Below are 115343 nucleotides of genomic sequence, written 5' to 3'. Positions count from 1 at the left end.
TAACGATGCTGTAATACCAAGAGGTCTTGTCAGTAGCTGCCGACTTGAAGCTGATCTCACCCAATGTAGAACCAATCGATAACCAGGCTAATGGTGAAGCTAGCCCAGCAAGGTAGGTCATGGGCTTGAACAACCAGACAGCAGTTTGATCAATTCTTAGAAAAGCGAATTGCTGAATGGCCCCATCCTCAGTAGCTACGCTCATCTGTGGCAAATAACCCTGAAACAACCAAACAAACAAGCCTAGAAAAGTGGCGATAACGATCGGATTTAAAAACATGGTTTTGAGATTTTTAAGCTCCATTTTTAAGCCGCTCATTTTGATATAGCCATAGGAGTATAAGAAAATACGGTAGCCTATGTTAAAAATGGAACTGTACATAACTCCGGTAGGACCATAGATTGCCGCAACAATTGGAATTCCGAAAAAAGTAGTAGACCCGAAAATAGTTAATACCCGCAGAACATCCTGTTTATCCTTGTTGTAGCTCAGGAAGAAAGGTTTTGAAATAAAAATGAGAATAATATAAATTAAAATTCCCCATATTAAAACATTCATGCCTTGCTTTAATATTGTAGGATTAATATCCTGCATGAAAGAATTAAAGGCTAACGCTGGTAAAGCCACAGTTAAAACAACCTTGGACAGCAGCTTTCCTACTTGTGCTGTAAAAATCCCCTTCTTGCGGCAAAAGAAACCGAGAAGGATAATAAAAACGGTGGAAGCGATGGAACTGAGAATATTATTATCTGTTAAGGTCGATGTAATCATTTGTAGTAAAGACATAGATAAAACCCTCTCTTGTACCTTTTTTCACAAATATGACTATGCAATTCCCTGATCTTTTGGCCAAAGTGGTTGGTTTGCACTTTTATAGTAAAATGACTTTGTGAAAAAAAGAACAATATCTAATTAATTTAACTTATGAAACTAATTTAAAAAATTTATACATTACATCAGATGGGCAAATGAGAGGTACTCATCAACATACATGCTATAATATAAAAAATTAAACCCAACTTGATTAGTGAGTTAAATAGAAAAGACGAGCAGGAGGAACCCTATGAATCCGATACAACATATACTGGACGAATTTCCGCTGATCGTGCTGGATGGCGCAATGGCTACGGAGCTGGAGCGTCACGGGCATGATCTGAACGACAGCTTATGGTCGGCTAAAATACTCCATGAGCACCCGGAGTCTATCAAGCGTGTGCATAGAGACTATTTTGAAGCGGGTGCAGACTGCGCGATCACTGCGAGCTATCAGGCTACCGTTGAAGGCTATGTCAAACGGGGCTTGAGCGAAAATGAAGCGTTGGAGTTGATTCAGTCCTCAGTACGGATTGCCGTACAGGCACGGGATGAATTTTGGGCAGATATTACGGCTGGTGCAAAACAACAGCATCGCCCCAAGCCGCTAGTCGCAGCCTCTGTCGGACCCTACGGCGCGTTTTTGGCGGATGGTTCAGAATATCGCGGTGATTATACGCTGAGCGAGGAACAGCTTGTCGAGTTTCACCGACCGCGAATGAAGGCTCTCATTGAGGCAGGCGCAGATATTTTGGCCTGTGAAACAATACCATGTCTGGTCGAAGCCAAGGCCATCGCGCGATTGCTAAAGGAATTTCCCGGCACGTATGCCTGGATCAGCTTTAGTGCAAAGGATGGGCAGCACATCAGCAATGGGGAGTCGGCCGCCGCGTGCGCCGAATGGCTGGATGAACATGAGCAAGTGGCTGCTGTAGGTATTAATTGTACTTTGCCGCAGTACATTCCATCGCTCATCCACGAAATGCGCAGTTATACGGATAAGCCTGTGGTGGTATATCCCAATCTGGGGGAGGAATATGACCCGGTTACCAAGACATGGCACGGTACGAGTTGTACAGAGACGTTCGGGCAGAGTGCTCGCCAATGGTATGAAGCAGGAGCCCGCCTGATTGGTGGTTGTTGCCGGACTCAGCCGGAGGATATCCAAGGGATTGCGAATTGGTCGAGAGACGCATAGGCGGGGCTGAACGAAGGATGAAGAAGGCAATTCATAAGGGACGTCCTTCCACTGTACTGTAAAAGTAAACAGGCTGAACCAAGTGACTCTCCAGTAATGGAGGGACTTGGTTCAGCCTGTTTTTGTAATGACGACTGGGTCTTCGCATCATGCAGGCGTGACGTACAACAGCAGGATAAGACCCCACTGGGTACGATGTGCTCCATGATCTCCGGTTAGCTGTCTGACAGCCGTTCCAGCAACGCATCCCCGCTCTGACTTACCCGAATGTAGGCATAATGAGCGTTCTGTTCAACATTACGCCCGGTTCCCTCAGGGATGAAATAATTCTCAATACCGTACTGAATACGTGAACCATTCCATTTTCCATTTAGAATAACCTCATGATTGGCAAGCTTGTCACCATCCTGATACAGTCGATCAACGGTGTATACTCCTTGGCTATTCGGCGCAAGCACGACTTTAACCTTGCCCTGATTCCAATTGTCCTGCGAAAAGGGGGTAGAGATATCGTAATTCAGCATGACATAATCGCCTTGTAACAGAGAGCGAGGGTCTACAGGGGCTAGTTTGAGCTTGATGGAAGCGCCTGTGGCAAGCAGGCTTTCACTTCTTACGGTCTGATAGCCGATCACACCGAGCTGTAGCATGATAACTACAGCGATCAGCAGCGGGCTTAAGCGCATGAAGCTAAAGCTGCGGTGGTCGGCATCAAACGCTGTCTTGCCGCTATGGGCCATCCGCCGATCCGCCCACCACGTAATTCCGAGTGCAATGACACCCAGCAGCGCCAGCGTAAAGGACTTATACAGTAGCGTCCACAACAAATCATAGTATTTGAAGCCAATAAAAATAAACCAGAACGCTACGCTTGTGAAGACCTCCGATTTTTGTTTTAGTCGGATGAAGGCAAAGACCATACCTGTAACGATAACGAAATAAAGAATGTTAATCAGCACATAAGAGTGTGGAATGACATCCTCGAAAAAGGTCGCCCACAGCATAAACAGCAGGCTGAAAAATAAGGAGCTATCCCGAAGGTGTTCCCGCGATGCCGTCTTGGGTATAAAGTAACTTGCTGCATACAACACAGCATTGACCAAGAAAAGAGAGAGGATAATGTACTCAAAGGACCAGTTCCAAGAATCCCACTCCTGAAACTGCTGAAATAGAATGGTCGCCAAATTCAAGTTCACAAAGGTGTAAGTGAAAAATAGCTGTCGCCTTCCCTGCGAACGAAACCATCCTACTATAGAAACGATCAAAAACAGTACCGAAAGCAACGTCTGATCTGACCAGAGAATGGCTACCCAGCCTGTAATATAGCTGATCGCCAACAGGGTATAACGTATGACAGAATCCAGCTTGGATTCCGGAATGACAATCATCGAAATCATAAGCAGCAACGACACACCCAACAGTACATATTCGGTGTGGTTTACATTCGTGCTAATGTTAATCAGTCCGATCAGGGATATACTTCCAATCAGCACTCCGACCACTTTGATCACACGGGATACGGTTTTGCTGATCCATTCACTGCTACGTTCCTCGGGAACGGTTGTCTCAGTCTTTGATGTACTGATGCCCGTTGTCTCCGTATCGGATTTTGCGATATCCCCTTTGTTCTCGTTGGATATTTCCCCAGCTTCCGGCGGTGTTTTCCCCAAACGATTCAAATAACGGAAAAACCATACATTACCCGTCAACAGCAGCGCCACAAAAATCAACCCAAAGACAAAGAACAGCGATGAAGAGTACGCTTCTGCCAGCTCGATAAATTTAAAGACAGCAAAAGCGGAGGCCGCCAATGCATTCAAGGTGAGCAGCGTTTTACTCAGTCGGACCTTGGTAAACACATAAAACCCAATAGCGATCACAGCGATACATGGTATGTTCATAATGAGACCATATTCATCCAATGCAAAAGAGTTGGTCATCGTCAGCAAGGCTATGTGGAAAACGATAAAGCTCACATATTTTAGTGGTGCAGAGCTTAGACGATGGAAGAACGTCAACAGAAACAACACCAGATTGACCAGTGCGAACACTCCGGCAATGGACAACGATTCCAGTTCGCTGTAAGGTGCGCTTTGCATCGTAGGGTAAAAATAAAGCCACAAACCGAGATGAATCAATACATAGGACAGTATATAAAAAGGATTGTAGCGGGTAATCCAGCTTAACAGCAGAGCCGGAACCGACCAAATTAAAAACAACCCGTAACTGTCCGCGTGGGAATTGTATATTTGACCAAGCAACGCCACGGAAACGCCAAAGGCTATACAGCCAGCCACCAGAAATATATTCGACAGAAAGGCTTGCTGACCGGGAATAGCGCGTATACGTGCAAATACAAAGGACAAGCCATAGAACAGAACGATAAGCGCAGCAGCCAGCACAATTTTGACCGTCCGATCCAGTCCACCCCAATTGGAGGCGAAAAAATAAATAATCGCGGCCAGTACCAGTGAGATGCCCAGCAGATAGCCCATACGTATCGCATTGAATCGCAGCATTCGTTTCACGTACCTTTCCTGTTGGTTTGATGCCTATTATAGCGTTGAAAGGTCTGAGAACCAAGTAGGAATTAGGATCAGGTCATAAAAAAAGGAGAATAACCGTATATAGTTGTTCTCCTGTATCGCTACTGAACTCCATGCCAGCGTACTTGTGCTATTTTTTTTGTGTTAAATAACAGGGTGGTAAAGAGTGATGGAACCTACGCCATGCGGTACTGTGCATTAAGCGTTGGCGGTACGGAACTCTCGCCGGGCTTGATGCCGGAACCGATGCTCACGCGGCGGAATTCCAGCCGTTTTCTTGAATGCCTTGGAAAAAGTGGACATATCCGTGTAGCCGATGGACTGGGCAATGATCGACAAATTGTAAGTCGTTTGCTCCAGCAATCTTTTGGCCTCATCGATCTTGAGGTTTTGCAAATACTTGGCGGGGGAAATCAGGAAGGTGGAGTGGAATTTGCGTGAAAAATGCGCGCGATCCACGCCAACATGCTCGGCAATCTGTTCAATCGTAATGCGGTCACAATAGTGCATATCAATGTAATCTTTCCCCTGTTGTAGCCAATAGTCAGAGCATACATAGTTGCGCAATGTATCCGATGTGTTGCGGGACAGCTCCTCGAAAATCTGGTGCAGTGTAATGAGACGCGCGAGATCGCTGTCACGTCTGCTGCTGTCATTTACAATGGAAAACAAATTCGAGATGAGTCCAATGACTTCCTCACTTACTGCATTGGCCAAAAAAGGCGTACAGGGTTTAATCCCGATTCGCTCCAGCAAAGCAAGGGATTTGGGTCCCTCAAAAGCAATCCATACCTTTTGTAACGGGTTCTCCTGATCCGTGTAGTATTCATGTGCAAGATGCGGGAAAAAGCAGAATAGGTCGGACTTCTGCACATGATATTTCTTTTGCTTATAAATAAACTCAGCCTGACCGTCAAGCACAAAAATTAAATAGAAATAAGGCACAGCCTTGGGGCCGACATGATAGCTGGTCTTGGAAATATCCATACCGAGCCTGACTGGCCATATCGCGCTGGATTTTTCCAGTTCAGTAGCTGTGAAATAATGGTCTTCCACGATGTCGAAGTGATCTTCGTTCTTCACTCTTTTCACAATATGTCACCTCTCCTTTGGTGGAGATAAGGGGATTTTGATTTTATTGTATATAAAGGAATGGACAATTACAAGTTAATTCATTGGAATTTAGGGCTATAAAATTAAAACCATTTCCGGAGGGTGCTGTTTTTTTGTCAATTTGATCACATGCTAAGGAAAGTAGATCACAAATTGACATAGACGCACCGTTTGAAAGCTTGATACTATTAAATGATAATCTCTATGGAATATCTTATTTAGGCTATATTGGATAAGCTTCTAGGCAAAAGGAGGGGCTTCATTGTCTTTATTAGAATACGGATTCGCTACAACAAAAGAGCAAGTGGACAAGCTAAAGCTGATTGGAACCATTGTGGAGCGCCATCACGAGACGGCACGTAAGGCGGACGAAACGAACGAGCTTAACGTAAGCCTGCTTCACGATCTAAAGGAAATCGGGTATCATACGCTCTCCGTTCCCCGCGAATATGGAGGGCAGGGGGCATCCCTGACTGAATTTCTGTTATACCAGGAAAGAATTGCTCAGGTTGACGCTGCGATGGCGTTGGCTTTGGGCTGGCATCATATTATCCTGTTCGGCTTGTCCGAGGATCGTCCTTGGCAGGAGGAACAATACGCCGCGTTATGCCGTGAAGTAGTCGAACGGGGGGCGCTGGTGAACCGTGCCGATTCGGAGATTGGCACTGGAAGCCCGACTCGTGGGGGCAAGCCCCAGACCTTGGCAGAACGGACAGAACAGGGCTTTGTTCTGAATGGGACCAAGGCGTTCACGTCTCTTTCGACCGCGCTGGACTACTTTATCGTGTCTGCCTCGGATACTGAAACCGGAGGCGTATCGGAGTTCCTGATTCCGAAGGAAGCACCGGGGGTATCCATTAACCCGACCTGGAACACGGTGGGAATGCGGGCGACAGCCAGTCATGATCTTGTGCTGAAGGATGTACAGCTTCCCGAGCACGCAAGGGTACACCAGCGGCAGCCATCCCGCAAAAACGCGAAGCCCGGCTTCTTTTTACTCAATATTCCGGCTGTCTATTTGGGGATCGCACTGGCTGCGCGTCAGGAGGCGATTCAATTTGCTTCCAGCTATCAGCCGAACAGCTTGCCGCACCCGATCATCGAATTGCCGCATATCCGGCAAAAACTCGGACAGATCGAGCTGGAGCTGACAGCCGCCCGGCATCTGTTATATGGCGTAGCTGCGCGTTGGCAGCCGAATGCCATGGTGCCTCCCGGGCAGGCGAACCCGGATCTCGGCGCAGCCAAGGTGTTTGCTGTACAAACAGCTTTGTCTGTAGTGGATCTGGCGATGAAAATCGTCGGGGTACACAGCCTGTCGCTGTCCCATCCGCTACAACTGATGTACCGTAATGTGCGCTTCGGTCTGCATAACCCGCCGATGGAGGACGCTGTCCTGAATCAGTTGACGGATCGGGCTATTCGTGAAACATAAAGCGTGATATCCCGTAGGCATGACAAAGGCTCCATGGCTGGTTTGAGACGAGCCGTGGAGCCTTTTAGGTTGTGAGCTATGAGGTCAGCCTATGTTTATACGTTCAGGATTCCTTCTTTTGGAGTAACGTTAAAGGCTTTAGCCAGATCCGCCAATTCCTGATCCGTAATCCGCTGCTGGATATCATGCTGTGCAATGAGCATATAAATTTGCGCCGCTTTTTCAATCGTTTCAATCAGGCCAAACGCTTCATCAATGGAGCTGCCTGTTCCGAAAATACCGTGATGAGGCCATAATACGGCGTGATGATCTTTCATTTTTTTGGCCGTTTCGCGGCCGATTTCGCTGGAGCCCGGTACCATCCAAGGGATTACGCCGATACCGTCTGGGAAGACGACAATACATTCGGTACACATTTCCCACAGTGTTTTGGTGAACTGGTTTTCGTCCAGATTATGAATGAAGGTCATGGCAATGACATGGGTGGCATGATTATGGATCACAACACGATGGTTAGGATCCACCTTCAATCGTTCGATATGGCTCATAAAATGAGACGGCAATTCGCTCGTAGGTACCGCGTCATGCTTGAGGCCCCACAAGACTTCCAATTGCTCGCCATCCTGCGAGACACGAAGGACACCTAAATTGGCTTCCGGATCGGAGATTACGTTTTTAAAATATTTACCTGATCCAGTGACAATAAAATATTTGCCTGCCAGTTCATTCACAGGAAAAGCAGGTTTGATCGTACGAATAACATGATGGATATCAAGATATTTGGCTACCTCTGCTTCATCCAGAATATAACTGACATTCCCTCCGTTACGCTCATCCCAGCCGAATTTCCACATGTTTTGCGTAATTTCCGCCATCTCGCGAACAAATGGGATATCCAGTCCCGATTTTCGTTCTTTTTGATTCTCCAGCACAGTAGTCATGGATGATCTCTCCCTTTGGATGATATAAATATAAATTATCAATGCAGTAGTTACCGTTTCAGCAGTACCTGTTGTTCATAGTTTTTCGCTTCTGCCAGCCATTCTTCACGAACAGGGACACTATTTTGAGCGCAATAGTAATCCCAGATGGCCCCGAACGGATACGATTTAAATTCTTCGACCAGGGCAAGACGAGTGGTAAAGTCCCGTTCCTCTTCCGCCTGCTTCAATGCTTCAATCGGTTCCAGCATAGCGCGGAGCAGCGCTTTGATTGTGTTGCGTGTTCCGATGACCCATGCAGCCACATGATTAATGCTGCCGTCAAAGAAATCAAGGCCGATATGGGTTCGGGAAAGCAAATCTCCGCGAACCAGCTCACGGGCAATGTCGAGTAATTCGTCGTCCATGGTCACCACATGATCGCTGTCCCAACGGACGGGTCTGCTGACATGAAGCAATAATTGATCGGTGAACATCAGCACGGAAGACAGTTTATTCGAAATGACTTCGGTCGGATGGAAGTGGCCGGAATCGAGACAGATGGATTTGCCCCGCGTCAGCGCGTAGCCCATATAGAACTCATGCGAACCGACGACATAGCTTTCCGAACCGATGCCGAACAGCTTGCTTTCAACCGCGTCTATGTTGTATTCTTCACTAATTTCTTCACTGAAAATCTCGTCCAGAGAATCCCGCAGCCGCTCTCTTGGAGCCAAGCGGTCAATCGGGGTATCCTTGTAACCATCCGGCATCCAGTGGTTTGTAACACATGGCTGACCGAGTTCTTTTCCAAAATGCTCTGCAATCCTGCGCGATTTTTTGCAGTGTGTGATCCAGAAGTTGCGAATTTCCGGGTCCTTGTGGCTTAGCGTGAAGCCGTCTTCCGCTTTGGGATGGGAGAACAATGTGGGGTTAAAATCAAGCCCCAGTCCCTGCTGTTTGGCCCAGTCTACCCAGTTCTGAAAATGGCGCGGCTCCAATTGATCCAGATCCACTTGTTCTGTGGTATCCGCATAGATGGCGTGCAGATTGACCTTGTGTTGACCTGGAATGAGCGACAGGGCTTTCTCTAGATCCTGGCGCAATTCATTCGGCGTACCCGCTCTGCCCGGGTAGCTGCCTGTTACAGCAATGCCCCCGCTAAGCTGTTTGTCTTTGAACAGGAAGCCCTGAACATCATCTCCCTGCCAGCAGTGTAATGATATTTTGATCTCTGAAAGCTTCTGTAAAACGTCATCCACCTGAATACCGTGGCGGGCATACAGCTTTTTCGCTTCGTTATAACTGGCTTCAATGGCTTGATTCATGGTTTTACTCCTTTATCGAGATATCTGAATAGAGGACGCTGTTTGCTTCTTGAGACTCTCCCAGCGATCCAGAAGCCCTTCAATCCCACCCACCGTCCTCGGTTGATATAACTGGGTCGGGAAGGATTGGGCAATGACGCTGCCAGCAGCTTGGAGATCGTCAAGAGCGCCGGTGCTGATGAGCTGCACGACGATATTACCGATAGCCGTAGACTCTGAAGGGCCTGCGTGAACCTCAACCCCCAAAAGATCGGCTGTTAGCTGACATAGTAACTCGTTGTTAGCGCCTCCGCCGACAATGTGCAATTGGGTAACCGTTTCGTCTGTTAAACGCTGTAGCTCATGTAAGGCATCCCGGTAGCTCAAGGCCAGGCTGTCGAAAATACAGCGGGCGAGCGAACCCGGAGTTCGGGGAATGGGCTGCCCCGTTTCCTCGCAAAACCGTTGAATTTCAAGGGTCATGCTATCCGGGTTTAAAAATGCGGGCAGGTTGCAGAGAACGAGACTGGCAAACGGCGTTTCTGCCGAAGCCAGTTGGGCCAATTCGGCAAAGCTAAGAGCGGAACCGCCCTCTCTTCTTACCTCCTGAATCATCCATAGGCCCATAATGTTTTTCAGAAAACGATATGTGCCGTAAGCGCCCCACTCATTGGTGTAGTTCGCCTGCATGGCTGCCTTGGTGTTCAAGGCTTGTTGCCGCTCCATACCCAGTAGCGACCACGTTCCGCTGCTAATATAAGCCCACGATTCTTCCCGTCGTAATGGAACACCCGCAACCGCCGAAGCGGTATCATGCGTAGGCACGAGGATGAATTGGCAGTCTGGAAGATCGTACTTCTTAACAAGCTCCGGCAAAATAGTACCTAGCACCTGACCAGGCTCAGCAAGCTCCGAAAATTGATCACGCCGAAGCTGGAGCAGGGACAGCAGGTCCTCATCAAAATCTCGGGCGTTCACATTTAGAAGCTGCATGGTAGATGCGTTCGTCGTTTCATTGACCATGATGCCCGTAAGGCGGTAGTACAGATAATCAGGTACCATCAATATTTTATCCGCCTGGGCAAGCTGTTTCCGATCATGGACGAACAGTTGATACAGCGTATTAAAGTTCAGTTCCTGAATGCCTGTTTTCTCATATACATCTTCCCGGCTAATGAGCTGGTGCAGCTTGTTGGGTGCATGAAGGGTGCGTGCATCCCGGTAAGCGTATATCTCATGAATGCGATGGCCTTCCTTATTAAGCAGTACATAATCTACAGCCCATGTATCGATGCCGATCGTACAGGTATGAATCCCTTTTTGTTTGGCTTTTTGCAGTCCTTTAATAATCTCATCCAACAGATCGTCGACATTCCAGTAATCATGTCCGTCTCTTTCGGTAAAGGAGTTGTTGAACCGATGAAGCTCTTGCAAGTGAAGCAGACCGTCTTGCAGAGTTGCGTGCACGAGCCTTCCGCTTGAAGCTCCAATATCAACAGCAAGATAGTTATCCATAACCAATCTCCTTTTATTTCTTAACTAATTCAATACTACTTCCGTTTATCTTTGTAGTCAACACAAACGGAAATATAATTTATGGTTTTATTTTTGTTTTTCAAATTATAAATAAAATATAATGTTGTTTTGTATGGATTTACGTGTTTCGGTATCTGTTTTCTACAATATATGTACTTTAATTGGAGGAGGAAATTGTTTTGCGATGTTAGAATTATGGAATGTTCTTCAAGTGCTGCTGTCTGTATGAAAAATAGTCTTGAAACCGCCCGCCAGAGGGTGTAGTATACAAGATATCAATTTCATATGACTCGTATAATATTGGGGATATGGCCCAAAAGTTTCTACCGGACGACCACTGTAATCGTCTGACTATGAGTGATAGCGCATCGGCTTCGGATGAAATGCGGGCATTTATTTGTGTGCTCATCCGTCAGGGATTACAACCCCAGGGACAGGCTTCACTTGAGAAACAACTCAAGGGAGCCTGTCCTTTTTTTGGTTTTGGCAGGTTTATTCTATTTTAAAGTAAAGAAGGAGCGATACCCGCATAATGAAAGTTTTGGAGGAGCGTATTCGTCAAGAGGGACAGATTTTATCCGACACGGTATTAAAGGTAGATTCATTTTTGAATCATCAGGTGGATACAGCATTGGCGCTGGAGATTGGCAAGGAGTTCGCACGTCTTTTTGGCAGTGCTCCCATTACGAAGGTGCTTACGATTGAAGCAAGCGGCATTCAGTTTGCCATGGCTACAGCCATTGCATTGGGTGTTCCGTTCATCTACGCGAAGAAAAAGAAGGCAATCACGCTGAACGAGCAGGTATACTTCGCTGAGGTTCACTCGTTTACACGGCAGGAAACCTATCAGGTCAGTATTTCCCAAAAATATCTCGATGCCAGCGACCATGTGCTGATCGTGGATGACTTTCTGGCGACCGGTGCAGCATTGGTCGGACTTACAGATATTGTGAAGGAAGCGGGAGCGGAACTGGCCGGGGTCGGCTGCGTGATCGAAAAGAGCTTTCAGGAAGGCCGTGGACTGCTGGAACAAAGAGGCATTGCCGTACGCTCTCTTGCACGTATCGCTTCCATGGCACCGGGCGAGGTTCATTTTATAGAAGAAGCGGGTGCGGTGATTTCTTCTGTTAAGGAGAATGTGGGATGCTAAGCAAACAAAAGTTATTCGCACTGGGCTTCCAGCATGTGATGGCGATGTACGCCGGAGCGATTGCCGTACCTCTCATTGTAGGGGGAGCATTGCATCTGACACCAGCCCAGATGGCCTATCTGGTGGCTGCCGATTTGTTCACTTGCGGGATTGCTACGTTATTACAGATTATGGGCACGCGGTTTTTCGGCAGTAGATTGCCTGTCATTCTGGGCTGTACGTTTACGGCGGTGGGGCCGATTATTGCGATTGCGTCGACCTCGAATTTGGCGACCGCGTACGGAGCCATTATTTTATCCGGTATATTCGTGGTGCTCGCGGCACCGTTGTATGGCAAGCTGCTACGCTTTTTCCCGACGGTGGTTACGGGTTCGGTGGTTACGATTATCGGCCTGTCCCTCATTCCGGTGGCGATGAATAACGTAGCAGGGGGTCAGGGCAGCGCGGATTTTGGACAGCCGCGTAATTTGCTGCTGGCGTTAGTTACTTTACTGGTTATTTTACTTGTGAATCGGTTAGCAAAGGGTTTTTTGCGCTCGATTTCCGTGCTCATCGGTCTGTTTGCGGGTACCGTGGTCGCTTATGCGATGGGGATGGTACATTTTGCTCCAGTGGCGCAAGCGTCTTGGGTAAGTGTTGCGCAGCCGTTTTATTTTGGTAAGCCTGAGTTTAGCATTATGGCAGTATGTACGATGATTATTGTTAATATTGTCAGCATGGTCGAGTCTACGGGCGTTTATTTGGCAGTAGGCAAGGCGATTGATCAAAAGGTAGAGCAGAAGCAAATCGTCAATGGTCTGCGCTCAGAAGGACTTGCGATTATGCTCGGGGGTATTTTTAATGCGTTTCCTTACACGGCATTCTCGCAAAATGTGGGTCTGATTTCGCTGACACGCGTCAAGTCACGGAACGTTATTTTTGCTGCGGGTGGCATTATGGTTGTTCTTGGTCTGTTGCCCAAACTGGCTGCCTTAACGACAGTGATTCCTAATGCTGTGCTGGGCGGGGCGATGATCGTTATGTTCGGTTCGGTTGCTGCGTCGGGCATGTCTATTTTGTCAGAAGTGGACTTGCGGAAGGAAAGCAATCTGCTGATCGCGGCATGCAGTATTGCGGTGGGCCTCGGCTCTGCCGTGCTGCCCCAAATGTTCGACCAACTGCCGAGCTTTGCCAAAATGCTGCTGCAAAACGGCATCGTATCCGGCTCGATCACGGCGATTGTCTTGAACATCGTTTTAACGAAAAAACAAGCCGAATCGGTCAAAGGTGTGACAGTGTCGGAGGTTCCGCAGAAGGTTTGATAATTAGGATTAAATAAAGACAGCCGGAGAGAGGTCGTAAGCCTCTTTTTCCGGCTTTTTGGCATAGAGTTATTCAGAATGAATTATTTGTTCAGCAGCATGAAGTTATTGATAAAACCCTCTTCCTGTATGAAGATCGGGGTTTGGATTTTCGATGCGAAGTCATAATAGTACACGCCGCGCCCTTCCTCCTGATTTTTCTGGGAGGCGCTTCCTAGATAGTAGATACCCTTGCCGTCCGGGGACATATAGATAAAGCTGCGGGACGAAATGGGTAGCTCTAATTTGGTGCGCTTTCCAGTTGCGATATCGACAAGGCTATACTCGGGGTTGCCGTGATTAATGAAACGGGCAGTGACTAGGAGCAACTGATCATTACTGCTGGACATTGACAAGATTTGCTCGTTCTTTAGTGTGATGACAGGTCGCTCTTGTTTAGTGATGTTATTGATTTCTGTAACCTTGTAGTCTGTTGGCGTTGTAAACGTATTTTTTTTTGATGCAATATCTGACTGTTTATCTTGCTCCTTCTCTGAAAACTGTGTATTGTAAATTGCTTTTTTCGCAGGATTGTAGGCTATGGACCAGGTGTGTTTATCTTGGTTTTCATCGTTCATAAATTGCATTTTATGAGTTGATTTATTGTAGAAAATAGTTTTAAGTGTACGCTCTCCTTTTTTTACAGCAGCTAGAACAAGTGGACCTTCTGGAGTCGTTGGCACTATACGATTAATGGCAAACAAATTTCCGGAAAGTTGCTCGGTTTTTTTTGAATTCAAATCGTACGAAAATAACTGATCTCCCTTATCGTCAACATCAGCAGAGTAGTAAATCTTGTGATCAGGTAATGACACTACAGAAAGTGGATATTGAGAGGTATAAGGAACATCGGCCAGCTTGGTCATTTTTTTGCTGCTCAAATCATACGTCATAACCCGCATAACCATACCTTTATCTGTATTTTTCCCATTCACATATTCAGTATAGGTCATAGATAGATATTGGCCTTGTCCGACCGGAGCTGTTTTTTCACCTGATTGAACTTGTTTGGATGGGACGGATTCTACTGATGGAGCAGAAGTTGGAGAGCAGGCAGACAATAGAGCTGGAACAAGTAAGAAAAATATAAGTAAGCGAAAGTCGCTTGTTTTCAAAGGGATACATCCTTTCTGAAATGAGGGATTTACTAATTGAATATTGGTAATTTAAATAGGGAAAAGGACAGGGCGTAGGCCCTATCCTTTCTTCAATATAAAGATATTAGAATGCATAAAAATATCTCCCAGAAAATGAGAGAGACGAACTCCATGTCAAGCCTAAATCTTGCACGCCAGTTTTCCAAATATCAATAACAGCATCTGGCAGACTCCCATTGTCGGCCTTAGTGAAGTCATGAACATTATTATTGTCAATATTTCTTACAGAGATCTTTGTTCCAAACTCGGGATTATCAATAGCTCCTTTTGTTGCACAGTCGCCTCTTTTTAGTGAATTGGAGTTTTCGCCAGTAGAGTCCGTAAAGTTTGTCCCTCTTCCTGTGCCTTGGACTTGCCGCTCGATGTTCCGGTAATGACGATTTCATTATTATGTGCCCCGTATGTATAAGATCCTGGTGCTTTGCGTGTTCCGCGTGGTAATGCCTGAAGTGAAACATTATTAGTAGTAATCGCATTTTCCTTTTGATCAGGCAAGATAATATCTTTGATATAACCTTCACCATCATAAATTACTTTTAAACCAGGCTGAGGGTCAGGGTTATCAATATGATATACCGGCAGTGATTTGGCTTCTTCTTTGATTTCCTTAATCATTGCTTCTTCTTTTTCTAGCTCAATTTGTTGTTCAGCAGTGAGTGGGGCAATAGCAGCTAGAGATTTTTGTGGTTCAGGAACAGGAGTTCCTTTTTCTACTACAACCATGTTATTGTTCTCATCATATTGGATGATTGTACCCGCTAACATTTGGTCAGGGATTTTTTCTCCTTTCTCAGCATGGGAGATTGCTGGACTAACGATTCCCCACGAGATGAATAACGTTGTAGCCAGAATTGCTTGAGGAAGAAACTTTACCTTCATAACAAATCGCCTCCTTGAAATATTTGTAAATCCATAGATAGCATAAGTGAGCTTACAAAATATGTCAACCTTTTAATGGTATATATGAATATATTTATCTATATTTTGTGTCTGCAAGAGTCCATTAGTCGGATATGTACGACATTTATTGACAGCCTTATGACGGTGGAATTGATAGTTTAGCAAGGGCCAAGAAGCTGAAGGTTTTCCTCAAATGAATATCAGGGGCTTGATAATCTACTAGAAGGGAATTGTTAGAGCTGTAGGAAGGGGTGTATAAAAAATTTCAGAACAAGCAAAAACCCACCGCGTAATTAGGTTAGACGCCTAACGGTGGGTTTCGTTTGCATTAACGTTTAGTTATGCAACGCGCCGTGGTGGTGATCCACAGCCTTTCAATTCCTAAGAGTCTTTGCCGTTGGTAGTGGCGAAAGCTCTTTAAGTATACAGACACGATGGGTATCTCTATACCTAATTTTAGCACGTGAATGGTGTGTACGCAAAGCAAAGCCACAACCTTGATCCCTGCTGTATCATTAAAATTTAAAATATTATGCGACATTTGTTGACAAGCCTGTAACAACAAAATAAGATAGTCCTAAATCGTAATGAAAAAGAATAAAGGAAGAAAACAGGTGTGAGCCGGACTTTCTATCTACAGGGTTTCGTTGAGATCATGTAGATGGCTGTTGTGCGTCCTCACTTAAAAGGGAAGTTCGGTAGATTCCGACACGGACCCGCCACTGTATACAGGCATCAGCAGGGAATTGCTGTAGCTTTCGGAATAGCCACTGGAACTGTGAAGAACCGGGAAGGCCTGAAAGATACGCCTGAAGTCAGGAGACCTGCCTGTTTTAACATCACTGTCAGACCCACGGGATGCTGGGGAGGTGGTTGGGCGTGCTGCTTACGGAATGTCTGAAACCGATCCGATCCCTTCTATGATTAGAGGTGCTTTGAGGTGAGCTTTGGCATTTTATAATGAAAGCATTTCTGACTGCTGATCAGGCGGTCCGGGATGCTTTTTTTTGCGTTAGGTATTTGTGAATGACAAGATAGAGGGGGATAAATAAGATGATAAGCAATTGTAAAAAGCGTTCATGGTCCATATGTACAGGGGTGATGCTGCTACTGGCAGTTATGGCTCTTGCGGGATGCTCCACAACTAATAAGACGGCGGACAGCTCCGACAAGGGCGAAAACACATCCGCACAACAGTCCACAACGGACAAAAAGCTGGTGATGGCGTATACGTGGAAGCCGTCAGGCGTTGACCCGCACGGAGACAATAGCTGGGATGTCATGCGGTCCGGCGCAGGTGAGACACTTGTCCGTTTGAATGAAAAGCTGGAGCCAGTGGCTTGGCTGGCAAAGGAATGGAAGCAGGACAGTCCCACAGTCTGGACATTCAGCTTGCAGGATAAGGTCACTTTTCATGATGGAAAGAGTATGGACGCGGAAAGTGTAAAAGCTTCCCTGCTGCGCTCCATTGAGAAAAGCCATCTGGCGAAGGATTTACTAGACGTAAAGTCAATTGACGTAACTGGGCCGCTGGCGTTGAAAATCACGACAAACCAGCCCAATTCAGCGCTGGTGTCCAATCTGGCTGATCCGTCGACGATTGTGTTGGATGTAGCGTCCATGAAAGATGAGCAGAGCTACCCTGCGATGACAGGTGCTTTTAAAATTAAAGCGTTCAACAAGGATCAGTCCTTGGTCGTAGAGCGTTATGACGAATATTGGGGCGAGAAGGCACGGCTGGCAGCAGCAACGATGAAGTTCATTACGGACGGCAATTCACGCCTGCTGGCGCTGCAATCCGGCGAAGTAGATGTAGCGACCGATATTCCGGTGGATAACGCAGAGGTATTGAAAAAGAACGATAAGCTGCAAGTGCTGTCGGCTCCCTCTTTGCGCACGCATATGATCGTGTATAACATGGAGTCGCCTGTGTTCAAGGATGCCGCGAACCGCAAAGTAGTGGACAGCCTGATACCACGTGCATCCATTGTGAGTGCGATCATGAGAGGCTATGGTACGGAGGCAAGCAGCCCATTTCCAAGCATTCTCCCCTTCGGCAAGGTGGAACGTAAAGCGCTGGACGGAACGCCCGAGCAGCTATTGACGAAGGATGGCTGGAAGAAGGATGCCCAAGGCACATGGACCAAGCAAGGCAAGCCGTTCGAAGTTACATTGCTGACCTTTCCTCAGCGTCCAGAGCTTTCGGTGATGGCTGAGGTGATTCAGAGCCAGCTGTTAAAAGAGGGCATCCAGGTGAAGATCCGCAAGGTGGAAAATATCGACGAGGCACTGACCAAAAACGATTGGGATTTTGCCATGTACAGCGTGCTGACTGCCCATACGGGGGAGCCGCAATATTTTATGGACATGTTTTATTCCTCTAAAAGCGAAGCCAATGTAAGCCGTTATAGTTCCAAACCGCTGGAGAACCTTCTTGGCAGCTTGAAGCTGGCGAAGGATACAGCGCAACGTAATGCTGTGACACTGCAAGCGCTGGATATCATTAATACGGATTTGCCGCAGTCGTTCATTGTTCATCCGGACAATGTATTTGGGGCGAAAAAAGGGGTAAAGGGCTTCACGCCGCATCCGATTGAGTATTACTACATTACGGTGCAATCCGATATTGCGGAATAACGGGCTACATACCCTATGATTCGTTTTATTCTGGAACGCGTGGCGCAACTGGTCATCATTGTGTTTGTTGTATCCACGCTGACGTTTGTGCTGATGAGGCTGGCTCCCGGCGACCCTGCTACCATTCTGCTCACCGCGCATAATGTGCCTGCCTCTGAGGAGGCGTTGACGGCGCTGCGTAAGGAGCTGGGCTTGAGCGAGCCGCTCCATATTCAGTATGTGAACTGGCTGCGGGATGTGTTCACAGGGCATTGGGGCACCTCCTATGTATCCAAGGAGTCGGTGCTAACCGAGCTGTGGAACAGACTGCCCGCTACCGTGGAGCTGGCCTCGGCGGGCTTTGCCGTCATGACGTTGCTGACTCTTGGAATGGGACTGGCCGCCTCGGTAAAATCCAGCGGTTGGCTCGATCGTCTGGGAAGGCTGTTTGCACTGCTCGGATCGTCCATTCCCTCTTTTTGGCTTGGCTTTCTGCTGATTTACCTGTTTTCCGTTCGTTTGGGCTGGCTCCCGTCCATGGGTCGTGAGGATTGGACTCATTTGGTACTGCCAGCGCTGACCCTTGGGGCAGGTTTGGGGGCTGTGCAAGCCCGTGTGCTGCGTGCCCAAATGCTGGAGCTGGGTGACCGGAATTTTGTGAAGGCGGCGAAGGCCCGAGGCTTTTCCCGCAAGCATATTCTGTTTTTTGAGATATTCAGGCATGCGATTTTGCCGATCATCACGCTGTTAGGCACGAATCTGTCATTTATGCTGGCGGGCAATGTCATCGTAGAGACGATTTTTTCATGGCCGGGTTTGGGCAAGTATTTTATAGATGCGATTACGCAGCGGGATTATCCAGTGATACAGGGGTATGTTATTTTTGCTGCATTTTTAATCGTAGGTGTTCAGTGTTTGGTAGATGTGGTCCAGGCGGCTGTAGATCCAAGGTTGCGTTTGCGTTAGGGGAGGAAGTTGAAAATGAAAAACATGCGGCTGTCCTTCAAAGGGAGCATACTGACAGGAGGAGTGCTGCTGGGCCTGATTGTGCTGCTCGGGGTACTGGCTCCATGGGTTGCTCCTCATGATCCTCTTGATGTGGACCTTCTGAACCGTTTGGCACCACCTAGTCGGAAATATCCATTTGGTACGGATCATCTGGGTCGGGATGTACTGTCACGGCTGATTTACGGCATTCGGACAAGCGTACTGATTGCCTGTGCGATTACAGCAGCCACACTCTGCATCAGTTTGCCGATAGGCTTGCTCATTGGCTATGTGCGCGGGCGTGTGGATCAGCTAGTCATGCGGGTCATTGACGGCGTGCTGGCTTTTCCCGATATCATTTTGACGGTGGCGATTGTGGGTATCTTGGGTCCGGGCTTTGTAAACATGACCTTAGCGATTATTGCGGTACGGTGGGCGGGATATGTTCGGTATATTCGCACCCTTGTTCAAAAAGCCTGTCAGGAGGACTATGTCCGATATGCCCGTTTATCCGGTAATTCACATGTACGCGTGCTGAGACGTTATGTATTGCCGCAGGTGCTGCCACAGCTGCTTGTGTATGCAGTCTGGGACATCGGGCGAGTGGTGCTTATGGTTGCCGGACTTTCCTTTCTTGGGCTGGGTGTACAGCCGCCTAAGCCGGAGTGGGGCGTGATGCTGCATGATGCGACGTCGTATTTTCAGGTGGCGCCGCATGTCATGATTTTTCCGGGCTTGGCGATTATGCTGTTTGTGCTTGCGTGCCAGCTTCTGGGAGACCGATTCTCGGAAAAGGGGGCGGCAGAATGAAGGATGGGACAGGACAGATGAAAGGAAATATGGCAGGACGCAAGCCAATGTTGCACGTGGAACATCTGGAGATATGTCGCATAGGCACAGGAGCGGGTACACATATTGGCGCAGCAACAGGTGTGGGCGCGGGTAGAAAACCAGGCGCGAATGGGGAAACAATGCGGATAAGCGGACATCAACCGTTGCTCCGGGATGTCAGCTTTTCCGTGTATCCGGGGGAAATTGTGGCCTTGACCGGGCCGAGCGGATGCGGCAAGAGTCTGACCGCGCACGCAATCTCAGGCATGCTGGAGCCGGGGATCGGCGTTACGCAGGGGCATATGTACTACAACGGGGAGGATATCGTCCCGTTCGATGAACGGCGCTGGCAAAGGCTGCGCCGCGAGGACATTGCCTTGCTCATTCAACAATCGCTGAGCGGGTTGAATCCAATCCGTACCGTCCGCACACAACTGACGGACACGCTCAGACTGCACGGGCGGCGCTGGATGCCACCCGACCAGAAGGGGCATGCGGATGCCGCTCCCTCCCTTGCTGCACCGCAGCAAGCCCTCCCTCAGGGCTTGTTGCCCCAGGTGCGGCAGATGCTGAGCTGGATTGCACAGATGGCCAGAGGCCGCGTTACTCAAGCGCAGGAGGCTTATCTGTGCTCTTTATTGAGGAAGGTCGGGTTTGCAGATCCCGAGCATATTTTGTCCTCATACCCTTTTGAATTAAGCGGAGGGATGTGTCAAAGGGTACTGCTGGCTGCGATGCTAAGCTCCGGTCCGCGCCTTTTTATTGCCGACGAGCCTACCACGGCGCTGGATGTTATCAACCGGGATAAGGTTCTGGCATTGTTCCAACAGTTGAGAGAGGACTTCGATCTCACCATTTTGCTAATTTCTCATGATCGTCAGGGTGTGAGCCGTGTGGCGGATCGTGTACTGGAGATGAGCCCGGAAGGAAGGATGCGCGAATGATACTGGAATTAAAGCAAGTGACCAAAGCCTATCCTGTCCGCAGACGGAGAAAGGGCTGGTCCAAGACGCAGGATACCGAACAGGCTGTGAAGCAGGTGAGTCTGGAGCTGCAACGTGGAGAGTGTCTGGGATTGGTCGGTGAAAGCGGAAGCGGCAAGAGTACGCTGGCAAAATGTATTCTGAGACTGGAACCGTTGACTTCGGGTGAGATTTGGCTGGATGACCAGCCGATTCACACTGGGAGGATAAAGGATATCCATCTGTACAAACGAATTCAGCTAGTCGCGCAGGACTCGTCTTCCTCGCTGCATCCTCGCATGACGATCCGAGATATTTTGGAGGAGCCGATCCGCAACTATTTTCCCGAACGAAAAGCACAAGCACTGAATGTTTGCCTATCCTTGCTGGAATCGGTGGGGCTGACTGCGGACTGTCTGGAGAAATACCCATCGCAGCTAAGCGGCGGACAAAAGCAGCGGGTGTGTATTGCCAGAGCGCTGGCAGTGGAACCGGATATCATCTTGTTCGACGAATCGGTCGCCAATCTGGATACGACAACGCAATCTTCTGTGCTGGACATGCTCAAGAGAGCGCAGGTGGAGCGCCAGCTATCCTATCTTTTTATCACCCATGATCTTCAATCCACGCGTCAGTTTTGTGATCGGATTGCTGTCATGTATCAAGGGGAGATCGTGGAGGTACTCAAGGAATGGGATGAACACCTGTTGCAGCATGAGTACACGCGCACCCTGTTTCAGACGCTGGCGGATTAAACCATAAATTTAATATTATACAAATTTAAAATAAATTAAGAGCATTGCTTGTCGAATGTTGTTGACAAAATTGGATGTGATACCTATTCTAAATATGATTATGATAATCATTATCACGTACATAGAAAAGGGGAATTACATTGATGTCCGTTCGACACCGCAAGACTGCTACCCTTATGTTGGTGGCACTCCTCTTATTATCCGTTATTTTGGGCTGCGCGAAGCAGGAGAACACACCTGCATCCACCTCAACTGACGGAACTGCCAATGAAAAGTCGATCACGCTATCGTGGCCGCGCGACATTGGTACCATGAACCCTCACGTATACAATCCTTCCCAACTTTTTGCACAATCCATGATTTATGAGCCGTTGGTCAGCTACAAGCAAGGAGGCAAGTTGGAGCCAGCTTTGGCTGAATCCTGGACCATTTCCAAGGACGGCAAAATATATACGTTCAAGCTGCGCCAAGGCGTGAAATTTTCAGATGGAACGCCATTTAATGCGGCTATTGTCAAAAAGAACTTTGACGCTGTTATGAAAAATGAGAAAACGCACAGTTGGCTTGGGGTGGTTGGTATTCTCGACAAAACCGAAGCTGTAGATGACAGCACCTTCCGCATGACCCTCAAGGAGCCCTACTATCCGGTGCTTCAGGACTTGTCCGTCGTTCGCCCGTTCCGTTTTCTGGGGGAAGCCGGGTTCCCGGATGATGGAGATACGTCCAAAGGCATCAAGAAACCTGTAGGTACAGGGCCTTGGATGCTGGATGAATACAAGCAAGATGAATATGCAACCTTTAAGCGTAATCCGAATTATTGGGGTACTGCACCGAAAGTGGATAAAATTATCGTAAAAATCATTCCCGATGGCGAAACACGTGTAATGGCCTTTGAGAAAGGCGATCTGGATCTGATTTACGGTGAGGGCGTCATCAGTCTGGATGCTTTCAAGCAGCTTCGCGATACAGATAAGTATGTCACCAAGCTGTCCGAGCCTGTCGGTACAAGAAGCCTGTTGCTCAACTCGTCCAATCCCAAGCTGGCAGACCTTCGAGTACGTCTGGCGCTCCAGCATGGCTTTAACAAGCAGGCGATGGTGGAAGGTGTGACCTCGGGGCTGGAGGAAAAAGCGGATACTGTTTTATCCAAAAACTATCCGTATACGAATGTGGACTTACAGCCTGTTGACTATGATGTGGAAAAATCCAAAGCGCTGCTGGATGAGGCTGGCTGGAAGCTGCCTGCTGGCGGTACGGTGCGGGAGAAGGATGGACAGCAGCTCGATTTTGAGCTGATTTTTGATAAAACTGATCCGATCCAAAAGGCGATGGCCGAAACCATTCAGGCGGAATGGGGAGAACTGGGTGTCAAGGTGAACCTGACCGGGCTGGAGCTGACAGTTCAAATCAAGCGCCTTAGATCCAATCAGTTTGATCTGTACTTCTGGTACAACTATGGTGCGCCTTATGATCCGCATTCCTTTATTAATGTCATTGCCAAGAAGAGCTTCGGGATTTCCGAGGTACTGAGCGCTCTTCCGATGAAGAAGGATCTGGATCAGCAAGTACACGAAGCGCTCTCATCGACAGACGAAACCAAGCGTCAAGAGCTGTATGCTTCGATTCTGAAAACCCTTCAGGAGCAATCTGCCATTGTGCCTATTTCGTATATTAAGAAAACCGCAGTATATCAGAAAAAGATTACCGATTTTGTATTCCCGGCCAATCGGGATGAAAATCCGTTTGAGGGAATTGAAATCGGGAAGTAGTTGAAACCGAAGGGTAACGGTAGTTTACAAGATAGGAGGACAACTCATGATCAGCTATATCGGGAAGCGAATGGTAGCGGTCATTCCTATTGTTCTCTTTGCCACCCTCGTTACCTTTGCACTCATTCATATTTCACCGGTTGATCCGGCCGAGGCCTATTTGACGGCTGCTCATATTTATCCTACTCCGGAAATCCTAGAGCAGAAAAGACATGAATTCGGGCTGGATCGGCCTTTGCTGACGCAGTATATGCATACACTTCAAAGAATCAGTCGGCTGGACTTTGGTACTTCGTATCTGACCAACAAGCCGGTGTGGGACGAGGTTAAGGTTCGGCTGCCTGCCACTCTTGAATTGGCTCTGAGCAGTATGGTGCTATCTATCGTGGTGAGTGTTCCGCTGGGCGTACTGTCGGCGATGCGTAAAAATGGCTGGATCGACATGCTCAGTCGAGGGATTTCATATTTTGGAGCGTCTATTCCCCAATTCTGGCTGGGATATCTGTTGATCTTCTTTTTCTCCGTTCGGCTGGACTGGCTGCCTGTAGAGGGCAGGGGAACGTGGCAGCATCTGGTGCTGCCTACGTTGACCCTGTCGCTGGTTCTGATTGCTCTATATACGCGCCTGCTGCGTTCCAGTGTATTGGAGCAGCTTCAGGAAACGTATGTCCAGTATGCGAGAACCAGAGGAATTCGTGAGCGGGTGATTATGCTCAAGCATGTGCTCAAAATTGCCATTGCCCCGCTGATTACTGGTATGGGCATGAATCTGGGCAAGCTGCTGACCGGAACGATTATTGTCGAGCAGGTATTTTCATGGCCCGGGTTTGGCCGTTACTTTGTGGAAGCGATATTTAACCGGGATATTCCCGTCATACAATGCTATGTGTTTTTGGCGGCATGCCTGTTCATCGTATGCAATTTGCTCGTTGATCTGGTGCATTTGTATATGGACCCCCGAATTTCATCGAAGGGACGAGCAGAGCAGTGATGATAAGGTTGCGTACAATGTTCAAGGGTCAAAAGGTGATCGTGGTCTGTTCTATAGTGCTAGTGGTTCTTTTTATCATTATGGCGCTGGCCCCGTGGCTGGCTCCCCATGATCCGGTTAAAGTCAATTTACTGCACAAGCTGGAAGGACCTTCAAAAGAATATTGGCTGGGAACCGATCATTTGGGTCGGTGTAATCTGTCCCGGCTGCTGTATGGAGCACGGATTTCGCTTGGCTTTGCGACATTAATTTTCCTGTCCTCTCTTAGCATTGGTGTCGTGATTGGATCGGTTGCAGGTTATTTGGGCGGCTGGGTCGATAGTGTGCTGATGCGGTTTTGCGAAGGGATTATGGCGTTTCCGAATCTGGTGCTGGTGCTGGGTATTGTAGGTATTTTTGGGCCGGGCCTCATGCAGGTGCTGCTTGCCTTAATGATGGTGCAGTGGGTGTATTATGCCAGAATGTGCCGCAATATGGTCGTCAGTCTGAAAGAACGGAATTTTATAGCTGCTGCAAGGATTAGCGGGTCCTCCTCAGGGGCCATTATCCGGCGGCATATCATTCCGAATGTGCTGCGGCCGATTGTGGTCATTGGTACGCTGGAGATGGGCTGGGCGATCATGGATATTTCCGCGTTGTCATTCCTCGGTCTGGGCATCCAACCGCCGACTCCTGAATGGGGAGCGATGATTCATGAGGGAACGGGATACATTCGCAGTCATCCGGAATTAATGATCTATCCGGGCGTCATGATTCTGGTGGTGGTGATGGCCTTCAATCTATTGGGAGAAGCGCTGTCCGACCGATACGGAATTGCCAAACGTCAGTAAAACAGGAGTGAGAACAACGATGGATGACGGGGCGAAGTCGAAGGTGCTGGAGGTCAGCGACTTGCAGGTGAAGCTCAAAACCGATGCAGGGACGGTGTCTCTGCTGGAGCCGATCCATTTTGAGCTGAAAAAGGGACAGGTTCTGGGTCTTGTCGGCGAGAGTGGAAGCGGCAAAACGGTGACCTGTAACGCGCTGCTCCAGTTGCTGGATCGCCAGACGATGGACGTGGAAGGCAGTGTCCGTCTGAACGGGCGCGAGCTGAACGGCATGGCAGCCGAGGAGATGCGGCGTATTCGCGGCAAGGAAATCGCGTTTATTATGCAAAATCCGATGAGCGCTTTTACGCCAGTGTATACGATCGGGGCTCAGTTTATGGAAACGATCCGTACGCACACCGGATTAACCAAACGACAGGCCCGTGATCTTGCCATAACGGCTTTGGAAAAGATGAATCTGCCCGAACCGGCCAAGCTGATGAAGCGTTATTCGTTTCAGTTGAGCGGGGGAATGCTGCAACGGGTCATGATCGCTATTTCCATGTGCCTGCGACCAGCGGTAGTTATTGCAGATGAACCGACGACAGCGCTTGATGTGGTTAATCAGCTACAGGTGCTAAGAGAGCTGGATCGCTTGCGTACAGAGTACGATACTTCCATTTTGCTGATCTCGCATGATCTCGGCATCATTTCGCAAATGGCGGATGAAGTGGCCGTCATGCAGCGGGGACGTATCGTCGAGCAGGCGGAGGTCCATCAGTTGTTCGATCAGCCACAGCATGAATATACGAAAATGCTGCTGCATGCCAGGCCCAAGTTGTCCCTCCGGGGCATAAATCAGGTAGGCGGCTAGTCACCTGGTGGACGGTTACACTTTCAAAAGGGGAGCGAATACGCGTGCTACAAGTGAAGAAAGTAACTCATAGCTATGGAAGGCGCAAATGGTTGGGCTGCTCCGAACCACGCCCCCCTGTGCTGACTGACGTGTCGCTTACTATAGAGAGCGGATTTTGTCTGGGCTTGCTTGGAACCAGCGGAGCGGGGAAAAGCACGCTGGGCAAGGTCATTCTGGGGCTGGAGAAACCGCAGGAGGGTCAGGTGCTGTTCCAGGGGCAGGACATCTATCATGGAAGTCCCCAAGTCCGCAGGGGACTGCGACGGGATATGCAGGTCGTATTTCAGGACTGCTATTCGGCTGTAAATCCCCGGATGACCGCCGGGCAGATTATCGGGGAGCCTCTGGACAATTACGAACGGTTATCGGTGCAGGAGCACAAGAAGACGGTCGAAAATCTGCTGGAACGTGTCGGTCTCAAGCCGGAGGATCGGCATAAATATCCGCATCAATTCAGCGGTGGACAACTGCAGCGGATTAACATTGCACGGGCGATTGCGCTCAAACCCAAGCTCATTGTGCTGGATGAGTCGGTCAGCAGCCTGGATATGGTTCACCAGACACACATTTTATCCCTGCTGGGAGAGCTGAAAACCTCGTTTGGATTGTCGTATCTGTTCATCACGCATGATATTCGGGCGGCTTACGAGGTCTGTGACGGCATTGCTGTGATGGAGCAGGGGAGATTGATCGAGCGTTGTGACGAGAAGGACCGGATTTTTGAATCGGCGCATCCGGTTGTGCAACGGCTGATCTCGTCCATTTTGCCGGAACATCCGGCAGACCGTCTTTCACTTCATGAATGAGATTTGACCCGCAAGGGTCCTTTTTTTTTTGTGCAACATATGGATAAGTAATTGAAATCAAATTTACCTGTTGTATTATTTGAATAACCCGCTATAATATAAAATCATACTAAATCACTTGGATTAAGAAGGGATATCACATATGAAGAAATCTGCTTTTGTTGCAGCGATTGGCCTATCTCTCGTGTTATTGACCGGAGCCTTGAGCGGGTGTTCCTCGAAGGAAGCAGCATCGGGGGATAAGGTTATTTATGTGGGCACACAAAATGACTACCCGCCGTTCGCTTTTACGAATGATAAAAATGAACTGACCGGGTACGATGTGGAAGTGGTCAAGGAGATTGACAAGAAGCTGGACGGCTACAAGTTTGAGTTTGTACCTTCCGGCTGGGACGGAATTTTCCTGGCGCTGGAATCGAACAAGATTCAGGTCGTAGCGGATGAAATCGCCAAAAATCCCGAGCGTGAGCAAAAATATTTGTTCTCGGATGAATCCTACTTTCAGGCGCAATCTGTCATTGTTGTGAAAAAAGGCAGAACGGATATACACTCTCTCAAGGATTTGGAAGGCAAGAAGGTAGCTGCTTCCGTAGGGGATTCCTACACTCAATTACTGGAACAGTACAATGCGAAGAACGGCAACAAAATTATTTTGAAATACAATGACACGGGCACTTCATCCGACAACCTTCAGGACGTGCAAAATGGCCGGGTGGACGCTTATGTGAATGATCCAGTCATGACGGCTGCTACGATCAAGAAGGAAGGCTTGCAGGTCGAAGCGATAGGTGATCCTGTGCAAACGGATGGTATCAATCTGGTGTTCAAAAAGGATAAGCAGGGCGAAGAGCTGAAAGCGAAAATCGACCCGATTATTAAAGAGCTTAAAACGGACGGAACGCTGAAAAAGCTGTCTGAACAATGGACAGGCGGGGAATATATCCCGCAGTAACAACAATGTAATGGGTAAAGTGAGGTTCCTATGGAAAAGCTGTTTGACCTTGATTATATGCTGAAAAGCCTTCCCCGGATCGTGGAGTATCTCCCCGTTACGCTATGGATTGCATTTTTGTCCATGCTGCTGGGTTCGATCATCGGGTTGGGGACGGCCTTAATTCGGATATACAAGGTGCCTGTATTGGCGCAATTGTCTACGTTGTATGTCTCGTACATTCGGGGAACGCCGCTTATCGTGCAGTTATTTCTCGTATATTATGGAATACCCAAGTTTTTATATTATTTTCAGAGCGAATATGGTTTCCTGCAGCAATTAAATATCTACGTGATTCCACCTGAGATTTTCGCACTGTTGTCATTTTCGTTGAACCTCGGGGGGTATCTGTCGGAGACGTTCCGAGCGGCGATTAATTCGGTGGATCGGGGGCAATTTGAGGCTGCCAATTCCATCGGTATGAGCCAAACACAGATTATGCTTAAAATTGTGCTGCCACAGGCGCTAACGATGGCTTTGCCCAATTTGGGGAACACGCTGATCAGTACGGTAAAGGATACGTCTTTTATCTTTATGATTGGTGTCGTCGATATGATGGGACAGGCCAAAATTATGGGCGCGCGGGCGCTGGCCTTTTTTGAAGTATACGTTGCGGTGTCTCTGATCTACTGGCTGGTGTGCATTATTATTGAACGCGGGCTTGTTGTGCTGGAGAAGCGTATTCGAATTTACGAAAGAAGTGAGTAAGAGCATGATTCAACTTCATCAAATTCATAAGCATTTTGGACAGCATCATGTGTTGAAGGGAATAGACCTGACCGTAGGCAAGGGAGAAGTCGTGGTTATTCTGGGGCCAAGCGGATCGGGCAAGTCCACATTGCTGCGTAGCATCAATTTTTTGGAGCAGCCGACCAGCGGTATCATTGAGATCGACGGTGTGAAGGTGGATGCCGCTAAGGCGGGGAAAAAGGACATTCTCGGACTTCGTACGGCAACGGCGATGGTATTCCAACAATATCAATTGTTCAAAAACCTGAATGCCCTCCACAATGTCATGATCGGCCTGACCAGTGTCAAAAAGCTGGACCGCAAGCAGGCGAGGGAGATCAGTGAAGGCATTCTGGAAAAGGTCGGGTTGAAGGATCGCATGACCTACTACCCTGCCCAGCTTTCGGGTGGACAGCAGCAGCGTGTGGCAATTGCCCGCGCCTTGGCGCTGAATCCGCAAGTGCTGCTATTTGACGAACCGACGTCCTCACTCGACCCCGAGCTGGTGGATGAAGTGCTGTCGGTCATTCAAAAGGTAGCGAGTGAAGGCAATACGATGATTATCGTCACGCATGAGCTTGGCTTTGCGAGGGATGTCGCGGATCGGGTCGTGCTGATGGAGCATGGTGTGATCGTGGAGCAAGGCCCGGTGGAGCAGTTTTTCACCAATCCGAAGGAAGAACGGACACGGCAGTTCCTGGGCAAAGCGTTGGTACAGAGAGCGCCACAGGAGCAACCCGTATCTCCGTAAAATACGTGGAACGGGGTACAACAAGGTTCACCTCCATATGCAGTACCAGTGAAGACACCTTAAATGGTGTCTTTTTTCATTTCAGTGGCTGTTTTGGGCTATACACATGGCGGCTAGAAAGCTTGCTGATACGATTTCTGGGGCTTAAGGTTAATGAATACAGTGAGTTTCACTGATGCTATGAGAAGATGGGCAAGTTTGGCCGTCACGTAACCAGTGTTAAATATAGCCGCCTTCCATATCCCTCATCCGTACTTCGATTCGTTAAAACTACTTCTCTAAAACCTCCAAAGCTTCTTAGTTTTCTTTTACTAAACTGCTCACTTATGCCTAATATGTTCCAACACGGCAAGCTGATTCAAGCTGAGCGGTTTTACTCACCTTTCTAAGGCTCAAAACCCTTGGAAAATGATATAATAATAACGAATGGAACTGATAACGATGGATTTACTTGACCCTCGTGTAGATTTTGTATTCAAACGGATATTTGGCAGCGAGAACAATAAGGATGTGCTACTGGCGTTTCTTAACCGTATTTTCACCGAAGCTGGCGAGCCGCCGCTGACTGAGATCATCCTGATGAATCCCTATACGGATAAAGATGATCCGCTCGACAAACAGTCCATCTTTGATGTTTACGCCAAGACCTCTGAAGGTAAACTGATTGATATAGAAATGCAGCTTTTTAATAAGTATGATATTGAGAAACGAACGCTGTTTTATTGGTCCAAACGATATGCGAGTCAACTCAGCGAGGGCGATAAGTACCGAGAACTGAAGAAATGCGTGACGATCAACATTTTAAACTATTCGTTCTTGAAGGGTGAGCAATATCATAACATATTTCATTTGCGGGAAGACCGGACAAGGATATCCTTGATTGATGACATTGAGGTTCATTTCTTGGAATTGCCTAAGCTGGATGAGCATAGCGTTCCGTCTGAAGGCGGATTGATCAATTGGCTGTTGTTTCTAAAAAGTGCCGATACATCATATTGGGAGGTGCTGAAGATGAATGAGCCAGGTTTGGAGAAGGCGATGGACACCCTGCAATATTTGAGTCAGGATTCGGATGCCAGACGATTGTATGAGGCCAGACAGAAGTATCTGCATGATGAGGCTTCTATGCTGGAAAGTGCAGAAATGGAAGGTGTTAAGAAAGTGGCCAAGAATATGCTCGAAATGAATCTGGATATAACGACCATTGTGAAGGCCACTGGATTAACGGAACAGGAAATCAAAGGCTTGAGCAAGAATAGTTAAGGGTATTTCTATATCGAATTAAAAGACATACTGAATGTAATGTCAAGGAATTAAAAAGAAGAGACTCGAAACCGAGGCACTTCTTTTTAAATCTCTTTTGATTGACAGCTATGTTTAAGATGGTTTAGCCTATATTCACAATTGAGGTCTTTAAAAATATCAATTAGGGCTGTTGCATCTTGTTCGTTAAGACTTAGAAGTACTCGCTTCTTTTCTTTAACGGTAAATGAAATATGCCCAGTGAGAATATTTTTCTCAATGTACACCGTATCAGGAGGGTTTAGATTAGCAGCTGACGCCTCCTGATCTTTTTTGTCATTAGATAGCATTTTTATTGCATCTTTTCTAGGGAGTGCGGGGAGTAGGGCAGCAAGCTCTTGAAGTCGTGCTTTAAAAGACTCCTTACTAATAACTTCTTTTGTTCCTACAGCTAGATTCTCTTTTCGTAAATCTAGTGGGTCACGATTAGCAACAAGAACAAATTGACTTGGTTGTTCTGCAATGCCCATAATAACTCTGCTCATCTTTGTGTACTTACCATTGATGTTAGAGACTATAGATCCTCCTGCATTCCAATATGACCATGATTCAGTAGTTGCTTTGTCAACTGTTTCAAAATCAGTAGTGTTGATGAATGCAGGGAGTAATGGAGCAGAGGACTTTTTGCCAGCTTTTATTAATATACAAGTGAGTCCATTGGATAAATGTTCATACTTATTCAACATGGTTTCCACCCCCCTTCTCTAGAAGATATATTATGTAGGGTGACATCAAAGTAGAAGCTTATGTGACGTTATCTTCGGACAGGGGTTCGGCTCCCCTCGCCCCCATCGTACAAATCCACAACTTGTAGCTTAAAGATGACTTCTACATGCTCTTGGTAGACGATCAGCTTTTCTACATAGCTGCCAATGAACTTCTTGATCTCAGGAAGATTTCGGCTGGAGATGTGGTCCTGAAAGCCAGAAAGCAGTTGTCGCAGACTTTCCTCTGTGATGGTTGCTTTTTCTTTTACATGCTGAGCCTCAAAGATGACTGAGCCATCCGTGCTTGTACACATAGAGTCTGTAAAATAAATTGTGTACTCACCCACGCTTATTTCCAATGTCACTTATATCAGTCTTGTGATTTTTTGTGAAGTACGTAATGTATAGAATGAAAAGTGTTGAAATGAATTCCGAGGGGGGGCTATGTATCAAAAGGGGGCAATATCGTGAGGCCATCGGAATCGGCCTGATTTTTTCACTTTCTATTGTGTTGTTCGTTACTATTTATTCCCAAACGATACCGAATCAGGACATACCGCCTGCGAAGCGGGGAGTGCTGGATTTGTCGAATTGGGATTTCCACAAGCAGGGATGGGTCAACCTGGATGGAGAGTGGGAATTTTATGAAGGTGAATTACTGGAGCCTGCCGATTTTCGCGAAGGGACGCGCACAGAGGTCTCGTATTTATTCGTACCTGGCACGTGGAAAGGAAAATCAGCGAATGGTGGTATGAACCGAACAGGGTATGGTACGTACCGGTTGAAAGTGCTGATTAAAGATACGGATGAAGTTTTAGGTTTAAAAATAAGGAGTATTCGCCTTTCCCATCGATTGTTCATTAACGGCAAGCTAGAAGGCGAAAGTGGGCGCCCAGCAGTCGATATCAAGGAGCATCAGCCTGGAAATACGCCCTACAGCGCGTTTTTTCACACGGATGCCAAAGAAATCGACATTGTAATTCAAGTGTCTAACTACGTATTTGTCACCGGTGGTATTGCTGGCTCGATCCCATTCGGATTGGCTGAAGATGTGACGAAGCTAAACAGTATACAGATCGGCACCGATATCGGAATTATATTGATTCTTGGCATGTTTGGCGTGTATCATCTCAGCTTCTGCCTGCTAGGGCGAAGAGAGAAAACATATTGGCTCAGCGGGCTGTATTTGCTGCTGCTTTTATTGGAAAAAGCACTTTTTGGCGAAAAGATTTTACAGAGGGTACTGCCTGGCCTCCCTTTTGATATTGCTTACAAGCTGCTGGATGTAAGTGAATTTGTCGGCGCTGTGGTGCTCATCCTGTTTTTCAGTTCAGTTGAAGCCCGCCTCATGTCGTCTCGGATGATGAAGCTGATACTGACTCCGTTAGGCCTATATATTACGGCGGTTGTCGCGCTGCCTTACCATGTGCATATCCAGGGAAAATACGTTTTCTTTTTTTACTTAATCATCGTTTTCCTATACATTATTGGCAGAATGGCGTATCTGTACATTCAAAGCCAAGGCGGCTCATCCGATCGAAAGGAATTAATACTTTTTATTGGCGGAAGCGTTTCGATGATGATCTTTTTGGTGGACGGAAGCCTCTATTCGGAGAATATGGTTTCGACCGATCTGGTGGGAAAACTCGGAGTAGTTTGTTTCATCATCATCATGAATATCCTGCTCGTGGTTCGATTCTCGAATGCTTATGAGAAGACGGAGCTCCTTTCCTATCAATTGACGGTTTCCAATCAGCTCAAGGACGAGTTTTTGATGAACACATCCCACGAGCTCAAGACTCCACTGCATGGCATCCTGAATATGACGTCTTATTTGCTGGATGATGAGGAAAAAAATCTGTCGCCGAAGCAAAAACGGAATCTTTCGCTGATCAAGGATACATCTATCAAGCTGTCCATGCTCATTCACGATTTAGTCGATGTTACCCGTTTGAGGCACGGGGAACTGGGTCTGCATCCGACCGCTGTGGATGCCAGAATGGTAACACAGATTGTATTCGATGTACTGCAATTTGAGCTTTTGGGCAAAGCTGTGCAACTGGATAATCAAGTCGGTCCCGACGTCTGGGTACAAGCGGACGAGAATCGTCTGCGTCAAGTTATGTACAATTTGGTTAGCAATGCCATTAAGCATACAGGCAAAGGGTCGATCAAGGTGGTATCAAGGGTTGCCCAGGGAACCGTAACGATTTCCGTCGAGGATACCGGAACAGGGATTTCCAAGGATAAGCATGCTGTGATTTTCGAATATTTTGAGCAACTTGATGGGCCGCTGCCGAAGGATGGATATACAGGAATGGGCGTTGGTTTGTACATTAGCCGCAAGTTGGTCGAACGGATGGGTGGAGAAATTCGGGTGGATTGGTCGGAGGTCGGTCAAGGCACGCGCATGACATTTACATTGCCAAGCGCCGTCGAAGTACCGGCTAATCGTGAAACGGCATATGCTTTGGAAGAGCAGCAGCGATATACCGATAAGGATCAGGAGCTGAATATTTGGAATGGACACGAGCATACCGTAATGATTGTTGACGATGAAGCCTCCAATATCCACACCTTGTTGAATATTTTGAAACGGCATCGCTACAATGTCGTTACCGCTTTCTCGGCAAAAGAAGCATTGGAGAAAATAGAAGAGTACCCGCAAATCGATCTTGTCATTCTCGATGTGATGATGCCGGGGATCTCGGGCATTGAGTTGTGTCAAAGACTGCGCAGCAGCTACTCCATTCTTGACCTGCCCATTTTGTTCGCAACGGTTAAGGATACGCCGCAGGATATTGCGCTCGGCTTCAGGGCCGGGGCGAACGATTATTTGACCAAGCCGTTTGAGGGGGAAACGCTCATTGCCAGGATCCAAACCCTGATCGCTGTGAAAACATCGCTCCAAGAAGCAATTCGCAATGAGCAGGCGTTCCATCAAGCGCAGATTAAACCGCATTTTCTCTACAACGCCTTGAGCAGTGTTATTTCATTTTGCTATACGGACGGGGAAAAAGCTGCGTACTTGTTATCGATGCTCAGTCAGTACTTGCGCTACATCCTGGACATGGACTCTTCCACGCAGTTCGTCCCTCTCTACCAGGAAATGGAGTTGATCCAGGCGTATGTTGAGATTGAAAAAGCCCGTTTCGGAGAGAGGTTCGACTACGACTTTCACTACGATAAACGTATAGAGCATTTGGAAATTCCTCCTTTATGCATCCAGCCTTTTGTCGAGAATGCGATTCGGCACGGTTTGTTCGAGAAGGAAGGACACGGCAAGGTGACGCTTGCGATCAACGAGGGAGACGGTTATATCCGGGTGGTAGTCGAAGACGACGGTGTCGGCATATCGGATGATCTACTGTACCGCATGTCCACAGGAGACCTGCAGGATTGCGGCATCGGCATTCATAATATCCGCAAGCGTCTGGACTCTCTGCCAGGGGCAACGCTAAACATTAGCTCCGATAGGGGAAGAGGAACTAAAATAACGATGTATTTGCCTGTAAGGAGTAACGAAAAGATCGGTTCGGGTAAACGGAGGAGGAGCGAGGTTGTTTAATGCGGTCATTGTGGAGGACGAAATACCGATTTTGAATTTAATGAAATATGTCATCGGGCAAAACCCGTACTTTACGATCATAGGTTCTTTTACAAGCTCGCTTGAGGCGCTGGCCAGCCTTCCTGAGCTTCGGCCGGACGTTGTTTTCCTTGATGTGGAAATGCCAAAGATGAACGGGCTGGAACTCGCGGAAAATATCAACGAAGCGTCGGAGCAGACGAAAATCATTTTCGTGACGGCTTACAAGCATTATGCGCTGGATGCATTCAAGGTTTATGCCTTCGACTATATTTTGAAGCCCGTGACACCCTCGGCGATCGAGCGGGTCGCCAACCGGCTGGTCAAGCTGCATCGGCCTGTCGGCGATGCTGAACAGCGGGTGGGGCTTGCCTCGATTCGGTGCTTCGGAGGATTCGAGGTCCGAAGTCGGGAAGGATCGCTAATCCGCTTTCCGACACGCAAGACGGAGGAGTTATTCGCTTATTTCCTCTGCCATCCGGGTCAGGATCTCAACAAGTGGCGATTGGCGGAATTGCTGTGGCCGGATATGAGCGAGGACCGCGCGTCGCATAATTTGCACAACACGATGTATCGTTTAAAGAAACTGTTGAAAGGGCAAGAGATCGGCATGGAGATTCAGAAAACGAACGAAGGGTACATGCTGGAACCATCGGATCGAACGTACGATGTGCTGGAATATGAGCGGTATGACTTTTCTCTTGCGGGTGGATTTCAGGATGCGGCGCAAGCGGAACATGTATGCTCGCTCTACAAAGGTCCGCTGCTGGATAGAAAAGATTACCTCTGGAAAGCTCCGCTGGAGGAAGTATTCTGCAAACAGTACACATCGCTTGTACGCAGCTTGGTCCAGCAGGATCTCGCCAGGGAGGATTGGAAAAAGGCGGAGCAGAAGATTGATTCGTATTTGACCATGCATCCCCTGCATGAGGAGATGAATCAGACCTTGTTGAGCATCTATGCAAGTAGTGGGGACAAGGAGAAGATCGTCAGGCATTACGCGCAGTTCGAGGCTTCTTATCGCAAGGAGCTGGGGCTGGAGCCGCCGCAGGAGCTGAGAAGCCAGAAGGCGTCGTATTTGGAGTAGGTCGGAAAGTCGATGTATGGGGGAAAATAGTGGACAAAATTTTTCTTGTCCGACCGTTTTTACCGAAAACTGAATACTGGATAATAAGAAAGTGACTATTCCCAGTTGAAGAATCTAGTAGGGGATAGTCTCTTTTTTTTCGACATTATTCGCGGTTTTGTGAGAATTTTGTGAGAACAGTTTGATAGAATGTACTGCAATGGGGGAGGCAATATGGGGCGAGTGAATCAAGCGATACTGTTGGGAATTCTGGCAAATTCGGGGGCATCCCCATTCCGCAATGAAGACGGTATTGTCCTGCCGATACATGAATCAGATGTTAGCAAGCAGAGATCCTGCAACGGAAAGACCAGAAGGGAACGTTAGGTATATGGGAAAAAAATTCATTCTGTGAAACGATCAGGGGGGAACAAAATGTTAGGAAAAGAAAAAATGAAGCTTGCGGCAATGGTAGCTATTCTATGTATAATTTCAACTTTGTTAGGTAATTTTAATTCCGCTTCTGCGGCTAATACTGACATATTAAAGAAAGCCTATATTACAAGCTTCAATACTGGCAAGGTTGATGTGGTGGATTTGGAAAGCGGTACGGTGGAATTGGGCAAAATTACGGTCGGGAGCCAGCCCAATAGCGCAGCGTTCAACCCGAACGGTACCCAGGTTTTTGTGACCAACAGAACGAGTGGAACTGTTTCGGTGATTAATCCGGCTACTGATACGGTGGTCGGCACAATAACAGTGGGTTCACAACCTCACGGAGTAGCCTTTAACTCGGATGGCAGCAAAGCTTATGTAGCTAATATGAGCAGCAACACACTGTCAGTAATCAATACAGCAACGCTTACAGTTACGGGTACAATAAGTGTATTATCAAGTCCTGTAGCAATGGTAGTGGCAGACCAGAAGCTTTATCTGACTCAGTCTGGCGCTAACAAAGTAGCAGTCGTGGATTTTACCAACGATACGATTACCAGTCAAATTACAGTGGGAGCCCGCCCGTATGGTCTTTCGGTTAATCCTGCAGGTACCAAGATTTATGTAGCTAACCAAGGGAACAATACAGTTTCTGCCATCAACGTTGTGGACAACACGGTGGAAGCAACTGTAACTGTGGACAGCTCCCCGTCGGCTACTGAGGTGTCTCCCGACGGGAGCAGGGTTTACGTGGCTAATAGTGGCTCTGGAACTGTTTCAGTAATCAATACCGCTAGTAATACAGTGGAAAGCACCGTAGCGGTTGGTTCTAATCCCTATGTGGTCGGTATCTCGGCTGATGGCAGTAAAGCCTTTACGGTCAATTATAGCAGCAGCAACATGAGCGTAATCAGGACATCCGATAATAAGGTAATTCAAACCATAACTTTAAGCAGTGGTCCCTTTATGGTCGGTACCTTCATGATTTCTACGGCTATGGCTGCTGGCCAGAACCCTCCTGTTTCTTCAGATGCCACACTAAGCTCACTGAATTTAAGCGGCATTACGCTTGATCAAACGGTAACTGGAAGTGTGTACGCCTATACTGCAACTGTGCCTAACGATGTTTCTGTCACGACAGCTACGTATACAACTACGGATAGCCACGCGACAGCGGCTTTACAGCTCAATGGGGCTCCAGTTAACAATCCGATTAATCTAAGTGTGGGATCTAATGTCATTAGCCTTGTAGTGACTGCACAGGATGGAACGACGAAAAGCTACACGGTAACTGTTACACGAGCTGGTTCAAATAGTGCTGCCTTAAGCTCGCTGAATTTAAGCGGCATTACGCTCGATCAAACGGTAAGTGAAAATGTGTATGCCTACACTGCAACTGTGCCTAACGATGTTTCTGTCACGACAGCTACGTATACAACTACGGATAGCCACGCGACGGCTACTTTACAGCTCAATGGGACTCCGGTTAACAATCCGATTAGTCTAAGTTTGGGGTCAAATATCATTAGCCTTGTAGTGACTGCACAGGATGGAACGACGAAAAGCTATACGGTCAATGTCACACGGGCTCCCCGGTTGGTTACTGCTATCACAGTGTCCGGCGCTAGTGGAACAATGTCCGTTGGAGACTCTCTTCAATTTAGGGCAAATGTAACTCCTGACAATGCAACGGATAAAACCTTTAGCTGGTCGGTAATTCCTGGTACAGGGGAAGCAACGATCAATGCTGATGGTGTACTCGTTGCAACTCAAGCTGGTACTATTACAATTCAGGCAGTTGCTCATGATGGATCAGGTGTTGTGGGAACGAAAGTCATTACGATCGACAAACGTTCTTCTAGCCGTGGTGGTAGTTCTACTACAACTGACACTAATCTGACTCCTGCACCTGTACCGACTCCTGTACCAGCTCCTGCACCTGTATCGGCTCCGACACCTGATCCTGCAAAGGATGTGTTCAAGTCAGATGTAGTGAAGGGTGACCTTAATGTTATTAAGAACATTGAGACTCGGATTCAGGAAGCTAAAAAAACTCCGGTTACAGCAACTCTTCCGGACACTAAAGGGCACTGGGCTGAAAAGACTATCGATACTTTTGTAAAGCTGCATGTGATTAAAGGGTACAACGATGGTAAGTTCAAGCCGGATGGTAAGATCACACGCGCTGAATTTGCAGTGATTCTGAGTAGCGTGTTCGATATCAAAGGTGGCAACAATACGAGTGTTGCATTGAAGGACGTTGGTAGCCACTGGGCAAAAGACGCAATCAAGAAACTTGTAGAGGCAGGGGTAATCAGCGGGTATGAGGACGGTGCGTTCAAGCCGGATAACACGATCACCCGGGAGGAAATGGTTGTTCTTTTATCCCGCATCTTAAACCTTAACAACGTATCGAAGGACATCACCAAAGGCAATTTCGATGACCTGAAGGGTTCTTATGCAGCAAACGAGATCAAAGCTGAAGCACAAGCAGGTATCATCAACGGCAGAGCAGATGGAAAGTTTGATCCCAAGAGCAACTCCACACGTGCAGAAGCTCTGCAAATCATCCTGAATGCGCTGAAGCTCAATCCGCAATTGAAGACGCTGTTGGATTCACTTAACTAATACCGTTTCTCCAAATAAAAGGGACAAGTGTATTTTGCACTTGGCTCTTTTGTTTTTTATCGAAAAAGATTAGTCAAAATATTGCCCTATAATCTATTTCCCCTTTTCGGATCAAAAGTAGCTTCTCACACTTATTCATGATAAATTCTAAGAACAATAAAGTGAAGATGTAATCGGGAAGGAACATGGGTACATGAAAAAGGTTTTATTCATTAATACTGGGGGGACGATCTCTTCCTCCTATCAGGAAAATGGTCTGACGCCAACCCAATCGGCTGAAAATATTTTGGCGGAAATTCCGGAGCTCAAGGAAATCTGTGAAATTGATGCCCATAATCTGATGAGCATTGATAGCACGAACACACAACCGGAGGATTGGGCCTCCATCGCCCGAATGGTACATCGTTCCCTCGATCAGTACGACGGCATCGTCATTGCCCATGGCACGGATACGATGGCTTATACGGCTTCGGCTTTGAGCTTCATGTTGGGGACCGTAGACAAGCCTGTTGTGGTGACGGGGTCACAGGTGTCCATTCTGGCCGAGCACAGTGATTCCAAAAAAAATGTAATCGACTCGTTCCTGACCGCATGTGGCGAGGTAGCGGGGGTATTTGTCGTATTTAACGGCAAAATCATCAACGGCAGCCGCAGCTCCAAAATCAGAACGCGCAGCTATAACGCTTTTGAGAGTATTAACTATCCGTACATCGGCCTCGTGGAAGACGGGAAGGTGGTCTATACAGAGGGTGTATTTGCGAATCGCGGTACAGTTCGCCATCCGTACAATGACGGGTATGCTTCGGAAGTATTTCTGCTCAGGCTGATTCCGGGGACGAATCCGGCGATTTTTGATGCCATTCAGGGCTTGGGCTATAAAGGGATCGTGATTGAGGGCTTTGGCATGGGTGGCGTGCCCTTCAAGGAAAGAAGCCTGATTAGTAAAATTGAGGAATTAATGAAGGATGGCATGAGTATCGTCGTGACCACCCAATGTCCTTATGAAGGCGGCGATCTGACGATTTACGAGGTGGGGCAGAAGGTGCTGGAAAAGGGTGTTATTCCGGGTTATGACATGACGACGGAGGCACTTGTAACTAAAATGATGTGGGCGTTAGGCCAGACCACTGACCCTGCCGGGGTGGCAAAAATTATGGCCACGAACTATGCGGACGAGGTTTCTTTGCCTACGGATACAGCCTCCCTGTAAGGAAGGCTGATTTCCGCGCAGGAACAGGTAATCAGGACAGGTGACAGGGGCGCTCGGCTAACGCTGAGCCTGCCCCAGTCTATTTTGAATCTGAATAGCTAGGTCAATAAATCCAGTTCATGAATCATGAACTGGGTAGGGATAGCGCTTAGCCCAAGATCCCCCCATAGGGGAGGCGTTTCTCTTTTCAAGGACAAGGAAATGAGTTTCCCGTATTTTTGTTGACAGTGAGCCTCATAAAGAAAGGTATAGGCAGGATCAAACTTGATGAACTGGTTGACCAGAATCTTTTTACCATATTGCTGCTCAGCCTGTTTCATAAGGAAAGCGTCTTCGAGATCAAAGCAAACTGGCGTTTCACAAAATACATGCTTTCCTTGCTTCAGCGCTTCAATCGCATATGACCTATGTACATGAGAGGGCAGGCATATATCGACCACATCCAGGTTTGGATCAAGCAGGATATCCTCTATATTTTGTGTAACTTCTACGTTTATTCATCATCCATTACACCCCTTTACTTCTTATGATACGCTTCTATTATTGCCAACAGGGTGTCAACAATCTTTGTACTATCTGTTCAATTCAGATTAACCATCTATGGTGGAGGTATGATTGTGAGACTGCATCGTTTAATTGCGATTTTATTATGTATCGAATCCAGAGGAAGAATGAAGGCCAAGGAATTGGCATCCGCACTGGAAACCTCTGTACGCTCAATTTACAGGGATATCGACCTTTTGGCTGAAGCCGGGGTTCCGATTGTTACTGCAACGGGCCCGAAGGGCGGAATTTACTTGATGGAGGGCTATACGGCGAACCTTAAGCAGTTGAATGGTGGTGATGTCATTCAGTTGTATTTAACAGGTATGGGCATTTATACGGGCGGGCCAACGGAATCGGGCTTGAAGCTAAAAAATGCGCTGCTCAAATTGGAACAGACCATGCCGCATTCTTATCAGTCGGATATTCGGAAGGCCAAAGCGCGGTTTTATTTTGATGATACGCCCTGGTGGACGGAGCGCGTAGCGATTCCCTGCCTCGAGGTCGTGAGAGCTGCGGTGTGGGGGTCTTATAAAATAACCATTCAGTACCGTAAAGCGGACGGAACCCGTTCTTCCCGGCATGTACATCCCTATGGACTTGTGGTGAAAAAGGGGAATTGGTATCTCATTGCCTTTTGTGAAGCAGGGCAGGAGATTCGAACCTTTAAGTGCGAGCGAATCATGGCGGTTAAGGTTAAGCCGTCTGCGGAGTTCTTTGAGGTTCCTGTGGATTTTTCGCTGGAAAATCACTGGATGAAGCAAGAAGCAGCATTTAAGCAGCTTTGCAGAGAGAAAGAATACTACCCGGTTGTGCTACGGACGAATGAGGCGCAAGCTGGAGTCGTAGCGAAAAGGCTGGAAATTCTCCAGTCCGCACTGGAAGGAAGCCATTTGCTTCTGACCGTAAACATGTACAGCTATGAAGCGGCCTGTCGTGAAGCAATGGATTGGATTGGCCGGGTTGAAATCGTAGAGCCTGCAACCCTCCGGCATTTTGTGAAGGGACAAATCAGTCAACTCCAGAAGATATATGTATAAATCATCAAAAAAACACCTGCCTATGGCAGATGCTTTTGCTTGTTACGTCCAGGCCCAGAGGAATCCGTCACGATCCCAGGCGATTTTGCCGCCATGAAGCTTACGAAACGCTTTTTTGATTTCCTTTTCGAGAGATACATGACCGTGCTCACTTATAAACACATACTGCTCTCCATACTCAGAGCGTACATATGCAATCGCGTCCTCTTGTTTCAAGGTTCCCACTTCACGGATTTGTGCGACCATCCATGCTGCAATTTGCTGTTCTGTTGTAGGGGTATTGTCTGTTTTGTCCATATGTCGTATCCTTTCCATCGTTCCATAATAATCCATATTATAGTTATATTGACCTATGGTAAGATAAATGTTTTTCCATTCACTCTCCATATAGTATACGCAAATTACGAAATTACCAAATCTGTCGGCAGTAGCCCCATTCATAAATATACATCTATGAAATAAATACTATGAACTATATGTTTTTAGTTTTTTATATTTTAGAATAGTAATCATTGTTAGGCTGTATTGGAATTATATGTTATAAGGGGTGTGTAAGATGGAGAGAAGAACTGTCGGCTTGTCCGTAAAAAACTTGGGCCGCAAAATGATAATTGCAGCGGTGAGCACTCTGCTGATCTCTACGGTGGCAATTCCCGAAGCTGAAGCTGCCATGAGTGACAGAGAGCAAGGGAATATCGCCGGTTACTGGTCGCCTGTCTTGTATCAGGATGTCGGCAACGGGCCTCATACGGATATTCCGACAGCGGTAGATTTTGACGGTGACTGGAACGGAACAAACAACTGGGAGAATATCGACAATTACGCCAGTGGAAAGAATCCTTTGTATCCATGGTTATACTGGTCTCTGGCAGAGACGGAAACCCATTATTTTATCGGATATGATGTGTTCTACGCCCGCAATGATCCGGAGGGTGTCGCCGGACCGATTGGGGATGGACTGGGAGACCACGAGAATGACATGGAAGGGATGCTGCTGGTCGTCCGTAAAGCGGGGGTGACCAGAAAAGATGGCTCCGTTGTGGATCGCTCCCAGTTTCCGAATGGCGAGCTGGAGCTGCTGTTGGCAGAGCGCCACGGCAAGCTGGGTATGTATTCACCTTCTAATCAGGCTATCCGTTACACGCCGGGACGGGATTCCGTCTACTATGACTATGGATTTACGACGATTAAGGATCAACGAGGTGAGCATGTACGTGTCTATAGCGCACAAAATAATGCACCGATTACCGAGCCGCAGGGAGATGTGGGACATGCGCTGCGGGCATATGACGGCAAGGGTGCCAAAGGGAATAGCGGCTACATTTTTGAATGGGGCGGAGCTGGTGTGCAACCACAAAATTTAAACAGCAAGGATCAAAATTATTGGAAAAATTATTTATCTGATTTTGACGAGTCCAAACGCATGAATTATGGCTTGAAGGCATTACAGCATACGCTGTGGCCGCTCAGAAATGATTTTTCTATTCAATTGTGGTCAAGCTATGGCACCTTTAAGGGAGATAACGGCAAAGAAGATGCAGCGAGTGCGCCATGGGGCTGGAGCTTTAAAGGCTATCGTGATTTAGGACGCGGTACCATCCTTACAGATCCGGCATCATTCGTCGATGCTTTGTTCAAGGACAAGGGACCTTACTCTAAAAACTACGTAACCAATCCATATCGTTAAGCTTGTGATTCGTGTGATTTCAAGAAACGGTTGACTCTGTCCAGATATATTTTAAGTAAATGAATTATACAGTTGGCGAAGTAGGTTTTGTTTTGTATAATTAAGGGAATATTCACGGGAATTTTCTTTTTTTGAATTGTAAACATACAAGTAATCCCTGGGGGTGCCTGATTTGAAGGAAACAACCACGATTCGTGCAGAGCTGGAACAGTATATCAGACGTGAAGGAATCACGATTAGTAAGTTTGGGGAGAACACGGGTATTAATGCAGGAACGATTAGTGCCATTATCAACGGCAATCGGCCGATTGCGATGTTGCTATTGGATCGGATCGCGGCAGGCATGGGGCTTGAAGAGGGAAGTCTCTATGAACTATACATTGAAGAATTTATACGGAATACGGCACCGAATTGGCGGCGGGTTCGCCCATTTTTGTACCGCTGTGCAGAGCTGAACAAGCTGGATTGTATGGAACAAGTTGTGGAGTTCATGATGGACTATCTGATTTACGCTCCGGCCTTGTTTGAGACGGCAGAAGAATTGTTCAGAGAAGGCAAGTTTGCGGCAGCGGCTATCATCTATAAAAATGTTTCGGAAAGCGAGAAGTATCAACATTCCGAGCGTCTGGCTCTCTGCCAGTATCGGTTATTTACCATCGCTGTCGGTGATGATCAGGACGAAAATTTATGGGCCGCCACACACTTTGAAAGCTTTGTAGATCGATTGGGTGAAGCGGATCAACTGGATGCATTAAAAGATTTGGCCAATACTTATGTTTCGCTGCGTCGCTGGGATAAAGTAGAAGCATTAGCTGATAAAATGTGTCGCAGGGCTAAAGCACAGTATGAACAAAAATATGGAAAAACCAGAAAAGCAGAGCGTGGCAAGGAAACAAAGGGTCCTTTGTTTATGTATATTGTATACTCTTACGTGCTGCGTGCCGGTATTTGTGACGAACGAGGGGATTATGAAAAGGCCTTGGAATATGTCTCCCTGTACGCTGATCTAAGCTGGGTGCAGGAGGACACGGAAGAAGCGCGCCGCTTGAAGGAGCAGTGCAGTAACTGGGCTGAGGCCAACGGATATCTGTATCAGCTCATGTCCGGTAAACTGGACGTCATTCCACAGTATGTGGCCTATCTGGAAAGAAACGAAGGCGAGATTCTGATGGGATTGTTCAAAATCATGCTGGCCGCAAATCGTTATGATTTTAATGTGGATGATGTACTGCAACGTTTCGAGAAACAAATTGCTGCATTAGCCAATCAGCATGCCAAGGTGGGTACCTATACAGAGCAGGTATCAGTCGATCTCTATGCGCGTTTTCTGGCGGAGCTGGCTTGCTACGATCTCAGTAAAAAGCGCTATACAAAAGGTATGAAATTTTTATTGGAAAGCCTGTCCTATTCTGTGGTGCTGAATGGTAATCCTGTAACGATTAAATGTGTAGGTTTATTTGAAAAATTCCGGCATACTGCTTCTCCTGAGGCGACGGAGGAATATAAAAATTTACTTGGAGAGGTAAGATCATTTCAATGATAAAAAAGATCGTTTTTTTTCTGCTCGCATTTAATTTTTTTATCATACTGAATTCTTCACCCATTGCTCCCCCAGTAGAAGACCCTAGTGAAGTTCATAGTCATGGGATGGGCGGTTGGGCATTGTCATCCCCGGAACCCTCTGCTTAATAGGTTGGGATAACACTATGAAAGGTATTCTCTTGTAAAAGAGGATACCTTTTTGTATTGTGGCCGCACATTCGCGTATGAACTCTTTTCCATTAAGGCTTGGAGGCTTGCGGTTGAGCAGGCGGGAACCAGACATGACGCAGATCCACCCACCCCTGACTGTTGAAGGAAACGCCGCGCACGGAAGGAAGATATGCTGTCTGAACTGGCTTTTCATATAAGATATGGAGCTGGTGCTCATAAATAAGTCGGGTTTCGATATGCTCGAATTGACGCGCTCTGACCGTATGATCCGCTTCTCGTGCAATATCTCTCAGCAGTCTTTCGATATCAACGCGGCTATGCGGCTCGACATGCCCGGATACATTGAGATACAGATCGAACAGGCGCAATTGCTCATCACGGTCACGAAACAGAGAAAAGATGATCAGATCCGACTCCATACGGATAGAGGAGCTTTTAAATTCATTCATGGATGCGGCCACGATGTTACAGGTATACCCGCACGATTCCAGTTGGGCCGCGACCCGGTCTGCATCGGCTCTATACTCGGGAATGGTCGCAATTTGCAATGTTGCCGGGGGTTCATACGAATCGTCGGCAACATTCACCATCGGAGGGAGGCTGCGATGATCCAGGCACGCGACAATTCGGGCGCGCACTTTCGGGTTACGTAACGGCCCATCCTTATGCGTATTGCATGTGATAAATTTACGCACCGAAGCCGCTGAGTGGATCTGACTCCATGCAGTATCCGTGTTCCCGGCCAATACGGGATTGTGGATGATATGAAAAGGCGAAGCCGTATCTGCGGTATCTGCCGCCGATTCTGGCTTGGCCGCCCACGGGAGCTGAACAATTTCCACCCGGTCGAGATGAGCGCGGCCTTGAAAATAAGGAGCGAATGCCTCCAGTATGCATAAGCTCTCGTTCATCTCCGTGACCTTGAAAGCCCCTGTGCCAACAGGGCGGATACCAAAGGCCGCTTCACCCGCCTGGTTCAGCTCACGGGGTACGATGGCGGCACGACTGGTACACAGGAAGGAGAGAAACAGCTCGTTCGGTTCCTTCAGTTCGAAACGTACCATTGTCGGACTTAGCGCTTGTACGTGCTTGATCTGCCGAACGATAAAATGGTACAGCCTCCGTCCTGGCGCGCGAATCAGCCGCTCAAAGGTATAGACGACATCCTCGGCGGTCAGTATTTTGCCGTTATGGAACAGCACTTCCTTACGCAAGAAAAAGGTCCATTGCGTACGGGTAGCGTCTACTTCCCAAGCGTGCGCCAGTCCCGGTAAAATCTCACCGCTCTCGTTTGCCCGGCGGGCCAGCCCGTCAAAGACATGGCTGGATACGAAGGACTCCGCGAGCCAGTTCATGTACAGTGGGTCCAGCGTATACAACTGCTGGCGAATAGGCAGACGCAGTGTGTCGATCTGCTGCTGATCGCTGCGAACCTCTGCGTGATGCCCGAAGTAGTTCAGCAGCCAGCCTTGCAAATGCTCCTGCATCGTGGATGAACGCGAATGGGTCCGGATTTCATCCAGCGCGCGTTTGATGTCGTGGCGGTCGATAGCCTGCATCATGGACTGCACCGCAATGTCCTCCGGCTGAATCAGGAAACGCAGGCTGGAGCGGCGGCCCCTGCCTCGGCGGGGAGTCCACTGTATCCAGTCATGTTGCTCCATTTTCTGAATGATCATCAAGGCATTGCGGTGGGTACAGTCAAAAATAGCCGCCAGCTCATCCAGTGTAGTCTCTATCGTAAGGTTCTCGTCCCTGTCGTCAGCAGTGTGCGAGTGAAGCCGTAAAAATTGGGCATGAAGTTTCATAAAGGTTGCTCCGTTTCCCTGTGGATGATTAAAGTGCAGTCGTATATATAAAATAGGAAATTTTACGTCGATTAATTTCTCTTTATCTTCTTATTTTATCATCTACAATAAGGGTTATAAAGCATATTTGTGGAGGTATTTACCATGCATGACAAGTTGAGTGGAACGTCTTTGCCGAAACCGTCGTTTCTGTCCGCCTTTGCTGCCGCGATTGTGTTGGCACTGGTTCATCAATATCTGTTTTACGGGCATGCGCTGGGCGTGTCTCTGCCGATTTTTGTCATTCTGTTCTATACCTATATGTATGTCTATAACCGGGATCGTATCCGGCTTGACTCGTGGATGGGTCGATTGCTGTTTGCCGTAATTGTGCTGCTATCGCTGACGTATGCGCTGTTCGATAATCCGGTTCTATATGTGTTAAATGCATTGGCTATACCTGCTCTGATTAGTGTACATATGGTGATGCTGCTCGGGGAGAAGAGGCATAGCTGGTCCGAACCCGGTATCATCGGGCAAGCGTTAAGCCATTTGTTTTATCAAAATTTTCGGCATATTGTGACTCCGTTTCGGATGCTCAAAACAGCAGCCTTTCGGAATGTAAAGGATGAGCGCAAGCGTGTATTGGGGAAAGTGATGGTCGGTTTGCTGATCGCCCTGCCACTGCTGTTCATCATTATATCTCTGCTGGCATCAGCGGATGGGATGTTTGAGGAACTGTTATCGGGTATACCTTCATGGATCGGCACGCTGTCATTTGGTAGCGGAATGCTGCGGCTAATCTGGACCTGTTTTTTTACCTTCTGTTTTTTCTGCTATTTGTGGGGATTTGTACAGCCTGCTCCGCGTAATCCGGAGAGAGAAGTTCAGTCATGGCATGGGTTAGACGAGCGCACGAATGGTCAAACCACCGAGTATGATGGTCACTCTTCAGTGATGATTAACAAATCAGTAGTGCCTTACCACGAGCCGGTCGCGATCAAGTTTGATCCTGTGATTACTGCTACGGTGCTGATCGTTATGAATCTGGTGTATGTTGTGTTCGTCGTGTTGCAGTTTGGATATCTGTTTGGTGCATGGGAAGGCGCTCTGCCCGAAGGAACCTCGTATGCAGAATATGCGAGAAGGGGATTCGGGGAGCTGGTTATGGTGACAGGCATCAACTTTGTCCTGATGATCAGTGTGTTGAAGTGGACCGAATTCGGCTCAAATCTATTGCAAAAAATGAACAACGGCCTGCTGTATGTACTCGTTGGCTGCTCGGGTGTAATGCTGTATTCAGGCTATACCCGGCTGGTTATGTACGAAGAGGCCTATGGATATACGTATACCCGTTATCTGGTACACGCGTTTATGATTTTTCTGGGCTTGTTGCTGCTCATTGCAGCGGTGCGCATTCATGTCCGTCAGCTTCCGCTGGCGAAATATTATATTGTACTCGCTCTGGTGGCGTATGTCGTCGTGAATTATGTAGGCATTGATGTACGGATTGCTGAAAATAATCTCGAACGGTATCGCACTACATCGGTGATAGATAAGGAATATTTGAGTGGGCTATCAGCGGATGTTATTCCGCTGCTGATTGAATTTAGCCGTAAGGAACACGGAGCGATGGATGAGTTTTTACAAGCTCGCCTGACGAGCATGACGAGGGAAGAAACGGCATGGCCTGCGTTCAATTGGGCCGAATATCGGGCACAGCGTAAGCTGCACGACTATATTTTGGAATGAGAGGTGCTTGGGAATGATCGGAACAGATGCAGTGCAGGGTATGGTGTTGGAGTTGCAAAATGAAATGTCACAGTATCAACATCAGTTTGATGTAAGACGGAACGCTTTTCTCGCGGAGGCTATGTACCTCGGCTTGAGTGAGGAGGAGGCCCGATCTTATGCTATCCAGAGCATCGGTCCGGTCGTTCCCGTCACGTGTATGCCCACGCTGGCTACCGGCAAAGCCCGGCCGCTCAGTCCAATGCTGGAAGCACGCTACCGTTATGCAGGGTACTGGCAGGACATGGGGGAGCATATGCTTTTGCCGGATGATGTGTTGCGGATCGCAGGCACAGAGCGGTTTCGCAGTTGGATCAGCGACATGCGGAACTATTGGGTGGAATCGGCCCCGTATCGATTTGGGGATGATCGCCTTTCGCTCCTGTCTGTCGCCAATGAGGAGGAAGGCCACTTTTCCATGCTGGTTTGGAAGGAACCCGGTGAAGAGCCAGAAGTATGGACCTACGCTTCGCAGCATGAATACCGATTCAGCCATCTGCTGCACTGGTTCAAGTGGCTGAATGGGCGGAGCGAGGATTGAGGGATAACCATGATTAAAAAGAATCGTAATTGGATCATCCTGTTCATCGGCATCGCTCTGATGGTGGGAGTTGCGGACTATTTTACTGAGGATAGATATACAGCTATTCCTGAAACAATCATTCCGAAAGTGGCGAATGCAGAAAACATTCAATCATTAGATTACACGCTAGTCCATGACGTAGATAGACCCACGCAGACGATTGGTAGAAGAAACGGCTACTCCTATGTGGCTTTGTTTTTGCACGATGAGCATATTCGTACAGAAGGCCAAACGATCACTGCCATTTTCCCGAATCAGCATACCCAGACTCAAACCATGCATCCTGGCAAAACATCGTACATTTTGGTAAGCAACCATTCAAACGGTGATACTGGAGCGATCAGATTAGAAATTCGGGATAAGCAGGGAAATGTGATTTATGAGCAGTGAGGGTAGTTTCTCTTCAAAAGCCTATTCCTAACTCATGATTCAGGTTGGAATAGGCTTTTGAAGGATAATCGTACGTGAATAGAAAAATCGCAATACCCATTACTTGCAAATTAACATTTTAGTAAACTCATGAAAATCATCTGCTAAGTGAAATAATCCTTCTTCTAATTCTTCAAGTGCCAACTCATAATCCCACAAAATTATACTTGGTTCATGCTGTCTACCTTTATTATAAAATAAGCAGACATAATCATCTAACTCAGTGAAAGCAATGGGAACAACACCATCTAAAAGTTGTTCTCTGCTGTCCATATATACTTCTCCAATGCTGTCTGAGCCTGAATATTTCATATCAAGCCACTGCTCAATTATAAATTTTCCATGATCGCTTTTTAGTATAATATTATGTTCATCCCTATATTCTTTTGTGTCAGAGAACCACTTAATATATGATTCAGGAACTTTTATATTTAAGTATTTCTCTAGTTCTTCAGTATTACGCATATATCATTCTCCTTTAAAAAATGGGAACTGTGAATTTCTATTCGTTTTATTAGGTTTAGGATTGAGATTAATGTACACTCGATGACTTCCTGTTGGTGTTTCTGGTGTACTTATATTAAAACCATACTCTTTTTTATACAAAATTGTATTTTGTTCATCATTGTATTTTATACTATCAGGGTTCTTAACAGTATCCTCTCTTAACTTGATGACATCTATATCTTTTCCGAACTGTGTTTTTTTCTTCGTCGATATTTCATCAGGATTATATAAATGTTTTTCTGAGTGAATTGTCATGAAATCTTTTTTTTCCAGTCCACCATTTGGCTTATAGAAGTCAGCACCATTACTGGCCCCCGCTGCCCCATTTTCCTGTGGCATAATCAGTTTTGAAGGCTTATTTTCTGGTATACCTTTACCCGAGTTTTTAAACGGCTCTTTTGGCAATCTAAACGATCCCGAGGGTAACTTTAGATTCCTATTTAGCTTAACACCACGGGAACCTCTAATGCCTTGGAAGTTGTACGCTATACCTCCAATAATAATAGAAACCGCTTGCCATTTGGGTATTTTTTCTCCCGTCCAAAGATTATAACCTTCCATAGCCGCTTTCGTCTGCTCCTGAATAATGTCCACATCATCTGATCTGTTGTCGATTTTGATGTCTCCATTTTTGCTGAGAACCCACATATTCCCTACTAATTTTTTTTCATACTCATCAAAGTTGAAGGCTGCTTTACTTTGTCCTGTCCCCTTTGTAGTCATCATCGCCATGGAAGCCGCAAGTGGAGGAATACCCGTAATAGCCCCGGACGTATTCCCTTGTTCAGCGTCTGCTTGTCGGAATTTTTCAGCACTAGCCATAAGATCTTGGGCTGCTTTGGTCATACTTCCTAGAGCTGAATCCAGGATAGGCTGTGACAGATAAAAATCATGGAAGAATTTCTCCTTGGTTGCCCCCGCCCAAAAGGACTGAATAAACCGGATCTGTAGGGTAAGCTGGGTGCGCGTACTCTCTAATTGTTGTCTGCCCTGATCAATTTGTTTGGATACATGCAGTAATTGATCAGGTGAAACCCTGATTCTACTCATACGTTTCTCCGCTCTTTTAGAATAAGATGGGAATAATATTATCAGGAGAGTGGAGTGGGAACATCCTTCAATTATCCTGAATTTACCTTTTATGTACTACTATATTTGTAATAGCTTTAGAGGCTTTAGTCCTAAAGGAGTCACTGCATGGTTGCGCGAATGTGCTACAAACAGGTAAGGTGGCTTTTGACCGGACACCTACAGCAATTCGTGTATTACGTTGTTAAAGAAAGCCGGAATTCACCTAAAATGTTGAGAGGGAATTGAGGCCAACATCATTTGAATGTGGAGCCATTCAGATGTTCGGGCGACTCCATCATTTCCTCTACAGCTTATATTCGGGGGGAATTACAAAATGGCTAGAAGTGCAAGCACCTACGCATCTGTAATTGACGGTTTTAAGGTAGAAACGAACAAGAAGTATTCGCCGGTAGGTGGAACGAAATGTAATATTTTTGCTCAAGATGTGATGTCCGCTATGTCGGCTTCATTACCAAGTGGCTTAGCCAATCAGATGGCTGATGCTTTACTGGGTAACAATACACCGGGGTGGTACTCCGTAACCTTTCAAGATGCTCAAAAAAGAGCGAATCTCGGGTATCCTACAATTGGAATCAAAAAAGCGGAAGGGCACGGTCATGTCGTCGTTGTCAGACCGAAGGGGTCATCGATCACGATTTTAAAAGAGGTACAAATTGCTCAGGCGGGGACCACAAATTACAATAGTAATACTATTAACTACTCGTGGGTAGCAGCAGATCTGCCTGGAGTGAAATTTTATACACACGACTAATGACTCCAAGGCATTAACGTATTGACCCCGGAAGCAGATCCATTCGATCTGCTTCCGGGGTCGTCTTTTATTTTGAAACGGAATGTTTGGATATAATGAACGCTTTACCTGGCTTGATAAAGGCAACAGCATAGCCATTGGAGAAGGAAGAAGATTCGGCCCTGTACTCAAGCTTGGTTAGCAATTGGCCTTGACGATTGATGTAACCGAATTTTCCGTCTGAGACGGATGAATTTGCTTGTTTACCCACTAAAGCAAAGCCTTCTTTGAACGGGAACGTAACATCATATTTTTGTTGATATTGAATGACCAACGCTCCGCTTTTATCAATAAATCCGACCTGTTTTTTCGCATTTTTCACACTGGCCAAGCCTTCGCTGAAATCTTGAGCATCTGTAAATTTAAAGGGAATAACGACTTTTCCCTGTTTATTGATAAATCCCCATTTTCCCTTGGTATTTTGTACTGGGGCCAATCCTTCCGAGAAGTCTCCGCCTGATTTATATTGAAGAGGAATGGCTTCCTTTCCTGTTGTATTTATATACCCGTACAGCCCTTTGCTATTCTGAACAATAGCCAGGCCATCCGAAAAACTACGACTATATTTGTATTTATAAGGAATGGCCAATTGACCGGAAGCATTAATAAAGCCGATTTTGCCTGTGTTTGGGGCGTAGGCGAGAGCCAGACCGTCCGTAAATAGATATTCTGATTCAACATTTTCTTTCAAATGAGTAAGGACTTTTCCTGAACGATCAATAAAGGCATTTTCTTTGGTTGAGGCTATAGTGATCTTAGCCTTTCCTTCGCTAAACAAGTTAGCTTCGGTATATTGGCAAGGAATGACCAGTGTTCCTTTGGTGTTAATGTACCCATAGAGATTATTTTTTGTATTTTTCACAACGGCCCGTTGCTCATGAAAATCACCAATGGGTTTAAGCTCGGCGGGAAGAGAAAAAGCTTTTTCTCCTTTGGTATTGTAAAACACGAGGTTTCCAGCGGATGTTTCAGCGGCTAATAAGCCATCATGAAAGGCACCATCGCTTGAGGGCCGAGCAACGTTGTAATCCAGCGGTGTTTTAGAAACTTCAATGGCTGTTGTAATACTGGGAGTAGCCCAACCCATCCCAGAAACGGTAATGCTGGTACATAGAACTAATATAGCTAATCCGAACTTTTTTAACATGCATAAGCTCCTTTGCAAGTTGATTTACCATAATATAGACGAATCATATGTAAGAATGTTTCTTACAATTCTAAATTTTTCTAATTTTTAGATCGAAAAAGATTTGCTTCCAATTATGATGCATCCTGAGTTATCTCAAAAAAACAGAAAGGGAGCAAGTCAACGCTTGCTCCCTTTCCTATCTAAATTTTGCAGCTAAGTTTTTCGGATGCTCAGCAGCGAATTGCCGTTACGCATAACCTCATATGACACCTTGATAAGTCGGTCACTGTACATAAACAGGAAATGGGCGGACAGCACCATATGAAACTGCTCGTCCCCAAAGGGCAGCTCCGGCAGTCCACAGCAACGTAGCGCTCTGGACGCCTTCTCATATGTTTTACCTTTACTCATCTCGTCTCCTGGATAATTAACAATATATGGGCGCATAGAGTAAATAGCATGATTATGTTATCGACTAATGTTCTGCTCAAAGGGCATAATTGTAAAAGAGAAATCCTATATCTTAGGAACTATCTTACATTCTTTTATTGGTAAATATTAGAAATTGATAGCGTACAATATTCATTGTTCGATATGTAAAATGAACTAAAAAAAGAATATTTCTTATTCTATTTTAGTTATTTAAGACTATTTTTTCAACCCCTTTTGTAACTAAATACCTATAATATATCTTTTAGGCAGTCTTCCACATAGTCGGGGGCTGCTTTTTGCATTTGGCTAACCGTATGAAGGTATCGTTGCGTCGTATTGATGTGGGAGTGTCCGAGATTTTCCTGCACCTGCTGTAACGATGCACCATGAATCAAGGCTAATGTAGCATTCGTGTGGCGAAACCAGTGGGGGGTTATCTTTTTCGTGATCCCGGCTTTTTCCCTGGCCAGCTTAATAATCGTCTCCACTTGCCTTACTGACAACGGAAACAACCTCTCTCGCATATTTAATGGGTCCTCTTGCTGGAAAGCGTCTCTGTACTGCCTGTACATCTCCCAAAGTCTTGCGGGTACTTTGACCTCGCGCTGTTTGCCTCCTTTTCCGTTAAACACAGTCAGCCATATGAACATTTCCGTCGGATCGGTATGGAAGTGATCCCACTGTATAGATACCATCTCAGATACCCGAAGGCCCAATAAAACCAGCGTGAGCGCGATCAGATAATTTCGTTCCCCCTGTGTTTTTAAATAGGCTAAAAGCTGACGCAGCTCATTTTTCGTTAAGAAATGATTTTTACTGTTCACTGGAATCCTGGGGGTTCGTACACTTGTGGTGGGATTGTGCTGAAAAATACGAATGCTCGGATCACTCCCCCACTTGTATAGAGATTTTAATGGGGCCAAAAAGCTGGCAATGGTCGCTGGTGCAGGTGTTTGCTTGGTAGGACTGCAAGCACCCTCTAATAAGCCGATTTTATAGACCTCTATATCCTGCCATGTCACTTTCTGTAACGGTTTACCAGATGTGAAATTTCGAAACTGCTGAATGGCCCTCTTGTAGTTGCGCAGGGTATACGGGGAGTTACTGCAAGTACTTAAAAATAATCCTGTAATTTCGTCATCCGTGTACGTCTCTGGGTTATGCATGGAAGGGGCATGTAGCTGAGAAGATGTCATTTTAGACGTATACATAAAAAAATTCCTCCTGTTCGTTCGCACAATGAATATTGTGCGATATCTATTCTCAATATTAAGGCAAATCGCTGACAGTGCGTCAAACTGGAGGAATATTTATGGAAAATGTTTTAGTGAGCTGTCTAACTCGCCTGCTATCCAAAGATAAACAATTGTATGAACACTGCCTGCGGGTTGGCAATATGGCTAAGCAAATAGCTCCTTACCTGGATTTTGATGACCAGCAGACACGGAAATTCGTCATAGGTTGTTGCATTCACGATGTTGGAAAAATGCTGCTGCCGGATGACATATTGAATAAATCAGCTCCTTTAAATGAGGAAGAGTGGAAAGTCATGAGGCTCCACCCTCTGTTGGGTACCCAGCTTATTTTAAGAGAGGGCATGCTGGACCAGGATATTGTAGATATCGTCCGATTTCACCATGAACGCTGGGATGGACAGGGCTATCCGTTTGGCATAAGTGGGGACAAAATCCCACCTATGGCTCGAATGTGTTCTATCATGGATGCATTTGATAGTATGATTTCCGATCGACCGTATCGCCAGGGCATGTCCATTCAGGAGGCCAAAGAGGAGCTTTGGCGTCACATTGGAACACAATTTGATTTGCTATATGTTGAACGGTTTTTGCATTTGCCTGAGGACCTGTCAAGTACCCTTGGACAATAATTCAGTGGGAGGCATGTTCCATGATATCCACCATCGTAGGTCTTATCATTTTTATGATCGTTGTATGCTTGGTCATCGGAATTATTCATTTCATAGATTTAAAAAAACAATTGGGTATTAAAGAGCTGGAGAAAAAGGAAATGAAGAAGTTACTGGAGGAAGCCAACAGCAAGTTGAATCGGCGGGAAGCCTTTCGTTTGGGTATTCCGGATGAGGGCTGTGCGTTTGAGTTTTTACATTTTGGAGATGAGACTCTGGCAAGGCTTACTCATAGAAAAGGGATCGGTAAAATACAAGACATTAGCGTGAAGGGGCTAAAGCTGATTTGCGATTATGATCTGCCTTTGAAAAAACCAGTCCTCATTCAGGTTGAATTTGAGCTAAATAAAGAGCCTTTTGTCTTGCAGGCACATTTAATCCGAAAAGAGGCGCATATTAGCCAACCTTTTATAACCTATGGGCTTGTGTTTGATGAAATGAGTTCCAGCGATCAGGAAAGGCTGATGTACTGCATTAATCAGCGTGTTTTAAAAACCGCAGCTTCCACCACACCTACACCTGTGGTATAAAAAAATCCAAGATCGCTTTTGTGTATCTGTTCCCGTTATGCAATGACCTGAGCCGTTGGGGAAAGGATCACAAGATCTACTATTGTGAAACCTAATTGTTATTGAAAGATTAAAGAAAAGAGATCAACGCGTTTTACGAAAATAAAGTTGGACGAATTGTCATTTTTAAAAAAGTCTATACATATAATTTAAATGTATAGACAAATCATAAAAGCGGATTTATAATTACGCTGTAAACGTTTTCTAGTAGTTAGTATCCAATCAGACCTTGAAGGGAAGGAACAATCATGAAAAATATTTTACTGGCGTGCAGCTCGGGTATGTCTACAAGTTTGCTGGTTACCAAAATGCAGGATTATGCCAAGTCTATTGGAGACGAGGCTGAAATTTGGGCAGTAGGTCAGGATCAGGCAGCAGAAGAAATGGCTAAGGCGGACGCGGTATTGATCGGACCACAAATGAGCTTTCTTAAAGGACAACTGCAAAAGGAAGCTGCTCAATATGGTATCCATGTAGAAGTGATCGACATGATGGCATACGGATTGGTCGACGGCAAGAAAGTCTATGAACAGGCTTTGAAGCTGGTGGAGCGTAAAAATGGATAAAGTCAACATAGCCGATCTGACGGAAGAACAAATTAGTTTCCAACTTATTCTTCATAGTGGAAGCGCTCGCAGTAAAGTGATTCAAGCACTGAGCGAATACCGGAATGAGAACACGGAAGGTGCAGACGATCTCATTAAGCAGGCGAAGCAGGATTTGCGGGCTGCGCATGATATCCATTTTCAAATGGTGAAGAATGAAGCCGGAGGAACCCCAACTCCTTTGTCGCTCCTTCTGATGCATGCGGAAGATCATCTCATGTCCACGGTCACCATGAAGGATCTGGTTCAAGAGCTGCTAGAGCTTTTCAAATCCAGAAATTTATAATCTGTACACAAGAGTTTGTGAAATTAGGGGCATGAAAATTTCACAACAAACCTGATGCAAGTTACTTCGCGGGGAGGAATAGGCTTTGTTTGAAAAATTAAGCCAAATTTTAATACCTATTGCCGGTAAACTGAACAATAACCGCTATCTTACTGTACTGCGTGATGCATTTATGTTGTCATTTCCATTAACGGTTTTCGGCTCTATTATCGTCGTTATTATTAATCTGCCGTTTCTAAAAGGGTGGATGGGCGAGGGCAATCTGACGACTTTTCAGAATCTGCTGAATATTGCGCCTAATGCAACACTGAATATCATGACCATGTTCGTGGTCGTCGGGATCGGGTATTATCTATCCCGAAGTTATAAGGTAGAGCCGATATTTGGCGGTATGATCGCTTTGGCCAGCTTCCTGATGCTGACTCCGTTCGTGCTGACTCAAGAGAGTGGCGCTACGATTGCAGGTGTTATTCCGGTCGACCGGATTGGGGCCAAGGGCATGTTCCTCGGGATGATCGTCGCTTTTATCGCGGCTGAGATTTACCGAAAGGTGACGCAGCGGAACATTATTATTAAAATGCCTCCGGGCGTTCCCCCGGCAGTTGCCAAGTCTTTTGCCGCATTGCTGCCTGCGTGTATTACGCTGGGAATATTTTTAATCATCAACGTAGTGGTCACTTTGACGCTTCACAATAATCTGCATGACTTGATTTATCATGCCGTTCAGGCACCGCTGGTGCATTTGGGCAGTGGCATTATCCCTACATTGATTGCAGTTTTCTTTGTTCAGCTTTTATGGTTCTTCGGGCTACATGGTCAAATTATTATCAACTCGGTCATGGACCCGATCTGGAATACGCTGGCACTGGAAAACTATGAGGCGTACTCGAAGGGAGCGGAATTACCGCATATTATCACGAAGCAATTCGTTGATATTTATACAGTAGGCATCGGCGGTACAGGTATGACACTGGCCGTGGTGCTCTCGATTCTATTCTTCCTCAAGAGCAAGCAAATGAAGCAGGTCAGTAAGCTGGCCCTTGGACCGGGCTTGTTCAATGTTAACGAACCCGTCATATTCGGTCTGCCGATTGTGATGAATCCGCTGATTTTTGTTCCTTGGGTGATTTCACCCATGATCGTTACGCTGATTACTTACTTTGCCATGTCTACCGGAATTGTGCCTCCACCTAATGGGATACAGGTTCCTTGGACGATGCCATTGTTCTTTAGCGGAATGATGGGGACGGGTTCCCTGATGGGCGGAGTGCTGCAACTGTTTAATATGGTTGTTGTCTTTATCATCTGGTTCCCTTTCCTGAAAATTATCGACCGGGTAAATGTTCGTAAAGAACAGGAAGAGGAGCTAAGCCAGGCGGCCATTGCAGGCAAGGATCAATCGATAGGAATGTAATGTGAATCTTCTGCTACGCCAGCAGCAGTTTCATGGAACAAGAGAGAGGAGTAGAGCTGTGAATCATACCGAAATTAAAGATACAGAGCAGCAAACCATTTCATACCGTTTTCCATCCGACTTCTGGTGGGGTTCCTCAGCTTCGGCTACCCAGACGGAAGGAACCGTAGAGGGAGACGGCAAAGGGCCGAACATTTGGGATCATTGGTTTGAGCAGGAGCCGAACCGTTTCTATGACGGGGTCGGTCCAGCCGATACGTCTCGTTTTTATACACGCTACAAAGAAGATATTGCACTGATGAAGGAGCTGGGCCATAATTCATTTCGGTTTTCCATCTCCTGGTCGCGCCTGTTTCCAGCGGGAAGAGGTGTAATGAACGAGCAGGCGGTTCAATTCTATAATGCAGTGATAGAAGAATTGCGTCAGGCCGATATTGAGCCGTTCGTGAATTTGTATCACTTTGACTTGCCGATGGCTTTGCAGGAAAAGGGAGGCTGGGTAAATCGGGATACGGTCGAAGCTTATGTGGATTACGCCAATACCTGCTTCGAGCTGTTCGGGGATCGTGTAGCCAAATGGTTTACGCATAACGAGCCAATTGTCCCGGTGGAAGGCGGCTATCTGTACGATTTCCACTACCCGAATGAAGTGGATTTCCGTAAAGCTGTACAGGTGGGGTATCATACCCTGTTATCGAGCGCCAGTGCCATTCAGGCATACAGAAAGGGAGGCTATAAGGGTAAAATTGGCATTATTTTGAACCTGACGCCAACCTATCCGCGTAGTCAGCATCCGGCAGACGTGCAGGCTGCTGAAATATGCGATGCGTTCTTTAACCGTTCCTTTTTAGACCCATCTGTGACGGGAGAATTTAATCCTTTGCTCGTGGAGCTGTTACGCCAAGAGGATTTTTTACCAGTAACGGAAGAAGGGGACCGGGAGATTATACGTCAGGGTAAGGTTGACCTGCTGGGCATTAACTATTATCAGCCGCGCAGAGTCAAGGCCCGCGAAAGTCTGCCGAACCCGGACGCGCCTTTTGTGCCCGAACGTTACTTCGATTATTACGTTATGCCTGGTCGCAAGATGAATGAGATGCGGGGCTGGGAAATCTACGAAAAGGGAATATACGACATTTTGACTAATGTCAGAAAAAATTATGGTAACATCGAATGCTTCATTTCAGAAAATGGAATGGGTGTTCAAGGTGAGGAAAAATTCAGGGATGAACAGGGCATGATCCACGATGATTATCGGATTGATTTTATCCGTGAGCATCTAAAATGGGTTCAACGGGCGATCTCGGAGGGCTCTAATGTGAAAGGCTATCACCTGTGGACGTTTATGGACAACTGGTCCTGGTCGAACGCCTATAAAAACCGCTATGGCTTTGTATCAGTCGATCTTCAGGACGGAGGGAAACGATCCGTTAAACAAAGTGGGCACTGGTTCAAGCAAGTGATCGAAAATAACGGATTTTAAGGTGGTCCTCTGGACCGCCTTTTTTTCTTCATCACCGAAAATGGGCGATGTCTTATGCCGCTGGTGAGAAAGTATAATGTTCGGTATACTTACTTATACCGTAACACCTTAACGTCCCGCCTGCAGAACAAAAAGAACCAGCGCTACCGATGTTTTGGTAAAATGCTGACATAAAACAATTTTTAGTACAGGTGGTAGACACATGAACAAATACGAGCGGATTGCACAAGAGGTCAAAGAGCGGATTATGAATAAAACCTATAGCAGTGATGATCCGATTCCCGATGAGATCTCACTGGCAAAAGAATTTCGTGTAAGTCGGATGACGATTAAGAGGGCATTGGACACATTGGTGATGGACGGGTTGCTGAATCGCAAGAGAGGACACGGGACCTTTATCGTCAAATCGGTCCACAATGGCCCTGTTAACGTCGTTGTAAATGAAATGCTGGGGCTGACCAACGTACTGCGCGGGAAAGAGATTAAAAATAAAATTGTCGCTTTTGATGTTCAATTTCCATCCGAGGAGGTAGCTGCCCAACTATTTATTGATGCCAATTCCCCGGTATATCACGTGATCCGTCTGCGTGTTGTAGAGGGCGAGCCCTATGTTATCGAGCGCACGTACATGCCAACGAAGCTGGTTAGCGGTATTACCGAGCAGGTGCTGCACGGCTCGGTGTACAAACATATTAAGGAGGAGCTGGGCCTTAATATTGTGGGTTCACATCGTACGATCCGAGCATCCAAGTCAACAAGACTGGATCGGGAGCACCTGGACTGTGCAGCGGATGATCCGATATTGGAAATTGAGCAGGTGGGTTATCTGGATACGGGTATACCATTTGAATACTCTTTCTCGCGGCATCGGTACGATAAATTTGTGTTTACCACGGTGAACCGGATGCGTTGAGCGAGTAAAGAATAAAAGAATAAGCATAAGGATTCGAGCTACAGATCTCGGATCCTTATGCTTTCTTTTGGTTAACCATTTAGGGGAAAAGGAGATGTTCTATTTTTTACAATAAGAAATAAAATTTTCTAACCATTGTATGATTCCAATCTCGCGTAAAATAGCACCATCTAATACAAGATAATCGCCAAAGTTATCACTATCAAGAGGAGGAATAGTTTCATAGCGTTCTTTATTTTTGCGTAAATGTTCCAGCCTATCTTGATGTTGAAGCAGCTGATGTTCCAACAGATCTAATCGGGTTGTTACATCCAGATGATTAGAAAAATACATTCTCAGCCTAAACACATCTTTGGGAGTGGGTTCAATAGGCTCCGCTTTTTTTAACCATTGTAAAAAATCTTCTTTGCCTTCCTCCGTAATCGAATACAATTTTTTTTCTAAAATCTCTCCGCTAATTTGGATTTCGTAGACGATAAGTCCCTCATTAAGCAGTTTTTTTAATTCTGGATAGATCTGACTGTGCTTTGCAGTCCAAAATTCGCCTAAATCTCTACTGAATTCTTTACCGATATCATAACCAGTCATAGGTTCTTTATTTAACAAGCCTAGGATGGCATATTTTAAAGTTCTCATAAGGCTCTCTTCCTTATACATATTCGTCGTTTATTGGTTAAGTATAACATATTTAGCGAGTCCTCAATAAGATTAATACATATATTAAAAAACATGTTCAACAAATCATATATATACATACATGTTTGTGTTGATATATTCGAAAGTGCGTGTTAATATTAATTCGAAATATGTGAATGATTTCACAATACAACGACGAGGGAGAAGAAGATCTTAGTGGAACTTACAAAAAAGAGATGGATTATTCTGATTGCAAGCTGCTTTATTAATCTGTGTATTGGATCAATTTACGCGTGGAGTGTATTTTCTGCCCCAATGGCAGAATATTTGAGCAGCGTAACAGGACTTAGTTTAACACCGGGGAATTTGGCTATAGCATTTACGATTACAAATTCGGTAGGTCCTATCACGATGATTTCAGGTGGCTGGATTAATGATCGGTTCGGGCCCAAGAAAGTGATCTTTGTAGGGGGCTTGCTGTTTGGAGGCGGTATGATTTTATCAGGATTTGCAACATCTGTAGGTTACCTGGTATTGGCTTACGGTATCGTACTCGGCCTAGGAACGGGAATGGTTTACGGATGCACAATTAGCAACTCTATTAAGTTTTTCCCTGACAAAAGAGGATTAGTTGGCGGTATAACAACGGCTGCTTATGGAATAAGCTCAGTTATTATACCTCCTATTGCCAATAGTTTAATCAGTAGGTCTGGTGTGACATCAGCATTCATTATCATCGGTATAGCATTTCTTATTATTGTATGTGCTGCTTCTTTCTTCATTGAGAAATGTCCATCTGATTTTGTCCCTGCAGGATGGACACCCAAGACTGTAAATGTTGGCCGTTCTATTCAGAACGACAAAGACTGGAAAGGCATGCTCTCAAGCCCTCTGTTTTATATCATGATCTTGTTATTAATGTGTGGTGCTTTTGCCGGACTCATGTGTACATCACAAGCTTCTCCTATAGCTCAGAAAATGATTGGTATGTCTGCGGCAGCCGCTACGACAGTTGTTTCCGTATTGGCATTGTTTAACACGGGCGGACGAATCGTTGCAGGCTATATTTCGGACAAAATCGGTCGAATCAATACCCTGGCATTTTCTTCTGTCTTTTCGGTCATAGGACTCACATTGCTTTATTTTTCAGGTGAAGGTAGTGTGTTGACATTCTATATTGGTATTTCAGTTATTGGTTTATGCTTTGGTGCACTGATGGGGGTATTTCCTGGATTTACTGCCGATCAGTTTGGTGTGAGAAATAATAGTGTGAATTATGGAATTATGTTTATTGGATTTGCAACAGCAGGATACTTTGGCCCATCCATTATGAGTCATGTTTACAGCACAGACAGTAGCTATCAGAGAGCTTTTGTCATTGCGGCCGTACTTGGCATAACAGGACTTGTTCTAACATTTGTATATAAGTTGGCTGCCCGAAAAAATCAGAAGATGGCTGTGGATAATAATTAGAAATAAATCCATTAAATGTAAGAAAGCAATAAATACAGATAAGGAGAATGAAATCATGCAAAGAAAATATCCAAACCTAAGTAAACCAATCACGATTGGAAATGTGACTTTCAGAAATAGAATGTTTGGCTCTCCTATGGGAGGTACAGATATTACAGCTGACTGCACTATTGGACCGAAATCTACAGCTTTTTATGAATTAAGAGCAAAAGGCGGTGCTGCGTCAGTCACGGTCAGTGAAGTTGTAGTTCATCCCGAAACGGAAGCTTCCCATATGTACCATCTGGATCTGGGGACAGTAGATTCTCTTGCTAGTTTTACCTATACTGCAGACGCTATCCGCCGTCATGGGGCAATTGCCAGTGTGGAATTGTCTCATTCTGGACAGTATGCAGGAACTTATCTGACTGACAAAAATAAGAAACAAGGACTTGCTCAGTGGGGACCCAGCCCCGGAGTACGCCCGGACGGCAGAGAAGTAAAGGAGCTTTCGCAAGAACTAATTGATGATATCGTAGCAGCTTATGGTAGATGTGCTGGACTTGCCAAGAGAGCAGGTTATGAAATGATTATGGTCCATGGCGGACATGGATGGTTGATTAATCAGTTTTTTTCTCCTTATTTCAACCGTAGAACAGACAAGTATGGCGGATCTTTGGAAAACAGGGTGCGTTTTGCACAGGAGGTTCTGGACAGTGTCCGTGAAGCGGTGGGCTCTGGCTTCCCAATCGAGTTTAGAATGAGTGGCTCGGAGTTGTTTGAAGGCGGCTATGACCTGACAGAAGGTATAGAAATTGCTAAATTAATCGAATCAAGAATCGATTTGCTCCATGTATCTGCTGGAACTTATCAGACAGGCTTTGGTATCACACATCCTTCGATGTTCCTGCCTCATGGAAGTAACGTTTATCTTGCAGCAGAGATTAAGAAGCATGTAAGTGTTCCGGTTGCAACGGTCGGCGGATTAAATGACCCGGCTCAAATGGAAGAAATCATTGCCAGCGGTCAGGCGGATGTTGTTGAAATGGCTCGCGCACTGCTGGCTGATCCAGAGCTTCCAAAAAAGGTGATGAGTAACCGCGATGAGGACATTATTAAATGTCTGAGATGCTTCACCTGTATGGCTGAACGTGCAGAAACATCCACAAGACGCTGTACGGTTAACCCATTAATTGGTCGTGAAATGGATGGAACAGAAATATATCCTTCCCCTAATCCACGTAAGGTTCTAGTAGCCGGCGGAGGTCCAGGCGGACTTTATGCAGCTCTTACTGCAGCTAAACGGGGACATAAAGTCATTCTATGTGAGAAGTCTGACGAGGTAGGTGGTATCTTGAGGGGAGAACAGGCGATTCCTTTTAAATATGAGATGTATGAGTTAGGTGTTACTCTCGGAAAACTGGCCAAAGACGCTGGCGTTGAGATTCGTTTGAATACACCTGTTACTAAAGAGTATGCGGAGAAAGAAAATGTGGATGCGTTAATTATAGCGGTTGGTTCCGCACCGCTTGTTCCTCCGATTCCTGGATTGAATGGTGATAACGTAGTCATTGTGAATGACTATTACCTGGAGAAGGACAGGGTCAGCGATAGCGTAGTCGTATTGGGAGGAGGTCTGGCAGGCTGTGAAGCAGCCATTCACCTTGCCCAGGAAGGTAAGACTGTTCATCTGGTAGAGATGAGGGCAGAGCTGGCTCCAGATGCTAATATTAGACATCGTCCCATTATGCTAAAAGAAATCGAAAAGAATAACATTCAAGTTCATTTAGGATTTAAAGGGCTATGTGTTACACAAGAAGGTGTTGTTTGCTCCGATCCCAATGGTGAAGAACATCTTGTTCCAGGTACTTCAGTCATTTGTGCGCTTGGACAACGAGCTAGAAGAAACGTAGTAGATGAGTTAATGGATTGTGCACCTTATGTTTCACAAATCGGAGATTGTGTGAAGGCATCTACGATCACGACTGCAATCTATCAAGGATATCATGCAGCGCTTGATATCTAATGATCTGCGACTCACTATCACCACCTGGCCTGAGACGCTTCTGGAAGTTTAAGAGAGGCATTCGAACATAGCGGTTCAACACCAATCGCACAACTCCTGCAAATGGGTACAACATTGCGCAAGAGTTGTGCGATATTTTTTTTTAGGACTACAGATTGTATGGATGGTCAGCATGGCATAGCCTTTGGTGAATTTGCCCGTAAGGTCTTACGATCTCAAGGGTTTAAGGCAATATTCCAGATGCGAAATTTAATGACCAAGCAGTCTGACTTCATGCACAGTCGGTGTATACCAGTTGTTCGGGTTATTAAACAGCACCGCATTGACGAGATTGATTCGCACGTAGCGTGCTTGAAAATTGACCTTGTCACTGGTAAAGCCATACGCGGTATTACCCGTGCGGTCAATGGTGGAATAGTTAGTTCCATCGGTGCTATATTCAATTTTATACTTATAATACGCCTCAGATCCTTTGTACATAAACCAGGAAATATCTACTTCACTGATCGTCTTCGTACTGCCGAGATCAACCTGCCACCAAGCGGGCCAGGATGCAGACGCAGCCTTCCACGAGGTTTGGGCGTTACCGTCATTCGCCAGCGAAGCGGGAGAGCCGGAGGCGGTTGAATTGGCAGTCGCCGTTTTGCCTTGCGCGTGATTCACAAGAGAAGGCAGAATGACGTTGCCTGTCGTAGCATCCAGATCCCAACTGCTGTACCAGTTCAGCGTTGCCGTCTTACTGGAATCGTTCAGGGTCAGCGGTAGCCATATGAACTTGTGGTCGCTCAGATTGAGTGGATTCCAACGGTCGCCCATATAAATGTAGCTGGTTCCTGCGCTGCCTGTAATGGTGGCGATGGAGTGAATTTGCGAACCGTAAGCTGCCGGGTCACCGAAGGGTGAAAGTGCAGACCAGCTTCCCGTCATGGAGCTGGCGGTGGCATAAGCACCCTGATTCGGATACCAGCCAGATGCTTGCGAGGTAAACAGGTAGTAGGTATTGTTCTTTTTCACCACAGCAGGGGCTTCACGGTAACCATTCTCGAAAATCCAACCCACAAACGATTGCACGTCCGTATAATCGTCGGTCAGCTTGAAGATCGCCATCGTATCGTTGGCACCGCCATTTTTGCGGGAGGCTGTAATGAGGTAGCCGCTTCCGTCCGTATCCGTGAATACGGTCATATCGCGGGATTCATAATTCAGCGGGCGGAAGCTGCCTTGATAGGCAAAAGTTCCGTCTGGTGTATCGCTGGTAGCGACAGCTACGCGGCCCAGCGAATAATCGGTGCCATTTTCATAATGAGCCCATAGCACGTATTTTCCGGTTGCTTTGTTATAAATGACCTTGGGACGCTCAATTTTGCTTGAATTAAGCTCAGGGGCGGAATCCTTGCTGAGAATAGTGCTGCGGAAGGACCAATTTTTCAGGTCGGTTGAGGTATATACATTCACTTTTTCAAATTTCCAGTTCTCGGCATGCTCGCCGTACCAATAATAAGTGGAGCCTACTTTTAGAATATTGCCGCTGTTGGCCTGAATCGGGTTACCTGCGGTATCCTTCCAATCCGTTCCGTTTGTAATGGCTGTGTTTGCTGCTGCGTTCAGCGATAGTGCTGCATCAGCATGAATGGTATCCAAACCATTCAGCGCTTCGACTCCATAGGTTGCATGGGTCACACCTGTCGTATCGGCATGCGCTGCATTCGGTTGAAGCCCTGTACCGACCACTGCAAGTATGATGCATATCCATGCGCCCAGCCATTTGCTATTGATTGACTCCACGATATCATCTGCCTCCCTTAATGCGGATAGGATGGGCCAGAAGGGCTTGTCCGGCACCTCATCTTCGATTTTACCTTAATTGGAAGCGTTTACAAGTGGAATAAATTGAAGTTTTTAGAATGGTGAAACCGTAAAGGGGAAAGGTCATTGCTTATATTCTGAAATGTTTATGATTGTGCGATTTGTCATTGACACGTTCACGAATTATTTCAAATTTAAAGTGACTGCAATCACATTAAAGGCTACTTTATGTGGGTATACTGGGCTGTAAATGGAGGGTTAACAATGGGGTGCATATGTTGAAACACCCTTTGTTCATCTTATTTTGGAGAGAAGAGGGATACAAAGATGCTGAGTGAGCAAACCATTGCAACGATAAAATCGACTGTACCTGTCTTGGAGGTGCACGGAACTACGATCACCAAGCGCTTTTACCAAATGATGTTCGAGGCTCATCCCGAGCTGCTGAATATATTCAATCACGCTAACCAGAAGCAAGGACGTCAGCAAGGGGCGTTGGCCAATGCTGTATATGCGGCTGCACAGCACATTGATCGTCTGGAGGAAATCCTTCCGGTGGTGCGGCAGATTGCACACAAGCATCGCAGTTTGGGAATTAAGCCTGAGCATTATCCTATCGTCGGAAAATATCTGCTCGCTGCGATCAAGGACGTACTAGGAGATGCGGCTACAGACGAGATCATCGCCGCATGGGCCGAGGCCTATGGTGTGATCGCTAATGTATTTATAGACGTGGAAGCTGAAATGTACAAGGAGGCTGGACAGCAGCAGGGAGGCTGGTCAGACTTTAAGAGCTTTGTTGTGCAGAAAAAGGTTAAGGAAAGCGACCAAATTACGTCCTTTTATCTGGTGCCGCAGGATGGACAGGTGCTGCCTGAATTCGAGCCTGGGCAATATATCAGCTTAAAGATGGAAATTCTGGGCGAACACAATACCCACATTCGTCAATACAGTCTTTCGGATGCACCGGGCCAACCTCACTACCGGATCTCCGTGAAGCGCGAGGATGAAGTAGGGTCCCGTCCAGCAGGTAAAGTATCCGTGTATCTGCATGAGCAGGTGCAGGCGGGCGATGTACTACAGGTATCTGCACCGGCTGGCGATTTTACGCTGGATCGAACAGATCGCAGACCTGTGGTACTGATCAGCGGTGGGGTCGGGCTAACACCGATGGTCAGCATGCTGGCTTCCTTGGTGGAGTCTGCTCCGGATCGGCCCATCACCTTTGTCCATGCAGCAGTCAATGGGGATAACCATGCTCTGCGTAATGAGGTGGAAAAGCTGGTCGCCACACATGCACAGACCGCAGTTCGGTGGTGTTACAGCAGACCAACGGAGCAGGATCGGCTGGCGCAGGCTTTTCACAAGGAAGGCCGTTTGGATCTGGCCTGGTTACAATCCGTGATACCGGAACGTAACGCGCAATATTACTTTTGCGGCCCTGAGGGATTCATGCAATCGGTGTATGCTCTTTTGAAGGAGTGGAATATCCCTGCTTCGGATATCCACTATGAATTTTTTGGCCCTGCCAGATCGTGGGAAGCCGAAGCGCAGTGAGGAGTTTAAAAAGGCGAAGGATAGTTTCCTTCGCCTTTGTTGATCATCACGTTTGGAGTTTATATTAATGCTGCCCGTGTTACTTAAATGCTGTTAATCCTCAGACTGTTCCGTCCTGACCGGGAGGTCGCAGAAATGCTGCACGATGCGGTATATACTGGCGTAGTGCATCTGGAATACGGATCGAACCGTCCTCTTGTTGGTGATTCTCCAGCAGCGGGATCAAAATACGGGGTGAAGCAATTGCTGTATTGTTGAGCGTGTAGGCATATTGCAGCTTGCCGTTCACATCCCGGTAGCGGATGTTGGAACGCCGCGCCTGAAAATTAAGCAATTGGGACGACGAATGCGTCTCGCCGTAAGCCTGTCGGCTGGGCATCCATGTCTCAATATCCACCTGCTTGTAAGTTTTTTGCGCCATATCGCCTGTACAGACGGCCATTTTGCGATAAGGCAGCTCCAGCAGTTGAAGCAGGTCTTCCGCATTGCGCGTAATTTCCTGAAACATCTGCTCCGAAGCGTCCAGACTGGCTTCGCAGATCACCACCTGCTCGACCTTGGCGAACTGGTGCACACGATACAGTCCGTGCACATCTCTTCCGGCCGAGCCGACCTCATTACGGAAGCATACCGATACGGCCGCCAACCGGATGGGGTCTGTAACGTCCACGATTTCACCGCTGTAATACGAAACAAGCGGAACCTCCGAGGTACCGACGAGCCATTGATCCTCCCCTGCGATACGGTACGTCTGATCCACCCCGAGCGGGAAGAAGCCAGTGCTGTGCATCGCCTCGGCGCGTACCATCAGCGGAACATCCAGCAACTGAAAGCCCCGTTCGGTCAGCAGGTCCACAGCAAGTTGCTGTACTGCCCGGTGCAACGTGACTCCAGCTCCTGTCAGGTAGTAGTTCCGGGTTCCGGCTGTTTTGACGCCACGGGTAACGTCGATCAGGCTGTGAAGCTGGCCGAGCGCCATATGATCGCGTGGCTCAAATCCCCAATCGGGAACCGTACCGACCCGCTCCAGTTCTACATTATCCTCATCCGATCTGCCCCGTGGTGTATCTGGCGAAACGATATTAGGAACCAGCAGCATGAGCTGTTGAAACCGCTCCTCCACTTCCCGTTGTGGGGCTTCCAGACGGTCTAACTGTCCGTTAATTTCTTTAACCTGCTGCTTGGCCGCTTCCGCCTGTTCACTCTTTCCGGCATGAATCAGTGCGCCAACATCCTGACTGTACTGATTCCGCGTCTGCCGGAGTTGCTCCACTTCCTGAAGCAACTGCTTTCTCCGGTTATCCAGGGTGAGCAGCTCTGCAACAGAGACCTGTATTCCTTTTCCATTTGCTGCTGCCTGAACCTGTTCCTGATGTTCTCTGATCCACTTGATATCCAACATGACACCGCACTCCTTTTCGGATAAAAATACAAAAAGCGCCCTCATCCACATGGGACGAGGAGCGCTCTGATCTCGCGGTGCCACCCAAATTGACCGGACAGTATAACAGATGTCATGACTCTCCAATCCACTTTGCTCCGCTGTAACGGGCGGGTGTCCGGTTTACTTAGGAATACATGTTCATCTTGTACACTCATGTATGTTCCTTGGCGTAAACGCCTCCGAGTTGGATGCTCTTCACGGGCGTAATGTCGTTTGCTTTTTTGTTAGTATACGGATTTTTGGCAGGTTAATCAAGCTACAACAACTTTTTAAGCTGCGATATACGGCCTTGCGACACGCCAAGCCATTGTGCATATTCGCCCTGCTTGGCATGGGGATGTTCATGTACCATTTTTCTTAGACGCTCGACTAATCGTTGTGATGATTGGTTGACTCTCTTTCCTTTGTACGCAGGTTTCTTAACCATTGGAGCAGGAGTGCGACTAACGCCTATATTTCCTTTTATCTCTTGTATACATTTTTTACATAAAAGTGAATTTCTAAAATAGGTCAGATCTTCGTCAGCATTACATAGATTACAGGCGACTCTGATATACTTTCGCATACTCAAAAAACCGGTTTCAATATCCATATAAAATTCTAAAGGATCGCCAACATCGATACCCATAGACATCCGCATTTCTTTAGGAATAACGATTCGTCCTAACGAATCTAAAGAGCGAGTCATACCTGTATTCTTCATCATGATCCCCTCCTTCTTCATCTGTCTTGGCCAAGCTTATTCCTCCAGTTGGGCACTTGCTTGATCGAACACTTGTTGTATGAGCTGGCTTATGCGGGCTTCTGAGATACCCAACATGCCAGCATATTGCTGTTGTGTAGCATGTGGATGGTTTTCATATAGATCTAAAAGAAGCTGGGCCATGATCTCTTTGGGCTGAAAGGCTTGTACACGCATAGATACGGTCTTGAGCATATAGTTGCAATTTTTACATATGAGAAAGCCTTTGAAACCACTTAATTCTTCGGTAGAGAGACAAAAATGACAAGACTGCCCGTAGTATCTTTGTAGTAATAGCGTACCCGTCTTTTCATCTGCAAAAAATTCAATAGAATGACCGTGAAAAATATCGCATGTAAACAGGATTTCCTTGGGAACGACTAAGCGCCCTGTAGGGTCTAAGTTTTTTGTCATTTTTACATGAGGCATTGCCGAAAGACCTCCTATTACCAAGATAAAAAGCAATAAAATAGAAGTATTTATTGTTATTCCAAAAGGTGGTATCATCAGGAGTAGGTAAAACTTTTATTATATTATAAGTTTCCAAAATATATTTTTTAAAAAAATGTGTATCATATTAAAGTTCACGCTGAAAGGGTGGTTTATTCATGGAAATCACACCCAAGATTAGAGCAGAATTAGAAAGATACCTAAAACAAGCAGGCTTGAGCATGACCGAGTTTGGACACATTGCTGGCATGAATCCGGGTACGGTGAGCGGCATTGTAACGGGCAATCGTACCATTTCGGTGCACCAATTGGATCGCATTACGTTAGGAATGAATTTACCAACAGACCATTTCTATGAAAGATATATTGAAGAAAGTGTGATAGATGCACCGCTGAACTGGAAAAGAATTAGCCCGTTCTTGTACCGCTGTGTGCAGTTTCAGCGCGTAGACTGTTTGCAAAAAGTAGTAAGTGTGCTGCTGGATAATCTGGGCTATCTTCCTTATCTCTTTGCATTAGCAGAAGATTGTTATAAACAAGATTATCGGGAAGCAGCGGCTTACCTATACGAGAACATCGCCGAGGGCGAAAAACAGCAGCATTCGGAACGACTTGCGATCTGCCACTATCGCCTGTTCACCCTTGCGATCGGAAAGGATCAGAATCGCAATATGGACGCCGCCGCCAAATTTGAATCGTTTGTCCATCGTTTGCATGAAGTAGATCAACTGGATGCACTCAAAGATTTAGCGAATGTGTACAGAGCATTGAGCCAGTGGGACAAGGTGTATAAGTATGCAAAGCAGATGGGACAGCTAGGGAGAATATACTATGGCATGGTTCATAACTCTGAGCGCAAGGAAAAAGAACCACAAAAGAAGCTAAGTAGGCCACTTTTTGTATACATAGCTTACGCTGAACTGCTGTGTGCTAATGCCTGTGATGCCAAGGGAGATCATAAGCAGGCATTAGCACATCTTCGGGGGTATGCTGATCTAAGCTGGGTAAAGGAAAGTGATCTAGATACACTCCATTGGTTGGGTCTATTTCAGCAATGGGCGAAAATTAATACGTACGTGAACAAGCTGATGTCAGGAGATGTGAGTGTCCTGCCGGATTACGTAGAATATATGGCTGGCGAGAAAGAGATTTTTGCAGAACTCTTAAACGTCATTGAAGCAGCCAATCGCTATAACATAGATGTGGATCATATCCTTCGGCGTTTTGAACCTCAAATTACGGCGTATCAGGAAGTGCCATCTACGGATATGTACACAAAACAATTTTTACCACAGCAGTATGCACGGTTTTGGTACAAGATGGCTAACTATAGTCTGAATAAGGGCAGATACTCTTATGGCTTCGAGTGCCTTTTAGTCGCTTGGGAACATGCTCTTACAATTAATAATCAACTGATTATTTCAAATTGTGCACGATTATTTGAGCGCTTTAGTGTGAAAGCTGTCCTTGAAACAGGAAGAAAACTTCAAAAAATGTGGAACGAAATCGATCAAAAAGATGGCTTTGCTCTTGGCAGCAACTAGCCTTGTACTGGAACTCGTACTACCAGTTCAGGCTAAAGATCCTACCCTGGGCACATTTAAACCGCAAGACCACATTGGTGGATTTTGATCCGAGCACTATTTCATTACCATTGACCAGCCTAGCCGCTGGTCTTTTTTTGCTATATTTTGTTGATTTTTGATTGCTAAAATAGCGATCCATATTTCCACATTCCATCCTAAAATGAGATACATTAGGAGGGAATGCGCTATGAATACAGATGAAACGTTAAATCAACAGTTGGAAGATGCCCGGCAACGATTGCATGATCTGTACAAACAGTATGGTTTCGGACATGCCTGTGTGCTTGAACAGTCTATGTTTTTGGATGAACTGATTAATCAGTACAACCGTATGTTTCAGACCAAGAAGCTGACCCAACTGATATAACCCAACATCCTCATGCTTTCAGAGCCACATCACCTACATTGTTTTTCTTGCCTTAGCATGACGCCTGGTTTCGTTCAAGTAAATAAAACAGATGCCGTTTATGCAAAACTATTCCTCCTCTCATCTAACTAATATAATCATTCTATATAATGGCTTTTTTAAAAGAAAAATACATTAACATGTCATAAAATGTAATTAATTTTGGAGTGATAAGGTAAGAGTTAATGCACATATTAATTTCAAAAACCAACCAATGACCAATAAAACCTATCCTTTGACCTAAAGGAAATGGCAATGCAAGCTTGTTAAAAGTTTGTGAGGTTAGCTATCTAGGAGAGGGGATTCATTTATAGAGGATTATTGAACATTTGCGTAGAAAAACAGAAATCGTGTGATATAATTATTATTGTAATAATTACCAATGATAAAAAATTATAATAACAATGCAATATATTTATAATGTGATTTCATATGCAATTTTCTTCACTCTACTTTTTGCTCGATTACATAAGATTACATACTCACATGTTTATTAGCGTTGTTAGTTGCTTTTTTTGAGTTTCTATGCAAAAAAAGTTTCTATAAAATAATATTATTTGGAGGGATTTCTTTGAAAAAGAAAAGTTTTGCGTTGATTGCTCTATCAGTAGCTCTATTTTCTGTTCCAGTTGTATCTGTTGCAAATGCTGAGGTAACTAATTCTAATATTGCTGTTAGTGAGTCAGCTACTTCACAGCCCGAAGTAGTTAAAGCCTACTTAACTACAGATAGTGGTTTGGAAGAAATTTCGTTAAATGAGTATCAAAAACTTCTTTCTCAAGAACAGCCACAGACAGTCACAGCTCAAGTTTATGATGGCGGAAATAGGATTAGTCCAATGGCTGATACTGGCCTTGACTTTGTTTCTAAGCGTAAATTAATCCAGTCCGTATATTATCCTCAACAATTACAAGTAGCTATGAAAAGCGATGTAACTGACTATATTAAAAATAAAAGCAAAACTACCACAGTAACCCAAACGGTAGGTTGGTCAAAAAGTTATACGTGGAGTGCGAATATGACCGTTTCCACTAAATGGAATGACGCAGTAACTTCAGTTCTAGGAGGTGGCTGGTCAACTACTGACTCCTATACTTATACTAGTTCTCTAACTGTTAAGCCTGGATATCAAGCGAAACTACAATTTACCCCTTTTTATAAAGTAGTTACAGGAGACCTAGTTGGTTATAATTATGTGGATACGGTATTAGAGCGCATCCGTAATGTTACCATCAAAACCCCTGTTAAACTTGCGGGTGGTAAAGTACAAGGTGTAATCACTGTAGTAGAAACAAAGCTATAGTAATTAATTGATAATGTAAAAGAAGAAGGACTAGTCCTTCTTCTCAGAGTGTCGAGAAAGTCCAGAGGACTTTTCGACACTTCTATTTTTATATGGGGAGACGCATCTTTTAAAACAAAAATCGATTTAAAACGATCTGAGGACCCTAGTTTTTAGACCACTAAGACAGTTTTAAACCCCCTGCAGAAAAACAGGGGGTTTCTCGACAGCCTGAGAAGGACTAGTCCTTCTTCTTTTTTTTAAAATATTCATATTCACTTACAGCTAAGTAAGCTACTCCAATAATCAAAGCTATTACGGCAAAAACTTTTAGAGAATCAAACGTTACATTATAATTAGGATTTAACGTTCCGGCTCCTATAATTGATGCACTAAGAAAGTAAGAAGAATACAACATAGCAGATATAAAACAAAATATTGTTCCTATCGCGGCCCTATTCATTGTTCATCCTCCTTTATAATATTTTGAAATCTTCCTAAAAAATATAAACGTGATTATTATAATCCAAAAGGTTACACACATCAACTTTTGGAGATTATCAATAGTCCTCACACCTATTGACCCTCTCAATCATCCTGACAGAATCAAAACGAAGGATGGATTGTTTGTAAAAAAACTTCAGCCAAAATGAAGTAGTTTATGGTCAGTCAACAGATGAGGAAACGCAAGAGAGGATCATCTACAAGAAAAAGATGGAACCTTGCTACTGATTGATCTCATATACCTGAAAGATACATTAAGTCATGACTTAATATTTTGGCCAACACGGGAGACCAAAGCTGGTAAAACAGAAGCTGTGTTGCAAACTTTTAGTGAAACCATGCTCACGTGACGACTCTTCCCTTCTTCTGTGAAAATCTAAACGCTCAGATCTGAGCTATACCCGTTGTTCTATTTCTCTGGATGACCTACTTTTTTCATCATGATCCTTCCAATAAAAATAAATACAAAGAACAATTAAGATCAGTGGAAATAAGTAAAAAGCATCATTAAATCCTGCGGAATGGGTGACTCTTAAATAGTATAAAAGCCAAAACATAGACATGCTTGATATTAAAGCAATGGTACCGCTTAGGGAATACATGTATCTCTCTCCTTTATGAAGTGTGATAAAACGCCTGTAAAACAGATGTGAATGTTATCATTATAATGTAAATATATGACCAGAAGGGAATATCATGAAAAAAATAGCGATTATTATTGCTGCTTTACTGCTTTTTGTTGTAGGTACACCTAACATTTACGCAGCACAAAATGATGCAGCAGTACCTCATCCTGATAAGATTTCGGCGAATACATCCACTAAGGCGACCCGAGATACTGGTACAACAACTACTGGTGACCATGTCATAACTCCTCAGAACGTGGGGAATTCTTTTAACTTTACTGTAGGGGGAAGTGCAACTGCACCAGGTAGCTTCGAGGTTCCTAAGGGGTTTGGGCATGTTAAATTGCGCATTAGAAATTATGCTAATGCCCCGGTTGATTTTACTGTACAGCACAACGATTCAGGTAAAGTGTATGTTGACGGCAAGACAATCAGCAAAAACAGTGAAACAGTTTGGAGAAGTACTGATGCGGGATTTTCGGACGGTTTGCGTTCTGGACGATATACAATTCAGTTCCGGGGTGGTACAAACAAAGTTAATGTGGAAATTTGGGGCGTAGCCGGTTCATTGCCTTCGGACGCAAAATAATAACTGACCTAAACAAAGAAAGCTCTGGGCCTCAGGTCTGGAGCTTCTTTGCTAAAGTGAATGTTAAATGTCTGTTTAATAGAGAAAGTGTTCATACTGTCTATAATATATATTAATTTCAAAAACCAACCAATGACCAATAAAACCTATCCTTTGACCTAAAGGAAATGGCAATTCAAGCTTGTTAAAAGCTTTGGAGGGTTAGCTATTTAGGAGAGGGGATTCATTTATAGGGGATTATTGAACATTTGCGTAGAAAAACAGAAATCGTGTGATATAATTATTATTGTAATAATTACCATTGATAAAAAATTTATGTATAAAGGTGCCCAAGATTTTAATGAAGGCGAGCTTACGCATGATTATACATTCCTATTCTTTCAGTAATGGATGGGATTTGTCACTCCTATTGACTAGTCACATCAGGAAATGGGTTTACAAAGTAATTAGAATGGATGTGTGGCTGTGAAATTCAAAGCAACAACTTGTGGGCTCATTATCTTGGCAGTAAGTGCTAGTGTATTAACTGTTGTTATTACAAATAGTGTGCTTGCTGGTCACGATACTCCTATTCCAAACGAAAGCGTTACTTACGATCCTGTTCCCCCTGCTGACGTACTAGACAGACTTTATCATCCTGATAAGATTTCGACAAAGGATGGATTGTTTGTAAAAACGCCTCAAGCTGAACAAAAATTCAGTCAAGATGAAGTGGTGTATGATGGTTTAAAGACTACTGATAAAACTAAAGCGATCATTCAATATGACGCTACTTATATCAAGGAAGAAGATAACAAGTAAATTTGTGTCCAGAAGGCGGCTCCATTGGGTTCATCTTCGATGTTAGGTTGGTATGACATGTCCAACAGACGTGAGATTCGTGAAGTCGTTTGTCATGAGCGATCGGGAGGTCAGCAAGAAAAAGATATAAGAGGAAGTGATGAATAATGAGTAAGCGTAAAATTAATATTATTTCAATAATTTTAATTGTCTTAGTGGTAGGTATTCCGAGTATTATTTATTTATTAGGTTTGAATACATCATTTCAAAAAGTTGTACTAGATCGCATAAATGTTGGGGATATTACTTCGCTTTATATTATTAAGGATTCATCAACTGGAGATATTAAAGATGCTGTTGTTACTGATAAAGATGAAATTAAGAAAATTATGAATGAATTCACCAACGTGAAGTTTAAAAAATCGGATAGTATTACATCTTTAAATGATAATTACACTATTAGAGTTCGAGTAAACGGGGAATCCAGGTTTATGATTACTATCTGGAGTAACACAGATATAACTATATTTGATAAAGAAGCCAAGTATTCAGCTTATAATTATAAGGTAACTAATAAGCTCGACTATGAATCGCTTGATAAAAATCTTGAAAATTTGCTCCATTAAAGATAATTTAGGGATGAAACTAATTTACGAGTCTGTGAAATGTAGAAGACAGGGGGAGAGTTTCCCCCTGTTATTTAATGATTATACAGCGCAATTATTATATTTTTTATTTAAAATATTTCCCAACCGCTTCCAGCCACATGAGCTCTAACTGGTACGCCTTTGCCTGTTACAAAACGAATTACTGTTCCATCAGATAGAGTATATTCAAGAAATGGAAACTTGATTTCTAACATATCGTATCTCTTATTAAGTTCAAAGAACTCAAGACCATCAGCCATACCGTCATTTCCTTGTTGGATTAGACTTTCAAGTGCTTTACCTGAACTTCCAACAGCAAACAAAGATGCTACTATCGAAGTTACTCCTGCTGCGATTCCTACTGGTGTAGAAGCGACGAAAATAAGTCCTAAAATAGTGGCTCCAATTCCTGCCAACCCAGTTACCATTAAATTATAATCGGGATTATTTTTTTGGAACCCACCATTTCGATAAATAACCCTTTGTGCTGAACGCATTTGTGCTAGTTGACTTGCCGTTACAGTTACTGTTGAAGCATACTCACGTGTTCTTGCCATAATATTCAACCTCCAAAGTTTTTTTGTTTCAATCGAGTTGAGAGCTGCGCGCTTTAATTGCTCTTCATTTATAGGGTAATTCACATGGTAGTTTAACAACCTAAACGAAAAATCTTTCTATTTTGAACAAAATTTTTCGGAAATGGACATGGGCGAAAAACGGAGAAATCGGGAGAAAACGAGAGATCGGGCAGTCAGCCGTTTCTCTCGTTTTTTGTATTGTTCCACGGCAGGCTAATCGGCGCTGAAGGCCAAAAACGGCCGTTTTTGCGGATCGGAAGGCCAGACATATGCACAAAATGCCGGGTTTTGGACACATGTCTGGGGGATCGTTCGGGTTTTCGGCGTAAAACGAGCGAAATGAGTTTCTAGGAGATCCGGACAGATTTTAGAGTAAATCCGAACGATTAATTTGAGGTTTAATATGGAATTAAAGAATATTTTTACTTCTTCGGCACTATTTTTTGTAGAAACAATACATGGAATATTTTGGCATAATGAGATGGTAGCTTTATCTAAATTTAAGGAGGAATAATCTATGAAAAAGAAAAATCTTTTTATTGCATCAGCCTTATCTGTTAGTTTGCTGGGGGCTGTTGCCATACCAAGTGCAATTTTTGCAGATTCAGACGTAAGTGATTCTGCGAATACATCCACTACGGCGACCCAAGATGCTGGTACAACAACTACTGGTGACCATGTAGTAACTCCCCAAACAATCGGAAATACTTTCGGCAGCAGTGTACAAGGAGGTGCAACTGTCCAAAGTTCCTTTGAAGTTCCTAAAGGATATGGGCATGTTAAACTTACTCTGAAAAATAATGCTAGCACTCCAGTCAAGGTAAGTTTAACGCACAATGAGTCAGGTAAAGTATATATCGATGGATCTACAACAATTTACCGTGGCCAACCACTTGTTTGGAAAAGTCCTGCTAAAGGTTTCGCAGATGGTTTGCGCTCCGGAAGCTACACCCTTCAATGGCGTGGTAGCAATAATGCCGTTGATGTGGAATTCTATGGAGTTGCCGATTCACAGCCTGGAGACCTTTAAACTTAGGCAAACCGGAGTAAAAAAAGAAAGCTTCAGACCGCTCATGAAGGCCTGAAGCTTTCTTTTTCTGTTTGTCAGGTCACTTTTTATTTATATCAGAAAAAATTGAGGATTTGGGAAATCTCGAAGACGCTACTACAAATAGAACTCACTAGAAACGAGCGAAAACACTCCCTATAACTATCAATTTTTAACTAAAGACTAGAAGAAAAATTCAGGAGGTTATTAAGATAAAAAATGGAAAAATTATTTTTCTCACATCTACCTGAAAGATACAAATGACTTAATATTTTGGCCAACACGGGAGACCAAAGCTGGTAAAACAGAAGCCGTGTTGCAAACTTTTAGTGAAACCATGCTCACCTACAAAAATCTAATCATTAAAATTTACACTCATTTCAAAAAATAAGAAAGCTAATTTTAAGTGACATGCAGAAAGCCCTAAAGTCTGTGACGACTTTCATGAAAAAGTATTAATTTTATGTAAGGAAGAAACCTACAAGGTTCTTCCTTTTTTTGTGGAAATCTAGAACGCTTAGATGAATCTGAGCTATACAATCTACTTTATTTCTCTGGATGACCTACTTTTCTCATCATGATCCTTCCAATAAAAATAAATACAAAGAAAAATTAAGATCAGTGGGAATAAGTAAAAAGCATCATTAAATCCTGCGGAATGGGTGACTCTTAAATAGTATAAAAGCCAAAACATAGACATGCTTGAGATCAAAGTTATAGTACCGCTTACTGAATACATGTATATCTCCCCCTTATGAAGTGTGATAAAACGCCTGCACAAACAGGACGCATATCATATTATGATGTAAATATACGACCATAAATGGAAATTTGATTAAGTATTTGTGATCAGGGTAGCAACTTTCTGATTTTTTAAAAAAGCGCCCTCATCCACATGGGACGAGAAGCGCTCTGCTCTCACGGTACCACCCAAATTGACCGGACAGCATGACAGATGCCATAGTTCTCCAATCCACCGAACCATTTGGCCCTGTGGTGTTTCAGTCTTCCAGTATATTACGGATGGCATCCAGCCCTTTGGATTGTCCCATGGCGAGCGGGCCTACAATTTCCGTATCCACGACATACATATGCTTGTTTCGGATAGCCTTTAGGCCATTCCATACTGGATTCGTCTCCAGCTCCTTCAAGCCCGTTGCCGTTTTTTTCGTGTAGTCTTCCCCGACGAAAATATAATCCGGGTCGATTTTGCTGATTCCTTCCAGGCTGATTTGACTATTATTCTCCATACTCTCCCAACCTTTGAAGCCCAGATGCTTGTAATAAGGCTCCATCCGTGGACCCGCAAAATAGTAGAAGCCTTTGTCCCATGTCATCATAAATATGGAGATTTTACCCTTTTGTCCTTTTTTCTCCAGGTCTGAAGCCAACTGGTTCAGCTTGTGATTGTAATCTTGAATGTACTGCTCCGCCTTTTGTTCTTCAGCGAGGGGGGCGGCTACTTTGGTAATCGTATCCTGCCAATTTTCCGATCCGGGGACAATAACCGTCTTTGCGATTTTGGAGAGCTGATCATATAAAGCCTCGTCCTGATCAGAGATAATAATAAGATCCGGTTGTAAGGCAAGAATGCGCTCCAGGTTAATCTTATCACCAAGATTTTGTATTTTATTCTGGCTGGTATACGGTTGGTATACTTTAAAGTTTTGCAGTGAAGACAAGCCTACCACCCCGGCTACAGCATCTTGTTCACCGATGGCAAACAGATGCTCAGCATATGGGAAGTAGGTAATGGCAATCCGCTTGGGTTTGGACTCGATGACGGTTTGGCCTTTAACGTCAGTAATTGTTTTGGGAAAAGCGGACGGCCCCTTGGAGGCTTCGGTAGATGGATTATCTTGTTTCCCTGATTCATTCGTCGCTGTTGCGGGTATTTTGGCAGAACCACAAGCTGCTGTCAGGACCAGCAGAACGGAGATTAAACAAGTAAAGGTTATTTTATTAAAAACGGACAAGATCATTCCTCTCACTCTAAAATGATAATGATTTTCATTATCAAATATTATAATTCGAATAAGTCCTTTTGAATATAGGAAATTACTCATCATAGCGGGTTGATATAATCCGGGTTTCGTTTTTGCGAAGGAAGGGGGCTATAATGCCTTTTTAATTTGATGTAAAATGTAATGATTACCAAAATGGACAGTGATGGAGGGAAACATGAAGGATTTGAAAGATCGTTTACATACGATCCGCCAAGAGCAGCACAAGCTGCTTAAGGAATACCAGACGTTAATTGCGGACTACGAAGCCTCGGATGTCATTCTGGAGAATGAGGTGCTACGGAAGAAATTTGAGGATGTTCAGGCCCGCTGCATTCGTCTGGAAGAGCGGGTACAACATATTGAGCAGGAAAATGGAAAGCTGCGCACGGCGCTGACGGAGCAAATGCTGAGCGAGAAGGCCAATATGATCCGTATCTCGCGTGAAAAGCTGGAAACCTATTTTGCTTCCAGAACAGCAGAAGGGACGAACCGATTGACTGCCTTTGAGTACGGGGCTAAAAATCGTGTAGACCAGCTTATTCAGCAAAGCACTCATGAGCTTAAAGAGGATCAGGACGAGATCGTCGCCAGATTGCGGCAGTTCTCGGAGGAGATCCGTGAGCGGATCATGGAGCAGCGCCGACGTTTCCAAGAGGCTGAGCAAAATCTGCTTCATCATACGGCGAACGGGCTGGACCAGCTTCAAGAAGAAGAAATCAGCGAAGAAACGATGCAGAAGCGCATGAAGCAGAATCAGTTCGAAATGAAGCTGGGCTTAAACTGGATCAACAAGCTGGGGATTTTGCTCATTATTTTAGGCGTTGGAGCTGCCTTTAAATATTCATATTCCAACTGGTTTACAGGAAATATGAAGGGAGTAGCCTTCTTTTTGTTAGGAGCGCTGATGCTGGGCGGCGGCGAATGGTTGTACCGCAAACAGAAGCAGACTTTTGCGCTCGGGATATTGGGCGGCGGTATTTCGGTGCTGTACGGGTCGATTTTTTACAGCTACTTTTTACTCGAAATTATAGGAATGTATACAGGCATTGGCCTGTCTGTATTGGTGACGGTGACCGCTGTGCTGCTGTCGTTAAGGTATGAATCCCGAACGATTTGCTCTTTTGGATTGGTAGGGGGATATCTCCCGTTGTTTTCCTATATGGCGGCCAACGGGCTGGAAGGGAACGCGGTTTACATCGCCATGGGCTACCTGTTCCTGCTGAACCTGCTGATTCTGCTCATATCCTTCCGCAAACGCTGGGTCGTCGTGCAATATATCAGCTTTCTGCTGAATACGCCTCTGATGATTGTACTGGTATGGTTGTCGGATAGCACGGCTGCAAGCATGTTGTATGCAGTTATTACATTTGCAATGTACCTCGGGATGACGCTATGGGTGCCGTTCCAATTGAAAGAAAAGCTATCCTGGCTAGACTTCTCCCTGCTGGCTCTGAACACAGTCGTAAGCTGTGCCGTGCTGTACTCTCTGTTCGACGATGCGGGCCTGGATGATTACAAAGGCTTGCTGGCACTCGTCTTTTGCCTGGTATACGGGGGCTTGGCGCAATGGGTCAGCCGATTTATTCCGGAAGAGAAACAGACGAAGGTGTTATTTTATGCTACCTCCCTGACCTTCGCCATTCTGATGATTCCGTTCCAGTTTGGAGTCAAATGGTTGTCGATGGGCTGGCTAATCGAGTCCGTTCTCCTGATGTTGTATGGAAACCGTTATCGGTTGAAGGAATTGGAGCGGGCGGGCTGGGGCATTTTATTACTGTGTCTGGGCGCCTTCTTTTTCGTCGATTTTCCTATATATCTGCTGTCCGGATTTGAGACGGACTATTTTGGGCTTAAATATACGCTCATTACGCTGGGTATGCTGATCGTTACCGTCTTTTATGCGATTCAATTCAGCTGCCCGGATGCTTTCAAAACCAATCGTTTGTACGAAATGCGTATTATGCAAGGGTTCAAATATGTAGCTTTGGTGAACGTGTATGGTTATTTGCTGTATGAGGCCGGACATTGGTATAACATCGTCGTACCAGAAGAATTCACACATTATTCCTTTTACAAAGCGCTGTTATACACCTGCGTATCGCTGGTTTTGGCTTATTTCCTGCCTAAGGTGAAGCTGCTGTACGATCGGGTGATTAAATACTACAGCCTGGTTCTATACATCATAGGCTATGCGTTGGGACTGTTGGTTACCGTAGCGGTGCCGACCTTGCATGAAAATTACGCGCAAAATACGGTTGCTGATTATGTAGCGTTGGTGGTGCTTGTCGCCTTCAATGTACTTGTATTTTTCAGCAGCAGGGATTTCCTGAACGCTTTGATGACACGCCATTATAGAAGCACAGAGTTGTACCCGGTCATTATGGGTGTATATTTGCTGGGCATTATTACTGCCTTCCTCGGAGTTCAGTTCCGTCTGGGGGATGCAGGTCTCGCATTCAGTCTGGTATATCTATTGCTGTCGATTCTGTATATCGTATACGGCTTCCGCAAACGGGTTGTCTATATTCGCAGATTTGGTCTGGGATTAACTTTGCTATCGACAGGTAAGCTGCTGCTGTATGACCTGCATCTGTTAACGACAGGAAGCACGATCGTAGCTTACTTCTCCTTTGGTGTGGTATTGTTGGCGATTTCGTATATTTATCAAAAAGTATCTAACCGCATGGGAGAGGCCATTATAAAGAAGAATGTTGAAGAAGAAACGTAGTTTTTTGTAGGATTATGTAGATATCCGACAATATGAAAATAAATTTGATAATAGTGAAAAATATTGTATGTCCTTACATCCTACTTACGCTATAATGAGTAAAAATTATTCATGTACGCATGCTAATGTTTGCGGAAGTAGAGAGAATGAGGGGGATATAATGAATTTGAGCAAGGGGCAGAATAGCCTGAACGATAAAAATGAACGCTTCTCGTCAGCCGGGTTCATATTGGCAGCGATCGGGAGTGCGGCAGGGCTAGGTAATATTTGGAAGTTCCCATATATCACTGGACAATATGGCGGAGCTGCATTTTTCTTGTTGTTTATTGTCTGCCTGTTGCTGGTTGGTTTGCCTGTATTGCTGGCTGAGCTGGCGCTTGGTCGAGCGGGCCGAGGAAGTGCAGCTTCTGCAATGGTCAAAGTAGGCGGTCATCCGATTTGGGGCAAGATGAGCATCATGTTTGTTATCGTGCCGTTTGTTATTTTATCGTTCTATGCCATTGTAGGAGGCTGGACACTGCATTATGCTGTAGAGGCATTTAGCGGAAATCTGTTTTCAAATAAGGATTTTGCTGGACAGTTCGCTTCTTTTTCTTCCGGCTACGCTCCGTTGGTTTGGCTGTTAGTCGTTTTTGCATTTACGGCAGTCGTGGTTACCCTTGGAGTATCGAACGGGATTGAAAAGTTCAATAAAATTTTGATTCCTGCCAAGGTTATTCTGTTGCTCGTGTTAATGATAAATGCTCTTATGCTGCCAGGTTCTGGTGCGGGTGTATCCTTCTTTCTGAATCCTGACTTTTCTAAGCTTAGTATAGAGTCTGCATTGGTTGCTTTGGGACATGCCTTCTTCTCGCTCTCACTGGGGATGGGGATTATGGTCACGTACGGTGCTTATGTGGATCGTCGCCAATCGCTGGGTGGAGCCATGCTGGCAGTTGGTGGCGGGGATTTAATTTATGCGTTTATCGCAGGTATGATTATTTTCCCTACAACCTTCTCCTTTGGTATTAACCCGGCTCAAGGGCCGTCTCTGGTCTTTATTGCTTTACCGGCTGCGTTCTCTGCCATGCCTTTCGGCGCTTTCTTCGGCGGTTTGTTCTTCGTACTGCTGGCGGTTGCTGCATTAGGTTCTATGGTATCCTTGCTGGAAGTACCTGTAGCCTATGTTATGGAGCGGTTCCGTTGGAGCCGGGTTCGCTCGGTTATCGTCGTATCTGTCCTGTGCCTGTTGCTGGGTATCCCTTCTGCATTGTCCATGGGACTGGTTCCGGAATTAAAAGTTGGCGGCAAATCATTCTTTGATTTCGTAGACTTCACCGCGTCCAACATCTTCTTACCGTTAGGCGGTTTGTTGATTGTTATATTCACAGGATATTACTGGAAGACTGCGGCTGAACATGCGAACATCAAACCCTTCTGGTTCCGCGTATGGTTATTCGGTCTTCGGTATGTTGCACCGATCCTGATGTTGTTGGTATTCCTGCATACCTCAGGCATCATTAAATTTTAAGCTCAAATCAACAAAAAGGCATTTTCTTCCTAAGGGAAGAGATGCCTTTTTTTGTATATCTATCAGTGGTTACCTAACTGTGGAAAGGAGTGATATAATAAAAACATTGTCATTAATTTTAACTTCATTGAAATCATTACGAATATGAAGTTCTATATAATGAACGAAAAGGCTAAAGAGCATCGTACAAAACGATGTGCAGGAGAGGGAAAGGGCAGAAGAGAATTGAAACAGACAGGGAGCTTGAATTTGCATGAAGGATGGCGGCTGAAATGAAGTCTAATCCGTTGCCATCACAACGTCGGTATATGCCGGGTCTGGACGGATTAAGAGCATTAGCGGTTATCGCAGTTATTGTGTATCATCTGAATCCGGATTGGTTGCCGGGAGGCTTGTTGGGTGTAGGTGTTTTTTTTACGTTGTCGGGGTATTTAATCACGGATATTCTGGTAAGTCAGTGGGATACATATCATAGTTTCAAAATGAAAGATTTCTGGTTGCGTCGGGCCAGAAGGCTGCTGCCTGCCATGCTGACGGTTGTAGCTGTTATTGTCCTGTGCTCGTTGCTTTTCGATCCGTCACGGCTTGCAGCCTTGCGTGGAGATGTGCCTGCCGCATTGGTATATATGAGCAACTGGTGGTTTATTTTTCATCAGGTATCGTACTTTGATAGTTTTGGTCCGCCTTCGCCGCTGGGACATCTGTGGTCGTTGGCAGTGGAGGAACAATTCTATATCCTGTGGCCGTTGTTGCTGGCGCTTGGGCTGAAATACATGCCCAAGCGTATTGTGCTCGCAGGCTGGGTAACTTGCCTGGCGTTGATCTCTGCGCTGCTGATGGCAGTAATTTACGTGCCGGGAACTGATCCGAGCCGGGTGTATTATGGCACGGATACGCGTGGATTCGCCCTGCTGATCGGTGCCGCGCTTGCCTTGGTATGGCCTAGTAGCAAGCTGAAAGGGCAAGCGTCTGCCAAGGCACGGTTGCTGTTGGACGGCATTGGGGCTGTTAGCCTGCTACTGCTGTGTCACTGGGCATGGGCCTCGAATGAATATGACCCTTCTTTGTATCGGGGTGGCTTACTGGGCATAGCTTTGGTCACTGCTATTGTGGTCGCAGTGTTAGCGCATCCGGTGAGCCATCTGGGGAAGCTGCTTGGACTCAAGCCGCTGCGCTGGATCGGTGCCCGTTCCTACGGGCTATACCTGTGGCATGTTCCGGTTATCACCCTGACGACACCGCAGGTGGATACCGAGGGTGTGCATGTGCTACGAATCATTTTACAACTATTAGCAACGGTACTGCTGGCTTCCCTCTCCTTTAAATATATCGAGGAACCGATCCGTCACGGAGGATTCCGTCGCTGGGTTGAAGGAATCCGTACAGCGGTTCGCAGACAGGCACGGTGGAGGTGGATGCCCGCAACCGCGGCATCTATGCTTTTTATAGGAGTTCTTGCAGGCACCATTCACCTGTACGTGGCGTCTACTGACGCAACCACGCAGGCAGCAGCGGCGAATGAAGAGAATCCAAGCGGGAAGACGAAGGCGATGCCGCCGCTTCACGGAACCGTATCCGTGGCTTCGAAGGAGCCGAAAGCCAAGCCGCAAGTATCCGGGGGCAACAACGTGCAGGACGAAACTAAGGTCCAGGCTCTAGCCCAAACGCCAAAGAATACGGAGACTAAAGCTGACACTACGGATGGGACTAAGGTTCAGTCGGGTACTTCGATTCAACAAGCTACGCCCAAAGCAGATGATGGCTCAGGTGTGACCGCGATTGGGGATTCTGTCATGCTGGATGTGCAGGCGTACATTCAGCAAGCTTTTCCAGGCGCGGTTGTAGACGGGCGCATCGGACGACAGATGGCGGAAGCGCCTGCCGTGCTGGAGCAGTTGAGACAGAATGGACAGCTGGGGAAGACAGTCATTATTGAGCTGGGCACAAACGGCGCTTTTACCAAGGATCAATTGACTGATTTGCTCGCCAGTCTGAAGGATGCGAAGCGTATTATCCTTGTGAATACCCGTGTCCCCCGTCCGTGGGAGAGCATCGTGAACAGGCATCTTGCAGAAGCTGCGTCCCAGGATGCACGGATTACGATGATCGACTGGTACGGAGCAAGCTCTGGCAAAAACTCGTATTTTGAACATGACGGAGTTCATTTGAAGCCCAAAGGCGCCAAAGCCTATGCATCTTTGTTGGCTCAGGCTTTGACGAAGCCATCTTAAATAGCAATCGTTGTCAGGTAGCTGTGATGCGCAAATATCACGGCTCCTTTTTATTTTTTATATTTTTGTCACTACTATTCTAATTTTAGAAATCGGGTAGTGAAGCGGGTTTTCGTTGGTGTGACAAGGATCGACGGAATATGACAATTTTCAGGGAATTTCACTTGTGATTTTTGAAGCCTAAAGGGTAACAACTCTTTGCTATTTGGCTACAATTTCTCAATTTTCATTCTACTTATTTATGGTAAGGTTACCTAGACAAACATGCCTGATTTCGGGAAATATTAATTGTGGTGGGGGTACATAAGCTAATGGAAAAGAGTTACACACATAGCAGGACAAGAGAGCATCGCTTGAAGAGAAACAAAAGAAGATTGCTATTCGTTGCTATTTTATTATTCGTGATCGGTTGTGTTACGCTCATTGTGCTAAAGGTGTCAGATAGCAAACCACCAGCCCAAACACTGGAGCAAGCTAAAAAAACAGATACTGTATCCAATGCCAAACCAACAGGTAAACCGACTGCCGAATCGAATGGTAAAGCAGCTTCACATAAAGACGACACCGGAGTTGAAGATGGCGCCTTTGTTGAGAAATATTTAAACCAACAAATGCTGGGGCAGAAGCCTGACGGAGCAGACGGTAAAAAAGTAGCTTATTTATCTTTTGATGATGGGCCATCCGTGACGGTGACACCTCAAATATTAGATATTCTGAAAAAACAGAAGGTAAAGGCAACCTTTTTTGTCGTAGGCAAGGAAGCCGATGAAAATGAACATACGAAGAATATCATTAAAAGAATTGTTGCAGAAGGCCACGCTATAGGAAACCATACGTATTCACATAACTATAAGTATCTATATCCCCACAAGGCTGTAAGTACAGACAACGTTATGAAGGATATTGAAAAGAACAATCAGGTATTAAAAAGCATTCTGGGACCGGACTTCTCGACAAGAATGATTCGATTCCCGGGAGGCCACATGACGTGGAAGAAAAAAGATCCCAAGGGTATGGCCGCATTAGATGCAGCTTTACTAAAAAAGGATTACCACCAAGTGGATTGGAATGTATTAACTAAAGATGCAGAGGGACGACACAAGAAAGCGGCCGGACTCATAAACCAATTCATAAAGACTGTTAAGGGTCGAGAAAAAGCCGTGATCTTAATGCATGATACCTATGGCAAGGAAGAAACTGCAAAGGCTTTGCCGGTCATTATAGAATATTTAAAAAAACAAGGATATGAATTTAAGATTATGAAGTGAATATATGTTTAGACTGCTTCCTTTTCGAAAACTACCTTTGCCGGTTCCAGAGAAAATTTCTATGAAGAACTCAAGCGTTCCTTAAAAAGCTGAAAACTTAGATTTCAAAGAAAAAATGATAGATAACAAGAAAAAGGACGAGGGCCATTGGCCCCGTCCTTTTCTGTTATAGAAGGTATACAAATCATCCGCTTTAGAGCTGTTCCGCTTCAGCCATCGCCTGAATGAAGGCTCCGATACCTTTAGGATCGTTCGTCACAATCGGCTCGCTGATATAGTAAGCGAAGGTACCGTCCCGCCGATCTTTACCGCCCAAACCGCTTACTTGCACCGTTTTGTTCAGATTCACGAGTCCTTCTTCGGTAATCGTGATAAATTCATCAATAATGCCTTTACGGATGATTTCTGCCTCTTGACGATAATGCTCTGGCAGATAACCTTTGCGAACGCCTTTGGCGATAGCATAGAGAATCATGCAGGAAGCGGAGGCTTCTAAATAGTTGCCTTTCACATGGCCCAGGTTGAGCACCTGATAAAAGACTCCACTTTCTTTATCACGTACTTTCAGCAGAGCTTCCAGTGTTTCCGTCAGCATATCGAGCAAGGCAGGGCGATCTGCGTGATCTTCTGGAATATAGTCCAGCACGTCAACGAGTGCCATAACGAACCAGCCGATAGAGCGTCCCCAAAAGTTCTTGGAGCAGCCTGTTTGCGGGTTGCACCATGGCTGTTCAAGCTTCTCATCCCAAGCGTGGTAGAGCAGGCCCGTTTGAGGATCACGCGTATGTTCGTAGCAGAGCTTGAATTGTAAGGTAACATCGTCAAACTCTGACGGATCTCCAAATTCGCGGATAAATTCAGCGTAGAACGGGGCACCCATGTACAAGCCGTCCAGCCAAATTTGATACGGATAAATTTGCTTATGCCAGAATGCGCCCTCGCTTGTGCGAGGGTGTTTTTCCAACTGACTGCGTAATTGGTAAGCTGCCTTTTTATATCGTTCGTCTCCTGTGGCACGATACAGAGAGAAGAGCAGCTTTCCGTTATTCACGTGGTCAATATTGTACTCATCTACTTTATAGCGCTGAATCACGCCATTTTCGTCAACAAAATGATCCATATGTTTTTTTACAAATTCCATATACTTGGAATCGCCTGTCAGTTTGCCCACCCATTCCAGGCCTCTGTAAATAACGCCGTGGTCATATTCCCATTTTTCGTAAAACTCCGGACTCCGCTGTAGAACAGAATCGCTCATACGTACAGCCCAAGAATCTGTTTTTGTAGGATTGGTTGTTGGTTGTGATGTTGGATTTGCCATGATACAGTCACCTCTATGGAAAATATTTGATTTGTAATTGTTGTTTGTGCTTACATGGAAGGCGTATGTGATTTAGGGTCCGCAGGTTTGTTCTTGAAACCTACATTATTGTTGCCCCAGCACCGGTCGTAAGTGAAACCTGTCAGATCCTCGAATACCTTTCGAGCTTCCGGTTTGGCTGACTTCATGGAGCCACCGTTTTTGAGACGATCAATTTCGGTAATCAGCTTCTTGTGGCTGTCGATATCCAGCTTCATCACGACAGACGCAATCATACCGATGATCGCCAAAACGATGGTTCCAACGACGAGCACGTAAAATATAGCATGCTGAGCTGCGACCGGCTGACTATCAGCCCCGGATACGAATCCGAAATGCTGTAACACCCAGCCAAGTATGAAGACGACGACAGCTCGCACCATTTTACCTGCGAAAGTCATCATACCTGCATAAATTCCTTCCCGGCGACGGCCAGTCAGTGCTTCATCTACATCAGCAAGGAACGTATATTGATTCCAAGGAATATAGTAGACCCCGCCTGTACCAAGACCCATAAACAGTGTGATGACATATAGCCATACCATCGTATTGGAGGCTCCCGTTATATAGAGCAGGCCGTAACCCGCTACGCTAAAGCAAACGACGACGAGTGCGGCGATAAAAGGCATACGGAACCCTTTGCGCACACAGAACTGGATGAAGAAATAGGTGGAAATTAATTGAATGACAGAGTTAAAGCTGTTCAGATTAGATACCATCTCCGAGCTTTGGAACAGGGAGAACACAATAAAGTACGTAAAGGCAGAAGTGAACAGCCACTCGGCTGAAAAGCCGCCCAGATACATGCCCAGATGATGACGGAACGTCTTCACCCGGAAGGTCGAGGAAATATCAATAAACAGCTTTTTCATGGAATCTATAAAGGAAAGCGGAGCTTCACCTTCCAGTTCCTTTTGCAGCTCCTCCGTAGGGCGTTCCCAAGAGTTTTTGTACAAGAATGCCATCGCAATGAGCAAGATACCTGCAAACACGAGTCCGGTATAAAAGAAGGGCAATGGAGAGTCTTTCCCATACTCAGCGATAAAGCGACCTGGGATAAAAGCGGCGGCAAAATTGGCAATTTTACCGAACATGGCCTTCCATCCGGTCAATCTGGAGCGCGCGCCGAAGTCCCGGGTCATCTCTGAGGCGAGTGCTTCATAGGGCACCATGACAGAGGTATACACCAGTTCAAACAGCACGTACGTACTTAGGTAATACCAGAAACCCAACCCATCTACCCAAAGCAACGGATATACGAGCATCAGTGGAATACCCATCATAATGAAAAAACGGCGTCTGCCGAATTTACGGCCCAGGCGGGTTCGATGAAAGTTGTCGCTAATAAAGCCCATGATCGGATTGCTGACTGCATCGATGATGCTGGCAACGGAGAAAATGGCTGCGGCCTGAACGGGAGACAGTCCGCAAAAGGTTGTATAAAAGTACATTAACCATGCGCCACTAATAGCAAGTGCACCGCTTCCCAGCATGTTGCCGCTTCCATAGGCGAGTGTATGTTTCATTGTGATTTTTCGTTCCATGATCTGTTCACCTCATATTTTGTCTGGTTATGAGGACTATCACCGGTCGCTATATTATGCAGTATGTCTATGTTGGTAGATGGGCCAGGGCGTCCTGATTGGGTGGGGCTTTTAACGTGCCCCTATATTGTTGCCGCTCGGAGTGCCCGAGCCGATCAGATCGCTTCCTGAAGCCAGCTTGAGGAAGTTACCTAGCTGGATGGAACCGTCTGCACTTCTAGTAACGGAAGGAACGAGACTGACAAAGTCAGCGGCGCTGGCGAGAAGACCTTTGGCATTGGTGCTTTTTTTGCTTTTCCACCAGACGTTAGAATTATCTTGATCGGTTCCACTGGTCTTGTCACTGGCAGTTCCTTCAAAGGAAAGATTGTTAATGAACACGTGTTCCCCCTTGTCAAAAGCAAAATTGCTTTCGCCATTGCTCCATGAGGTATTATTAGTCAGGGTAATGGAGCCGGGGTTGCTATTGTAGGTAAAGCCATGCTTTTTGTTCTGAAAGGCAATGCTGTTCTTCACGATATGGTTGACCTTGATTTTGTCCCCGCCCAGCTTAAAACCATTGCCGTCACTGTTAGCGGTAGACGTTCCGTCAGAAGTCTGTCCGTTGTGGTGGGCGACACTGTTCAAGATCGTTACCGCTCCGATAGGACCCGTTTCCGTTTTGGTGTACAAATCCCAGCCATCGTCTACGTTGTACGCAGCCAGGCAGTTATCGAATACATTGCCTGATCCTACGGTCAGCTTGGCGGCAAATCCGTCGGCATCCTCACCGTTATCAGGATCAGCATTATCATGAGAGTAGGAGTTCAAGATTAGGTTGTTTGAAGGCCATTCACTGTTAGCGGCTGTAGTGGAATAACGTCCGAGTTGAAGACCGGTGTCCCGGTTATGGTGAGTTTCCACGTTTTCAATCCGGTTGTTGCTGCCGCCGATATAGATACCGTTATCCCCGGCACCCTTTACTTCAAGGCCTTTTACCAGCCAATAGTCTCCGAAAAGCTGGAGTCCACGGTTAGCGGAGCCAAAGGCTTGACCCGAAAAATCAAGTACAGGCTTTTCACTGCCGTAAGCAACCAATCCTTTGAGGGAGCCATTGCTGCCATTATTTCCATGCTGAACGGTAATCGTTGAGGAATAGGCGTAGTTGCCTCCGCGCAGGTAAATGGTTTTACCAGGAGCAATTTGTGTAAGTGCCGCTTCAAGAGTAGTAGGACTGGATATGGTGCCTGGATTGGACACGTTACCATTTGGCGCTACATACAAGTCGCCTGCCGCCAGTGTGGTGGAGATAGCAGATGAATCCGTTGCACTGGCAGCCTCTTCTGAAAGGGAAGAAGAAGGAGCATTGGATGACGTATCTGCGTAAGCGGTTCCAATAAGAAAAGAAGAAGCGAAAACAAAAGAAACACCGAGCCTCAGAGCGTTAAACCCGTTTTTTGGACGTTCATTGCGTTTAAACATGTAAATTCCTCCTTATTTTCATCTTTTATTTTAAAAGAAGATAGCACTATAAAAGCGACTTATGCTGTCTTTCATGTGAAACGAAGACACCTCCCTGGGTGACGAATTAACTGGCATATGTCCAAAACGCTCTAAGAAGTATAAGCCCAGTTTAATATATGTTAACGTTTGCATCAACTGTTTTTTGATGATATTTTGAGATTGTGAAAAAAAGTTCACACTTTTGTTTCAACTATAAACACGGTTTTGCCAAGCTGGGAAAAATTGATTACACTTATACAATATACACATATTAGGAATAGAATCTATGAGAAAAGGCGGTTCTGACGCATGGATAACGGAAATCATTTGACGAGTCCAGCTACACGGAAAGTTTCGGACAAGCAGCCGCAAGTTAAAAATGAGATCGTGGATTGGCTTAAAGCGATTATGGTGGGTGTTGTTCTCGTGTTCATTATGCACGGGTTGCTGTTTGCGCCATCTGTCGTTGAGGGAGCATCCATGGAGCCGAATTTCAAAACAAATGAACGGGTTGTCTTGAATAAACTGATTTACGATTTTCGTGATCCCAAGCCCAGTGAGGTCGTTGTATTCCATGTGAGAAAGGAAGGAAGAGACTTCATTAAGCGTGTTATTGGGGTTGCGGGAGACACGATTAAATATCAAGGCGACAATCTTTACGTGAATGGTAAGAAGGTGGAAGAGTCATACATTCAGGGAGCTGTCCAAGAAGCACATGCCAAGGGCGAGCTGTACAACAATGTGGACTTTCCGAATGCAACAATAACCGAGTCCAGGGTTCCCGAAGGTACTATTTTTGTCATGGGCGATCATCGTAATAATAGTAGAGACAGTCGTACGATTGGCTTTGTTTCGATTAAAGATATTGTTGGACGTGCGGATGTGGTTTTCTGGCCGCTGGGCAGCGCGCAGTGGGTAAAGCATGATGAATAGAAGAAGCGCCTAAGACGGAATGCTGTTCCCCGTTTTAGGCGCTTTGCGTGTCTCTGAAGCTGTTATATTTTTGGGGTAAAAGGGTCAGGCAGCTTGCGCCAGTCCTGCTTCATCTCTTCAGGAGTCAGCAGCGTCTCATCCAGCGTATTCTCGATTTCTTCCCGATTCATGTCTATGCCGATAAATACGAGCTTGGTCACCCGGTCGCCGTATTTTTCGTCCCAATCCGGTGTTTTTTCAAAATCTTCTCCGAGATAGTATTGGCGTTCTTCCTCGGTCAAAGCAGATACCCACAGTCCTGCGCGTGCAAATTGCTTGGAGCTGCCCGCCTGACTGAATGTAAAGGCGGTGCGGTTCTGCGTGGCGAACCACACCAATCCCTTGGAACGGACAACCTCGGCAGGCCATTTGGCCAGCCATTTCAGCAATCGTTCCGGGTGAAACGGGATTTTGCGCTTGTACACAAACGAAGCAATACCGTATTCCTCTGTCTCCGGTACGTGTTCTTCCTTGTTCATCTCCTGGATCCAGCCTGCCGCTTGGCTGGCTGTTTCAAAGTCGAAGCGATGCGTGTTCAAAATCTCCTTCGGGTCCACTTTACCGTACTCGGAACGAATGATTTTGGCGTTCGGTTGAATACCGCGCAGCGCTTTTTCCAGTCGCTCCAGTTCCTCAGGGGATACCAGATCGCATTTGTTAATAATCAGCACATCACAAAATTCCACCTGCTCTACCAGCAGATCAACAATGCTGCGCGCATCTTCGTCGGCAACCTCCTGCCCGCGATCCTTGAGGGAATCTCTGGAGTAGAAGTCCTTCCAAAATTCCGGCGCATTCACAACAGTAACCATCGTATCCAGCCGGGTCAGCTTGGTCAGGTCGATGTCGTTTTCTTCATCTACATAACTGAACGTTTGGGCTACCGGGATGGGTTCGCCGATGCCTGTGGACTCAATAAGGATATAGTCGAACTTTTTATCCAGCGCCAGCCGCTCTACCTCTTTTAAGAGGTCTTCTCGCAGGGTGCAGCAGATGCAGCCGTTGGACATTTCCACCAGCTTCTCATCAACCCGAGATAATCCTCCGCCGTCCCGAACGAGATCGGCATCAATGTTTACCTCGCTCATGTCATTGACAATGACAGCTACCCGCAAGCCTTCCCGATTATTCAGCACATGATTGAGCAGGGTGGTTTTGCCTGAACCGAGGTACCCGCTAAGTACCGTAACCGGTATTTTCTTTTCCAATTCCATCGTGTTTGCCAACATAATCACTCATCCCTTCGAAAGTGTTCATGAAATGCTGAATGTGTTGTAGTGGCTACAATGTCAGATAGGGAAGCTACAATGCTCCCCTTGTCGGCTTCTTTTAATCGTAATAATTACGAATAGTAAAATCAGTAAATCATTAATGAAGGGAAATGTCAAGGGAGGGTGTAAGGAAAGGGGAGAAAAAATGAACAAAAGGAAGTGATCTATATGTTATTGGGTGCCGTATCATAACTGAAAAGTTGTATTTCAATAATTGAAACTTACGAATTATATTTAACTGTTTCAAATGACAAATAGGCGTATAATAACCCTTTAGACCTAAGAAAATTGTCCCATACAAAGGAGATATTTTAGAATGAAGATTGGTAAAAAACTATCCATTAGTTTTGCAGCCGTATTATTGCTTACATTGGTTGTGGGCGTTATTGGTGAGTATGCTACTTCGTCTTTACATACATCTTATCAAAGCATGATTGATGACAGAGTCGATAAAATTTTGATTATTAAAGAATTGCAGTATGATGCTGCGAGCCAGACCAAGTATTTTCGCGGGTATCTGGTGACTGGCGATCAGGACGAAATGAACAGCTATCTGAAAGCACGCGAAACCTTTGCAACGACCATGAAGAAGCTGCAATCCACGCCAGCACTGGACAAGCCCAAGCAAATGGCAGCAAAGCTCCAGCAGATGGAGGCTGAATATGCAGATATCGTGAAGGAAATTACCTCATATAAGCAGCAGGGGGATGTCGCGACCTACACGAGATTAGTGGAGGAAAAATGTAAGCCGATGGCACTTGCACTGGAGCAGCAGTCACAGGTCATGGAGCAATACCAGATGGATCTACTGAATCAATCCCAAGTCGAGCAGGGTGAGAAGCTTCAATATGTACAGACGATGATTATCATTGCGATGGCGCTTGCGCTGGTAATCGGGATCGTATTGGCGTATGTAATCACCCGTATGATTGCCCGTCCGGTGGTTCAGGTGGCTCAAGCCGCGCGACGTATTGCAGAAGGGGATCTGACACAGGAGGATATTCAAATTCGGCAGAAAGATGAAATTGGTGAAATGGCGCAGAGCTTTAACGATATGAAACGCCAGCTTCGTTCGCTGCTGCAAGTGATTTATCAGAATGCGCAAGGAGTTACACTGGCTTCGGGTGAGCTGTCCAATGGCTCCGGGCAAGTGGCGGAAGGTACACGGCAGATGGCGGAGACGGTACAGGGAATCCATGATTCGGCAGGCAATCAGGTTGAGCGAAATCGTGAAAACCAGCAGGCGGTCAAGGAAAGCGCAGAAGGCGTTCAAAAGATTGCCCAATCCGCATCCATTACCGCAGAGCTGTCTGAGCGGGCGATTCACGAGACAGAGCGCGGCAATGCAGACCTGGAAGAAACGGTTATGCAGATGCGCCATATTCAGGATACGATGAAGGACTCGGTCAAGGTCATTCAGGACTTGGGCGAGCAATCGAAGAGAATTCAAAGTGTAACGCAGTTCATTCGCGATATCGCCAAGCAAACCAATTTGCTGTCATTGAACGCCTCCATTGAAGCGGCCAGAGCCGGGGAATCGGGTAAGGGCTTTGCTGTTGTGGCGGGTGAAGTGAAGAAGCTGGCGGAACAGACAGGTCAAGCATCCCAGCAGATTGCTGTCTTTATGGATGCCATGGCGGATACAGTGAACCAGGCCGTAGACTCGATCCAGAAAGGCTCCAGCGAGGTTGAGGCTGGAACAGATCTGATTCATCGCACCGGGCAGACGTTTAGCAAAGTACATGAAGCAGTACAAACGGTCGCTGAGCATACGCAGGAGGTGTCGGCTGCGACCGAAGAATTGTCTGCCATTACCGGGCAACTGCTGGACTCGGAGCAAAAGCTGGTAGGCTTGTCCCGTGAGATTGCAGAGGAATCGGAGTCGGCTGCGGCTGTGTGCGAGGAGCAGCTCGCTTCTATGGAGGTCATCGCGGATTCTGCCGATTTGCTGCGTCATATGGCTGCCCAGCTAATGTCAGAAATACAGCATTTCCGCATTACAAACGATGCAGACGAGAACAAGGACTCGGCTTCGACTCATCCAAAGGATACGAATGGCGGGCGCGGCACGTCCATCAGACGTACGTCTATGGATAGAATTTCAATTTCGGATACACCGATTCATCCCGCTTCCTGAGCGGGAAGTGTTGGATAACAGAGCCTTCCGGGCATCCAGGCTGAAACCAAGAGGACTTGCGCAACAACACGCAAGTCCTCTTTTTTGTTATCTGGCTTCGTATACTCATATACGCTGACCTTTTACATTCGCTGGGAATCACCACTTTGAAATCAGCCTTTGACTGCTCCCGCGACAACACCTTTGACGATGTATTTTTGCAGGAAAATAAATACGACGATGGAAGGCAGCACAGCCATCACCATGGCTGTCATGGCATACTGCCAGTCTGACGTATACTGTCCGACGAAGGTATAGGCAGCCAGCGTAAGCGTTTTGGTGCTGGGTGAGCCGTTAACCATGAGCAGGGGCAGCAGAAAGTCGTTCCAAATCCACATCACGTCGATGATCACAATGGTGGCGGTGACCGATTTCAGCAAGGGGAAAATCACCGAAAAGAAAAGCCGGAAGCCTGAGGCTCCGTCGATCTTGGCGCTTTCGTCAATCTCGTTGGGAATCCCTTTGACAAACCCGTGATAGATAAACACCGCCAGCGGTGCGCCGAAGCCCCAATACAGCAGGCCAAGTCCCCAGGTACTGTCCGCCAGATGCAGGTCTTTCGCGAGTCGCAAGACAGTCAGCATAATGGACTGAAACGGGATCAACATTGGCATAATGCACAGCATGTAGATGGCGGAGCTCCATTTGCTCTTCGTCCGTGCCAGCTTATAGGCGGCAATGGAGGATACCAGTACGATACCTGCCAGTCCGACTACGGTAATGATTGTGTTATTCAGAAACAAGCGCGGGTAGTTAATGAATTTCCATACATACACGTAGTTATCCAGCGAAAGCTGCTTGGGCAGCGCAATGACGTCAGTCATGACCTCAGCAAAGCTTTTGAACGAATTGTTAATGGCGAGAAACAGCGGATACAAAAATAACAGCGATAGTACAATCATGCCCGCTTCCAGCAAAATACGTCCCATACGGCTGCGTTGCATTAGGCTTCAACCTCCCTGCGTTTGAAAATAGACAATTGGATGATCGTTATGATCAGCACCGCGACGAATAGCAGCAACGCTTTGGCTGTTCCGTAGCCGTACAGATTGTTCTGGAACGTGTCTCGATAAATATCATAAGCAATACTGTATGTTGTACCTCCCGGTCCACCGCCAGTCAGGGATAGAATGACGTCGAACACCTTGATCGAGTTGGTCAGTGCCATGAAGACCGAGATCGTAATGGAAGGTGCCAGCAAGGGTAACGTAATACTGAAGAATCTCCGAATCGGCCCCGCTCCGTCCACAATAGCGGCTTCCTTCAGATCCTCCGGTACAGACTGTAAGCCTGCAATGTAAATGACCATATAAAAGCCAATAGATTGCCAGATAGATACCGCCAAAATGGAAATAAACGCGAGCCCTTCTTGCCCTAGCCAACTGAGCTGGAAGATGCCCCAGCCTGTACTGTGCCCCAGGGACTCAAAGCCCTGCATAAAGATAAACTTCCAGATAAATCCGACAATCACGAGACTGAGGATATAAGGGATAAAAAAGGCCGCCCGCAGCCACGCCGAGCTTTTCAGCTTCATGTCGAGGACGAGTGCCAGCAGGATGGCCAGCACGTTAACCAGTACAATGTACAGAATGGCATATTTGACCGTAAACCAGGCCGCATGTGCAAAGTTGGCGTCTCCGAGCAGGATTTGTTTGAAATTATCCAGGCCTACAAATTTCGGATGCTTGGATATTCCATTCCACTTGGTCAGGGAATAGCGTATTGTCATCAAAAACGGAATATAAAATGCAATCGTAATGCACAGGATGACGGGCAGTGTGAACAAGCCAAACTCCAATTTACTGCCCTTATCGCCCCGGCTTCCCCTTTTTTTCAGCATAACGCACCTCTTTTTCTCAACATTTTCCGATCTTTCGTTCCAAGCCGTTTGAGATATAATGAAAGTATAGGATAGCCCCTAGGGCCGGACCAATGGATTTAAGAAAACAGTTGAGGGTAAAAATGTGTACGCTTTCAAAAGGGGCGATTTTATCATGATACCAGAGCGAGCAGGTGCAGTTCTCAGATCCATGTGGAGACGAATAACGCAAAAATTGGTGAACAAGCTTATTTTGCTTTTTACCTCGGTGATCATTCTGGTGGTAGGCTCGCTGACGATTATCTCCTATCAGATGATTGAAAGGGAGTCGGTGAATCATAGCATTGCCAGCACAACGAATAATCTGCTGCTGGTTAATCAGAACCTGGAGGACTATCTGGTTGGGATGCAGCAGTTGGCCCTGCCGCAGCTTCGTTATAACGATATTATGAACGCGATTGCGAATGAAAATCGGGACTATGCTTCCCGAATGGTCATTGAAAATTACTTGCGCAGCATGTTTTATTCCCGCAGTGATCTGGAAGCTATTTATCTGTACGTGGCAGATCGCCATCAATATTATGTGGTGACCCGGGAGACGTACAATATTACGGTGCGCCAAGGGATGAACACGGATATTCCCAAGCTGCCCTGGTATAAGGAGGCGCTGGCGAGCACGGCCAACGAATCGTTTCAATCCTTTGTGGGTTCCCGCTCGGATATGGGGTATGTGGCACCACAGGCCAGCTTTATGGCGTACCATCGGGTACTGAGGTCGATTGCATCTCGTCACCCGCAGGCGGTGTTGTCCTTTTATTACAATACAAGCGCTGTGGACGATATCATGAAGAACATTCCACTCGGCAAAGGGGACCATCTCATGCTGCTAAGTCCTAAACGTATTCCCTTTTACGTGGACAGCCTTCCGTTATACGAGCGAATGCGGGACTCGGGGGTGCTGGCACAGATTGGACAGGGAGGGAGCGGACGAGTAACATGGTCGGACAGTAGCGGCAGCCAGGAGTATCTGGTCGTGTATGATGCCGGGAAAAAAGAAGGCTGGCGGCTCGTCAAGCCGATCCCATACCGCCAAATTTACGAAGCGGCTACGACGACACGAAATTGGAGCTACGTGATCGGGATTTTGTTTTTAGGGGTGTCTATTATTTTGGTAACGCTGACCTCGAATGCCATTACCAGCCCCTTACACAAGCTATCCACCCAGATGAAGCGGTTTAGTACCGGGGACTTCGGGGCAACGGCCCTTGTGAAGGGCCATGACGAGATTGCGTATTTGTCGCTGCATTTTAACGAAATGGTCCAAAGAACCGAAGAATTAATTAATGAGCGCTATCGAATGAAGCTGGTCGAGAAAAACGCCATACTCAAGGCGCTGGAGGCTGAAATTAATCCCCATTTTCTGTACAATGCACTGCAAGCCATATCCACACAGGCATTAAAGCGTGAGATGTTCGATATGGCGGATATGGTCGATGCGTTGGCCCAAACCCTGCGGTATTCCATCAATGGCAAGGATATCGTGGTTGCCCGCGAAGAACTCCAGCATATTGAACGGTATATGGGATTGCAAAAAGCAAGGTTCGGGACGAGACTGCGAATAGAGCTGGAGTGGGAGGACACGCTGATGGAGCTGCGAATCCCCAGGTTGTCCGTGCAGACGTTGGTGGAAAATTCGATCAAGCATGCGCTGGAAAAGGTGTCAAGCGATATTCTGATTGTCATTTCAGCCGAATCCAGCTCTACAGATGCCACGATTACTGTACGGGACAACGGCCCGGGAATCTCGGAGGATAAGCTGAGACAGGTGCTGGATTCGTTCGAAGAGAAGTGGGAGGAACGGGAGAGTGAGCATATCGGCTTAAAAAATCTGAATACACGATTGAAGCTGCTGTATGGAGATCAGGCGGGACTATCCATACATACGGATGATACGGGAACAGAAATCCAAATGCGCATCCCCCAGGGAGGAAGTAGTCATGTATAACGTATTGATCATTGACGATGAGGAGCCGCTACGCGAAGCTATTCGTATTGTCGGAGACTGGAACAACCTCGGCATCGGGCAGGTGTTTGAGGCGACGAATGGCAGACTTGGACTGGAGCTGCTGGAACGGCACCCAATAGATGTGGTCATGGTGGATATGAAAATGCCGGAGTTGAACGGTATCGAATTTCTTCGTGCCATCGAGAAGGTGTATCCTAATCTGCTGACGATTGTCATTAGCGGCTATGACGATTTTGAATTTACACGGCAAGCGATTCAATCCCGGGTGGTGGATTATTTGCTCAAGCCGATCAATCGGCAGGAATTGAATCAGGCGCTGCGCACAGCGGTAGATATATTGGAGAGCCGCAAGCAGAGCGAAAGCAAATTCATTAGTCAGAACATTACGCTGAACATGTCACTGCCGAAGCTAAAGGAGAAGCTGTATTTGTCTATTCTGGACGGTAGCTTTAAAAGGCAGGCGAATGCGGCGTTACTCCCCATGATCGGTGCAGATCAACCGGGGAACCGCTTTGGGGTGATCGTGCTGCGGTTGCTAAACAGGGATGAGGTTCGCATGACACGTTTTCACGGGGAGACGGATCTGATGGATTTTGCCGTGACGAACGTTATGGCTCAGACTTCGGATGAACGATTGAGCTGTTTTAGTTTTCTTCATCCAAGACGGGAGCGCGAGGTCGTTTCGATTTGCACATTGTCTCCGGGGCAGGAAGAACATATGCCTCTTCTGCTGGCACAAGTGACACAGAAGGCGGTGACGAATCTGCATGGATTGTTTGGCATGGTGGTAGCTGCGGGGGTGGGTAAGCCTTGTACGGACATACTGGATCTGGCATCTGCTTATACGGATGTCAAGGCGCATATCCACAGCACGGACGTATTGAAGCTGACAGGAACATCGGTCATGCATGTCGCGCCCCGGCAGGGAATGATGCCAGAAGAAGTGTCGTGGACGGATCGACTGCTGTTGATCCAGAAGGATGCCCAGACAGGCCAGGCAAATCGGGCAAAGGTACTGCTAAACGACCTGCTGAAGCAGTTGGCATCCGGCCCTGCTTTTCGTTTGCAGGATGCAGATCGGATGATGGGCGAGCTTCATTTTTTACTGAGAGAAGCGGCTATGGAGCCGGGTGCTTTTCTATCTGTATCTGTATCTGCATCTGTGTCTGAGCCGGAGGGGGCCTCGGGGGAACAGAGAAAAAGCGTGGCTGAGGGCGATATTGCTGCGGACTTTACGGACTTTGCCCAGTATGGACAGCGGCTGCATCGGATGCTGGAGCTTTACATTGCCGGGGTTCAGCATGCTCAAGGGGGGAGTCAGCCCTTTGATATTACGGAGATCAAACGGCATATTGACCGATATTACTTTGAAGATATCAAAATTTCATTTTTTGCCGAAACGTATTTTTTAAGTCGGGAGTACTTGATGAAGCTGTTCAAGCAGCAGTTTGGTTACGGGATTCACGAATATGTGCAGAAGGTCCGAATGGACAAGGCGAAGGAGCTGCTAGGCGATTCCAACCTGAAAATTCAAGAGATTTCCGATATGCTTGGCTACAAGGATAAGAATTATTTCAGTAAGGCTTTTCGTAATTATTATCAGGTGTCACCGTCGGAGTATCGTGTGAGCTTGCAATAAACCACTTTTTTACCCTTAATGCTTCACTAATCTGCCTTTTTAAATCGGACTATATTTTTTAGAATGAGCGCATGGACGTTGATCACGAATAAATGGGGGAGTATCCATGTTAAAGAAGATGATGGCGTTATCCGGCAGTTTGCTTTTGACGGTCGGCTTGTTGAGCGGATGCGGAAGCAGCGGTGACTCAGATGCGGCGAAAGGGAATGCTGGCGGCAAAGAAGAATTGAAAACGGTTACAATAAATATGTTCACAGCCTCACCGGAGTATACCGATGCTTTTAACGCGTATATCGAAGAGTATAAGAAGGTCAAGCCAAATGTGAAGATCAATCTGGAAATCATGCAGGCAGACTATAACACCATTCTCAAATCCAAAATTGCCTCAGGCAGTACACCAGATGTATTCCAGACCACGGCCGGAGGCGACATCGACACATATGCTGATTATAGCGCCGATCTGACGAATGAGCCGCTGGCAGCAGCTATGACGGATGCCGTTCGAGCGAATATGAGCTCCAGTGACGGTAAAGTGTTGGGCTTCCCGGTGAAGGGCAATCTGTTTGCGCTGATTTACAACAAGGATTTACTCACTAAGGCCGGTGTAACCTCCCCGCCGAAGACGATGGCAGAGATGCAGGACGCAGTCACCAAGCTTGAGGCGAAGGGCATCACTCCATTTGCGAATGCATATAAAGAGTGGTGGGTATGGAAGCATATCTTCCAGCATTATGTGGATGCTGCCGCACAGGATGCAGGTGTAGAGCCGAAGCAGCTCGTCAACGATTTTATTGCAGGCAAAGCGAAAATCAAGGACTACCCGGTGCTGTACAACAACTTCTTTAGCTTTATTGATCTGACGGTGAAGCATGGCACGGATAAGCCGCTGGAACGGGACAGCAACGCGGAAGTGAGTGATTTTGCATCCGGCAAAGCTGCGTTTATGACGGGTAAAGGTGCATGGGATGAGGAAGCGATCAAGAAGATTAATCCTGACCTCAAGATTGGCATCATGGGCTATCCGGTAAGTGACAAGGCGGATCAATCGGTCATCATTACCGGGGCCGATCAGGCGTTGCGTATCAACAAGGATTCCGAAGTAGCCAAGGAAACGATTGAATTTTTCAACTGGCTGTACACTTCGGAATACGGTAAGAACTGGTTCTCCCAGGTAGCCAAGGTCATTCCTCCAATTAAGGATGCGCCGCTTCCTGATCTGGAAATGCCTAAGGAAATGGAAAGCATTTTGAAAACGTCGAAGTCCGGTGATCTGTCTGTTAACTACTCGCTGGATACGTTCCACCAAAAATTTGGCGAGCTGATGCAGGCTTATATCAGCGGCAACATGAACAAGGATCAGGCAGTTGCAGAGATCGAAAAAGCATGGGTGCAATTAGGCTCGGCACAATAAAACTGGTTTCGCGCTAAGGCGTCCGTAAGGGCGTCTTTTTGTGTTATAGCTAGAAAGCCGAGAGGGTGTGGACAAAAAAATATTTAATAATATTTAAATATTTACTTGCAAAAAGTTATTAAGTTATGGATAATAGATTGTGTGCAATATATCTACAACATACAACATACGACATACGACATACATAATGACTGCAAGTTGCAAATGTGAGAGATACCCCTTTTGGGGAATCTCTTTATTCCGTTTGGGCTGTGCTGATTGTGTTTGTAATAGATCGTGTAATTTGAATGGTATTTTCATTCGAGTAGTAAAGATTAGAAAAGAGGAGATGAACGTTTTGACGAATTCTTTGTTTACACCGTACACGGTGAAAGATTTGGAATTAAAAAATCGGGTGGTCATGGCACCAATGTGCCAATACTCGGTGACAGCCAAGGACGGCATTCCGAATGATTGGCATCATGTTCATTACCTGAGCCGGGCAATTGGGGGCACGGGCCTGATTATTATAGAAATGACAGATGTGGAGCCGGATGGACGGATTACAGATTATGACCTGGGCCTTTGGTCAGATGAGCATATCCCGGCTTATAAGAAGCTGGTGGACGGCATTCATGCGCACGGGTCCAAGGTAGGCATCCAGATTGCTCATGCGGGCCGTAAAGCTGAGGATGCAGCAGTTCCAGTGGCTCCTTCCGCCATTGCCTACCCGGATGCGAATTATAAACAGCCACGCGAACTGACCACGGAGGAAGTCCGTGGCATGGTGCAAAAATTCGCAGACGCTGCCCGGCGTGCGGTTCAAGCGGGCGTGGATACGATCGAACTTCACGGGGCACATGGTTACTTGATTCACCAATTCCATTCGCCAGTCACGAACAAGCGTGACGACGAGTACGGTCAGGAGCTATCCCGTTTTGGCGTTGAAGTCATTCAGGCTGTACGCAAGGAAATGCCTGCGGGCATGCCGTTGATCTTCCGCATCAGCGCAGTGGAATACGTGGACGGCGGATACGATGTGGATCATGCCATTGAGCTGAGCCGTGCTTATCAAGCTGCCGGCGTAGATGTCGTTCATGTCAGCTCGGGCGGAGAGGGTCCGGCCGGAGCAAGAAAGCCGGGCAACTACCCGGGTTACCAAGTGCCGTTCGCACGCCAAATTCGCGGGGCGCTGAGCATTCCGGTGATCGCTGTCGGCGCACTGGATGACCCGGCCTTGGCGCAGTCTGTTATCGGCAACGAGGATGCCGATCTGGTCGCTGTGGGACGCGGATTGCTGCGCGATCCATATTGGGCGACTCACGCAGCGGTGACATTACGCGGCGAGAAGCCTTCCGTTCCTAAACAATATCAACGTGGCTACTGAGGCCTAAGTAATCCCACGTTGTTTATATATAAACAGGGCACCTGTAACGAAGTATACGCTTCGTCGCAGGTGCCCGTTTTGTTTTAGAGGGATACTGATTGAGAATGAATAAATGTGAGTAATTTTACATTTTGTGGGCATTCATTTTGTGTAATAATCATATTTGCTATTTAGGAGGTTGAAAAGAATGAACTATATTGTTGAAACAAATAAGCTGCATAAAAAGTTCGGGATGTCGGTAGCCGTAGACGATATTTCCTTACATGTGGAGCGGGGGAGTATTTACAGTTTTCTTGGTGAAAATGGAGCCGGCAAGACGACTACCATCCGTATGCTGATGAGGTAATTGAGCCTACAAGTGGGGAGGTTTTTTTATTTGGTGAGCGGCTGGAGAAAAACTATCCATCTATCTTTGGAGGCTGACATTAATGATGATGTTCGGCACGCTATTAGTAGCGTTGATCGGATTAATCGTTACAATTGTTATTGCGTTGAACCAAAACAAAAAGGAACAGACCGCCCTGCTCAAGGGGGAAACGGTCTATTTCTGTAGATCGCCTTTGAACAGCCGACCGCTCTTCAAAGCGGCTGTTGCCAAGAGTAGGGATGTTACCAGCATCCTTGCTCTTTTTTAGTATATCCTTCTACCATTTATTTTAGCAAATTTGAATCATCGATGTAACTTGAATCATCGATGTAACTCATTTGGTGAAAACTTTAACCTCCTTCGGAGCGAGGGTCACGGTGATTGAACCGTTGTTAATCTGAATGGAGTCGTTGCTTAACTGGTTGGTCAGACGGGTGCCATTAGACAGATTGTCAAAATTTCCAATCGTGCGGGTTTGACTGCTCCACGAGTTGTTGATGAGTACGATGGCCTCGTCGCCGTTTTTAGAGCGCTGGAAGCTGTAAAAGGAGTCATCCGCCCATTTTTCCTTTTGGCTGCCGTTTTGCAGAGCGGGGTGGCTGTTGCGCACACGGTTTAACTTGGCAATGTACTGGTACAGCTCATGATTGGCGTTGAAAACGACGTTTTCCCGGTTGGCAGGATCATCTCCGCCACTAAAGCCTTGCTCGGTGCCTTGATAGATGATTGGAATCCCGCGCGACGTCAAAGTAAAGCCCAAGGCTGCTTTGAGCTGTGGCCATTTTTCAGAGCTGGCACCAGGCTTGCCGGAGGCCTCGTTAAGGAAACGTTTCACATCATGATTGTCGATAAATACGCCATTGGTCTGAGCGTCGCGATAGTGACGATCATCCGAGTAGCGTTCCTTGATTTTGGTCATGGATTGATCGTGTCCGAACACATCCTTGATTGTATAATACATCGGGAAATCCAGTGCCGCATCGAGATACCGGGTGTAATCGCCCAAATAAGCGGGATCGCCGCTGTAAATTTCACCGATGGTGAAGGTGTTGGCTGCTTGGTCAAAATCCTTTAAAAAGCCTTTCGGTACATGTTTGGCGGTGTCTACTCTCAGTCCGTCGATGCCCGTCTCGTTCAGCAGCCACTTGATCCAGTTTTTAAGTTCGCTCGCGGTTGCAGGGTTGTCCTGATTCAGGTCATCCAATCCGGCCACGTCACCGTTTTCGATTTTCGATTGGTTGTTGGAGCTGTAGTCTGCCCCTGTGATGTCGCCGTTGTGGTGATACCAGTCCGCTTTGTCAAAAGGAGCCTTGGCGAAGCCGTTCCCTGGTTGAAAGTCGCCTGTGTGATTGACAACTACGTCCAGCATAACAGCGATATTTTTGTCGTGCGCTTTACGTATCAGTTCTTTGAACTTGTCCATTGTACCGAGATGCCCATCTACCGCATAAAAATCATACGTATGATAGCCGTGGTAAGCGAATTCGCTCTTTTGCATCGTTACCGGAGTAATCCAGATGGCGGTAAAGCCCATATTTTGAATGTAGTCGAGCTGGTTAATAATGCCTTGAAAATCGCCGCCATGCCATTTGCGCTGGTCGCTGTTGTTGGAATTGAAGCCACCGTAATTATCGTTCGATGTATCCCCGTTGCTGAATCGGTCTGTCATGATAAAGTAAATGCTCTGCTTGCTCCAGTCTGTACCAAGGGGAGATGGATTGGAGGGGTTACTCGGTTCGGTGGGAGTGGAGCCGCCCGAAGGCGACCCCGTTTGGATAGTTCCCACGGCTCCGTTAGAGCCGGGTGTGTAGGTAGAAGTACCTGTGGTGAAGAAGTAGTTTTTGGTGTTGTTGCTATCCCAGTTGTTATTACCATCATTAAAAGCGGCTTCCAATTGGGAGGCAGAGCCGATATCGACGGTAATTTTAGCATAGCCGCTAATCTCGGCATCCTGCATTTTCACACCAGGTACGGCAGTCCAATTTCCGCCAGCCGGGCGGTAGTGAATGTAAGGCGAGTTAAAGCCTTTTTTGTAGTATACGGTTACCTTGTTAGTTGTGCCGCCGCCATCCCCGGGAATCGTGCCTGATGGACTGCCTGATGTGATCGTTCCCGCATTGCCGCTGTTACCGGGCGTGTAAGTAGAAGTGCCCGTGCTGAAGGAGTAGTTTTTGGTGTTGTTGCTGTCCCAGTTGTTGTTGCCGTCGTTAAAAGCGGCTTCCAATTGGGAGGCAGAACCGATATCGACGGTAATTTTGGCATAGCCGCTAATCTCGGCATCCTGCATTTTCACACCAGGCGCAGCAGTCCAGCTTCCGCCAGCTGGACGGTAGTGAATATAAGGTGAGTTGAAGCCTTTTTTGTAGTATATAGTTACTTTGTTGCCTGTACCGCCATTATTATCGCCGGGCTTGGCCTTGTTTACGATATACTGTTTGAATCCACTCATCTCACCGGTTGGTGATCCGTCGTTGTTGACGAGATTGTTGAGGCGTAAAAGTGTAAAGCCGTGATAACCGAACTTAGTGATTTTTTCTTCGATTTTTTGGAAGCCGCTGCCGCCAGTCGGGAGTGCATTCTCACCATTCAGACGAACACCCTTGGCATTAGCGATCGAGGAGACGGTATCTACTAATGTGGACGGCAAGGAATAATTCGGTGCTGTACCACTGTCGTTCATTTCCAGTGCAGTAAAGGTTAAATCCAGATCCGCATCTTTGAACTTCTCAATGAGACGGTTGTAATCATAATATCCACCTGCTTGCTCTGTGCTGTGAGGCATGGCAGGATTGTTCATCTGCCAGTGCAGACCGGAAATCTTGGCTCCGATACGGACACCAAACACAGAATCGAAGTTTTTGTGTGCAGCAGCTCCGATGACGCCCAGATGTTTCTCAAGTACGCTTTGGTACCACGACAGAAAATCCTTCCCATACGTAGAATTATACCCACCGTTCGTGTAAAATCCGTCCCCGTCGGTCGGAGGATTAATTTGGCTAAGGCTGCTTATCTTGGTGCCCCAAGCCGCATTAATCTTGTCCAATGATCCATACTTTTCATTCATGGCCGTGCGGAACGCATTTTTGGCTGTTTCGGTGTAGGCTTGGAATTTGCCCCGTGCAGGATAGCTCCATCCCGCTGCCGGATAGTATGAAGGATATCGCAATTCTCCAGACGGCCCACCGCTTAAATAGATTTTGGGAATGATGCTTTTGTAGCCAGCAAAGGTTTCAGCAAATGACGCATACAGCTCGTCATATTGTTTACCAGTTCCGCTCCATAATGGGGAAAGGGCTTCGTTATTCACATAGCCGCCTTCATCCTTGAATTGCATTTCATCTGCACTGCCCTTGCTCCCCAGCCAGCTTGGCAGCGGGATGTTACAGTCATCACCCACATTTCCGCCGCACTTATGCGTAGAGATAATAGGAACCCATTTCAGACCTACCTCTTTCACAGCGTCTGCATAGGTCTTGTAGTAGCTCCAATCGAACTGGTTATCTCCTGCGCTTTCCACATAGCCCCACCAGACATCGGTGGTGATGGCATACACGCCGTTGCTTTTCAGCGTTTGCAGTTGCTTTTTGAATGCGCCCCAGTCATTGATTTTCGCCAGCGGTCCCATAACGGAAGCCTGAAAATCATCAGCAACCGCGGCGCTCGCCGTATTGGAGGGTGAGCCAATGAAGGCGGTCAGAGACAGCGCAAGGCTTAGCAGAATCAGGCACCCTTTGTTCCATAGACTTCGATACAAGGTCAAAGCGATCATCCTCCCCAAAGCATAGTCTATTTCGACAACATTTTGTAAACGTTTACAAAATAATTATAAAGCAATCGGTTGCCCAAAAAGAAGAATTTATTGCACTCTCGAAGGGGAGAAATATGACTAATTCGCTAGTGACACCTTGTTATAGACAGACAAATGAATGCTCCTGTATATGATTCCAAACGTGTTTAAGTCAAAAAAAGCATAGGTCTAAAAATCAGACGTATGCCTTTTAGTGTTGTGCAAGATAGGCTGGAGGCGACATTCCCTACAGAAGTAGGTGAATTTGAGAGCTTGGGAGCCTCGTTCATGCATATATGCAGTGTTACACGGAGGACTAGCTTAATAAATATGGCGATTTTGCTGGTCGGGAATACCGCTTTTACGGTAAAAGTAGGTGTTAATCCGATCCCGCCACTCCTGAGCGTGCTCAGTTTGATGCTCCAGACGCTCTAACACCTGTGCATAGATTGCCTCATCCAGATGATCCCGCAAACTAATCCATGTGTCTCTAAGGTTGGCCGCACGTTCCGCACCTTCAAAATGTGTATCATAAATGTGCTGAATGACAGTTTGACCAGAGTGGAGCACGTGCGTATAAGGAACATGATGAAAGAACAATAGCAGCTCATCCGGGCAGGTTTCGGTAGATTCATAGATATCCGCTTGAGGAGAGAAATATTGCCCGGCATAGCCTGTTCCAGTCGCGATAGTGCGATCTACTCCGATGCCACGGCAATCGGCAAAATGGTAGGTGCCCCACATCGAATATTCGTAGCCATCCACATCCGGCCCATAGTGGTGACCGGGACTGACCATCCAGCCGACCCCGAGAGGGGCGGTGTAGGACTCGTAGATATTCCACGAATCGAGCAGCATTTTTTTAATGGCAGGAACTAGATGTTTGCTATTGTCCGTATGGGAACGATTCCTATGTCCGCCAAACGTCAGCCGAACCCACTCATCTGCGATTTCGTCTGCGGACAGCTCCGGGTCCCATGCCAACCGTCCGTAGCCGTACAGGTTGGACTGGGCGAGCAAATGTCCGGTCCAGTTGGTGTCTGCCCCAATATTAGATACAGCAGCGATCCCATAGTTAGTGTACTTGGTGGAGGAAGGGGAAGCAGGACTACCATTGCTACCCAAAGAGCCGCTCACGATTCGCTTGATGGTGGAGCCTTTTCCCTGAGCATAAGTGTCAAAATCCAGAACCTCCTTCCACTGCGGAACAAGGTAGCATAAATGCCGTTGCTGTCCTGTGTATTCTTGGGTAATCTGAAATTCCAGCAGTACCTGAGTAGCTTGCAGCGCCCCGAACAGGGGGGAGACAGGCTCCCGTACCTGAAAATCCATGGGACCGTTTTTGATCTGTAAAATGACATTGTCCCGAAACTTTCCATCCAGCGGTTTAAAATGGTCAAAGGCCGCACGGGCACGATCCGTCTTCCGGTCGCGCCAGTCCTGCTTGCAGTTGTAGACAAAGCAGCGCCAAATAATCTGTCCACCATAAGGCTGCAACGCATCTGCCAGCATGTTGGCTCCATCGGCGTGATGGCGTCCGTAGCTGAATGGACCGGGCCGATTTTCGGAATCGGCTTTTACCACGAAGCCGCCCAGATCAGGAACGGCGGCGTAAACTTCCCGGGCTTTGGCCTGCCACCATTCAGCCACGCCAGGGTCCAGAGGATCGGCGGTGGTTAACCCGCCGAGCTGAATGGGGCTGGCATAATTAATGCTCAAATAGATTTGGATGCCATAGGCGCGAAACACCGCAGCCACTTTGGCCACATCCGGTAGAAATGTGTCTGTAATCAGCTCTGTTTCTACGTGATGGACATTCACATTGTTAATGGACAGCGCCTGAATGCCAACAGAGGCAAGTAGACGAGCGTAGTCTCGAAGGCGGTCCATATTTGTAGTAAAGGCATTATTTTCGAAAAAAATGGATGTTCCTGCATATCCGCGTTCCACACTACCGTCCATGTTATCCCAGTGGTTGATCATGCGGATGGGATTAGCCGGATTAGATAACATATCCAGAAGGGGGGCGTGCAAGGATTCGGTGACGGGCTTCAGCTCACCATCGAGTCCTCCTTGCAGGTAGCGCAGCAGATGAAAAACCCCGTATAATACGCCTTTGGTGGTCTGGCCGGCAATCGTGACGTACGCTCTCTTTATGTCATCATCATCGTAGTCATACGAAGCTGAATGTGCCGGGTGTGGAATCCCTATCCTACGAATTCGGTAGCCTTCTGCGCTCACATCTGCCTGTTCTTCTGCGCTAAATCGTTCTGCCGCCAACGGGTTCCCTCCAAACGTACCTAGCACAATGAATGGCGCATTCACAGGAACGGTACTAATCTTCGGCTGCTGTCCGAACATGGAGGTCAATCCGTGCTGAAGCTCACTCGCAGCCGTGTGAAGCACTTTATCTGCCTCTTGAACCACGATGACCCTGCACCAAGCGGGCAAATCCTCCACCTTGCGATTGCGGGGATAATGGAGCCAAGCGTCATAGCTGTTCTCTTTTTGCATATCCATATGATTGCTCATATTCGATCCTCCTTGTGCAGATGAAGGTCCGTCTCAGGCATGCTGCTCCTGCTCCATATGCTGCGGTAAGGTCAGGCGATTGCTCTTGCCTTCATACAGCCATAAAATAGCGGTGACTCCGCGCGGGTAATATTTGCTGCCGTGGGCAACGCCTGAGAGCATTTGGTCGCTCCAGCACCAATAGGATTCCTCAGGGTGCAGGAGCCAAGAGACATGGGCAGCATCTGCGGCCAGCCCTGCTTCCTCCCAAGGCAGCTCCAGCACCTCACGGGCAATAAACTGCGACAGATAGATTTTACTCAGCCAGGAGTTGTTACTGGTCGATGACAGCTTCCAGCCCCCATTTTCGAACAGGCAGACACCTGGCACCAGTACGGTTTCCAAATGGCGTCGAAGGGCTTGTATATATCCGCCAAATCGCCCATTGAGTTGAAGTGCCTCTTCGCAGCCTGTGAAGTAAGGGAAGATCAGCCCCTCAATAGCGGGGATAATCTGTGAATCATTGCCCTCCTGAATGACGGCAGGAATATAGCCCTTGTCTGTCATTTGCGCTGTGATCGCCGCTGCGCATTTGTCTGCCTGTAAGCCTGCTTCCCGTGAAAGGGAAGCAAGCCCTTCTGAGGCAAATAGCTTTTCCAGCGCAATATATACCGCCCAGCATTTGCTGCCCAAATAAATATTGTTGCGGGACTGGCCCAGCGATACGTCCAGACTATCGTAGGTTGTAATTTCTGCGCCTCCAAGGGTTCTGGAGCTATCCAAGCCCATTAAGCCGTTTCGTTGTGCCGGGTCTGGATGATCCCGCTGTAGCATACTATCAAAGCATTCACGCAAGATAGGCAGCATACGCGTCGTAAACGCCCGGTCCTGTGTCTGTTCGATATACACTGTGGCGCAGCATAACCAGTTCACCAGCTCTTCGTGGCTCATATAAGAGAAGCAACCGTCAATCCCTGCCAGCTCATAACAGGAGTACCCCGGACGGGAGAACACATTTGCCACGCCCATATCATGCGTAAACGTGATGCCGCCCGGATAGGTTTGTTCGTCTGCCGGAAACCGTACCTCATCCCGGTAGCTGTACCGTTTGACGAACCACTCCAGCTCGTTGCGTACCGTCCACGGGTTCAAAATCAACTCAAAGTAAAGCTGATCCGCCGTCAGATCGAGCGTATTCATCATCCGATACTCGCCTTCGTTCACAATCCAGATCGGTTCTCCATCCGCTTGCTGACTAAGCAACTGGGTGCTGCCGTAATAGCTGTGAATTGCCTGCGCGAGCATAAATTCCTGATCCGGGCTCAAGCTTGCCGACTCCATCCAGCGATTCGCCTGAATACAGGCTGCGGTCAGGTCTGTAAAATGCTCCAAAGCATAGCTCGCCACGTCTTCAATATCTTTGAATAGACGAGTATAGTAATACGTCGCCTCGATACCTGTAGTGACGATGCCGCCCCGATAAAAACAGACGGCAAAGGCATACGTGCGCTTCTCGCCTGCGGGAACGTCCATCAGGAGCGCAGCCGTTCCACCCAGGCCGAAGGATAAGTTCTCGGCAATCGACTCCCCGAGCAGCTTCTCCAGCGTAAATCCGCAGGCAGGTACCGCTTCACTGCTGTTAGTCACAATGGCCGTGCTGCGCCCTTGTCCGATGCCCGTGATTTTTCCCAACGTCCCGACATTCAACCCCGCAGCTTCCCCGCGCGGGTCTTCGCCTACAATACGTATGCCACTGTACGGATCACTGCCCTGATAGCCGAAAAAGGCTTTCCGCGCAGCCGTTCCCTGCGTGTTATCGACCGTAAGCTCGGCAAATACCGCCGGAACCAGCGCTGCCCGCAACTCATCCACACCCGCTTTGCCCGGTTCTGGAACCGGACGGACAGGAGAATACAGTCGGAACGTCAAATCTCCAGCGCTCCATGTATCTGTGCCAGCTTTTAGCTCACGGGTAATGGCTTGATCGGCAAAGGGAACAAGCTGTGGCTCCGTTCGTTTATCCTTTTTCTCCACATCATATCGGGCGCTTTCGTCCTGTGCGGCTGCAAAAAAGGGGAGCGCCTCATAGACCTCGCCGTCTCTGGATTGCAGCCCGATATATACATTTTCATCCGCGGGCTTGCCTAGCTCCAAACCGAGTCCACCCCGATTACCCTTGAACCCGAGTGTAAAGCTGGAAAAGGCACCGACAGGTGAGTGTTGCGTGTTATAAAATATATTTTTCGTCATATAATGAAACCCCTTTCAATATAAAGAGTGACTTTCAGATACAAAAGTATTTTTGCAGCATCCTCGTATAGAGCCTAGCATGCTAAGATTCAGGGAACCATTGTCAAATCGCTCCATCATTTATCCAAATCGCGCTAAAAACGATATACTGGAGTAAAACCATCAACGTCAGGAGGGGAAGCATGTCGTCACCACATTTACCGAACCGCCCAGAGCCTACGGACCTTACGGCTACTGGAGAGGAATTCTTTTTTCCCGATGTACGAACGACGGTCAATCTGTTTGCCATCCATACGCGAAGAGTCGGAAGGGAATGGAGCTACCCGCAACATACGCATCCTCAATATGAAATTAATATCGTGCTTGCAGGAGAGCAGGTGATGGTGGTGGATGGCCGCGGCTATACACAACGACAAGGTGATCTGGTGCTGCTGCGACCGGGAATTGTTCACTCCAGCCACAGCAACGGGGAGGGATTTACAT

The 115343-nt window shown here is 46.4% G+C and carries 92 protein-coding genes, 3 pseudogenes and 2 riboswitches (2 of these 97 cut by a window edge); of the genes and pseudogenes, 60 read left to right on the top strand and 35 right to left on the bottom strand.

Features of this window, described 5'->3' with window-relative positions; genetic code table 11:
- A protein-coding gene (locus ACWXW9_RS04285) for an AEC family transporter (protein WP_134911881.1) crosses the window boundary here: on the bottom strand, positions 1–787 show its 5' portion. It extends 269 nt beyond the left edge of the window; only the first 787 of its 1056 coding nucleotides appear in the window; its start codon is at positions 785–787; its stop codon lies off the left edge, out of view.
- Between the two features lie 277 nt (positions 788–1064).
- Here ACWXW9_RS04285 and mmuM point away from each other — a divergent pair, with 277 nt between their 5' ends.
- A complete protein-coding gene (gene mmuM / locus ACWXW9_RS04280; RefSeq protein ID WP_494928417.1) occupies positions 1065–2012 on the top strand; it encodes a homocysteine S-methyltransferase in 948 nt (315 codons plus the stop codon).
- Positions 2013–2227: 215 nt separating this feature from the next.
- Here the strand turns inward: mmuM and ACWXW9_RS04275 are convergent, their stop codons facing one another.
- Together ACWXW9_RS04275 and ACWXW9_RS04270 are read right to left on the bottom strand one after the other, a co-directional pair.
- Positions 2228–4531 (bottom strand): GDYXXLXY domain-containing protein, encoded by a 2304-nt coding sequence (locus tag ACWXW9_RS04275; protein ID WP_494928522.1) that lies wholly within the window; start codon positions 4529–4531, stop codon positions 2228–2230.
- Positions 4532–4756: 225 nt separating this feature from the next.
- Positions 4757–5653, bottom strand: a complete 897-nt coding sequence (locus ACWXW9_RS04270) for a helix-turn-helix domain-containing protein (protein WP_494928521.1) — start codon at positions 5651–5653, stop codon at positions 4757–4759.
- Positions 5654–5933: 280 nt separating this feature from the next.
- Between ACWXW9_RS04270 and ACWXW9_RS04265 the strand changes: the two genes are divergently transcribed.
- Positions 5934–7106, top strand: coding sequence for an acyl-CoA dehydrogenase family protein (locus tag ACWXW9_RS04265; RefSeq protein WP_494928416.1), 1173 nt, complete (start codon positions 5934–5936; stop codon positions 7104–7106).
- Positions 7107–7201: 95 nt separating this feature from the next.
- On the opposite strand, the gene rhaD is transcribed toward ACWXW9_RS04265, so the two are convergent.
- The 3 genes from rhaD to rhaB are packed head-to-tail and all read right to left on the bottom strand — an operon-like array spanning position 7202 to position 10848.
- Positions 7202–8047, bottom strand: a complete 846-nt coding sequence (rhaD, locus tag ACWXW9_RS04260; RefSeq protein ID WP_494928415.1) for a rhamnulose-1-phosphate aldolase — start codon at positions 8045–8047, stop codon at positions 7202–7204.
- 50 nt (positions 8048–8097) lie between these two features.
- Positions 8098–9354, bottom strand: coding sequence for an L-rhamnose isomerase (rhaA, locus tag ACWXW9_RS04255; RefSeq protein ID WP_494928414.1), 1257 nt, complete (start codon positions 9352–9354; stop codon positions 8098–8100).
- A gap of 12 nt (positions 9355–9366) precedes the next feature.
- Positions 9367–10848: a rhamnulokinase gene (gene rhaB, locus ACWXW9_RS04250; RefSeq protein ID WP_494928413.1), complete on the bottom strand. Its 1482-nt coding sequence runs from the start codon at positions 10846–10848 to the stop codon at positions 9367–9369.
- Between the two features lie 291 nt (positions 10849–11139).
- A riboswitch (purine riboswitch) is annotated at positions 11140–11243 on the top strand.
- Between the two features lie 158 nt (positions 11244–11401).
- Between rhaB and ACWXW9_RS04245 the strand changes: the two genes are divergently transcribed.
- Positions 11402–12019: a xanthine phosphoribosyltransferase gene (locus ACWXW9_RS04245; protein ID WP_494928412.1), complete on the top strand. Its 618-nt coding sequence runs from the start codon at positions 11402–11404 to the stop codon at positions 12017–12019.
- On the top strand, positions 12013–13320 hold the full coding sequence (locus ACWXW9_RS04240; RefSeq protein WP_025686240.1) for a nucleobase:cation symporter-2 family protein: 1308 nt from the start codon (positions 12013–12015) through the stop codon (positions 13318–13320). The genes ACWXW9_RS04245 and ACWXW9_RS04240 overlap by 7 nt, the downstream gene beginning before the upstream one ends.
- An 83-nt stretch (positions 13321–13403) precedes the next feature.
- Here ACWXW9_RS04240 and ACWXW9_RS04235 read toward each other — a convergent pair whose 3' ends face one another.
- Complete coding sequence (locus tag ACWXW9_RS04235) at positions 13404–14474, bottom strand: hypothetical protein (RefSeq protein WP_494928411.1); 1071 nt, start codon at positions 14472–14474, stop codon at positions 13404–13406.
- Between the two features lie 330 nt (positions 14475–14804).
- Positions 14805–15395, bottom strand: coding sequence for a hypothetical protein (locus ACWXW9_RS04230; protein WP_494928410.1), 591 nt, complete (start codon positions 15393–15395; stop codon positions 14805–14807).
- 666 nt (positions 15396–16061) lie between these two features.
- Positions 16062–16262: riboswitch (cobalamin riboswitch) on the top strand.
- Positions 16263–16469: 207 nt separating this feature from the next.
- Between ACWXW9_RS04230 and ACWXW9_RS04225 the strand changes: the two genes are divergently transcribed.
- The 14 genes from ACWXW9_RS04225 (at position 16470) to ACWXW9_RS04160 (ending at position 30589) form a co-directional block, all read left to right on the top strand.
- On the top strand, positions 16470–18053 hold the full coding sequence (locus ACWXW9_RS04225; RefSeq protein WP_494928409.1) for an ABC transporter substrate-binding protein: 1584 nt from the start codon (positions 16470–16472) through the stop codon (positions 18051–18053).
- A gap of 15 nt (positions 18054–18068) precedes the next feature.
- Positions 18069–18998 carry a nickel ABC transporter permease gene (gene nikB, locus ACWXW9_RS04220; protein ID WP_494928408.1) on the top strand — a complete coding sequence of 310 codons (930 nt, stop codon included), beginning with the start codon at positions 18069–18071 and terminating at the stop codon, positions 18996–18998.
- Positions 18999–19013: 15 nt separating this feature from the next.
- Positions 19014–19829, top strand: a complete 816-nt coding sequence (gene nikC, locus ACWXW9_RS04215) for a nickel transporter permease (protein ID WP_494928407.1) — start codon at positions 19014–19016, stop codon at positions 19827–19829.
- The gene (locus ACWXW9_RS04210; protein WP_494928406.1) at positions 19826–20794 is read left to right on the top strand and encodes an ATP-binding cassette domain-containing protein; all 969 of its coding nucleotides are present in this window, start codon (positions 19826–19828) and stop codon (positions 20792–20794) included. The genes nikC (ACWXW9_RS04215) and ACWXW9_RS04210 overlap by 4 nt, the downstream gene beginning before the upstream one ends.
- Complete coding sequence (locus ACWXW9_RS04205) at positions 20791–21567, top strand: ABC transporter ATP-binding protein (protein ID WP_494928405.1); 777 nt, start codon at positions 20791–20793, stop codon at positions 21565–21567. Before ACWXW9_RS04210 ends, ACWXW9_RS04205 begins: the two co-directional genes overlap by 4 nt.
- A gap of 143 nt (positions 21568–21710) precedes the next feature.
- The gene (gene nikA / locus ACWXW9_RS04200; RefSeq protein ID WP_494928404.1) at positions 21711–23336 is read left to right on the top strand and encodes a nickel ABC transporter substrate-binding protein; all 1626 of its coding nucleotides are present in this window, start codon (positions 21711–21713) and stop codon (positions 23334–23336) included.
- A gap of 46 nt (positions 23337–23382) precedes the next feature.
- Positions 23383–24327, top strand: coding sequence for a nickel ABC transporter permease subunit NikB (gene nikB, locus ACWXW9_RS04195; RefSeq protein ID WP_494928403.1), 945 nt, complete (start codon positions 23383–23385; stop codon positions 24325–24327).
- Positions 24327–25157 carry a nickel ABC transporter permease subunit NikC gene (nikC, locus tag ACWXW9_RS04190; protein ID WP_149094415.1) on the top strand — a complete coding sequence of 277 codons (831 nt, stop codon included), beginning with the start codon at positions 24327–24329 and terminating at the stop codon, positions 25155–25157. The genes nikB (ACWXW9_RS04195) and nikC (ACWXW9_RS04190) overlap by 1 nt, the downstream gene beginning before the upstream one ends.
- A gap of 19 nt (positions 25158–25176) precedes the next feature.
- Positions 25177–26007 (top strand): nickel import ATP-binding protein NikD, encoded by an 831-nt coding sequence (gene nikD / locus ACWXW9_RS04185; protein WP_494928520.1) that lies wholly within the window; start codon positions 25177–25179, stop codon positions 26005–26007.
- A gap of 38 nt (positions 26008–26045) precedes the next feature.
- Complete coding sequence (gene nikE / locus ACWXW9_RS04180) at positions 26046–26855, top strand: nickel import ATP-binding protein NikE (protein ID WP_494928519.1); 810 nt, start codon at positions 26046–26048, stop codon at positions 26853–26855.
- A 142-nt stretch (positions 26856–26997) separates the two neighbouring features.
- Complete coding sequence (locus ACWXW9_RS04175) at positions 26998–27807, top strand: transporter substrate-binding domain-containing protein (protein ID WP_494928402.1); 810 nt, start codon at positions 26998–27000, stop codon at positions 27805–27807.
- A 30-nt stretch (positions 27808–27837) separates the two neighbouring features.
- Positions 27838–28554 carry an amino acid ABC transporter permease gene (locus tag ACWXW9_RS04170; protein ID WP_494928401.1) on the top strand — a complete coding sequence of 239 codons (717 nt, stop codon included), beginning with the start codon at positions 27838–27840 and terminating at the stop codon, positions 28552–28554.
- Positions 28555–28558: 4 nt separating this feature from the next.
- Positions 28559–29326 (top strand): amino acid ABC transporter ATP-binding protein, encoded by a 768-nt coding sequence (locus tag ACWXW9_RS04165; protein WP_494928400.1) that lies wholly within the window; start codon positions 28559–28561, stop codon positions 29324–29326.
- A gap of 426 nt (positions 29327–29752) precedes the next feature.
- Complete coding sequence (locus tag ACWXW9_RS04160; RefSeq protein ID WP_494928399.1) at positions 29753–30589, top strand: Rpn family recombination-promoting nuclease/putative transposase; 837 nt, start codon at positions 29753–29755, stop codon at positions 30587–30589.
- Between the two features lie 86 nt (positions 30590–30675).
- Here ACWXW9_RS04160 and ACWXW9_RS04155 read toward each other — a convergent pair whose 3' ends face one another.
- Positions 30676–31314 (bottom strand): hypothetical protein, encoded by a 639-nt coding sequence (locus ACWXW9_RS04155; RefSeq protein WP_494928398.1) that lies wholly within the window; start codon positions 31312–31314, stop codon positions 30676–30678.
- A gap of 68 nt (positions 31315–31382) precedes the next feature.
- A complete protein-coding gene (locus ACWXW9_RS04150) occupies positions 31383–31649 on the bottom strand; it encodes a hypothetical protein (protein WP_494928397.1) in 267 nt (88 codons plus the stop codon).
- A gap of 86 nt (positions 31650–31735) precedes the next feature.
- On the opposite strand from ACWXW9_RS04150, the gene ACWXW9_RS04145 reads away from it, so the two are divergent.
- The 5 genes from ACWXW9_RS04145 (at position 31736) to ACWXW9_RS04125 (ending at position 40260) form a co-directional block, all read left to right on the top strand.
- Positions 31736–34903 carry an ATP-binding protein gene (locus tag ACWXW9_RS04145; protein WP_494928396.1) on the top strand — a complete coding sequence of 1056 codons (3168 nt, stop codon included), beginning with the start codon at positions 31736–31738 and terminating at the stop codon, positions 34901–34903.
- Positions 34896–36008, top strand: a complete 1113-nt coding sequence (locus ACWXW9_RS04140; protein WP_494928395.1) for a response regulator — start codon at positions 34896–34898, stop codon at positions 36006–36008. Before ACWXW9_RS04145 ends, ACWXW9_RS04140 begins: the two co-directional genes overlap by 8 nt.
- Positions 36009–36221: 213 nt before the next feature.
- Positions 36222–36374, top strand: a complete 153-nt coding sequence (locus ACWXW9_RS04135; RefSeq protein ID WP_494928394.1) for a hypothetical protein — start codon at positions 36222–36224, stop codon at positions 36372–36374.
- Between the two features lie 48 nt (positions 36375–36422).
- On the top strand, positions 36423–39050 hold the full coding sequence (locus tag ACWXW9_RS04130) for an S-layer homology domain-containing protein (RefSeq protein WP_494928393.1): 2628 nt from the start codon (positions 36423–36425) through the stop codon (positions 39048–39050).
- A gap of 193 nt (positions 39051–39243) precedes the next feature.
- Positions 39244–40260, top strand: coding sequence for an asparaginase (locus ACWXW9_RS04125; protein ID WP_494928392.1), 1017 nt, complete (start codon positions 39244–39246; stop codon positions 40258–40260).
- Positions 40261–40361: 101 nt separating this feature from the next.
- On the opposite strand, the pseudogene ACWXW9_RS04120 reads toward ACWXW9_RS04125, so the two are convergent.
- Positions 40362–40757: pseudogene (locus ACWXW9_RS04120) on the bottom strand (Gfo/Idh/MocA family protein); the annotation flags it as partial.
- Between the two features lie 120 nt (positions 40758–40877).
- On the opposite strand from ACWXW9_RS04120, the gene ACWXW9_RS04115 reads away from it, so the two are divergent.
- Complete coding sequence (locus tag ACWXW9_RS04115) at positions 40878–41843, top strand: helix-turn-helix transcriptional regulator (protein WP_494928391.1); 966 nt, start codon at positions 40878–40880, stop codon at positions 41841–41843.
- Positions 41844–41885: 42 nt separating this feature from the next.
- Here the strand turns inward: ACWXW9_RS04115 and ACWXW9_RS04110 are convergent, their stop codons facing one another.
- A complete protein-coding gene (locus ACWXW9_RS04110) occupies positions 41886–42140 on the bottom strand; it encodes a DUF6953 family protein (RefSeq protein ID WP_354450456.1) in 255 nt (84 codons plus the stop codon).
- A 259-nt stretch (positions 42141–42399) separates the two neighbouring features.
- Between ACWXW9_RS04110 and ACWXW9_RS04105 the strand changes: the two genes are divergently transcribed.
- Both ACWXW9_RS04105 and ACWXW9_RS04100 read left to right on the top strand, forming a co-directional pair.
- Positions 42400–43530, top strand: coding sequence for a hypothetical protein (locus ACWXW9_RS04105; protein WP_494928390.1), 1131 nt, complete (start codon positions 42400–42402; stop codon positions 43528–43530).
- Between the two features lie 172 nt (positions 43531–43702).
- Positions 43703–45104 (top strand): annotated as a pseudogene (locus tag ACWXW9_RS04100) (transcriptional regulator).
- Between the two features lie 207 nt (positions 45105–45311).
- Here the strand turns inward: ACWXW9_RS04100 and ACWXW9_RS04095 are convergent.
- Positions 45312–47051, bottom strand: coding sequence for an ABC transporter substrate-binding protein (locus ACWXW9_RS04095; protein ID WP_494928389.1), 1740 nt, complete (start codon positions 47049–47051; stop codon positions 45312–45314).
- Positions 47052–47195: 144 nt separating this feature from the next.
- On the opposite strand from ACWXW9_RS04095, the gene ACWXW9_RS04090 reads away from it, so the two are divergent.
- Genes ACWXW9_RS04090 through ACWXW9_RS04080 form a run of 3 tightly spaced genes read left to right on the top strand, consistent with a single transcriptional unit; the run spans position 47196 to position 49794 of the window.
- Positions 47196–48782, top strand: a complete 1587-nt coding sequence (locus ACWXW9_RS04090; protein ID WP_494928388.1) for a DUF4153 domain-containing protein — start codon at positions 47196–47198, stop codon at positions 48780–48782.
- Positions 48783–48795: 13 nt separating this feature from the next.
- Positions 48796–49362, top strand: coding sequence for a hypothetical protein (locus ACWXW9_RS04085; protein ID WP_494928387.1), 567 nt, complete (start codon positions 48796–48798; stop codon positions 49360–49362).
- 9 nt (positions 49363–49371) lie between these two features.
- A complete protein-coding gene (locus ACWXW9_RS04080; RefSeq protein WP_494928386.1) occupies positions 49372–49794 on the top strand; it encodes a hypothetical protein in 423 nt (140 codons plus the stop codon).
- A 99-nt stretch (positions 49795–49893) separates the two neighbouring features.
- On the opposite strand, the gene ACWXW9_RS04075 is transcribed toward ACWXW9_RS04080, so the two are convergent.
- Positions 49894–50298, bottom strand: coding sequence for an SMI1/KNR4 family protein (locus ACWXW9_RS04075; RefSeq protein WP_494928385.1), 405 nt, complete (start codon positions 50296–50298; stop codon positions 49894–49896).
- Between the two features lie 3 nt (positions 50299–50301).
- The gene (locus tag ACWXW9_RS04070) at positions 50302–51390 is read right to left on the bottom strand and encodes a WXG100 family type VII secretion target (RefSeq protein ID WP_494928384.1); all 1089 of its coding nucleotides are present in this window, start codon (positions 51388–51390) and stop codon (positions 50302–50304) included.
- Between the two features lie 355 nt (positions 51391–51745).
- Between ACWXW9_RS04070 and ACWXW9_RS04065 the strand changes: the two genes are divergently transcribed.
- On the top strand, positions 51746–52183 hold the full coding sequence (locus tag ACWXW9_RS04065; RefSeq protein WP_494928383.1) for a hypothetical protein: 438 nt from the start codon (positions 51746–51748) through the stop codon (positions 52181–52183).
- A gap of 67 nt (positions 52184–52250) precedes the next feature.
- Here the strand turns inward: ACWXW9_RS04065 and ACWXW9_RS04060 are convergent, their stop codons facing one another.
- The 3 genes from ACWXW9_RS04060 to ACWXW9_RS04050 form a co-directional block, all read right to left on the bottom strand.
- Positions 52251–53369 (bottom strand): WG repeat-containing protein, encoded by a 1119-nt coding sequence (locus ACWXW9_RS04060; protein WP_494928382.1) that lies wholly within the window; start codon positions 53367–53369, stop codon positions 52251–52253.
- A 195-nt stretch (positions 53370–53564) separates the two neighbouring features.
- A complete protein-coding gene (locus ACWXW9_RS04055; protein WP_494928381.1) occupies positions 53565–53762 on the bottom strand; it encodes a hypothetical protein in 198 nt (65 codons plus the stop codon).
- A gap of 269 nt (positions 53763–54031) precedes the next feature.
- Positions 54032–54994: a tyrosine-type recombinase/integrase gene (locus tag ACWXW9_RS04050; RefSeq protein WP_494928380.1), complete on the bottom strand. Its 963-nt coding sequence runs from the start codon at positions 54992–54994 to the stop codon at positions 54032–54034.
- 101 nt (positions 54995–55095) lie between these two features.
- Between ACWXW9_RS04050 and ACWXW9_RS04045 the strand changes: the two genes are divergently transcribed.
- From ACWXW9_RS04045 to ACWXW9_RS04015, 7 genes are all read left to right on the top strand, one after another.
- Positions 55096–55668, top strand: coding sequence for an HD-GYP domain-containing protein (locus ACWXW9_RS04045; RefSeq protein WP_494928379.1), 573 nt, complete (start codon positions 55096–55098; stop codon positions 55666–55668).
- 20 nt (positions 55669–55688) lie between these two features.
- On the top strand, positions 55689–56237 hold the full coding sequence (locus ACWXW9_RS04040) for a PilZ domain-containing protein (protein WP_494928378.1): 549 nt from the start codon (positions 55689–55691) through the stop codon (positions 56235–56237).
- Positions 56238–56524: 287 nt separating this feature from the next.
- Positions 56525–56842: a PTS sugar transporter subunit IIB gene (locus tag ACWXW9_RS04035; protein ID WP_025684653.1), complete on the top strand. Its 318-nt coding sequence runs from the start codon at positions 56525–56527 to the stop codon at positions 56840–56842.
- Positions 56835–57167, top strand: a complete 333-nt coding sequence (locus tag ACWXW9_RS04030; protein ID WP_025684654.1) for a PTS sugar transporter subunit IIA — start codon at positions 56835–56837, stop codon at positions 57165–57167. The genes ACWXW9_RS04035 and ACWXW9_RS04030 overlap by 8 nt, the downstream gene beginning before the upstream one ends.
- A gap of 85 nt (positions 57168–57252) precedes the next feature.
- Entirely contained in the window at positions 57253–58581 is a 1329-nt protein-coding gene (gene celB / locus ACWXW9_RS04025) for a PTS cellobiose transporter subunit IIC (RefSeq protein WP_494928377.1), read from the top strand.
- A gap of 58 nt (positions 58582–58639) precedes the next feature.
- Positions 58640–60064, top strand: a complete 1425-nt coding sequence (locus ACWXW9_RS04020) for a glycoside hydrolase family 1 protein (RefSeq protein ID WP_494928376.1) — start codon at positions 58640–58642, stop codon at positions 60062–60064.
- A 202-nt stretch (positions 60065–60266) separates the two neighbouring features.
- Positions 60267–60977 (top strand): GntR family transcriptional regulator, encoded by a 711-nt coding sequence (locus tag ACWXW9_RS04015; protein WP_494928375.1) that lies wholly within the window; start codon positions 60267–60269, stop codon positions 60975–60977.
- Between the two features lie 99 nt (positions 60978–61076).
- Here the strand turns inward: ACWXW9_RS04015 and ACWXW9_RS04010 are convergent, their stop codons facing one another.
- The gene (locus ACWXW9_RS04010) at positions 61077–61613 is read right to left on the bottom strand and encodes a PadR family transcriptional regulator (protein WP_494928374.1); all 537 of its coding nucleotides are present in this window, start codon (positions 61611–61613) and stop codon (positions 61077–61079) included.
- Positions 61614–61829: 216 nt separating this feature from the next.
- Here ACWXW9_RS04010 and ACWXW9_RS04005 point away from each other — a divergent pair, with 216 nt between their 5' ends.
- Both ACWXW9_RS04005 and ACWXW9_RS04000 read left to right on the top strand, forming a co-directional pair.
- On the top strand, positions 61830–63086 hold the full coding sequence (locus ACWXW9_RS04005) for an L-lactate MFS transporter (RefSeq protein ID WP_494928373.1): 1257 nt from the start codon (positions 61830–61832) through the stop codon (positions 63084–63086).
- A gap of 55 nt (positions 63087–63141) precedes the next feature.
- Entirely contained in the window at positions 63142–65091 is a 1950-nt protein-coding gene (locus ACWXW9_RS04000; RefSeq protein ID WP_494928372.1) for an oxidoreductase, read from the top strand.
- A gap of 249 nt (positions 65092–65340) precedes the next feature.
- Here ACWXW9_RS04000 and ACWXW9_RS03995 read toward each other — a convergent pair whose 3' ends face one another.
- Positions 65341–66876, bottom strand: a complete 1536-nt coding sequence (locus tag ACWXW9_RS03995; RefSeq protein ID WP_494928371.1) for a family 43 glycosylhydrolase — start codon at positions 66874–66876, stop codon at positions 65341–65343.
- 348 nt (positions 66877–67224) lie between these two features.
- Here ACWXW9_RS03995 and hmpA point away from each other — a divergent pair, with 348 nt between their 5' ends.
- Positions 67225–68454, top strand: a complete 1230-nt coding sequence (gene hmpA / locus ACWXW9_RS03990; protein WP_494928370.1) for an NO-inducible flavohemoprotein — start codon at positions 67225–67227, stop codon at positions 68452–68454.
- Positions 68455–68554: 100 nt separating this feature from the next.
- Here the strand turns inward: hmpA and serS are convergent, their stop codons facing one another.
- From serS to ACWXW9_RS03975, 3 genes are all read right to left on the bottom strand, one after another.
- Positions 68555–69856 (bottom strand): serine--tRNA ligase, encoded by a 1302-nt coding sequence (serS, locus tag ACWXW9_RS03985; protein ID WP_494928369.1) that lies wholly within the window; start codon positions 69854–69856, stop codon positions 68555–68557.
- 298 nt (positions 69857–70154) lie between these two features.
- Positions 70155–70601, bottom strand: a complete 447-nt coding sequence (locus ACWXW9_RS03980; RefSeq protein WP_494928518.1) for an AbrB/MazE/SpoVT family DNA-binding domain-containing protein — start codon at positions 70599–70601, stop codon at positions 70155–70157.
- A 36-nt stretch (positions 70602–70637) separates the two neighbouring features.
- A complete protein-coding gene (locus tag ACWXW9_RS03975; protein WP_494928368.1) occupies positions 70638–71069 on the bottom strand; it encodes a hypothetical protein in 432 nt (143 codons plus the stop codon).
- A 179-nt stretch (positions 71070–71248) separates the two neighbouring features.
- On the opposite strand from ACWXW9_RS03975, the gene ACWXW9_RS03970 reads away from it, so the two are divergent.
- The 3 genes from ACWXW9_RS03970 to ACWXW9_RS03960 all read left to right on the top strand — a co-directional run bounded on the left by ACWXW9_RS03970 (position 71249) and on the right by ACWXW9_RS03960 (position 74385).
- Positions 71249–72634: a helix-turn-helix domain-containing protein gene (locus ACWXW9_RS03970; protein ID WP_494928367.1), complete on the top strand. Its 1386-nt coding sequence runs from the start codon at positions 71249–71251 to the stop codon at positions 72632–72634.
- Between the two features lie 229 nt (positions 72635–72863).
- Positions 72864–73043 carry an aspartyl-phosphate phosphatase Spo0E family protein gene (locus ACWXW9_RS03965; protein WP_044644219.1) on the top strand — a complete coding sequence of 60 codons (180 nt, stop codon included), beginning with the start codon at positions 72864–72866 and terminating at the stop codon, positions 73041–73043.
- 610 nt (positions 73044–73653) lie between these two features.
- Positions 73654–74385 carry a hypothetical protein gene (locus ACWXW9_RS03960; protein WP_430041624.1) on the top strand — a complete coding sequence of 244 codons (732 nt, stop codon included), beginning with the start codon at positions 73654–73656 and terminating at the stop codon, positions 74383–74385.
- 220 nt (positions 74386–74605) lie between these two features.
- Here the strand turns inward: ACWXW9_RS03960 and ACWXW9_RS03955 are convergent, their stop codons facing one another.
- Positions 74606–74827, bottom strand: a complete 222-nt coding sequence (locus tag ACWXW9_RS03955) for a hypothetical protein (RefSeq protein ID WP_494928366.1) — start codon at positions 74825–74827, stop codon at positions 74606–74608.
- A gap of 737 nt (positions 74828–75564) precedes the next feature.
- On the opposite strand from ACWXW9_RS03955, the gene ACWXW9_RS03950 reads away from it, so the two are divergent.
- The 3 genes from ACWXW9_RS03950 to ACWXW9_RS03940 all read left to right on the top strand — a co-directional run bounded on the left by ACWXW9_RS03950 (position 75565) and on the right by ACWXW9_RS03940 (position 77489).
- Positions 75565–76083 (top strand): hypothetical protein, encoded by a 519-nt coding sequence (locus tag ACWXW9_RS03950; protein ID WP_494928365.1) that lies wholly within the window; start codon positions 75565–75567, stop codon positions 76081–76083.
- A 465-nt stretch (positions 76084–76548) separates the two neighbouring features.
- Positions 76549–76884, top strand: a complete 336-nt coding sequence (locus ACWXW9_RS03945; protein ID WP_494928364.1) for a hypothetical protein — start codon at positions 76549–76551, stop codon at positions 76882–76884.
- A 146-nt stretch (positions 76885–77030) separates the two neighbouring features.
- Positions 77031–77489 (top strand): hypothetical protein, encoded by a 459-nt coding sequence (locus tag ACWXW9_RS03940; RefSeq protein WP_494928363.1) that lies wholly within the window; start codon positions 77031–77033, stop codon positions 77487–77489.
- 110 nt (positions 77490–77599) lie between these two features.
- On the opposite strand, the gene ACWXW9_RS03935 is transcribed toward ACWXW9_RS03940, so the two are convergent.
- Positions 77600–78067, bottom strand: a complete 468-nt coding sequence (locus ACWXW9_RS03935; RefSeq protein WP_494928362.1) for a hypothetical protein — start codon at positions 78065–78067, stop codon at positions 77600–77602.
- A 538-nt stretch (positions 78068–78605) separates the two neighbouring features.
- Here ACWXW9_RS03935 and ACWXW9_RS03930 point away from each other — a divergent pair.
- Complete coding sequence (locus ACWXW9_RS03930) at positions 78606–79118, top strand: hypothetical protein (RefSeq protein ID WP_494928361.1); 513 nt, start codon at positions 78606–78608, stop codon at positions 79116–79118.
- 1019 nt (positions 79119–80137) lie between these two features.
- Here ACWXW9_RS03930 and ACWXW9_RS03925 read toward each other — a convergent pair.
- Entirely contained in the window at positions 80138–81112 is a 975-nt protein-coding gene (locus tag ACWXW9_RS03925) for an ABC transporter substrate-binding protein (RefSeq protein WP_494928360.1), read from the bottom strand.
- A 205-nt stretch (positions 81113–81317) separates the two neighbouring features.
- Here ACWXW9_RS03925 and ACWXW9_RS03920 point away from each other — a divergent pair, with 205 nt between their 5' ends.
- The 4 genes from ACWXW9_RS03920 (at position 81318) to ACWXW9_RS03905 (ending at position 88879) form a co-directional block, all read left to right on the top strand.
- Positions 81318–83870 carry a DUF2339 domain-containing protein gene (locus ACWXW9_RS03920; RefSeq protein WP_494928359.1) on the top strand — a complete coding sequence of 851 codons (2553 nt, stop codon included), beginning with the start codon at positions 81318–81320 and terminating at the stop codon, positions 83868–83870.
- A gap of 160 nt (positions 83871–84030) precedes the next feature.
- The gene (locus tag ACWXW9_RS03915) at positions 84031–85380 is read left to right on the top strand and encodes a sodium-dependent transporter (protein ID WP_494928358.1); all 1350 of its coding nucleotides are present in this window, start codon (positions 84031–84033) and stop codon (positions 85378–85380) included.
- Between the two features lie 272 nt (positions 85381–85652).
- Positions 85653–87611 carry an acyltransferase family protein gene (locus ACWXW9_RS03910; RefSeq protein WP_494928357.1) on the top strand — a complete coding sequence of 653 codons (1959 nt, stop codon included), beginning with the start codon at positions 85653–85655 and terminating at the stop codon, positions 87609–87611.
- Between the two features lie 311 nt (positions 87612–87922).
- Positions 87923–88879 carry a polysaccharide deacetylase family protein gene (locus ACWXW9_RS03905; protein ID WP_494928356.1) on the top strand — a complete coding sequence of 319 codons (957 nt, stop codon included), beginning with the start codon at positions 87923–87925 and terminating at the stop codon, positions 88877–88879.
- A gap of 193 nt (positions 88880–89072) precedes the next feature.
- Here ACWXW9_RS03905 and ACWXW9_RS03900 read toward each other — a convergent pair whose 3' ends face one another.
- From ACWXW9_RS03900 to ACWXW9_RS03890, 3 genes are all read right to left on the bottom strand, one after another.
- A complete protein-coding gene (locus ACWXW9_RS03900; protein ID WP_494928355.1) occupies positions 89073–90200 on the bottom strand; it encodes a glycoside hydrolase family 88/105 protein in 1128 nt (375 codons plus the stop codon).
- A 50-nt stretch (positions 90201–90250) separates the two neighbouring features.
- A complete protein-coding gene (locus tag ACWXW9_RS03895; RefSeq protein ID WP_494928354.1) occupies positions 90251–91783 on the bottom strand; it encodes an MFS transporter in 1533 nt (510 codons plus the stop codon).
- A gap of 111 nt (positions 91784–91894) precedes the next feature.
- On the bottom strand, positions 91895–93244 hold the full coding sequence (locus ACWXW9_RS03890) for a right-handed parallel beta-helix repeat-containing protein (RefSeq protein WP_431085983.1): 1350 nt from the start codon (positions 93242–93244) through the stop codon (positions 91895–91897).
- 330 nt (positions 93245–93574) lie between these two features.
- Here ACWXW9_RS03890 and lepB point away from each other — a divergent pair, with 330 nt between their 5' ends.
- Positions 93575–94198, top strand: coding sequence for a signal peptidase I (gene lepB / locus ACWXW9_RS03885; protein WP_494928353.1), 624 nt, complete (start codon positions 93575–93577; stop codon positions 94196–94198).
- A 62-nt stretch (positions 94199–94260) separates the two neighbouring features.
- On the opposite strand, the gene ACWXW9_RS03880 is transcribed toward lepB, so the two are convergent.
- A complete protein-coding gene (locus ACWXW9_RS03880; protein WP_494928517.1) occupies positions 94261–95463 on the bottom strand; it encodes a GTP-binding protein in 1203 nt (400 codons plus the stop codon).
- Between the two features lie 361 nt (positions 95464–95824).
- Between ACWXW9_RS03880 and ACWXW9_RS03875 the strand changes: the two genes are divergently transcribed.
- Positions 95825–97645 (top strand): methyl-accepting chemotaxis protein, encoded by a 1821-nt coding sequence (locus tag ACWXW9_RS03875; protein WP_494928352.1) that lies wholly within the window; start codon positions 95825–95827, stop codon positions 97643–97645.
- Positions 97646–97797: 152 nt separating this feature from the next.
- On the opposite strand, the gene ACWXW9_RS03870 is transcribed toward ACWXW9_RS03875, so the two are convergent.
- Together ACWXW9_RS03870 and ACWXW9_RS03865 are read right to left on the bottom strand one after the other, a co-directional pair.
- Positions 97798–98628, bottom strand: a complete 831-nt coding sequence (locus ACWXW9_RS03870) for a carbohydrate ABC transporter permease (RefSeq protein ID WP_137060781.1) — start codon at positions 98626–98628, stop codon at positions 97798–97800.
- Positions 98628–99524 carry a carbohydrate ABC transporter permease gene (locus ACWXW9_RS03865; RefSeq protein ID WP_134911945.1) on the bottom strand — a complete coding sequence of 299 codons (897 nt, stop codon included), beginning with the start codon at positions 99522–99524 and terminating at the stop codon, positions 98628–98630. The genes ACWXW9_RS03870 and ACWXW9_RS03865 overlap by 1 nt, the downstream gene beginning before the upstream one ends.
- Positions 99525–99678: 154 nt before the next feature.
- On the opposite strand from ACWXW9_RS03865, the gene ACWXW9_RS03860 reads away from it, so the two are divergent.
- The 6 genes and pseudogenes from ACWXW9_RS03860 to ACWXW9_RS03835 form a co-directional block, all read left to right on the top strand.
- Entirely contained in the window at positions 99679–101508 is a 1830-nt protein-coding gene (locus tag ACWXW9_RS03860; RefSeq protein WP_494928351.1) for a cache domain-containing sensor histidine kinase, read from the top strand.
- A complete protein-coding gene (locus ACWXW9_RS03855; RefSeq protein ID WP_494928350.1) occupies positions 101501–103168 on the top strand; it encodes a response regulator in 1668 nt (555 codons plus the stop codon). Before ACWXW9_RS03860 ends, ACWXW9_RS03855 begins: the two co-directional genes overlap by 8 nt.
- Positions 103169–103274: 106 nt before the next feature.
- Positions 103275–104579, top strand: coding sequence for an ABC transporter substrate-binding protein (locus tag ACWXW9_RS03850; protein WP_494928349.1), 1305 nt, complete (start codon positions 103275–103277; stop codon positions 104577–104579).
- 337 nt (positions 104580–104916) lie between these two features.
- On the top strand, positions 104917–105945 hold the full coding sequence (locus ACWXW9_RS03845; protein WP_494928348.1) for an NADH:flavin oxidoreductase/NADH oxidase: 1029 nt from the start codon (positions 104917–104919) through the stop codon (positions 105943–105945).
- Positions 105946–106132: 187 nt separating this feature from the next.
- Positions 106133–106291, top strand: a complete 159-nt coding sequence (locus ACWXW9_RS03840) for an ATP-binding cassette domain-containing protein (RefSeq protein WP_494928347.1) — start codon at positions 106133–106135, stop codon at positions 106289–106291.
- 82 nt (positions 106292–106373) lie between these two features.
- Positions 106374–106457, top strand: a pseudogene (locus ACWXW9_RS03835) (putative holin-like toxin); the annotation flags it as partial.
- A gap of 189 nt (positions 106458–106646) precedes the next feature.
- Here the strand turns inward: ACWXW9_RS03835 and ACWXW9_RS03830 are convergent.
- From ACWXW9_RS03830 to ACWXW9_RS03820, 3 genes are all read right to left on the bottom strand, one after another.
- Positions 106647–110072 carry a family 14 glycosylhydrolase gene (locus ACWXW9_RS03830; protein WP_494928346.1) on the bottom strand — a complete coding sequence of 1142 codons (3426 nt, stop codon included), beginning with the start codon at positions 110070–110072 and terminating at the stop codon, positions 106647–106649.
- A 348-nt stretch (positions 110073–110420) separates the two neighbouring features.
- Positions 110421–112631: an alpha-glucuronidase family glycosyl hydrolase gene (locus ACWXW9_RS03825; protein WP_494928345.1), complete on the bottom strand. Its 2211-nt coding sequence runs from the start codon at positions 112629–112631 to the stop codon at positions 110421–110423.
- Between the two features lie 33 nt (positions 112632–112664).
- Entirely contained in the window at positions 112665–114860 is a 2196-nt protein-coding gene (locus tag ACWXW9_RS03820) for a glycoside hydrolase family 52 protein (protein WP_494928344.1), read from the bottom strand.
- A 182-nt stretch (positions 114861–115042) separates the two neighbouring features.
- On the opposite strand from ACWXW9_RS03820, the gene ACWXW9_RS03815 reads away from it, so the two are divergent.
- Positions 115043–115343: the beginning of an AraC family transcriptional regulator gene (locus ACWXW9_RS03815; protein WP_494928343.1), read on the top strand. The gene runs 641 nt beyond the window's last position; only the first 301 of its 942 coding nucleotides appear in the window; it begins with the start codon at positions 115043–115045; its stop codon lies off the right edge, out of view.

The sequence above is a fragment of the Paenibacillus sp. LT-B23 genome (assembly GCF_059417685.1).
This window is presented reverse-complemented; position numbering and strand designations above follow the sequence as displayed.

Coding starts and splice junctions, on each gene's coding strand:
- mmuM (WP_494928417.1), top strand. CDS start 1,065: ATGAATCCGATACAACATATACTGGACGAATTTCCGCTGATCGTGCTG.
- ACWXW9_RS04275 (WP_494928522.1), bottom strand. CDS start 4,531: ATGCTGCGATTCAATGCGATACGTATGGGCTATCTGCTGGGCATCTCA.
- rhaD (WP_494928415.1), bottom strand. CDS start 8,047: ATGACTACTGTGCTGGAGAATCAAAAAGAACGAAAATCGGGACTGGAT.
- rhaA (WP_494928414.1), bottom strand. CDS start 9,354: ATGAATCAAGCCATTGAAGCCAGTTATAACGAAGCGAAAAAGCTGTAT.
- rhaB (WP_494928413.1), bottom strand. CDS start 10,848: ATGGATAACTATCTTGCTGTTGATATTGGAGCTTCAAGCGGAAGGCTC.
- ACWXW9_RS04245 (WP_494928412.1), top strand. CDS start 11,402: ATGAAAGTTTTGGAGGAGCGTATTCGTCAAGAGGGACAGATTTTATCC.
- ACWXW9_RS04240 (WP_025686240.1), top strand. CDS start 12,013: ATGCTAAGCAAACAAAAGTTATTCGCACTGGGCTTCCAGCATGTGATG.
- ACWXW9_RS04230 (WP_494928410.1), bottom strand. CDS start 15,395: ATGAAGGTAAAGTTTCTTCCTCAAGCAATTCTGGCTACAACGTTATTC.
- ACWXW9_RS04225 (WP_494928409.1), top strand. CDS start 16,470: ATGATAAGCAATTGTAAAAAGCGTTCATGGTCCATATGTACAGGGGTG.
- nikB (WP_494928408.1), top strand. CDS start 18,069: ATGATTCGTTTTATTCTGGAACGCGTGGCGCAACTGGTCATCATTGTG.
- nikC (WP_494928407.1), top strand. CDS start 19,014: ATGAAAAACATGCGGCTGTCCTTCAAAGGGAGCATACTGACAGGAGGA.
- ACWXW9_RS04210 (WP_494928406.1), top strand. CDS start 19,826: ATGAAGGATGGGACAGGACAGATGAAAGGAAATATGGCAGGACGCAAG.
- ACWXW9_RS04205 (WP_494928405.1), top strand. CDS start 20,791: ATGATACTGGAATTAAAGCAAGTGACCAAAGCCTATCCTGTCCGCAGA.
- nikA (WP_494928404.1), top strand. CDS start 21,711: ATGTCCGTTCGACACCGCAAGACTGCTACCCTTATGTTGGTGGCACTC.
- nikB (WP_494928403.1), top strand. CDS start 23,383: ATGATCAGCTATATCGGGAAGCGAATGGTAGCGGTCATTCCTATTGTT.
- nikC (WP_149094415.1), top strand. CDS start 24,327: ATGATAAGGTTGCGTACAATGTTCAAGGGTCAAAAGGTGATCGTGGTC.
- nikD (WP_494928520.1), top strand. CDS start 25,177: ATGGATGACGGGGCGAAGTCGAAGGTGCTGGAGGTCAGCGACTTGCAG.
- ACWXW9_RS04175 (WP_494928402.1), top strand. CDS start 26,998: ATGAAGAAATCTGCTTTTGTTGCAGCGATTGGCCTATCTCTCGTGTTA.
- ACWXW9_RS04170 (WP_494928401.1), top strand. CDS start 27,838: ATGGAAAAGCTGTTTGACCTTGATTATATGCTGAAAAGCCTTCCCCGG.
- ACWXW9_RS04165 (WP_494928400.1), top strand. CDS start 28,559: ATGATTCAACTTCATCAAATTCATAAGCATTTTGGACAGCATCATGTG.
- ACWXW9_RS04160 (WP_494928399.1), top strand. CDS start 29,753: ATGGAACTGATAACGATGGATTTACTTGACCCTCGTGTAGATTTTGTA.
- ACWXW9_RS04155 (WP_494928398.1), bottom strand. CDS start 31,314: ATGTTGAATAAGTATGAACATTTATCCAATGGACTCACTTGTATATTA.
- ACWXW9_RS04150 (WP_494928397.1), bottom strand. CDS start 31,649: ATGTGTACAAGCACGGATGGCTCAGTCATCTTTGAGGCTCAGCATGTA.
- ACWXW9_RS04145 (WP_494928396.1), top strand. CDS start 31,736: ATGTATAGAATGAAAAGTGTTGAAATGAATTCCGAGGGGGGGCTATGT.
- ACWXW9_RS04135 (WP_494928394.1), top strand. CDS start 36,222: ATGGGGCGAGTGAATCAAGCGATACTGTTGGGAATTCTGGCAAATTCG.
- ACWXW9_RS04130 (WP_494928393.1), top strand. CDS start 36,423: ATGTTAGGAAAAGAAAAAATGAAGCTTGCGGCAATGGTAGCTATTCTA.
- ACWXW9_RS04125 (WP_494928392.1), top strand. CDS start 39,244: ATGAAAAAGGTTTTATTCATTAATACTGGGGGGACGATCTCTTCCTCC.
- ACWXW9_RS04110 (WP_354450456.1), bottom strand. CDS start 42,140: ATGGACAAAACAGACAATACCCCTACAACAGAACAGCAAATTGCAGCA.
- ACWXW9_RS04105 (WP_494928390.1), top strand. CDS start 42,400: ATGGAGAGAAGAACTGTCGGCTTGTCCGTAAAAAACTTGGGCCGCAAA.
- ACWXW9_RS04095 (WP_494928389.1), bottom strand. CDS start 47,051: ATGAAACTTCATGCCCAATTTTTACGGCTTCACTCGCACACTGCTGAC.
- ACWXW9_RS04090 (WP_494928388.1), top strand. CDS start 47,196: ATGCATGACAAGTTGAGTGGAACGTCTTTGCCGAAACCGTCGTTTCTG.
- ACWXW9_RS04085 (WP_494928387.1), top strand. CDS start 48,796: ATGATCGGAACAGATGCAGTGCAGGGTATGGTGTTGGAGTTGCAAAAT.
- ACWXW9_RS04080 (WP_494928386.1), top strand. CDS start 49,372: ATGATTAAAAAGAATCGTAATTGGATCATCCTGTTCATCGGCATCGCT.
- ACWXW9_RS04075 (WP_494928385.1), bottom strand. CDS start 50,298: ATGCGTAATACTGAAGAACTAGAGAAATACTTAAATATAAAAGTTCCT.
- ACWXW9_RS04070 (WP_494928384.1), bottom strand. CDS start 51,390: ATGAGTAGAATCAGGGTTTCACCTGATCAATTACTGCATGTATCCAAA.
- ACWXW9_RS04065 (WP_494928383.1), top strand. CDS start 51,746: ATGGCTAGAAGTGCAAGCACCTACGCATCTGTAATTGACGGTTTTAAG.
- ACWXW9_RS04060 (WP_494928382.1), bottom strand. CDS start 53,369: ATGTTAAAAAAGTTCGGATTAGCTATATTAGTTCTATGTACCAGCATT.
- ACWXW9_RS04055 (WP_494928381.1), bottom strand. CDS start 53,762: ATGAGTAAAGGTAAAACATATGAGAAGGCGTCCAGAGCGCTACGTTGC.
- ACWXW9_RS04050 (WP_494928380.1), bottom strand. CDS start 54,994: ATGTATACGTCTAAAATGACATCTTCTCAGCTACATGCCCCTTCCATG.
- ACWXW9_RS04045 (WP_494928379.1), top strand. CDS start 55,096: ATGGAAAATGTTTTAGTGAGCTGTCTAACTCGCCTGCTATCCAAAGAT.
- ACWXW9_RS04040 (WP_494928378.1), top strand. CDS start 55,689: ATGATATCCACCATCGTAGGTCTTATCATTTTTATGATCGTTGTATGC.
- ACWXW9_RS04035 (WP_025684653.1), top strand. CDS start 56,525: ATGAAAAATATTTTACTGGCGTGCAGCTCGGGTATGTCTACAAGTTTG.
- ACWXW9_RS04030 (WP_025684654.1), top strand. CDS start 56,835: ATGGATAAAGTCAACATAGCCGATCTGACGGAAGAACAAATTAGTTTC.
- ACWXW9_RS04015 (WP_494928375.1), top strand. CDS start 60,267: ATGAACAAATACGAGCGGATTGCACAAGAGGTCAAAGAGCGGATTATG.
- ACWXW9_RS04010 (WP_494928374.1), bottom strand. CDS start 61,613: ATGAGAACTTTAAAATATGCCATCCTAGGCTTGTTAAATAAAGAACCT.
- ACWXW9_RS04000 (WP_494928372.1), top strand. CDS start 63,142: ATGCAAAGAAAATATCCAAACCTAAGTAAACCAATCACGATTGGAAAT.
- hmpA (WP_494928370.1), top strand. CDS start 67,225: ATGCTGAGTGAGCAAACCATTGCAACGATAAAATCGACTGTACCTGTC.
- serS (WP_494928369.1), bottom strand. CDS start 69,856: ATGTTGGATATCAAGTGGATCAGAGAACATCAGGAACAGGTTCAGGCA.
- ACWXW9_RS03980 (WP_494928518.1), bottom strand. CDS start 70,601: ATGAAGAATACAGGTATGACTCGCTCTTTAGATTCGTTAGGACGAATC.
- ACWXW9_RS03975 (WP_494928368.1), bottom strand. CDS start 71,069: ATGCCTCATGTAAAAATGACAAAAAACTTAGACCCTACAGGGCGCTTA.
- ACWXW9_RS03970 (WP_494928367.1), top strand. CDS start 71,249: ATGGAAATCACACCCAAGATTAGAGCAGAATTAGAAAGATACCTAAAA.
- ACWXW9_RS03965 (WP_044644219.1), top strand. CDS start 72,864: ATGAATACAGATGAAACGTTAAATCAACAGTTGGAAGATGCCCGGCAA.
- ACWXW9_RS03955 (WP_494928366.1), bottom strand. CDS start 74,827: ATGAATAGGGCCGCGATAGGAACAATATTTTGTTTTATATCTGCTATG.
- ACWXW9_RS03950 (WP_494928365.1), top strand. CDS start 75,565: ATGAAAAAAATAGCGATTATTATTGCTGCTTTACTGCTTTTTGTTGTA.
- ACWXW9_RS03940 (WP_494928363.1), top strand. CDS start 77,031: ATGAGTAAGCGTAAAATTAATATTATTTCAATAATTTTAATTGTCTTA.
- ACWXW9_RS03935 (WP_494928362.1), bottom strand. CDS start 78,067: ATGGCAAGAACACGTGAGTATGCTTCAACAGTAACTGTAACGGCAAGT.
- ACWXW9_RS03930 (WP_494928361.1), top strand. CDS start 78,606: ATGAAAAAGAAAAATCTTTTTATTGCATCAGCCTTATCTGTTAGTTTG.
- ACWXW9_RS03920 (WP_494928359.1), top strand. CDS start 81,318: ATGAAGGATTTGAAAGATCGTTTACATACGATCCGCCAAGAGCAGCAC.
- ACWXW9_RS03915 (WP_494928358.1), top strand. CDS start 84,031: ATGAATTTGAGCAAGGGGCAGAATAGCCTGAACGATAAAAATGAACGC.
- ACWXW9_RS03910 (WP_494928357.1), top strand. CDS start 85,653: ATGAAGTCTAATCCGTTGCCATCACAACGTCGGTATATGCCGGGTCTG.
- ACWXW9_RS03905 (WP_494928356.1), top strand. CDS start 87,923: ATGGAAAAGAGTTACACACATAGCAGGACAAGAGAGCATCGCTTGAAG.
- ACWXW9_RS03900 (WP_494928355.1), bottom strand. CDS start 90,200: ATGGCAAATCCAACATCACAACCAACAACCAATCCTACAAAAACAGAT.
- ACWXW9_RS03895 (WP_494928354.1), bottom strand. CDS start 91,783: ATGGAACGAAAAATCACAATGAAACATACACTCGCCTATGGAAGCGGC.
- ACWXW9_RS03890 (WP_431085983.1), bottom strand. CDS start 93,244: ATGTTTAAACGCAATGAACGTCCAAAAAACGGGTTTAACGCTCTGAGG.
- lepB (WP_494928353.1), top strand. CDS start 93,575: ATGGATAACGGAAATCATTTGACGAGTCCAGCTACACGGAAAGTTTCG.
- ACWXW9_RS03875 (WP_494928352.1), top strand. CDS start 95,825: ATGAAGATTGGTAAAAAACTATCCATTAGTTTTGCAGCCGTATTATTG.
- ACWXW9_RS03870 (WP_137060781.1), bottom strand. CDS start 98,628: ATGCAACGCAGCCGTATGGGACGTATTTTGCTGGAAGCGGGCATGATT.
- ACWXW9_RS03865 (WP_134911945.1), bottom strand. CDS start 99,524: ATGCTGAAAAAAAGGGGAAGCCGGGGCGATAAGGGCAGTAAATTGGAG.
- ACWXW9_RS03860 (WP_494928351.1), top strand. CDS start 99,679: ATGATACCAGAGCGAGCAGGTGCAGTTCTCAGATCCATGTGGAGACGA.
- ACWXW9_RS03855 (WP_494928350.1), top strand. CDS start 101,501: ATGTATAACGTATTGATCATTGACGATGAGGAGCCGCTACGCGAAGCT.
- ACWXW9_RS03850 (WP_494928349.1), top strand. CDS start 103,275: ATGTTAAAGAAGATGATGGCGTTATCCGGCAGTTTGCTTTTGACGGTC.
- ACWXW9_RS03840 (WP_494928347.1), top strand. CDS start 106,133: ATGAACTATATTGTTGAAACAAATAAGCTGCATAAAAAGTTCGGGATG.
- ACWXW9_RS03825 (WP_494928345.1), bottom strand. CDS start 112,631: ATGAGCAATCATATGGATATGCAAAAAGAGAACAGCTATGACGCTTGG.
- ACWXW9_RS03820 (WP_494928344.1), bottom strand. CDS start 114,860: ATGACGAAAAATATATTTTATAACACGCAACACTCACCTGTCGGTGCC.